The organism is Cognatitamlana onchidii (genome assembly GCF_004804355.1).
In the GTDB taxonomy this organism is placed as follows: domain Bacteria; phylum Bacteroidota; class Bacteroidia; order Flavobacteriales; family Flavobacteriaceae; genus Cognatitamlana; species Cognatitamlana onchidii.
Genome location: NZ_SRWZ01000006.1, coordinates 115,343 through 230,685, shown reverse-complemented (window position 1 = coordinate 230,685; position 115,343 = coordinate 115,343). Strand labels below are relative to the sequence as shown.

Below are 115,343 nucleotides of genomic sequence, written 5' to 3'. Positions count from 1 at the left end.
GAACATTAAAAATGAATGTGTTTTTTAAATTTATTAATGTTCGTTTCTTGGTAAGAAATAAAATAAGTAGTAATATTGCACTCCAATTTCGGTCCTATAACTCAGTTGGTTAGAGTATCTGACTCATAATCAGAAAGTCCCTGGTTCGAGCCCAGGTGGGACCACTTTTAGAAATTGTAAAGCCTTGCAGAGATGTAAGGCTTTTTTTAGTTTAACTTTAAGTAACTATTACGTTAAAAAAAAGACTTTTTTAAAAGAATACCGTATTTTTGATATGGATTTTAAACAGGATGGAAAGAGAAGATGCGGGGTTTGAGTTGTTTATAGAATAAAGAATTATTAGCTATAAGGGCGAAAAGCTCTGAAGTTGACATTTATCGGATGATTTTACTGCTTAGTATTAATTTGTAAGTATATTAGCAGTAATCATTTTTATGAAGTCGCTTTTTTTTATACATTTGTGGCCACATGACAATACAAAGTAAAAGAATATTTGCCTCAGTCTTATTTGTATTAATAAGTTGTAGTTGTATGGCTTTAGGGCTTGATGACCCTCAATTGCCAGCACCTGGTAGTCCCGATGGGCCACCTCCGCCGCCGTTCCCGATAGATGGTGGGGTTCTTTTGGGTGTTATTGCTGGACTCTATTACGGGGTAAAAAAGACCTTGTTTCCTAAAAGAAAGTAAGTTTAGCTGTTTAATTCTACAAGTTTAGCTACATACTTTCCAAGCACATCGAATTCTAAGTTTACAACAGTTCCTTCTTTAAAGGTATTAAAATTGGTGTGTTCAAAAGTATAAGGAATAATGGCTACACTAAAGGTGTCTCTTTTAGAATTAACAACAGTTAAGCTAGTGCCGTTAACGGTAATAGAACCTTTTTCAATAGTGATATTATTTAGTGAACTATCATATTTAAAAGTAAATACCCAGCTACCATTCTCTTCTTTAATTGATATACATGTGGCGGTTTGATCTACATGACCCTGAACAATATGCCCATCTAGCCTATCTCCAAGTTTCATAGCGCGTTCAAGGTTTACATGGTTACCAACCTCTAAGTGACTCAAACTAGTTTTATCTAAAGTTTCTTTTATGGCGGTTACCGTGTAGGTGTCGTTTTCGATAGAGACAACTGTAAGACAAACACCATTGTGCGCTATACTTTGATCAATCTTTAATTCAGAGGTTATCTTGCTACGCACAGTAATGTGAAGATTATCAAATTCCGCTTTTAAATCAGTAACAATGCCAATATCTTCAATAATTCCAGTAAACATATCAATTCCTGTTTATTTAATTAAATTTGCAAATTCAAAAGTAAATGAATTTTTTCATTTAAAGATTTATAAAGACTAAATGAAGAAAATTTACAGATTAACTTAGAGATTAGACAAGTAAAATAAAATTTTACGCTACAAAAGAAAATTACAAACAAAAGTTGTCTTTTTAATGAAGCAAGAACAAAATATAATCGTTGGGATTTCTATAGGAGATTTAAATGGCATAGGAGGTGAAATTGTGTTAAAAACATTTGAAGATTCAAGGATGCTGGATTTTTGTACGCCAGTCGTTTTCGCTTCAACAAAAAACATGGCCTTTTATAAGTCTCATTTTAAATCGCAGATATCGTTCAACAGTATAAACAACATGGGGCAATTGGTGCATGGCAAGGTAAATGTGTTTAATGCGTGGAATGAGAGTGTGAAGATTGAATTTGGAAAAGAAGATCCAAAAGTAGGAACTTATGCCATAAAGTCGTTGGAAATAGCAACCAAGTTTTTAAAGAGTGGTGATATTGATGTATTGGTTACAGCGCCTATAAATAAACATAATATTCAGTCCGACAACTTTAAATTCCCTGGGCATACAGATTATTTAGCACAAGAATTAGAAGGAGATAGTTTAATGTTTATGGTTGCAAATACATTAAGGGTAGGACTATTTACAGATCATGTTCCTGTTAAAGATATTGCTAGTCATATTACACCAGAACTAATTTCACAAAAAATAAATACGGTTTATGAATCTTTAAAAAAAGATTTTAATATTCAAAAGCCAAAAATTGCGGTTTTAGGAATCAATCCGCATACCGGAGATAATGGTGTTATTGGTAGCGAAGACGATGATGTTTTAAGACCTACAATTCAAAAAATAAAAGAAAATGGCAAGCTAGTATTTGGTCCATATGCAGCCGATAGCTTTTTTGGATCTGATAATTACAGGAATTTTGACGCTATTATAGCATCTTACCACGATCAAGGATTAATACCGTTTAAAACCCTGTCTTTTGGGCAAGGCGTTAATTTTACTGCTGGCTTAAATAAAGTGAGAACCTCTCCAGATCATGGAACTGCCTACGAAATTGCTGGTAAAGGACAAGCAGATCATGGCTCCTTTAAGGAAGCTGTTTTTAGCGGGATTCAAATCTTTAGAAACAGAAAATCCTATAATCTTCTTACAGCAAATCCACTTAAAAAAGCACCCAGAAAAGAAAGACGTTAACAAACTGACTATGAATAGGAATACTAGATTGTATTCGTATTAGAAATATGAACAAAAAAATGTTTATAAGTCATGTCGCGTAAATAAAAATTTATATATTTGCAGGCTCAAAATAGATGTGATAATGAAGGCATTGAAGGAGTTTATTATTCCGTTTGTAGGATTAAAGGTAGGAAAGCATCATTTTGAGTATAAAGTAGCGAAGGCGTTCTTTGAACATTTTGAGTATGAAGATTTTAATGATGTTGATGTTAACGTAAATGTGGTTTTAGAAAAAAAATCAACATTACTTGAATTACATTTTGAAATTTCTGGTTGGGTTAATATAAATTGTGACTTAACAAACGAACCTTATAAGCAAGCCATCGATAATAGTTTTGATTTGGTGGTTAAGTTTGGAGAGGATTATAATGATGAATACGTCGATATTCTTATTATACCACATGGTTCTTATGAAATTAATATACAACAATACGTATATGAATTAGTCATATTAGCAGTTCCAATCAAGAGGGTTCATCCAGGTGTTGCAGACGGCACGTTAGATTCAGAAATACTAAAAAAATTAGAAGAATTAAGCCCAAAGCTTAAAGAAGATAAAGATAAAGAAGAGGATATAGATCCTCGTTGGAATACATTAAAGAAATTATTAACGGATAAATAAACACATAAAATGGCACATCCTAAGAGAAAAATCTCGAGAACAAGAAGAGATAAGAGAAGAACTCATTACAAAGCAACTGCGCCACAAATTGCTACATGCCCAACAACAGGTGAAGCTCATTTATACCACAGAGCACACTGGCATGAAGGAAAATTATATTACAGAGGTCAAGTATTGATTGATAATTCTGAGGAAATAGAAAACGTAGCATAATTAGCTATGCAAGCATATAATAAAACGCTCATTTATGAGCGTTTTTTTTATGAAATACTTTTTCTAAAGGACAAAAACCAGTAATTTGCAAATTATTACATCAAAATTTAGTAGTTTTCACGAAATTTTAAACGTTTTTGTTCAATTTTAATCATTTTTTGGACAAATTAACTATAAAGTTATGAGTAAAATCTCAGCGGCAATTACAGCTGTAGGCGCATATGTGCCAGACTATGTATTAACCAATCAAATTCTTGAAACTATGGTTGATACTAATGACGAATGGATAACCACTAGAACGGGTATTAAAGAACGTCGTATTCTTAAAGATGATGGTAAAGGAACCTCTTATCTAGCTATTAAAGCAGCTCAAGATCTTATAAATAAAAAGGGTTTGGACCCAAAAGACATTGAACTAGTTATTGTTGCAACTGCCACTCCAGATATGAAAGCGGCTTCTACTGCTTCTTTTACTGCTTCAGAAATTGGAGCAACGAATGCTTTTTCTTTCGATATGGATGCAGCATGTTCTAGTTTTTTATATGGGATGTCTGTGGCAGCTAGTTATATTGAATCTGGGAGATACAAAAACGTATTACTAATAGGTGCCGATAAAATGTCGTCTATTATTAATTATAAAGACCGGGCAACCTGTATTATTTTTGGAGATGGTGCTGGAGCAGTTTTATTTGAACCTAATGAAGAGAATTTAGGGTTGCAAGATGAATACTTAAGAAGCGATGGGAGCGGAAGAGAATTTTTACAAGCTACCTATGGAGGGTCTTCACATAAATTAACAGCTGAAATTTTAGAGCAAGGCGGGCACTATGCTTTTCAGGAAGGAAGAACCGTATTTAAAAATGCTGTGTTTAATATGGCCGATGCCACTGTTAAAATTTTAGAACGTAATAATTTAACTAAAGATAGTGTTGATTGGCTTGCTGCACATCAAGCAAATAAACGTATTATCGATGCTACCGCACAACGCATAAATTTAGAGGAAGAAAAGGTAATGATGAATATTCATAAATATGGGAATACCACATCTGCAACTTTACCGCTTCTAATTAATGACTACGAATCGCAACTAAAAAAAGGCGATAATATCATTTTTGCCGCTTTTGGGGGCGGATTTAATTGGGGCTCTATTTACCTAAAATGGGCTTATAATTCAAAAGACTAACCATTAACTAATTAGCAAAAAATTATGGATTTAAAAGAGATTCAAAACTTAATCAAATTTGTTGCCAAATCTGGTGCAAGTGAGGTTAAATTGGAAATGGATGACGTAAAGATTACTATTAGAACAGGCTCGGATTCAGACACAACCATTGTTCATCAAGTACCTGCTGCTCCAATACCACAGCCAATTCAAGCAGCACCTGTTGTTGAAGCAAGTGCGCCAGTGCCTGCAGCACCTGCACCGGCAGCACCAGCGCCAGCTTCTGATGATTCAAAATATATTACGATAAAATCACCAATTATTGGTACCTTCTACAGAAAACCATCACCAGATAAACCATTATTTGTTGAAGTTGGACAAACCATTGCAGAGGGCGACGTATTATGTATTATTGAAGCCATGAAATTATTCAACGAGATTGAATCTGAAGTTTCAGGAAAGATTGTAAAAATATTAGTGGATGATTCTTCGCCTGTAGAGTTTGATCAGCCATTATTCTTAGTAGATCCGTCTTAATTAAAAGTTTAAAAGTTTAAAAGTTAAGAGTTTAGAAGCATATCAAATAGCAACTAAACTTTTTAAACCTAATAAACCATAAACTGATAAACTTAAAAATTATGTTTAAAAAAATATTAATAGCCAATAGAGGTGAGATAGCACTACGTGTTATTAGAACCTGTAAAGAAATGGGCATAAAAACGGTGGCAGTTTATTCCACTGTTGATGAAGAAAGTCTGCATGTTAAATTTGCAGACGAAGCTGTTTGTATTGGGCCACCAGCAAGTAGCGAATCTTATCTAAAAATGTCTAACATCATTTCGGCAGCAGAAATTACTAATGCAGATGCTGTTCATCCAGGATACGGATTTTTATCAGAGAATGCTAAGTTTTCAAAAATTTGTGAAGAACATGGTATAAAATTTATTGGTGCTTCTCCAGAAATGATTGATAGAATGGGAGATAAAGCCAATGCTAAAGCTACTATGGTTGCTGCAGGTGTACCTTGTGTCCCAGGAAGTGATGGTATAATAGAAGATTTTGAGGAATGTAAAAAGCTTGCTGAAGAAACAGGATACCCTGTGATGTTAAAAGCTTCTGCAGGAGGTGGTGGAAAAGGTATGCGTGCCGTTTGGAAACCAGAAGATTTGCAAGCTGCTTGGGAATCTGCAAGAACAGAATCGAAAGCTGCTTTTGGGAATGATGATATGTACATGGAAAAACTTATAGAAGAACCACGTCATATTGAAATTCAAATTGTTGGTGATTCTACAGGAAAGGCATGTCATTTGTCTGAACGCGATTGCTCTGTTCAACGTCGTCATCAAAAATTAACAGAAGAAGTGCCCTCACCATTTATGACCAAAGAATTACGTGATAAAATGGGTAAGGCGGCAGTAAAAGCTGCAGAGTATATAAAATATGAAGGCGCAGGAACAGTCGAGTTTTTAGTTGACAAACACCGCAATTTCTACTTCATGGAAATGAATACACGTATTCAGGTGGAGCACCCAATTACGGAACAAGTTATAGATTTTGACTTGATTAGAGAGCAAATTTTAGTAGCGGCTGGAGTTCCTATTTCAGGTAAAAACTATACGCCAAATTTGCATTCAATAGAATGTCGTATTAATGCTGAAGATCCGTTTAATGATTTTAGACCATCTCCGGGCCGTATCACCACATTACATGCGCCAGGGGGGCATGGGGTTCGATTGGACACACACGTTTATGCAGGTTATGCAATACCGCCTAACTACGACTCTATGATTGCCAAGTTGATAACAACTGCTCAAACCAGAGAGGAAGCTATTAATAAAATGAAGCGCGCCCTAGATGAGTTTGTTATTGAAGGTATTAAAACCACAATACCATTCCATAGACAGCTTATGGATCATCCAGATTATTTAGCTGGTAATTATACCACTAAATTTATGGAAGACTTTGTTATAGAAAAACAGGTTGAAGATTAAAACATAAAAAAACTCCGAAAATAAATTTCGGAGTTTTTTTATGACTCTTTTTTTTGTGAGACCTTGCAAATAGCAACCTGTCTTTTTATAACTGAACCTTTTGACTTTTTAACCTAATTTTAATGGAGCGTTTGTAAATAAGGGTTTCATAAAAGTGGCTAGGCTTAATCTTAACAAAAGTTCCCCAAATTAATTCCTATTTTTACCAATAACCAATAACTGCTCTATGAACCTGTCCTATTGGGAAATAAAAACATGGTTAACTAACGTAGATTTCTGTATTGTAGGCAGTGGAATAGTGGGTTTAAACTGCGCGATGCATTTAAAAGACCGTTTCCCTAATGCAAAAATATTAATCTTAGAAAAAGGTGTTTTACCTCAAGGGGCTAGTACAAAAAACGCTGGATTTGCTTGTTTTGGTAGTTTAAGTGAACTATTACATGATTTAGAATCACATTCAGAAGAAGCTGTTTTTAATCTTGTAAAACAACGTGTTAATGGGCTAAGGCTATTAAGGCAAAACTTAGGAGATCACGTCATTGACTACAAGCAATTGGGCGGCTATGAGCTGTTCGTTAAATCGGATCTTCGTCTATTGGAGACTTGTTTAGAAAAAAAAGACAAAATTAATACCTTACTCAAACCTATTGTTAAAGATTACACCTTCAGTTTTAAGGACAATATTTTTGGTTTTAAGAATATAAATGAACCTTATATTTTTAATCAGTTTGAAGGTCAGTTAGATACTGGAAAAATGATGGAGGCGCTATTGCACAAGGTGCAATCAAAAGGCATAAAGATTTTGAATGCTATAGAGGTGATGCGTTTTTCGGAAAATTGTGACGCAGTACATCTTAATACGAGTATGTGCGACATTCGTTGTTCAAAACTCATTATAGCCACCAATGGTTTTGCAGCCCGTCTTATTAAAAAACAGGTGAAACCGGCAAGAGCACAGGTGCTTATTACCAAACCTATTAATAACTTAAAAATTAAGGGTACGTTCCATTTAAATAAAGGATACTATTATTTTAGGAATATCGATAATCGCATTTTGCTAGGAGGAGGAAGGCATTTAGATTTTAAGGGAGAAGAAACCACGGAATTTGGACAAACCAAGCTTATTCAGAACAATTTGGAGGACCTATTAAAATCAATTATTTTGCCTAATACACCTTACAATATAGAATATAGTTGGAGTGGAATTATGGGGATTGGAGATCAAAAAGAAGCCATTGTAGAACAGCTGAGCGATAACGTGTTTTGTGGGGTGCGACTTGGAGGGATGGGGGTAGCTATAGGAAGTGCTATTGGTTATGAATTATCAAAACTCATTAAGTAAATGTTGAAGCGACTTTTTAGATTTATAGCAAAATTTACCTTGTGGTTTATAATTATGTCGGTCGCTCTTGTATTCCTTTTTAAGTGGGTGCCTGTGCCCATTACACCTTTAATGCTTGTTAGGTATTTTGAAGCAGATAGCCAAAAAGTGATTAAACACGAATGGATATCTATTGATAACATTTCAAAACATTTACAGCTTGCGGTTATTTGTAGTGAGGATCAAAATTTTCTTAATCACCATGGCTTTGATTATGGTGCTATTAAAAAAGCCATAGATTATAATAAAAAGGGCAAACGGATTAGAGGGGCCAGTACGATTAGTCAGCAAACTGCTAAGAATGTGTTTTTGTGGCCACAGCGCAGTTGGTTTAGAAAAGGGTGTGAAACCTACTTCACATTTTTAATTGAATTATGCTGGTCTAAACAGCACATTATGGAGGTTTATCTTAATAGTATTGAAATGGGAGAGGGAGTTTATGGAGCTGAAGCTGCAGCGCAGTATTGGTTTAAAAAAAAGGCCTCAAAGTTGTTAAAAGAAGAGGGTGCTGCCTTAGCATCTATTTTGCCGAATCCAAGAAAGTGGAGGGCACATCCGCCTACAGCATATATAACGTCAAGAAAACAATGGATTGTTAAACAAATGCAGTATTTTGGGGTTTTAAGTTACGAGGAAAAAAGATGAATGAATCTTATAAAATTAAGGATACGTTAAAAAGTGCTTGTATTGATTTTGTTGAAAACCGATTGCAAACGGCCCAAAGTACAATTGATGATATTCAGGTGTCTTTAACTCACGAAACAAAGAGTAGCGCTGGAGATAAACATGAAACCGGAAGGGCTATGTTACAATTAGAACGTGAAAAGGCAGGTCTTCAATTAGCTCAAATTCAAACGTTAAATGAGGTTCTGGATAAAATTAAAACAGAACAAGAATTTACAAAAGTAGGTTTAGGGGCTTTAGTTTATACTTCTAATCTTAATTATTTTATTAGTATCAGCGCCGGAGAGCTAATAGCAAATACTGAAAGCTTTTATGCTATATCATTGTCTACTCCCATAGCAAAACTATTACTGTCAAAACAAGTTGGAGATGTTATTACCTTTAGAAATACTAATTTTACAATTACAAAGATTCTATAAATATCAATTCACATTTTTATTGAGATGTCATTTTGAAACAACTAGAACACATAATAGCACGGGTTATAAAAACGAGAGTTACCATTGTGGTTGTACTAACACTTCTTGTTATTGTTTCCAGTTTTCAAACCCTTTCAAAACTTAGCGTAGACAATTCTTTGTCCATTTGGTTTTTGGAAGATGATCCCAGTTATAAGGCGTATATAGATTTTCAAGAAGCATTTGGGTCTGATGAGATATTTATTGCCATGTTTCCAGTTGAAGATGCTGTTGGCGCTAAGGAGAAACAGCGTTTGTTAAACCTTCATGAAGCCGTAGATGCCTTACCATATGTTGAGACATCGTTTAGTTTAGCCAAAGCTAAATATCCCATATACACTAATGGCCATATTGTTTTTGACGAATTATATAATCCTCAAAGAAGTAAAAAGGGACTCAAAAACCTGTATTCGAAATTAGACGGTGTTACAAACCAGTTAGTAACTGCAGATTTCAAACATCAGTTTTTCTACATTCAGTTGGCTCCAACACCGTTAATTGAGGGAAATAGAGAGATTATAGTGAATGAAATAAAGCGTTTAATTGAAAAGGAATATTCTAATTATTATTTAACGGGTCCTCCCGTTTTAAATGAAGCATACAGCTTAGGAATATATAAAGAGAGTATGATGTTTGGTGTTTTAACGGTTTTGGTTATTACCATAATGCTTCTGTTCTTATTACCGAGTAGGCGGTATTTGTTGGTGTCTTTATTAGCGGTTGCAGTGCCGCTTACACTCCTTTTTGGCATAATAACGTCTTTAGGTTTTGCATTGAACATGATATCTATGCTTATTCCTACTATTTTGTTGGTTTACAGTGTTAGTGATGCCGTACACATTATAAATATTTACCATAAAGAAGGGCTAAAGCAGCATAATATTAGTCAAATAAAACTCATCACTTTGGTAGTAAGGAAAAGCTTAACACCGTGTTTTTACACGACGCTTACCACGTTTGTAGGGTATTTTGCGTTGTATTTATCGCCATTACCGGCATTTAAAAATATGGGTGTGTTTACGTGTATTGGCTTATTACTAAGTTTCTTTTTAGTATACCTGATAATTATAATTGGGTTTAGTTTTATGACCTCAAGTTTTGAGTCTGCCAAACCACCTTTAAACTTTAATGTTTTCAGTCAAACACAATTAATCAACTGGACAAATGCCGTTACATCAAAATATAAAAATGTTATAATTATGGGGTTTTCAGCCCTGTTGTTGTATGGTGTTTATACGGTCTTTCAAGTAAACATTGATACGGATTCGTTAGATCTTCTGGCGGAAGGGAGGGCAAAACAAGATTTGCGATATGTGGAGAGCAAACTCAACTCAAGTTCGAGACTACAACTCGATATTTCTGCACCTTCAGGAAAAAAAATGTTCAACAAGGAAGCTTTGATACTTTTAGGAGCATTTCAAAAGAAATTACAAAGTAATCCATTAATAGGAAATATAGTATCTATAGTTGATATAAAGTCATTTTTAGAGGCACGCACCCCGCTTTTGGTACAGCCATCTGTTTCTGAAGTTGACATTAAAAAGACTTTTGCTTCTATTCACAATTCTGAAAACGGATTTTTTAAAGTGTTTTCTGAAGACTGTAGCTCTGCGGGAATAACAGTAAGTTTTAAAGAGATGAAAACATCGCAATTAGAACAGATGTTGTTCGACATTAAAAATGATTTTAATAGTGTATTTGCAGAAAAAGATTATACGCTAAAAATTAACGGTTTTGCGGTCGTATTTGCCCAATTAAATAATTTTATTTTAGAGACACAGTTTAAATCTTTCTTTTGGGCTTTTCTCATTGGTTTTTTATGTTTGTTAGTTTTTATCAAGGATTTTAAAACTACTGTTTTAGTGCTAATTCCCAACGTATTGCCTTTAGTTATTTTGGCAATTTTCATGAGTTTATTTGATATTCCTCTTGGGGTAACTACGGCTATGATTACACCAATTATGTTAGGAATTGCCATGGATGACACCATTCATTTGGTATATAAATACAAGCGTGTAAAAGGTATTAAAGGTACGTCGGAGAAACGCATAAATAGCGCCATGACCTATACTGGGAGCGCTTTGTTTTCAACAACAATTGCTCTAGTAGCGGGTTTTTTAATTATAAGCTCCAGCGCTGTGCCTTCTGTAAAAGACTTTGGACTCCTCTGCGCCGTAACAGTAAGTGCGGCTTTAATTACAGACATATTTTATCTGCCTGCCTTATTAAAAAAATTTGACAGCTAAATCTATTATTTAATAATTTCAATAAAAATGGACGTATCTTTTTTGATACACTCATGGTGATTAATAAAGACCTTGGTTTGATTATAACGAGCTTCAATTAAGATATAATTCCCTTTAAAATAGGATTGGGTTACCACAGCTTTTAGTTTAGAGTTTTGCGTGATTTTTAACTGATGCGCATAAACCAATTGATTATCAATAATATTATACTCTCCAAAAAAAGAGGCTACTAAAGGTGTTTTAGGGTATTTATATAATATTTCTGGAACCTCATTAGCTACAATTTGATGCTTATCGAGAACGATCATTTTATTGGCAAAGCCTAAAACATCGTTCTTATCATGCGTGGCCACAATACAGGTGATGTTTTTTTCTTTAAGGTATTTAAAAACGCTACGTCTTAAGCTTTGCTTCTTGAAATTATCAATATGACTAAAGGGTTCGTCCAATAAAATGATTTCAGGCTCTCTAGCCAAGGCTCTTGCAAGTGCAACACGCTGTTTTTGTCCGCCACTAAGTGTTTTTACTTTGTTTTTTGCAAAAGCCGTAAGCTCTACAACTTCAATTAGTTCAGCAGTCCGACGTATTTTTTCTTCAGGATAAAAATTAGAAAGAAATTTCCCAATGTTTTCTTCTACGGAAAGCGGGGGCATTAAATCAAACTCCTGAGCTACATATTTCATAAAATCGTAGCCTACAACAAGATTGTATTTTGGACCTAAAATAGGGTTGCCATTCCAATTAATTTCGCCTTCATCTAAGTCGTATTCACCATAAAGTAATTTAAGCAAGGTGCTTTTTCCCGAGCCACTTTCTCCAATAATAGCAAGGTTATCACCTTTCTCGGCTGTAAAGGAAATATGCTTTAAAATGGGCGTTTCTTGGTACGAAAAAGTAAGTTGTTTTACGTTAAGCATAGCATCGCAAAAATAGCATAAAATAACAGGTTACTTAATTAAGTGCTTGTTTTTTTAGTGCCTTTCTGCTGGTAAATTATTCTTTTATTTTTTCTTCCATTGTACTGGGTAAAACCTTATATCCCATGTTGTAAAGTGTAAAACCAAAAATATCTGCATATTGCTCAATAGTTTTACTTACAGGGGTTCCAGCTCCATGGCCAGCATCGGTTTCTATGCGAATTAATACTGGGTTATTTCCAGTTTGCTTACTTTGTAATTCGGCTGCAAATTTAAAACTGTGTGCCGGTACCACACGATCATCATGGTCGCCTGTGGTAATTAGGGTGGCAGGATATGCCACGCCAGATTTTACGTTATGAACGGGAGAATATCCTTTAAGGTATTCGAACATCTCTTTACTGTCCTCAGCAGTTCCATAGTCATAGGCCCAACCGGCACCCGACGTAAAGGTGTGATACCTTAACATATCCAATACACCAACCGCAGGTAGGGCAACCTTGGCTAAACTTGGACGCTGTGTCATAACCGCTCCAACCAGTAAGCCGCCATTAGAACCTCCTCTTAGGGCTAAATAATCAGAGGACGTATAGTTGTTATCAATCAAATACTCAGCTGCAGCTATAAAATCATCAAATACATTTTGCTTTTGCATTTTGGTTCCCGCTTTATGCCAATCTTTGCCATATTCACCGCCACCTCTTAGGTTAGGGATGGCAAGAATACCGCCTTGCTTTATCCATACGGCATTAGTAAGGCTAAAAGTTGGAGTTAAACTAATATTAAAACCGCCATATCCATATAGTATAGTGGGGTTTTTACCGTTAAGTTTTAGACCTTTTTTATGAGTAATTATCATGGGGACTTTAGTACCGTCTTTTGACGTGTAGAATACTTGGTTACTTTCAAAATCATTGCTGTTAAAGTTTATTTCGGGTTTCCAAAATAAGTCAGTGTCACCAGAATCCGCATTATATTTAAAAATACTGTATGGCGTGTTGTAATTAGTGAAATAAAAGTAGTCTGTTTTTTCTTCTTTTTTGGTACCGAATCCACTCGCCGTACCTAAGCCTGGCAGGGCTATATCTCTTACCAGTGATCCATCAAAATTATATTGTTTAACTTTTGAAATGGCATCAATCATGTAATGGGCATAAATATAACCACCCCCTGTTGAAGCTGTTAAAACATGTTTTGTTTCTGGAATGACATCTATCCAATTTTCTGGTGTTGGATTTGAAGCATCAACAGAAACCACTTTTTTATTTGGAGTATTAAGGTTTGTTACTAAATATAATTTACTTTTTTCATTGTCAAGCAGGTAGGTGTCACTTTCCGTGTGGCTCAATATAGAAATGAATGAACTAGTTTTTTGACTTAGGTCTTTTATTAACAACTTATTTCCAGAAGTAGAAATTTTAGGCATCAACACAAGATATCTATCATCTTCAGAAACGATTGCAGTTACGTATCGATACTTTTCTTCGGGGGCTTCTCCGTATATTAACTGATCTTCGCTTTGAGGCGTGCCAAGCTTGTGATAATATACTTTATGCTGATCTGTTTTAGCCGAAAGCTCGCTTCCTTTGGGTTTATCATAGCTCGAGTAATAAAACCCTTCGTTTTTGTACCATGAAATCGTCCCAAATTTGGCGTCTATGATGGTGTCCTCGATAATTTCTTTAGTCTCGGCATTCATAACTAAAATTTTTCTCCAATCACTTCCTCCTTCAGATATGGAATAAGCTAAGATCTTACCATTTTTAGAAAATTTCATAGTTCCTAAGGAAATTGTTCCATCTTCTGAAAAGGTATTAGGGTCAAGAAACACTTCTTCTGTATTATCCAAATGCCTGCGATAGTATACGCTCTGATTTTGTAGACCATCATTTTTTGCGAAATACGTATAGTTACCTTCTTTAAAAGGCGCGCCAATTTTTTCGTAGTCCCATAATTCTGTAAGTTGTTGTTTTAGTGCTGTTCTAAAAGGAATTTTGTCTAAATACGCATTAGTCGCTTTGTTTTGTACCTCTACCCAAGCCTTAGTTTCTTTACTTCTGTCATCTTCAAGCCATCTGTAAGGGTCTTTCACGTTAATACCAAAATACGTGTCTACGGTATCAACGGTTTTATTGGTTGGGTAATTCATACGAGTTTTCTAAATGTTTTGCATATCGTTTTACACCCAAATATAATTATAAGGATGAAAGACATTTTTATTATTTTATTAATGATTGATGGATAATGAAATCGAACAAAAATAAACAAAAAAACTCCTGTAAAATACAGGAGTTTAATCATATAATCTAAGATTGAAAAATCTACACTAATTCATTTTCAATTAAGTATTCTGCAATTTGAATGGTGTTTGTTGCAGCGCCTTTTCTAAGGTTATCGGCAACTATCCACATATTCAGTGTGTTTGGTTGTGTTTCATCTCTTCTAATTCTACCCACAAAAACCTCATCTTTGTCATGCGCATAGATTGGCATTGGGTAGGTGTTGGTATCTGTGTTGTCTTGAACTACCACACCAGGTGTTTGGCTTAGAAGTTTTCTAACATCAGCTAAATCAAAGTCGTTTTCAAATTCTACGTTAACAGATTCTGAGTGTCCCCCAGCAGTTGGAATCCTAACTGCTGTAGCCGATACAGAAAAAGTTCTGTCGTTTAATATCTTTTGTGGCTCTTTTGCCAGTTTCATTTCTTCTTTAGTGTACCCATTATCTTGAAAAACATCACAATGAGGTAATGCGTTTCTACCAATAGGATACGGATAGGCCATTTCGCCATCAACACCAGCAATTTCATTTTCAAGCTGTCTTACTGCTTTTACGCCAGTTCCAGAAACAGACTGGTAGGTAGATACCACAACACGTTTCATTTTGTATGCATCATGAAGTGGTGCTAATGCCATAACCAATTGAATGGTTGAGCAGTTTGGGTTTGCTATAATTTTATCGTCTTTAGTAAGCTCGTTTGCGTTAATTTCTGGAACAACTAATTTTTTAGAAGGATCCATTCTCCATGCTGAAGAATTATCAACCACAGTTGTGCCAGCTTCTGCGAATTTTGGAGCCCACTCTAAAGAAGTTTCTCCTCCAGCCGAAAATAAAGCGATATCTGGGCGCATAGAAACAGCAGTTTCTAAACCAACAACGCTATAATCGTGTTCTTTATAAGTGATTTTTTTTCCAACAGATCGTTCAGATGCAACTGGGATTAATTCAGTCACAGGAAAATTACGTTCGGCAAGAACTTTCAACATCACTTCTCCAACCATTCCAGTGGCACCAACAACAGCTACTTTCATTTTTTTAAGTTTTATAATTTTTGTGTGGACAAAACTAAGTATTAATTCTATTTTAAAATCTAAAAAAAGCCCTCATTTTCTTGAAACAAGGGCTTTTTAACAACAAATAACACTTTGTTGTATATTTAACAAATAGTTATTTTTTTAATAAATCTCTAATTTCACCAAGTAGTTCTTCTTGAGTTGGTCCTTTTGGAGGTTCTGGTGCTGGTTCTTCCTTTTTCTTCATTTTATTAACCCCTTTTACAACCATAAACATAACAAAGGCTACAATGATAAAGTCAATAACGTTAGTTAAAAAGGCGCCCCAAAGCACAGAAACTTCACCTGTAACAACGCCTTCGGCATTAGCTACACCTTCCTTAATTATTAGTTTTAAATCTTTGAAATCTGCATCGAAAATTAGTCCGATTAAAGGCGAGACAATACCCCCTGTAAATGAGGTTACCACCTCTTTAAAAGCTGCACCCATAACAAAGCCAACGGCTATGTCTACCAAGTTACCTTTCATTGCAAATTCCTTAAATTCTTTTAGCATAATTGTGATTTTTTAGTTACTGATTCTAAAAATAAGGAAAAACTTTAACATATGTTAAAACCTATTTGAGGAAGTGTCGTTTAACACGCTGAGATATAGAGGTAATGAGCTCGTAAGAGATGGTGTTTGCTTTGGCGGCTACATCCTCGGCAGTTGGGTGTTCTCCAAAGACAATAACCTCGTCGCCTTCGTTACATGTTATATCGGTAATGTTTACCATAATCATATCCATACAAACATTACCAATAATAGGGGCTTGTTTGCCATGAATGGTAACAAAACCTTTCCCATTGCCGTAGTGTCTGCCAATACCATCTGCATGTCCAATGGGTAAAGTAGCGGTTTTTATGGCTCCATTACTTTTAAAAGCCCGGTTATAGCCCACAGACTCGCCGTGTTCTATATGATGAATTTGAGAGATAACGGTTTTAAGTGTTCCAATTGGTTTTAGGAACTGGTTTTCTATTTCAGAATTTCCAAAACCATACAACCCAATACCACTTCTTACCATATCAAAATGGGCTTCAGGGTAGTTTAAAATGCCCGATGTATTACACATGTGAAACAAGGGTGAATAGCCTAAATTGATTTTAAAAAATGACCTTATTTCTTTAAAACTGGTAATCTGATTTAATGTGAACGCCTTTTCATTAAGGTCTTCACTAGCAGCCAAATGCGAAAAGATAGACTTAACATAAATTGCTGAAGTTTGATGAATTTTTTCTATAATTAAACTAACATCGCCTTGTGAGAAACCCAAGCGGTTTAGCCCTGTGTTAAATTTAATATGAATAGGAAATGCTTGCAGTCCGACTTTAGTGGTGGTTTCAATAAAGTCGTTTAAAATTTTAAAGTTATATAGTCCAGGTTCTAAATTATAAGCTATGAGTTCTTTAAAAGTTACGGTTTGTGGATGAAGTACCAAAATAGGTTTGGTAATGCCTGCTTCGCGTAAAGCAACACCTTCATTGGTATAGGCTACTGCAAAATAATCGGCACCAGAATGCTCAAGAAATTTGGCAATCTCACAGGAGTCACTGCCATAACCAAAAGCTTTCACTACCGCCAAAAACTTGATATTAGTATCTAGTTTTGATTTTAGGTATTCAAAATTATGTTGAAGTGCTTTTAAATCAATTTCAAGCACCGTTTCTAGTGCTTTAGGCATTGGAGTCTTTACGTTTATTATGAACCTCTTGTGGGTCATTTACCTTCATATTTCTAACCCTATCCCGCGTCATAGCTTTATAATATGCAGCTCTGCTTAAAGGCTCGTATTCGCTCTCCTCGCCTAATAAAACAATGTTATCACTTTTATTTTTTCGGTAGCTATATTGAGCTAAATTACCAGTTCTAGTGCATACTGCGTGTACTTTGGTTACATACTCTGCGGTAGCCATAAGGTTAGGCATGGGGCCAAAAGGGTTGCCTTTAAAATCCATATCTAAACCAGCAACAATAACTCGTACACCTTTATTGGCTAGGTCATTACAAATTCTAACAATCTCGTCGTCAAAAAACTGCGCTTCATCAATACCAACCACATCACATCCATCTGCTAAAATAGGAATGTTAGCGGCTGCTGGCACTGGGGTTGACCTAATCTCATTAGCGTCGTGCGACACGACCATATCTTCATTATATCGTGTATCGATAGACGGTTTAAATATTTCAACTTTTTGCCTAGCGATTTGGGCACGTTTTAGTCTTCTAATAAGTTCTTCAGTTTTTCCCGAAAACATGGAACCACAGATAACTTCAATCCATCCAAATTGTTCTTTATGATTTACGGTATTTTCAAGAAACATTTCGTAATTTTAACACTAAAACAAAGCAATTATTTATTCGTATAAAGGTGGCGTAAATTTATCAAAAAACAAAAGCCTTTAAGTGCAATAATTTAAAAATTATAAACAATGAAGAAGAAGTTAGAATCAGAACTTATTAGTATAGCACAAAGAATTCTTAAGCTTAAGGGGAAAGAGGACGTATTAAAAATGCATGCTGAAGTGTCGCAACTTTACGAGACTATTTCAGTTTTAAAGTTTGCCTATGAAAATTTCGAGGATGATTTTCCTAAAATTGGTAGTGATTCCTCATTTTTTGGAATGCTAGGCAAAGCATTTAATAATAAAGTAAGTGATAATATTGAAGTCGAAGATAAAATTTACATTAACATGGATGATTCGGGGCGTCAAGAAATTACTACCTCAACCATGGCTAAAATTAAGGATATGCTTCAGCATATGCCCGATGAATCAACTAAGTCGTCGTTAGAAACTAACATTGAAGACGCTGTTATAGGTGGAAAAGCGCAGTCTCATGATTTCGAAGAACTAACAGCCGATTTTAAAAATATGCCCGTCTTCGAACCGGTCACTCAAAACCAAAATGGCATTTCTAATGAGAAGAAATCTTTGAATGAGAAACTAAAAGTTGGTGGACTCAATATTGGTTTAAACGATAAAATAGCATTTATTAAACATTTGTTTGAGGGTAAAAGCGAAGATTACGATCGTGTATTATCACAGTTAAATACATTTGTAGCTCATGAAAATGCCGTTAAGTTTATTCAAGAAGTAGTAAAACCTGATTATAATAATTGGGTTGGCAAAGAGGAGTTTGAAGAACGTTTTATGGACATTATAGCTGATAAGTTTAGCTAAACCTTGTAAGCTTGCTTTACCATTTGCTTTACAATTAAAACATGAAAAGGCTTTATTAAATTCATATAAATCTTTCCAAATAGATTATTGTATTTTACTAGGGTAGTTACTTTTATGTTGTGTTGATGCTGTTCTGAATTGAAAACGCTTACTCTAAAGTCTAAATGTTTATCATCCGCACCTAATAAAATTTCATTACTAGCAACACTAAATACTTTAATAAACCCAATACTTTCTCCAGATTTATAATGAGGTTTAAAGTCTTCTTCCATATCGGTTTTTAAACCAAATAGTTTAACTATTGTATTGCGCAAACGCATTAAAAACATCACCCATTTGGGCATGGTTCCAAAAATTAAATGTGTTATGGTTTCTAAAGAATCTTTATGATTTGTAACTGAAAACGTATCGGAAAAATCGATCCTAGAAAGTGCTTTTCTAATAATTTGAGTGTTTGGAGATTGTTCGGTTTTTACAATCATGAATATAAAATTAAGATTAGGTCAAATGTACTAATTTTTTATTAATTAGGTCAACATTACTAAAATTAATATCTTTGATAGCATGAGTAATACTAAAGATAGAATTTTAATAATAGCCTTAGATTTGTTTAATTCTCAGGGTATGGCTAAGGTTACCTTAAGAACTATTGCTAATAAAATGGGTATTAGTCAAGGTAATTTAAACTATCACTATAAAAGGCGAGAAGATATTGTTGAGGCGCTCTACTTTCAAATGGTAGAAAACATTAATGAAGCTGTTAATAATAGTTTTCAGTCTCAAAATTATTTAGAAGCCTTATTTGGTGTTTCTAAAACCATAATGTTTACATTTTATAAGTATCAGTTTTTCTTATTGGATTTTGTTTTAATTATGCGAGAGCATAAAACAATTAAACAACATTATATTAAGCTAATAAAGCAACGAGAATTAGAGTTTTTAAATGCCATTGATATGTTGATTGATGCTGGTTTATTGAGACAGCCCTTGTTTATAAATGAATACAATAATCTATTTAAGCGATTTCAAATTTTAAGTGATTTCTGGATGTCATCAGTGATTGTAGAACAGGGTAAAATCACTAGAGCTTCAGTTAATCAGTATTCAGAAATAACTTATCAGTCTATCTTTCCTTATTTAACTTTAAAGGGGCAAGAACTATATAAGTCAGTATCTTTATCATAATTAAATTAAATAGTTTAAATGAGTAAACTCTATATAGTCCCCACTCCCATTGGAAATTTAAAAGACATCACTTTTAGAGCTATAGAAGTTTTAAATGAGGTCGATTTAATTTTAGCCGAAGATACCCGAACCTCAGGAAAACTTTTAAAGCATTTTGAGATTGCAACGCACATGCAATCTCACCATATGCACAATGAGCATAAAACGGTAGATAGTATAATTCAAAAATTAAAAGCGGGAACTTCGGTAGCGTTAATAAGTGATGCTGGCACACCAGCAATTTCCGATCCTGGATTTTTACTCTCTCGTGCTTGTATTGAACACAATATTGCGGTTGAATGTCTGCCCGGGGCAACAGCATTTGTGCCTGCACTAGTGAATTCGGGATTGCCTAACGATAAATTTGTGTTTGAAGGGTTTTTACCTGTTAAAAAAGGACGCCAAACCAGATTGTTGCTTTTAGCCGAAGAAACCAGAACCATGATTTTTTATGAAAGTCCGCATAAATTAGTAAAAACATTAGGACATTTTTGCGAGTATTTTGGAGAAGATAGAAGTATTTCTGTATCTAGAGAATTAACCAAAATGTTTGAAGAAACCATACGCGGAAAAGCTAAAGAAGTATTAGAATATTATACAAACAAATCACCAAAAGGTGAGATCGTAATTGTGGTTGCAGGAAAAAGTAAATAATTTTAAAATAAAAATAATGACGATAGACGTTTTTAGAAAAAAATTAAAAGAAACCCCTAAACATATTGTGTTTTCTGATACCATGAGTGTTATCGAAGCACACTATAATTTTATACCAACAGCTTTTAAAAACGGTACTTTTGAAAATGCTGAAGGACAAAACTCAGGATCTTGCAAATTGTTTGCATTTGCCAAATTACAAGGTTTAACACAAGACGAAACCTTAGCTTGTTTTGGTCAGTTTTACTTTGAAGATGTCTTGCAAGATCCAGATGGCGATGGGCATCAAAATATAAGAAACTTTATAAAAACAGGATTTGAAGGTTTAAGTTTTGAAAAAGAGCCTTTAACCGAAAAGTAGTTATTCCATAGTTTTTAAACATGAAATTACTTCTGGAGGAAATTAAACAATGTACTATTTGCAAATCATATTTACCACTAGGACCTCGTCCCGTGGTTTCAGCACATCCAGATTCTAAAATTGTAATTATAGGACAAGCACCAGGAACTAAAGTGCATACATCAGGTATTCCTTGGGATGACGCAAGTGGTAAGCAATTGCGTAAGTGGCTCGATGTATCAGTAGACGATTTTTACGATGTTACCAAGTTTGCTATTATTCCTATGGGGTTCTGTTATCCTGGTAAAGGAAAAACAGGCGATTTACCACCTCGGCCAGAATGTGCCCCGCAATGGCACAAACCTCTATTTCATGAACTTAAGCATGTTGAATTGGTGATTCTAATTGGCACGTATGCTCAAAAATATTACCTGCAAAAACAAGCGAAGAAAACCTTAACTGAAACCGTTAAAAGTTATAACGAGTACTTACCAAAATATTTACCCTTGCCACATCCATCACCAAGAAATCGATTTTGGTTAACTAAAAACCCATGGTTTGATGTTGAGGTGCTGCCAGAGTTGAGGAGGCGAGTTAAGGGAGTTATTTTATAGTTGTCATTACGAAGAAGGAACGACTGTAGTAATCTGTTGTTGTATTATGAGATTGCCACAGTAAATTATAAATTTACTTCGCAATGATAAAACATTTAATCATGTTTCCCCTTCTCCCAACCATGTTTCCCTAAATATTGTTCCCCGCTTTCTACGGCCCCTTTTTCAATAGAGGTACCCATACTATCATTCCAACGATTTAAATACCCAAATAAAGAAATTACTCCTAACATTTCTACAATTTCCCCTTCATCCCAATAGTCGTATAGTCGTTTTTTAATGGTTTCATCAACGGCATTTGGTATTTGAGAGGCTGCTAAACTAAAATCTAAGGCAGCACGTTCGGCCTCATTAAAAGCTGGGTGCGTTTTATACTCCCAAATATTATCTAACTGCTCTTGTTCTGCACCATAGCGTTCTGCAGCTCGAATAGCATGGGCCTGACAATATCGGCACCCAGTAGCGTTACTACTTACCCATGCAATCATACGTTTTAATGCCGAAGTTACTCGTCCGTCATTGGCCATAACTGCTTTGTTTAAATTAATAAAGGCTTTACTAATAGCAGGTCTGCGTTGCATGGTAAGTACGGAATTTGGGCAAAACCCTAAAGTTTCATTAAAGAATTCAGCTAATTTTTTAGTCTCTAAATCGTGTTCTGCGGATAATGGTGTTACTAAAGGCATTGTTTATTTTTTTAGTAGTATTTTTGAGACATACAAGAAACAAAAAATAGTTTAGAAAATGGGAAACCAGATTACCACAAAGTGGTTAGGAAACATGCGATTTGAAAGCACAAATCCATCAGGGCATAACTTGTTTATTGACGCAGGAGAAGAGAATGGCGGTAAAGGAGAAGGCTATCGTCCTAAGGCACTTATGCTATCGGGATTAGCTGGCTGTTCCGGGTTGGATGTGGCTGCCCTTATAAAAAAAATGAAACTAGATGTTGAGGATTTCACAATTGAAATTGATGCAAATCTTACAGAAGAACATCCCAAATATTATGATAAAGTAGCAATGCATTTTCATTTTTATGGAAATAAATTAAATGAAAAGAAATTACAAAGAGCAGTTGATTTATCTGTAGAAAAATACTGCGGTGTTATGGAAATGTTTCGTCAGTTTGCAGAATTAGATATTCAAACACATTTTCATAAAAATTAAGTTGCTATTGCCGATTAATCCAATTTTTTCTCTCACAAATGCGTTGGACCTTAAAACCAAAACCTCAACAAGATAAAGTAGAATCTTTGCAAAAGACACTTCAAGTCGATGCCATTACAGCATCACTTTTGGTGCAGAGGGGTATTGAAGATTACGAGGCCGCCAAAAAGTTTTTCAGACCTAGTTTAAAAGATTTACATGATCCATTCTTAATGAAAGATATGGATAAGGCTGTGGCTCGTATTGAAAAAGCTATTAAAAACAACGAAAACATTTTGGTTTATGGGGATTATGATGTGGATGGTACCACTTCGGTCGCCTTAATGTCTTCTTACTTAAAAACTAAACATGGTCTTGTTTACACCTATATTCCCAATAGATACGACGAAGGGTATGGCATTTCATATAAGGGAATAAACTTTGCGCTCGAGAATGATTTTACACTCATTATTGCTTTAGATTGTGGCATTAAATCTGTGGAAAAGGTAGATTATGCCAAAAAACAAGGCATTGATTTTGTTATTTGCGACCACCATAGGCCAGATGATGTTATTCCCAATGCAGCAGCGGTTCTAGATCCAAAACAAGAAGATTGTAATTACCCATATAAAGAACTTTGCGGCTGTGGTGTGGGGTTTAAACTTATTCAGGCCTTGGCATTAAAGGATGGTAAAACTGTAGAAGATTTATTGCCGTATTTAGATTTAGTGGCTACAGCCGTAGGGGCCGATATTGTACCAATTGATGGTGAGAATAGGGTGCTGGCCTATTTTGGTTTAATTGTTATAAATTCAAACCCAAGACCAGGAATAAAAGCTATTCTAGATCAGGTTGAAAAGACCGAATTTACGATTACCGATGTCGTTTTTATAGTAGCTCCTAGGATTAATGCTGCAGGACGCATGAAACACGGTAATTATGCAGTTTCTCTATTAACAGAGGAAGAACCTAAAATGGCAGCCAATTATGCTCGCGAAATTAATGAGTATAATTTAGACCGACGTGAAACAGATAAAAAAATTACAGAAGAAGCCCTTCAGCAAATTGAAGATAAAAAAGAGCAAAACCGTTTTACTACAGTGGTTTATCATGAATCTTGGCACAAAGGTGTTATTGGTATTGTGGCTTCAAGGTTAACAGAAACCTATTATAGACCAACCTTGGTGTTTACTAAAAGTGGTAATAAATTGGCGGCTTCTGCAAGGTCTGTTAGAGGTTTTGATGTGTATAATGCATTGGATGCCTGTAAGGAACACATTGAACAATTTGGAGGACACAAATACGCGGCAGGATTAACACTTTTAGAGGGGAATTATGAAGCCTTTAAACAGGCTTTTGAAAATGAAGTAGCAAAAACAATTGATAGAAACTTATTGACTCCTGAAATTAAAATTGACTCACAAATCGAGCTTAGTCAAATTACCCCTAAATTCTACAGAATTTTAAAGCAATTTGCGCCTTTTGGACCAAGTAACATGACACCTGTGTTTATGACTGAATACTTAAGAGATACAGGTTATGGAAAATGTGTTGGAGAAGATAAAACTCATTTAAGACTCACGGCAATTCAACCCAATAGTACTGCACGATTTGTTTGTATTGGTTTTAGTATGGGTGATAAATATGACCTAATTTCTGAGGGGAAGCCTTTTAAAGCGGTATATTCTGTTGATGAAAACGAATGGCAAGGTAATATAAGTTTGCAGTTAAAACTTAGAGACATTAAAAGGCAAAAGTAAGTTAAACAACAAGTTTATGGTCAAAACAGACCCTTATGCAGCGCTGAGAATAAAGGAATTTAACATTTTTTTGCTGGTTAGGTTACTGCTGGTTTTTGGTTGGTCTATGCAGTTTATTGTTATTGAATGGCAGGTATATAGCTTAACAAAAGACCCATTGTCTCTAGGTATTATTGGGCTTATGGAAATTATTCCTGCATTTTCTATGGCTTTGTTTGCAGGTCATATTGTAGATCAACGAGAAAAGCGAAACCTTTTTGCAACCTGTATTGCGCTATTTTCATTAATTAGTTTGGGGCTTTTCCTTTTAACATGGCCTAAGTTAGTTGCTAATTGGTCTACAAAATCTATTTTATATGGGATTTATGCATTGGTGTTTTTTGGTGGGTTCTTGCGTTCATTTTTTGGGCCAACCATATTTTCGTTAGTAGCGCTTCTTGTTCCTAAAAACATTTACCCCAATGCGGCTACTTGGAGCACAAGTACCTGGAAAACAGCAGCGGTTTTAGGAGCGCTTTTTGGTGGTTTTTCTATTGGTTGGATGGGGGTAGATAAAACGTTGTGCTTGGTATTTGTATTAGTGGCTATTTCATTTGTTATAACATTTCAAATTAAAAAGAAACCTATTCTAAATAAAAAAATAGGGGAACCTGTTAAAGACAGTTTAAAAGCTGGGGTCAAGTTTGTGTTTCATAATAAAGCCATTCTTGGAGCTTTAACGTTAGATATGATTGCGGTTTTGTTTGGCGGAACGGTTACTATTTTATCGGTATTTGCGCAAGATGTTTTAAAGGTTGGGAGTGAAGGATTTGGTGTTTTAAACGCATCTATATCTTTAGGAAGTATTTTAACCATGTTTATCACAACATATATTCCCATAAGTAAGAATACAGGAAAAAAGTTGTTGGTATCTGTATTTATTTTTGGAATTAGTATTATTGGTTTTGGATTGTCTTCGCTATTTTGGTTGAGTGTTTTAATGTTGTTTATAAGTGGTGCTGCCGATGGTATTTCTATGATTATTCGTCAAACTATTCTTCAGCTTAAAACCCCAGACGATATGCGCGGACGAGTCTCTTCAGTTAATTCCATGTTTGTTGGCTCGTCTAATGAATTGGGTGCTTTTGAAAGTGGTTTAGCCGCCAAAATTATGGGCCCAGTTACTGGTGTTGTCTTTGGTGGATGTATGACTTTATTAACGGTGTTGGTAATTGGAAAGAAAAATACGGTTTTAAGAAATTTAGACTTAACGGAAGATATGGAAGTTAAACTAAAAGATGGCTAGTTCTTATTTTTTGTATTCCTTTAGTTCCATGGTTTCTCCATCGAAAACTCCAAATGTAAAATACTGAATCCAATCACCCAGGTTAATATATTTAGAATGTGCATTGAGGTCAATATTTAAAGGTAAGTGCCTATGTCCAAATACAAAGTAATCACGATGTTTATCTTTTAGCTTTCGTTTACAATACTGTACCAGCCATTCGTTGTCTTCTCCCAAAAACTTGGCGTCATCATCACCAGAGATAAGCTTATTTTTAACTGATAGGTGTTGAGCCATTCGTACTCCTAAATCTGGATGTAACCAACGAAATAGCCATTTACAAAATGGGTTTGTAAATACTTTTTTCATGCGTTTATAGCCTTTATCTCCGGGGCCTAAGCCATCGCCATGACCAATAAAAAAAGATTTCTTATTAAATGTAAATTCTTGAGGTTTGTGGTAAACGGGAATGTTTAGTTCTTCCTCAAAATAGCCATTCATCCATAAATCATGATTTCCAACAAAATAGTAAATAGGAATTCCAGAATCACTTATTTCTGCAAGCTTACCAAGAGTCCTTGTAAAACCTTTGGGTACAACGCGCTTATATTCCATCCAAAAATCAAACATATCGCCTAGTAGAAAAATAGCTGCGGCATCCTGTTTTATTTCATCTAACCAGGCAACAAATTTCTTTTCACGAGGGCGTGAAGCTTCGAGAGTGGGTGCACCAAGGTGGTTGTCTGAAGCAAAATATATTTTTTTACCCTTTGGAATTTGCATGCCGTAAATATAATAATTACTTAGTAGGCAGGCATAGTATCACTGTCCTTTCTTAATTGTTATCATAGGAGTACCATTCTGCAAAGGAGGTATCTGTTTCCTGTAGTTTTAATGAGTGCAGTTTAATATGATTGGGTAAACGTAATTTTATTTTTTTAGCGAAGTCAAGTACCATCATTTCACTAGTAGGTTGGTAGTCTACTAAAAGTACATTGTGACCTCTTTTTTCAAGTTCGTTAGCAAGCTCAACGTGAGGCGTGTTTTTATTAAAAACGGTAGCATGATCAAACACGTTTACAATTTCTTCTTTTACGATTTTTTTTAAATCTCCAAAATCTATAACCATTCCAAACTTAACATGGGTGCGGTCTGTAATAGGCTTGCCGATAACCGTTACTGAAAGTTTATAACTATGGCCATGAACATTTTTACACTTCCCATCGTACCCATATAGAGCATGACCCGTTTCGAAAGAAAATTGTTTAGTGATGCGAATTTTATTACCCATTATCTTCTTTTTCTTTTGTTTACAAAATATACAATAATTAAAACGAGAGCTAGTAAAAGAAACAATCCGTTTCCGCTAACAAAAGACATAATATCCATAATGACAGTTTATTGATTCTTTTTTTTGTTATATCTGTATAATAAATACGCTAAGGCAACAAGAACAACAAATGGAATCATAGACCCAATAAACACCCCAATTTCATAACCTTTATCTGGGGCGTTTTTAATTTTTTCTTCAATATTTACTTGTTGAAGACAGGCAATAAATAGTTTCATTATTGTTTTTTATGCTGTCATGCAAAGTTAGTCGTTTTGTGCTAGTGGCAAAAAAAGTTGTCTGAATTTTATAATGAGTGGGACACCTCTGGCAATAACCCAAAAGGTAATTCCAATAAATATGGCATGGAGTTTATAATCTAAGGAATCCAACCAAAAGAGAATGGGAAGGAAAACTAAAAAAGTTGAAAATAGAAGCACATTTCTCAAAAACTTCATCTTGCCAAGGCCTTTAAAAATACCATCAAAAATAAACGCTATGGTACAAAGTGGCTGCATGAGTAAAACAATCCAAAACACATCGTAAAAGGCTTCTAAAACTTTTGGTTCTTTAGTGAATATTCGTCCAATGGGAACATATACAATGGCCCCTACTATGGCTAAAAAGGCACCAATAATAACGGCATATTTTATGAGCTTATTGCTAAGTAAGATTAAAGAAGCATAGTCTTTGGCGCCGTAGAGTTTTCCAGATAGAATATTTCCTGCACTGGCATAGCCATCAACAATAAAGGCACCTAAAAACCAAAGATTAATGGCAATAGTATAGGCCGCGATATATTCAGCACCATAGCTCGTGGCGTAAGCACTGGCAAAATAGAGCGTTACATTTAAAGCAATAGTTCTTACAAAAAGATTTAAAATCATTAGGATAAAACGTTTTATTTCTGCATTAAATGGAAAACTAGGTTTTAAGGGAATATTGGTTTTTTTCAACAAATAAAAAGCAGAAAGTGCCGCCATAAGCATTTGCGCAATAACGCTGGCATAAGCAGCGCCTTCTATGTGCATGGCGGGGATATAGTCTTTGACACCGTATACCAAGATAATATCTAGAAGGATATTTGATACGGCCCCTATAATAGCTATTACCATAGGGTAAAAGGTGTTTTGTAAGCCTCTAAAAGCTCCAAAAACAGCTATAGTAAAAAGTGTAAAAGGGAAGCCTAGAACCCTTATCTTGTAATAAACAACACTGTAGTCAAGAATTAAATCTGAGGCGTTATATAATTTGAAAATGGATCTTGCTAAGGGGAAAGTACCTAAAATAATTAAAACACTTAAAGAGGTAATTATAAAAATAGCTTGAGAAGGCAGGTTTTTAATAACCTCTAGTTTATTAGCACCTACATATTGTGAAACAATTGATGAAATGGCACTTCTGGTTTGTCCAAGTACCCAAATAAGCATGGATATAAATGTGGTCACAATACCTACAGCGGCAAGAGACTCGGTGGCATTTACTTCAATATTTCCAACTATTGCAGCATCAGTTAAAGACAATATAGGTTCTGACACCCCCGAGATTAATGCTGGTATAGCAAGTTTATTGATATGTTTTAAGCTAAGGTCTGTATTCAAAGGACAAGTTCGTAACAGTGAAACGGGTGCTCACTTTGTTTTGGGAAATAGATATCACCTAGTTTTTTGTAACCACGTTGTTCATAAAATTGTTGGTTTCTAAAGTTTTTAGAAAAGGTATCTAAGCGTATAGAAATAGCATTATGCCTTTTTGCAAATGTCTCTGCATAGTCCATAAGCTTTTGAGCATAACCTTGCCCTTGGTAATCTGGATGAACAGCTAAACGGTGAATGTAAATATTGGTTGTGTTGGGTGTAATCCATGAAATAGGATGATATTCTTCGTCCATTAACCACGAAATTGTTATACAGCCCTGAACCTTGTTGTTAATATCTAAAACGTAAAGTTCTTCTCTTTTAATGTCTTGAAAAAAAGCGTTTTCATTAGGGTAAAGAGCGTTCCATTGATAAATGTTGTTTTTTATCATATGTGTAGCACAGGCTTTGGTAACTTCTAATATATAGACTATATCTGAGACCGTTGCTTTTCGAATCATTTAAATATTTTACTTTTGCATCAAATTTATTGTAATTTTAGATTAAACGCTCTGTTGTTATGAAGAATATTTTAGTTCCTGTTGGGTCATCAAAAAATGCCTTAAGTCATTTACAGTATGCTGTAGATTTTGCAAAATCTTTCGATGCCAAGCTTTTTGTGGTACAAGTATATAATGTATATACAAAGGCAGGAACCATGGTAAAAGTGGATGATATTATAGAAAGAGAGAGTTTGGAGTTTTTAAATGGGTTAGTCTCTAAAATCGACACTAGTCATGTTAATGTGGTTGTTAAGGTTTTAAAGGGTAAATTGATTGATACCTTAGAATTGGCCTGTAAGGCAGCCGATATAGATTTGGTTTTAGTGGAGCCTAAGGCTACATCCATAAAAGATGAGGTTTATTTAGGAAAAACTTCTGGAAAAATTATTAAGCAAATGGATGTGCCGGCGTTAATTGTTCCTGAAGATTATAAATTCAAGCCACCATCAAGTATTTTGATGGCTGTAAAATCGGCCATAATAAAAAAGGAGAATGTTTTAAGTCCTTTAGAAACTTTAAAGAACACATTTAAGACTATAATTGATTTATTACTTGTTAAAACGCCCTATTACATGGATGGCGATTTTGATGTAAACGCGTCTCTTAATGGGTTAATAACAACTATTACAAAAACCAATAATGCCACGACCTTTCAAGGCGTTTTAGAACATTTTCAATCGCATAATCCCGATATGTTGTGTGTGGTACGCCGTAAAAGAGGGTTCTTTGCTAAAAAATGGGAGAAGAATACGATTTTGAAAAAGGATTTTCATAGTAGTATTCCTGTTTTGGTGTTAAGTGGGTTAAAATAGAATTATACTTAATTTATTACCTATTATGTAAGTCGTCTTGGTTTTAAGTTAAACTTTCAACGGTTTTGTTTTTATTGATATTAAATAGAACATTTTTAAGATTTTAAAATAATACCCATGATTTGATTTTAAGCAATAAAATAACATGTTGTTTTGAGTATTAAACATATAGCTTTGCTACCATAACAATAAATATATTGATAAGCCCATTTTTATAATGAGTTTTGTTACGAAATGTATACATTTGTATTGTTCTTAAGTAATGGGGATGTAGCTCAGTTGGCTAGAGTGCTTGACTGGCAGTCAAGAGGTCACGGGTTCGAATCCCGTCTTCTCCACAGAAATAAAAAAGGCTTTTCTTAATGGGAAAGCTTTTTTTGGTTTAATTATCTTTCAAGAATTACCAAAGTTTCAAAAGATCAAAAACATTCTCCTTTTTTATTTAGGTCATTTTCATGTAAAAAGTGTTTTGCTTTTATAATCCAAACATGCTATAATCATATTTTTAAGATGTGTTTTGTTAAAAAAAATGAAACTTCAAACTAATAGCTAATTTCTATCAAATTTTTTATTCCATGCTATTTGTCTAATTTAGAGATATGATAATGGTGTTGCTATTTTGTGGTACTGTTTACTATTTCAAGCAACACTTTTATTCTATAAAAAAATCGATCTATGGAAATATATCAAACGAAAATTATTGAATCACTCATTGTTATTGCCATTTTTGTGGTATTGAGAATTTTGATCAATCAGCTCATAAACAAAACACTAATTAAAAAGGTGGTTTTAAAATCGAGAAGTCGACTCATTAGGCGCTCCATAAATTTAATTAATTCCCTGATTTGTCTGATTCTATTATTGATAATTTGGGGTGTAAATCAATCGGATATCGCTGTTTTTGTAGGGTCTGTGCTAACCATTGTTGGTGTTGCTTTTTTTGCCCAATGGTCCCTTCTTTCAAATATAACTTCGAGCATTATCATATTTTTTGGGCATACGGTGAAAATAGGAGATCACATTTCCATTATGGAAACCAAAGATTATGAGATACGTGGCGAAGTAGTGAACATTGGGTTGTTTTTCATAAAAATAAAACTTATTGATACGCTTGATGAAATCACTATGCCAAACAATATTTTCATTTTGAAAACCGTGAGGAAGATACATTCTGTTTCAGAAGAAATTAAGCAGGAATCCATTTCTAATAAAGCCAGTTTATAACCATGTTAAATCAAGAATTTTCAACCAAAACATTTAAAGAAATTGCCAATAATTTGGAGAATGAGCCTATGGAGGATCTTGTTTCTTTTTTAGAAACCTCGACTCCGGCCACTGCTCAACACGTGTTTTTCGAATTATGCCGCCATGTGGTGGTCGATGTTTTTCCATTGATAAGTGATGAGGCATTCATAAAGATATTTTCAAAATCGGATACGCATAGGGCGGCACGTATCTTATCTGCCCTAAATCGTGATGAAGTAGATGAAAAGTTAGGTTTACTCTCCAAGGTTACTGCACGTGAAATCAAAGATTTTTTGGCATACGATGAAGATACCGCTGGCTTCCTTATGGAAACCCTTTTGGCTACCTTTTCTAAAGAAGACAGGGTGGAACAGGTGATTGATAAGCTACGAAAAATTGGGAACAGAAAGATTCTAACCATTTATATTTTAGATGATGAGGAAAAACTTGTAGGTAGAGTTCCGGTAAACTATTTAGCGGTTGCTCAACCAGACCAGCAACTTGATGAACTCATGTATGAAGCCCATAGTGTGCATGCTACGGCTACTAGAGCGGAGGTGTTGAAAGCCATTGCAATGTATGCGCTGTTACAACTACCGGTTGTTGATATTAATAATAATTTACTAGGCGTGATTAGAAATGATACGCTTATTACAACATCAAGGGAAGAAGCTAGTGAAGATTTGCAAACCATGTTTGGTGCTGGGAAAGAAGAACACGCGTTATCTAAACCATTTTTTGCGGTAGCCAAGCGTTTACCGTGGTTACAGATTAATTTAGTGACTGCTTTTTTGGCTTCCATGATTGTTGGATTATTTGAAGATACTATTGCAAGAATAACCATTTTAGCGGTGTTTCTACCCGTGGTTGCCGGCCAATCTGGTAATACAGGTTCTCAGGCCTTGGCAGTTACCATAAGAGGTTTGGCCTTGAGGGAAATTAGAATTGGACAATGGTTGCGAGTGGCTAAAAAAGAACTTGCAGTTGGGTTTATAAATGGCATAGCCGTGGCCATTACAACAGGTATTGTGGTTTATTTTTGGGCAAATTCTTTTGGTATAGCTCTGGTAATTGGCATTTCAATGATACTTTCAATGGTTATTGCTGGTTTTTCAGGGGCTATTATTCCCATTGGATTAAAAGCCATAGGTCAAGATCCTGCAACATCATCATCAATTATTTTAACAACGGTAACCGATATTTGTGGGTTTCTGAGTTTTTTAGGACTGGCTTCAGCCTTATCATCTGTGTTAGGAATTGTGTAACTCGACACATGAGTTCGTGCCTTTGTTTATAACTCAATTATCAAAGGTACAAAGGTACATTTATTAGCGTTGGAAATATAATATCATAAAATAGTGCACTAAGAAATAAGTGGCTAGCAAAAACAAACCCTTAAATATCTGTGGGGTGCTATAAAGCAGTAGAAAAAAGAATGGTTTTCTTTTTGCTTAAAATTTGAGATTAATTATTATTTGAAATACTGTACGCTCCAGAAGTTAGTTTAACAATGCCTACCTCACAGGTTATCTTAAAACCCTTAATGGGATTTTACTAATTAATGATAATGCTTATTTCTCTTAACTGGCAGTCAAGAGGTCACGGGTTCGAATCCCGTCTTGTCCACAACAAAAAAGACGTTCATTTTTTGAACGTCTTTTTTGTTTTTATAGATGCTATTAATTTTTAATAACAGGAACTTCAATAGTTAAGAATATGTCTTGTCCATCGGCATCTTCTCCTTGATAAAACTTAAAAATATAAGGCTTAGACTGCAGAGCTTGCACAGGTATTGAGAAAGTTGTTTCTCTAATATTTAAAGTACACGGAACACCATCATCAACATGTGCAATAGGATAAATAATCCTTGATGTTTCTTCATAGAAGTAGTCGTATTGATTGTAAAAATAGTAACAACTATTGGGTAATTCTATGGTAACCTTAATTCTATAAGTATTTCCATAAACAAATTCGTCTGGAAGTTCTGCGCTTACAACATTTACATACTCCAAGTGGTATTCATGGTCGTTACTGTCATCAGTACTACATCCAAATATTAAAAAGCCAATTAGAAAAAGGGAAATAAATTGTTTCATTACAAATTTTTAACGAAAATAAAGATTTGCAAAAGTATACTGCGTGACATGAAATGTCATATATCAGGCTAAAGTCGTTAAGCCTACTTCTTTAAAAGCGGTTTGGTTTATTCGACATAAAATGTCGCATGTAATATTGTTCCTTCAATGTAATTTTGTTAGACTAAATAACAGAGATATATGTTTAGTTTGGTTAACAAAAAAAAACGTTTTGGGTTTGAAAGGCATCCAAGGGTTATCTACTTTGGAAGAGGTTTATCCGTTAAACAAAAGGCAGCGATGGCTCATGTTTTTTTTCATGTTTTAAGAGCCGATACATCTCCAAATCTTAAAATGTACGACTATGTTTATGGTCAGTTTCAACTTATTGGATTTGGGATTAGATCTAAGTACATGGAGACTTATGAAGATAGTAATATTGAAGACAGTTTTAAACTGGTAAAAAAGTTAAGTCTTGAGCAAAAAAAATGGTTCGCCAGTGCCTTAAATGGCATGTTGTATGAAATTGGGGAGAAACCATCTTTTAAACATATACAGAACTATTTAAAGGTTGGAGAGCAAACCTTAAATCCGTTTATCAAATAATTTTACACACTTAAATCGTTTCAACTTAAATCTGAAAGGAACTTGACATAGTCGCCTTCAATAAATCTAGGTGGATGTTTTAGTCCCTTTTTTTGCTGAAGCTCTTTGTCTTCCCAAATAATTTTTAAACCCACTTCTAAACTTAAATAGTAGCTGTCTTCCCGCTCAGTATAACTACAGATTAAGTAGTTTTTGTTTTTTAAATCTCTAAAGAATCTCATGAAATGAGCGATAATATAAAAAATAGTATCATTACAGTCTCCAGTAATATTGTATCTGTAGAAAATGGGACGTTCCGAGCGTTTATAATCAATTAAATCTTTTGATCGTAAGTCTTTGTTGGTAAGCTCTCTATTGCGCAGTTTTAAATAAGTAGCTTCAGAAATCGGAAGTACAATGCAATGACCAGCATAGTAACCAGCTTTTCCCGTGAATATATAGTTTAACTCTGGTAACAACCTTATGGCTTCTTTTATTAAATCATGATTAACGTAATTAGACTCGTGTTTTTCAGTGGTAATAAACTGATCTAAATGCTTAATATCATAATCAAAATCAATGCTTCTTAAGTTCGAAGACCTAAGGTTAATTTGATCTTTAAACCAACTTAATTTAGGCAAACTATTTGTTTGTTTTGAAAGTGAATATTTCCGGGTATTAAAGTTGTAGAAAGTAGGAATTGGTACAGTAGCATTTAAGTTATGAATAAGTTGGTAAGGCAGTAGCGTGGATAAAACGATATCTTCTTCTTTTTCAGATTTTATTAAAGTTAGGTTTTTTTCCCATCGTTGTATGGTCCGCAGGTCAACTCCTAAAATAAGGGCAAATTCAGACTGGGACAGGTCGTTATACGTTCTGTAATCAATAAAAAGGGCCCCTATGGAGTCATATCTTTGCATCATAGCAACAAGAGTTTGCCTTGTAAATATAATAAAATGCGTTATTTCCGACATGATATGTCATATTAAATACCCTGTTAAATAACTAGTTTTGACTAATAAACTAGCTAATTGTGTCCGTGCTTTTATTGAAACTAAAAATAATGCAAGGTGTTTTAAACAAAGACCCTATTAAAAACAGGGCGCAATTACAAACTGTTTTAGCTCTTGAAAAGTTGTTTATGCAGATAAATTTTGGGAGCGAAGAAGTTCCAGATTACTCGATAGATAAAACGTTAATACTCTTAAACGATATTAAGGGATCGGTCTTGTCGCATGATGAAACAAAATTATTAAAGGTACTTTTTAAGGATGAATCATTATTAGGACATTTAATGTCGTAAGGTTTATGCAGTAACCGCTGTAACTTTGTTGAGCAATGGATATAAAATTGTAAAGGTTAATATTTTGGTTTTTGATTACAATTAAAAATTTAAAGAAAATGGAGCTGGATTAATAGCAATGATGAGGTTTGATTTTTGATTGATGGCAACGTGAAAGCGTTGCCTCTTTTTTTGCTTTTTAAGGCTAAAATTCTTCATTGTAGAAACGTGTGGCGTCCTCTTGAAGAATTTTTATCTGTTCCTTTTCAGAAGCTATGCGTTTTGCGTCCCATTCTAAGTAGTTTATACAGTCATTTAGAGCGATTTTTAAATGCTTTTTCATGTTGTAGATATCAAAATACAGCATCCCAGTACGGCGTACAAAGAAATCAGCTAAGCTGTTTGTCATTTCATAATGGATACTATACCAAAGTTCTGCACGAATCAAGTTTTCACGAGAACAGGTACTGTTAAATTCGTTCGATTTTTTAATGATTACATTAGCCTGTTTCCCGTAAGTAGTGCATAAATATAACGGGTAAAAACTATTTGTAACTCCTTTTGATTGTAAAATTTCCTCAAGCTCTTTTTGATAACGTTTTACTTCGGTTGTGTTTTCAAGTCGAGGTGTCACCAAAGGAATTTTATCTGTTGAAGATTTTTTTAGGTGTTCCTTACACGCTTTATTCAAAGTTTTTAACACGGTTTCAATAACACGCTGTGCCATGCGCCTGTAACCCGTAAGTTTTCCGCCTGCGATGGAAATTAGCCCACTATCAGAAATAAACAATTCATCTTTTCTTGATAGCTCTGCAGGGGCCTTGTTGTCTTCATGTATTAACGGGCGTAACCCAGCCCAATGGGATTCAATGTCTTCAATGTTTAACTGAACACTAGGGAAGGTACGATTAATAGCTTGTAAAAGATATTCAGCATCATTTTTAGTAACAATAACACGATCTAAGCTTCTATGATAATTAGTATCTGTGGTACCTACATAGGTTGTTCTTCCTCTCGGAATAGCAAATACCATTCTTCCATCTGGAGCATCAAAATACAAGGCTTGCTTTATTGGTAGTTTTTCAAAAGGGAAAACGACGTGTACGCCTTTAGTTAGCTGCAAATAGTTAGAGCTTAAAGATTGATCTAGATTGCGTATGGTATCTACCCAAGGACCTGTTGCCGAAACATAGCTATGAGCTTTAATCTTGAGTATATGCCCTGTATTGAGGTCTTTGCAAATTAGGTTTTTTATTTTTGAGTGACTGTCATATTCAAAGGCTTGCATGTTACAGTAATTGACAATTACTGCACCCAAAGAAGCCGCTTTCTTTAAGATTTCAAGGGTCAACCTAGCATCATCAGTTCTGTATTCTGCGTAATAGCCACCGCCCAAAAGAAGATTGTTGTTTAGTAATGGTTCTTTTTTGAAGGTTTCTTCTTTGTTTAGCATACGCCTTTTGTCGTTTCCCTTCACACCTGCTAAAAAATCGTAAACTTTAAGTCCTATAGACGTCATCAATTTTCCATAAGTACCGCCTTTAATTAAAGGTAATAACATTTTCTCTGGTGTTACAAGATGAGGTGCTAGATTATGAATTATAGCACGTTCAGACCCCGATTCTCTTACAAGCCCTATTTCAAATTGTTTGAGATAGCGTAAGCCACCATGAATAAGTTTTGTTGACTTGCTACTAGTGCCAGAGGCAAAATCGTTTTTTTCAATTAAGCATACTTTAAGTCCTCTAGAGGCTGCATCTAAGGCAATTCCTGCTCCAGTGATCCCGCCTCCTATAATGGCCATATGGAACGTCTCGTTTTCTAGCTGTTCAAGGTGAGCCTTTCTGCTTAGAATAGAAAATGGGGTTGTTGTTTTAGGCATGTGTGTAGGTTACATATCAAGATTGGATTAAAAATGCTAGTATAGTCTTAATTGCCTCGTTTAATTGAGCAGGAAGCTCTTCCTTGGTCCAAGGGTGTGACGCACCAAAAACATGATTAGCACCGTCAATAACAATAAATTTACTTTGTGGTTGCCATTCATGAAGGTTTTTTGCTTCATCAATCAGAACACTAGTATCTTGGTTTCCATGAATGATTAAGTAAGGCGTTTGTAAATTGGAAACGGCTCTTTTAATATTTAAGCGTTCTTCATTGTTTTTATAGTCTTCATAAAATTGATAAAAATGTGGCATTTGTTGCTTAGTACGTCCGTTTAATACGTATTTAACACCTTGTTTTTTCCAATCTTCTAAATCGCCAATCGTAGCGGTTCTCTTTCCAAAATCGCATACGCCAGCAAGACTAATTACTTTTGTAACTCTGGAATCTTCTTCAGCTTTTATGGTTACAATACCACCCGCTCTGCTGTGTCCAATAAGTGTTACCTTATCAAGATTTATGTTCTCTTTAAAACGAGGTTCCGAATGAATCCAATTAATAACAGAGGAAAGGTCGTCAAGCTCTTTGGTGTAATTATTATTTCCAAAAGCTTCCAAATCTGGAAAATCAATGGGTTGTTCTATAGTACCTCCATTATGTGAAAAATTAAATTTTATAAAGAAAAAATTGTTTTGGGCAAACGCTTTAGCCATTAAGTCCCAGGCTCCCCAATCTTTAAAACCCTTGTATCCATGACAAAAAATAACAACAGGTTTTTGTTTATGGTTGTTATTATAATAAACATCCGTAAGAATGGGTTTTTTATGGCTTCCTGAAACAATAATATTTTTGGTAATAGTCATACTAAATTTCTTTTTCAATAAAATTAATTTCTGGATTGCATATGTCTGAAATTAGATTTTTCAGCTCTTCTTCAAAGGCTTCTAATGTATCTTGAGTAATCATGGTATGTTTTGTTCTAGAACGCGGGCTGTCTTTTTTTGAAAATTTTATAAATCCAGAGTTTAGGCTTTTAAAACTTATAATTCCAGCCTCTATTGGAAGGCTAATTTGACCCGATTTATACATCATATAAGCGTAAGACAATACTTGAAAACTTTTACTATATTTTTTGTAATCTGATGTCAATTCGCCCCAATTTACAATTTCAACTTGACCTGGACTAACACTACCTGTCTTGTAGTCAATTATTCTAGTAATACCATTAACTTCATCCACTCTGTCTATTTTTCCTTTTAGGGCGATAGGGTAATTAAGATTTGAAATATTCAGTTTAATTTGGTTATCAGCTTCTATAGCAAGTATCTTAATGTCGTTTCCAGATTTAATAGATTTTTCCTCAAAATCAAGAAAGTTAGCGACATACCTTTTAGCTATTTCATAAATGATTAAATTTTTACCTTTAGTAATATCCCCTTCTTTGTATTCATTTTGAAAGTAGTAAGTTACCCGTTTATGTATTTTTGTCTTCATTTGTTTGATAACTTCCAAGCTTAAATATGTTCCTTCTAAAGGTTTGTAAAATTCTTCAAGGGTATTATGGACTACGGTTCCCAAAGTATTAAAAGCTATCGTTTCTTCGACGTCATTAGATTCTCCTATCTTTAATATTTTTTGATAATAAAAATCCATGGGGTTTCTAATGTAATTAGTTAACGAGGACGGTGAAAACCCGTTTTTAGCCATGTCAATAATGGCTTGATGCAAGGCTGGTGTTTTTTTTACTTCGCTTAAACGTTGTTCAATAATAGGGATTTTAGGGGTAATGATTTGATGATTTAAAGTACGAATTTGCTCTAATTCCAATTGCGTAATAAATCTACTTTTTTCTCCACCAGTAAGAACATCTGCTTCCGTATTGTAAAGAATATATATGTTTTTGGCGCGTTGTAGGAGTCTGTAAAAATGATAGGTATAAACAGCATCCTTTTCTTTATAAGTAGGTAATGCATGTTCTAGTTTTACATCAAAAGGAATAAACGAATTATTACTTTTTCCTGAAGGGAGAATACCTTCGTTTACTGACGAGATAATTACGGTTTCGAAATCTAGAACTCTCGATTCTAGCATTCCCATAATTTGAAGACCTTGTAACGGTTCTCCTTGAAAATCTAGAGATTCTGTTGCTAAAAGGTCTTTATAAACATTGTACAGTGTATGCAAATCTTTTATGTGCTTATATTTTGAGTTAAGTCTAGAAACTTCGTTAAATAGTTCGTTAAACCTAAAAAGATATTCTAAGCTAAGAAGATTTGACTGTTTGTCTTTATCCAAAACATCCTTTATTAGCAAGATGAGTTGAAAGCAATTTTTTAAAGCATTGTTAATGGATTGCCCCCAATTTGAAAATAATAAGTTTATAATAGTCTCACATTTTCTAGCTATCTGAGTGATTCTAGAAACATTTAGATAAGCAATATTATTATGTTCAATAGACTCGATAATTTGAGAGGCATAATCTATACCGTCTATGTTTAAAAGTGGCCTAATAAATTGATTGGAAATAATGTTAATAACATCCTTAAAATAGAATGTTTTTGTCGTGCTTTTGTGAAGTTTAAATAGTGCTTCAAACAGGGAGCCTAAGGGGATAGATCCCAACGGAAGCCCCATTGTTATATTTAATGAGTCAATACCTTTTGGTATGGAGTTTAATACTGGTATAAGAAGGCTTTCATCACCCAGTACTACAGCTGTATTCTGTAAAGCATTTGTTTGATTTTTAAGTGTTTTTAATAAAGAACCAATATGTTTAGCCTGACCTATATTTTTAGGAACTCCAAAAACACCTATTGTTTTTGGGTTAGAATAGTTTCCTGTTGGCCAATTAAAAGGTGCTTTTTCGAAATATTTCCAATTATTTAGATGCTTTCTAATAAATAATCCTGCATCGTGTTTTTCATTTTTCAGAAATGTTTTGTCTATGTCCCAATATATTTGGGCTAAATTGTGCTCAAGTAGTTCTTGAATAATATGTTCTTCGCAGGTGTTTAATGCGTTAAAACCCAAAAAGACATAATGCTTTTTAGGGTTGTTTGTTATGTAAGAACTTAAATTTTTAACAGCTTCACGATAAACGAGCCCTTGGTAACCTATTTGTTTTTGTTTTAAATTATGCGTGAAATCTTTATAGTAGAGAGGTAATGTATTCCAAAAGGCCAAATATTTTTTAACAAAATCTGTTTTATGTTCTTCTAAAGACCAGTGTTTTAAATCTTCAATAGCATGTAGGTAGTTAAAGATTTGTTCCTGGGGAATGAGGTATCGATCTATTTCATTGAAATCTTGAAGCAATATTTGAGACCATTTTGAAAAAACTTCGAATGAATCTTGATCGTTTTGGCGAGTTAAGTTCAAATAGGAATCATAGAACTCAAACAACAGTTCGGTATTTGAAACTGTTTTTAATTGTGACACCACTTCTACAAATTCTTCAATACTTAGTATGTTTGGTGAAAAAATTGTTTGATCCAGAACATGTGGTAATTGATGCTTTAAAAAAAGGCCAGCACGTTTGCTGGGTAGTATAAAGGTTAGTTTAGAGAAGTCTTTGTTTTGTTTTTTTAAATCTTTTAAGACGTCAAGAATAAAAGTGCTCATAGCATAAAAATAAAAAACGCCTCGGATACCCGAGGCGTTTTTTGTAACTATTTATTTAAAACTTAAGTCAAGAATTAATCTTTGTTTAAGTTAATTTCAACACGTCTGTTATTTCTTCTACCAGCTCTAGTTTTGTTTGTGTCGATTGGCTTAGACTCTCCATATCCTTTAGCAGATAATCTACCGCCATCAATACCACCGTCAACTAAGTAATCTTTAACAGAGTTAGCTCTAGAGTCAGATAGTTTTTGGTTTAAAGACTCGCTACCTACACTATCGGTATGACCTTCAATGTTAAATTTAGCGTTAGGGTATTCTTTCAAGATATCAATGATATTTTGAAGAACTTCACCAGACTGTGCTTTGATGGAAGCTTTTCCTGTATCGAATAAGATAGTTTTAGCATAAGCGTTTAATGCTTTTCTAACAGCTTCTGTAACTTCAGGACAACCGTTGTTAGCAACAGTACCAACAACATCTGGACATAAATCGTCTTTATCTACAACACCGTCACCGTCTCTATCTGGCCAAGGACATCCTTGGTTAGCAGCAGGACCAGCAACATCTGGACATTTATCATCACCATCGGCAACACCGTCACCATCAGCATCAGGACAACCGCTTAATGATGCTAAACCAGCAACCGTAGGACATTTATCGTCTTTATCTGGAACGCCATCACCATCTGTATCAGGACATCCGTTAAATTCAGCTAAACCAGCTTCGTTTGGACAGTCATCTTTACTATCTTGGATACCATCACCGTCAGTATCAGGACATCCATTGAAAGCTTCTAAACCAGCAACTTCAGGACAAGCATCATCCTTGTCGTAAATGCCATCACCGTCAGTATCTGTTCCTCCAAATCTAATAGTAAGTCCAGCAGTGTGTTGGAAGTGTTTAGATAAGTAATCTTCGAAAGCATGTTTGTATGATGACTGAACAGTTAAACCAACATTTTCTGAGAACCATACGTTAACACCAACAGTTCCATTTAAGGTTCCAGCACCTACTTCGTCAACCCAGGTGTAACCACCACCTACGCCAACAAAAGGATCCAGAGTTGTCCCTTCAATGAAATTATATTTGATGGTACCATCAAGACCATAATAAGATAAATCAGGTGCAGGAGCTTCTCCAAATTTATCAATTTTGTTTAATGAACCCGCAACACCAAAAGAAATGCCGTTGTTTAGGTATTTAGAAACAGAAATTGTAGAAAGCGACGGTAAGATGTTGTAATGATCTGTTACATTAAAGAATTCATCAAAATAGTCACCTTGAGGAAAGTCCTCTCCTACTGGAAAAAAGTCCACTGCGTTAATCCCAATGGTAATTTGCCATGGGTTGTTTTTGTCTTGTGCATTAACATTGCTGCAAACTAGTACAAGCAACATTGCAGCCAATAATCTGCTAAGATTTTTCATATTCAAAAGTTTAATTTTTAAGTGTTAATTGTAAACAAATGTAAGTTGTTAAATTTTATTAACAAAGACAAATATATAAAAATATTGAAGATTCTCTTTGTTAATAGGTAGTTCAGAACGATTTTAGATAATATCTAATTGCTTTCCAATTTTTGTAAAGGCACTTATGGCTTTATTTAAATGTTCTTTTTTATGAGCTGCTGAAAGTTGAATTCTAATACGCGCCTTATTTTTAGGGACCACCGGAAAAAAGAAGCCAATAACATAAATACCTTCTTTAAGGAGTAGGTCTGCCATTTTTTGAGATAATTTCGTATCATAAAGCATTACAGGTACTATTGCCGAATCTCCGTTAACAACATCAAAGCCTGCTTTTTTAAGACCCGATTTTAAGTAATTGGTATTCCGTTCTAGGGTGTCTCTTAATTCTGTATTCTGAGATAACATATCGAATACTTTTATGGATGCACCAACTATGGAAGGCGCAAGAGAATTAGAAAATAAATACGGCCTAGAACGTTGACGTAATATTTCAATAATTTCTTTTTTCCCAGTGGTATAACCTCCCATTGCACCACCTAAAGCTTTCCCTAAAGTGCCGGTAATAATATCTACTCTGTTTAATACGTTTTTTTCTTCTAATGTACCTATCCCATTTTTACCAATAAATCCAGCGGCATGACATTCATCTACCATAACTAAGGCTTCATATTTATCGGCCAAATCACAAATTTTATCTAAGGGTGCCACCAAGCCATCCATAGAAAACACGCCGTCGGTAACTATTATTTTGAATCTTGCACCGTTTTTATTGGCTGTAATAAGTTGTTGTTCAAGGTCTGTCATATCATTATTTTGGTAGCGATATCTAGCGGCCTTGCAAAGACGAACACCATCAATAATGGAGGCATGGTTTAGTGCGTCTGAAATAATCGCATCTTCCTTTCCTAGTAGGGGTTCAAAAACACCTCCGTTGGCATCAAAGGCTGCGGCATATAATATGGTGTCTTCGGTTTGATAAAAGTTAGCTATTTTTTGCTCTAATTCTTTATGAATATCTTGTGTGCCACAAATAAAACGTACCGAACTCATGCCAAATCCATGGGTATCCATAGTGTTTTTTGCGGCTTTTATAACGTCTGGGTGAGAAGAAAGCCCTAGATAATTATTGGCACAAAAATTAAGTACAGTCTCCCCGGTATTTAAGGTGATTTCTGCACCTTGGGCAGAGGTAATAATTCGTTCTTCTTTGAAAAGTCCGTTGTTTTTTAACGTTTCAAGTTCTTCTTGAAGGTGATTCTTCAGTTTTCCGTACATGTTTTTGCGTTTTTCGCAAATTTACACATCTTTAACTTTAATATCGTTATTTATGTATACAAGAATCTTTTTTTCTACAATTATATTCATGTCTTCAAGAGCATCTTCATAGGATTTAAGTTGTTGCTCGTGTTTTTTATCTTCTAGTCCAGTCTTATAATCAATAATTGTGGCTTCATTTTTCGAATTGATACTTACTCGATCCGGTCTTAGAATAATGCCATCAGTTGATATGATGTCACGCTCATTATGGGTTTCGATATCTTTTCCGCTGAAATATTTTTTGAGTTTAGGGTGGTTAGTGATACTTAAGACAAGTTCTTTAAGAGCTATGGATTGTTCTAAGTTAATTTTATTTGATACTAAGAATTCATTTGCAACAAGGTCTATATCATCTGCCGTAATGATTTGCCCCAAAATATCATGAATTAGATTTCCCTTTTCAATGGCTTCTTGTTGATTGGTATTCCAAAGATACCCCGATTTTGTGACAACTTTTATGTTGTGTTCTTCTTTAGCGGTAGAAATAAAAGATGGTTCAAGGGGTGTTGCACTTTGTTCCAAACACCCACGAGAGGAGTTTTGTGGCGTTCCAAAACTATAGACCAGTTCATTAGCATTCCAAATGCCTATCTGCTGGAGGTAATTAATGAGTAAGCCAGAATATTTTTTCGAGTTAACATCTCCTTTTGAAGACATGTCTTTTGAAGATATGATGTATAGATGTTCAACTGCTCTTGTTAATGCAACGTATAGAAGATTAATATTGTCTAGTTCAAGCTCTGCCTTATGTTTATGGTAAATATAGTTACCTTCTTCTCCAAAAAACTCAAAATCTTTATTGTAGTTTAACAAGGTATGAGTGAATCCAGAATACTTGCTATCATCTATTTTAAACCAGGATTTAGCTTCTAATTCTTTATAAATATCTAGGTCTGCAAAAGGGAAGATAACAACTGGAAACTCTAAGCCTTTAGATTTATGGATAGTCATAATTTGAACGGCATTTTGTCCTTTAGGCGATGTGATACTTAAGGTGTCTTTTTTCTTATCAAAATACTCTAAAAAACCTGATAAGTCCGATCCTTTTTTTTCTGAAAAGTCCAATATAACATCTAGGTAAAATTGGACGAAAGCGTTCGATGAGGAAACTAGATTAAAACTTCTTACGATGGTTTCTGCTAAATCGTACAAGGGTAGCTGAAGCAAGTTTTGACTGGATATTTTGATGTTGTAAGCTTCTAAGCTTTTAAAGAAATCAGAAAGGTTTAATGTGATATGTTTGGAAAAGAAGGCATGTTTGTCGTCAAGTTTTAATGAAGTTGACAAATAATTTAAAATTCTAATTTTTATCTCATTGTTGGTGGGTTGATTAAGAAGACTTAATAGGTCGTTAATGAAATTTACCTCGGGTGCACTTGTTAATAATAAGGTGTCGGAAGAGATAATGGGCACATTATTAAGGCTTAGGTAATTAGCGGTGGCAATACCGTCTTTTTTCTTTCTTACTAAAATACAGATATCTTCATAATGGAATCCATTATTCAAGCAATCATATATCTTATCTAAAGTAACTTCAGAAAACAGGGCATTCCTATCATCATCTTTATTGGGGGTTAAAAAAGACAATTCAACATAACCAGTATGGTCTTGTGTGCTATTTTGAACAGCTTGTTCATACAAGGTTTGATGCGTGCTATTTTCAAAAAAATGAGCCCCTAGGTATTTGAAAAAACCATTGTTAAAGCTTACAATTTCTTTAAAACTTCTGTAATTTTCCTGAAGATTTTCAACACTCTGCTCTATTTGAAAAGGAGAGGTTGTTTTATTAAACAAATCGATAAACTGTTCGGCCTTACCACCACGCCAGCGGTAAATAGCCTGTTTAGCATCTCCAACAAGCATGGTACTTCCCCCTTCGGTAGAAACCGCATTATTTAGTAAAGGAATTAGATTTGTCCATTGCATAATAGAGGTGTCTTGAAACTCATCAATAAAATAGTGTTTAAATTTTTCACCGATACGTTCATATATAAATGGCGTGGGTTGCTCTTTAATTTCTTCACTTATTATAGTGTTAAACTCAGAGATAAGCATTTTGTTTTGGTCTTCTTTAAGAAGCGTGAGTTCATTATTTATAGCGTTTAAGACCGATAAGGGCGTGATGTTTTTATAAAAAGCTTTCAAAAATTTTAATTGAAAAATGGAAGTTTTACTACAATGAAATGCTTTTGCGATTTGAGGTTGAAGCGCTTCAATAACCGAGGCGATGTCTCTTGAAACCCGTTTAGGGTAGAGGGTTTTATTTTCTAAGTCTTTTTGCCAGTTAGAGTCGTAGCTAACCTTAAAATTTGAACTGGCTAATTTGTCGAAATACTTTGGTAAATAACCTCCGGAAAAATCACTAAACTCCAATCCCGAGTTTTTTATTAAAGCAATAACGTCTTTGCCAATTTTGGTTATTATCGCTTCAGTATCATTTATTTCTTGGGTTAACTGTTTTTTTAACCTTTCAAAATCTTCGGGAGTTTTGTGCTTTAGACTTTCAATAAAAGGTTTGTCGTTTTCGGTAATTAATAGCTTAGCTATTTTATTAAAATCATAAGAGATATCCCAACTTTTATCGTCGTCGGCTTTTTCTAATGCGAATTCTACCAAGGTCTTGGTTAGAATTTTGTTAGTTCCTGTTTTTGCTATTAGGCTTTCTACGGCTTCATTTAGAAGGGTGTCCTGATCTAATTCTACTTCAAAGTTTAGGGGTAGTTTCAAATCATGAGCAAAAGTTCGAATTAATTTATGAGTAAAACCATCGATTGTTGAAATGTCGAAAGAAGCATAGTTATGAATAATGGTTTGTAAAAGTTGCTTGGATTTTTTTTGAAGTCGCTCTGGTTGTATTTGTAATTCAGAAGAAATAGTCTCAAACATACTGTTTGACGATTCAAGGACATCGTCTTCAGAAAATAATCTTAACGTATTAATAATGCGCTCTTTCATTTCAGTTACCGCTTTGTTGGTAAAGGTGATGGCTAGAATACGTTTGAAATGAAATAGGTTGTCCGATTGAAACAACAATTTTAAATACTCCTTTACTAATGTGTAGGTTTTTCCACTACCAGCAGAAGCGTTATATATGGTAAAGGACGATGTTTTTAACATAAAAATATATTTGAATACAAGATAAAAACTATCAATGGTTTGATAACAATTAATTATTTTTAATTGACTCGATTTTAGTGTAAATTTGATGAATTTAAAAATTAATTTAAAACAAATAATTATGGCTTTCGAATTACCGAAATTAGGATATGCTTACGATGCTTTAGAGCCTCACATGGATGCACGCACCATGGAGATACACCACTCAAAACATCATCAAGGCTATACTAATAATTTAAATAATGCAATTTCAGGAACCGATTTAGACGGAAAATCTATTGAAGACATTTTGTCGAATCTGGATATGGATAATGGAGCTGTGAGAAATAATGGAGGTGGCTTTTTTAACCACTCATTGTTTTGGACGGTTATGAACCCTGAGGATAGAGGGTATCTTTCTGGAGATTTAAAAGATGCTATTGAAGCTACTTTCGGGTCTAAAGACGAATTTATCGCTGCGTTTAGCAAAGCTGCAGCTACACGTTTTGGCTCAGGTTGGGCTTGGTTATGTGTTCACGAAGGGGGTAAACTTGAAATTTGTTCAACAGCAAATCAGGATAATCCATTAATGCCAGGCATTGGTTGTGGCGGTACACCAATTTTAGGATTAGATGTATGGGAACACGCTTATTATCTGAATTATCAGAATCGTCGTCCGGATTATATTAGTGCTTTTTTTAATGTAATTAACTGGAACGAAGTTGAAAAACGCTACGCTGAAGCTAAGTAGGCATAAATAATATTAGAACGTTAAAATCGTCTAGAAAGAAATTTCTAGACGATTTTTTTATGCTTTGGAATGATAATTGTTATAAAATGAAAAAGGTGAACGAGTGTTCACCTTTTTGCCCCAAATCTACCATGAACTTAACCTACTTATGTTATGGTGAGTCAAAGATATATGCTTTATAGAGTTTGTTAAAATATTTTAGTTGAACGGCGCAATTATTGGCTTAAGCGAGTTAGCGCACTTTTAAAGGGATGAACTGTATAAGCATTTGGGTAAATTAGATGGAAACTAAATCGCATAAAAAAAGGCGAACAAGCGTTCACCTTTTTTTGCCCCAAATCTACCATGAACTTAACCTACTTATGTTATGGTGAGACCAAGTTATGTGTATTTTAGATAATCTGAATATTTTTTAGACGAATAACATATTTATGGGGTGAAATACGTTATTTGCGGTTTAAACGTTAAATATTAAGAATATCCTAATTAATAGGCTCGTTCTTTGTTTCCTTCGTAAAAATTAATAAAAGCTCTGTTTACCACACGATTACCTCCAACGGTCGGGTAGTTTCCAGTGAAATACCAATCTCCTAAATGCTCTGGACAGGCTTTATGTAGGTTTTCTACTGGTTGAAAAATAATTTTCACTTCGGCCTTGATGCTGTCATCACTTAACAATTCAGATATTTTATCAGAAATTTGTTCATCCGTAAATGGGTCGTATATTTCTTTTACAAAGTTTTGTACGAATTTGTCTTCTAAGTCTGTTTGAGTAACACATTTATTATAAACAGTTTCCACTACATCGTATTTACCCGAGTCCTTAAGTAGTTCCAGGGCAGCTCTAAAGGCTATTAAATCTTCAAGTCGTGCCATGTCAATTCCATAACAGTCCGGATAGCGTATTTGTGGAGCAGAAGACACGACAATAATCTTTTTAGGGTTTAAGCGGTCTAGCATCTTTAAAATACTCTTTTTCAAAGTAGTTCCTCGTACAATACTATCGTCAATAATAACTAAATTGTCATTAGGTTTAATAACTCCGTATGTCACATCGTATACGTGAGCAACTAAATCGTCTCTGCTGCTGTCTTCCGTTATAAACGTTCTTAGTTTGACATCTTTAATGGCAATCTTTTCAACACGGGCATGTTCAGACAAAATCTCCGTAACTTTAGCTGCTGATAAAGATCGCTGGCCATTAAGTATGGCTTGTGTTTTTGTTTTATTGATGAATGCCTCAGCTGTTTCAATCATTCCAAAGAATGAGGTCTCCGCTGTATTTGGAATATAGGAAAACACCGTATTTTTTGTGTCGTTGTTAATCGCTTCCAATACTTTTGGCATTAATAGCTTACCAAGCATTTTGCGTTCCTGATAGATTTCGGCATCACTTCCTCTCGAGAAATAAATACGCTCAAAAGAACAAGATTTTTTCTCTAGTGGCTCTAAAATTTGTTTAAGTCTAACTTCTCCGGATTTTTTGGTGATGATGGCTTGGCCAGGCTCTAGCTCTTTAACATCTTCAAAGTTTACATTAAATACTGTTTGAATTACTGGGCGTTCCGAGGCAACTACTACCACTTCGTCATCTTTGTAGTAATAGGCAGGTCTTATTCCAGCAGGATCTCTTAAAACAAATGCATCTCCATGACCAATTAATCCCGCCATGGCATACCCTCCATCCCAGTTTTTAGCTGCTCTTCTAAGTATTTTGGCAACTTTTAAGCGCTCAGCAATAAGTGGGGAAGCTTGTCTTTTGTTATAGCCTTCTTTTTTAAGGTCTTTATAAATTTTACTAACAGCATCGTCTAAGAAATGCCCTATCTTCTCCATTATAGTAATGGTGTCTGTATATTCTTTTGGATGCTGACCTAGTTCAATCAGGTTAGAAAATAGTTCCTTAACATTGGTCATGTTAAAGTTTCCAGCCATGATTAAATTTCTGTGCATCCAATTATTTTGTCTTAAAAAAGGATGAACGCTTTCTACACTATTTTTTCCGAAAGTACCATAACGCACGTGGCCTAATAAAACTTCGCCTATATATGGAATGTTTCTTTTTTGAGCAGCAACATCATCTTTATATTCTGGGTGGGCCTTAAACTCTTTATTTACACGATCATTTATTTGGCCAAAAATATCCTGAATAGGTTGTTGGGCAATAGAACGTACTCTGCTTATATAGCGTTGTCCTGGTTGCGTATCTAATTTAATGCTTGCAAATCCAGCTCCGTCTTGACCACGGTTGTGCTGTTTCTCCATCATTAAATACATTTTATTTACACCATAAAATGCACTACCGTATTTCTCCTTGTAGTATTCTAATGGTTTTAAAAGTCTGATAACGGCTATTCCACATTCGTGTTTTAAGGCATCACTCATAAAATAAATATTTTCGCGTTATTCATGTTGTTGAATAAGCTCATAGTAATTGTTTATAATTAAAAAACGCACCCAGTTTTAGAGCGCGTTATATTATCCTAGTTCTATATCAAATTGTGTTAATTGTTTAAACTGTAGCAGTCGTTTATGGACTTCGCTACTTGATAAGGTTTGCATACGCTCGGTTCCAAATTTTTCAACACAGAAGGAGGCAAGAGTGGAGCCATAAATAACAGCGTTTTTCATGTTTTCAAATGAAAAATCATTTGTTTTTACCAAATATCCAGCAAATCCTCCAGCAAAAGTGTCTCCTGCCCCGGTTGGATCAAAAACTTCTTCCAAAGGCAAAGCTGGAGCATAAAATACATGGTCGTCATGAAATAGTAAAGCCCCATGTTCTCCTTTTTTAATAACCACGTACTTTGGTCCCATTTCGTAGATTTTTCTTGCTGCTACAACCAACGAGTATTCTCCAGTTAATTGTCTTGCTTCTTCGTCATTTATTGTAATAACATCGATGCGTTTTATTACGTTTCGTAAATCATCTAGAGCACAATCCATCCAAAAATTCATTGTGTCTAAAATAGCCAGTTTTGGTTTTTTCGACATTTGGTCTAAAACACTCGATTGTACTAGGGGATGAAGGTTCCCGAGCATAACGACTTCCGCATCCTTATAATCACTAGGAACTACTGGGTTGAAGTCTGCTAAGGTATTTAATTCGGTAACTAGAGTGTCGCGAGAATTCATGTCGTTGTGATAGCGTCCGCTCCAAAAAAAAGTCTTACCTCCATTAACAACTTCAATGCCCGATGTATCGATATGCTTATTAGATAGGAGATCTAAATAGTCTTGAGGAAAGTCATCACCAACTACAGAAACAGCAGCCGCGTCAATATCAAAGTGAGAAGCAGCCAAACCAATAAAAGTAGCTGCACCACCTAAAATTTTATCGGTTTTACCGAAAGGGGTTTCAATAGCGTCAAATGCCACGGTTCCCACTATAACTAATTTACTCATAAAAGAGACCTGATAATTTGCTGCAAATATACGTCATTTTAATACTAATTGAAGAATATTTTCTTGAAATGCGTGTACGTCTCACTTCTGCTAATAAATAGGATATAGGTGTGTTTACTTTCTTCCAAAATCCGCAGGGATTTCGCCCCATGCTTTGGTTTCCCATTTTACTATGGTAGTGTTATACGAGTTGTTTTTTAACCACATAATAGCGCGGTCAATAAGATCAAATACAGGTTTGTTCTTTGAGTTTCTGTCTAACTTCGTGTTACAGTTTTTCTTTTTCACCCAGCTCATGGCTGTTCTAGAGTCTGTATATATAATTCTATTGCTATTGTTCTTTTTTAAAAAGGCTAACCCGTGAACAATAGCTAAAAATTCACCAATATTATTCGTGCCTTCTTCAAAGGGGCCTTGGATAAATAATTGTTGCTTTGTTTTTGTGTCTACGCCTCTATACTCCATAATGCCAGGGTTGCCACTAGAAGCGGCATCAACCGCAATGGAATTATAGTTAGGTTGTCCAATTTTCTTGAGCTCAGCAGCAGAAAGTTCGCTTATAAATGATTTGTTTTTCCCTACATAATCTTTGTAATGACCTTTTAAAGCTTTCTTTGCAGCCTCGAATGTTGAAAAAGATTTATATTGAGCTCCTTGGTAATCTTTTATTTGAGCTTTGCAATCGTTCCATGAGTCAAAAACGCCTGTATGATGCCCTTTCCAAACGGTATAGTATTTCTTTTTCTTAGACATATTATGTTAGACTATGAATGTCTGTTATTAAGATTCACTCTTGTTGCAATAACAATGATTCCACCACTTCAGGGAAATGTTTCATTTCTAATTCATGAATTTTGGATGCCACATCTTGCGGCGTATCAGTTGGGCTAACCTTGCAAGATGCCTGAAATATAATGGCGCCTTCGTCATAATGTTCATTCACATAATGTATGGTAATTCCTGTTTCGGTTTCTTTGTTTTTAACTACTGCCTCATGCACATGCATGCCGTACATACCTTTACCTCCAAATTTAGGCAGTAAAGCAGGGTGTACATTAATAACTCTGTTTGGGAAAGCATTTAATATGTTTTCAGGAAATTTCCATAAAAACCCTGCTAATACTATTAAATCTGGTTTTGCTGCTTTTAAAATGTTTAGTACATCGTTGGTTTTTGTAAAGGCTATCTTGTTGAATGAAAAGGCGCTTACTTGAAGTCTTTTGGCACGATCTAAAACTTTGGCATGAGGATTGTTACAAAGTACTTGAATAACAGATGCATTATCGCTGTTGTGAAAAAACTTTATCAGATTTTCTGCATTACTTCCACCTCCGGACGCAAAAATTACAATACGTTTCATTTTACAGACTATAGTGTTAAGATTATTCGAACAAAAAAAAGAATAATTATTAACAATTAGAAGGTAAAAATATAAATACTTAAAAGTAATTTTAGTAAATTACCAACACATTTTTTTTGGAAAGATGTATTTTAAAAATAAAGTTTTTTATTTTTGCCAACTAATTAAAACTTAAAAATTAAAAGATTATGTCAGACATTGCATCAAGAGTAAAAGCGATTATCGTAGACAAATTAGGAGTAGATGAGAACGAAGTAGTTTCTGAGGCTAGTTTCACTAACGATTTAGGAGCAGACTCTTTAGACACTGTAGAGTTAATTATGGAGTTCGAAAAAGAATTCGATATTCAAATACCAGATGATCAAGCTGAAAATATTGCTACAGTTGGTCAAGCTATCTCTTATATAGAAGAAGCAAAATAAGCTAAAAACAAGCAAATACTTTATGGAATTAAAGCGAGTTGTAGTCACAGGATTAGGAGCTTTAACACCGATTGGCAATTCCAAAGATGAATATTGGGATGGTTTAATAAGTGGAAAAAGTGGGGCTGCGCCTATAACATATTATGATACCGATAAGTTTAAAACGAAATTCGCTTGCGAATTAAAAAACTATAACGTTAACGATTTTTTCGATAGAAAAGAGGCGCGTAAAATGGACAAATTTGCCCAATACGCTATGGTAGCGGCCGATGAGGCCATTGCCGATGCTAAGCTTAATCTAGATGAAGTTAATAAGTTACGTGTTGGTGTTATTTGGGGAGCAGGTATTGGTGGTTTAGAAACTTTTCAGCAAGAAGTTTTAAATTTTGCAGCTGGAGATGGAACACCAAGATTTAACCCGTTTTTTATTCCTAAGATGATTGCTGATATAGCACCAGGGAATATTTCTATAAAACATGGCTTTATGGGGCCTAATTATACCACAGTCTCGGCATGTGCCTCTTCTGCCAACGCGATGTTTGATGCTTTAAACTCTATTCGTTTAGGACATACAGATGTAGTAGTTACAGGAGGAAGTGAAGCTGCTGTCACGATTGCTGGTATGGGAGGTTTTAATGCTATGCATGCCTTATCAACAAGAAACGATAGCCCAGAAACAGCATCACGACCTTTTGACGCTACCAGGGATGGTTTTGTTTTAGGTGAAGGAGCAGGAGCTCTTGTCTTGGAAGAGTATGAACATGCTAAAGCAAGAGGCGCTAAAATATATGCAGAGTTTATTGGAGGAGGATTGTCTTCTGATGCACATCATATGACAGCGCCACACCCAGATGGCATTGGTGTTATAGCGGTTATGAAAAATTGTTTAGAAAACGCAGGTCTGAAACCAGAAGATGTTGACCATATTAATACACATGGTACATCTACACCTTTAGGAGACGTTGCAGAATTAAAAGCAATTTCAGAAGTATTTGGTAGTCACGCTAAGCATATAAATATCAATTCAACAAAGTCTATGACAGGGCACCTTTTAGGGGCTGCTGGAGCTATCGAAGCGATATCAGTAATATTGGCGATGGAAAATGGCGTAGTGCCGCCAACCATTAACCATTCAACTGTTGACGAAAGAATTGACCCTGAATTGAATTTAACTTTAAATAAGGCTCAAAAGCGCGACGTAAAAGTAGCAATGAGTAATACCTTTGGATTTGGCGGACACAACGCCTGTGTATTATTCAAGAAAATAGATTAAATCCCGAATGGATAGCATTCGTAACATACTAAATTCCCGTTTTAAACGTAACGGGAATTTTTTTATGGCCTTAAATGAAATGCTGGGCTTTAAGCCAAAGAACCTTAAATACTACAAAAGAGCTTTTACACACCGCTCCATGAATATTAGAGATAGTAAAGGGAATCCTTTTAACTATGAGCGTTTGGAGTTTTTGGGGGATGCCATGCTTAGTTCTGTCATCGCATCGCATTTATATTTGGAGGTGCCAGGTGGCGATGAAGGATATTTAACAAAAATGCGATCTAAGGTAGTAAGTAGAGAGCATTTAAATGAACTTGGTAAAGATTTAAAGTTAATAGATCTTGTAGAGAGCAAGATACCTTCAGGTCAGTTTGGAGATAATATTCATGGCAACCTTTTTGAAGCGCTTGTTGGTGCTATCTTTTTAGACCGAGGGTATAGGTATTGTGAAAAGTTTATTGATCGAAGAGTTATAAAACCCTATGTTGATATAGAAAAACTAGAAGGTAAAGTAATTAGTTATAAAAGTTTACTAATAGAGTGGTGCCAAAAAGAAAAAAAGACATTTGGTTATAATGTGTATGAGGATACTGGAAATGACGATGTAAGGCATTTTTCAGTAAAGTTATCAATAGATAATAAAGTAGTAGCTAAAGCACGTGCAACTTCAAAGAAAAAAGCTGAAGAAAAAGCTTCAAAACGTGCTTTTTTTGTGTTCCAGAGCAGGATGTCACAAATGATTTAAAGTAGGCTTAACATTTGTTAATTCACTACAACGTTTTAGTTGATTTTCATGTTAACATTGCCCTAATTGTGATACGACAAAAGCATATTAATACTATATTTACCGAAGTTTAATGCGAATTATGGCTGTTCATAAGTTTATTTTAGAAGATACTTTGGATGAGGCGCTATATACCTTAATTGCAGTGCATTGTAGGCTTGAAGATTATAGATTAGCCTATTTAATAAATAAATACTTAGGTACTGCGCTTACTAGAAAAGCTTCTGATTTAGACTTTAATGATGGAGAGGCTTCATACGCTATTTACGAATGGGAAGACCATAAACAGCTAATAACTTGGAGTTTGGTGTCAAACATTTGTAAGACAGAAGAACTTAAAGAACGAGAAATTAGGTCGTTATTCGACACTCAAGAAAAAATAATAAAAACATTTCATTTATTACCAGAACATAAAACGGTCAACTTTTTTTTAAAAATAGAAAGCGATTTTAGCTTTAATAAAGAAAAATATATCGTAGATAGTATTTTAAGAATTCCACAAGTTGCCACTGCTTATAGTATTGATTCTAGTAAATTGAAATCTAAAGACAATTTAATTTTTAACTAATGTCAACAATATTAAAAAAGACAAAAATAGTAGCAACTCTTGGTCCCGCTACAAGCTCTAAAGAAGTCTTAAAGGGAATGCTAGAAGAGGGTGCTAATGTATTCAGAATAAATTTTTCTCATGCTGATTATAATGATGTAGCTGAACGTGTTAAAATGATTCGTGAGCTTAATGATGAGTATGGATTTACCGCTGCTATTCTTGCAGATTTACAAGGTCCAAAACTTCGTGTGGGCGTTATGAAGGAAGAGGTTGTTGTAAACCCAGGCGACGAGATTATTTTTGCTACAGGAGAACGTTTTGAAGGGACAAAAGAACGTGTATATATGACTTATGATCGTTTTCCTCAAGATGCGAAGCCAGGAGAGCGTATCCTTTTAGACGACGGAAAGTTAATTTTTGAAGTCGTATCTACCGATAAAAAATCTGAGGTTAAAGCTAAAGTTATACAAGGAGGTCCTTTAAAATCTAAAAAAGGGGTTAATCTTCCTAACACAGATATTTCGCAACCTGCATTAACCGAAAAAGATATAAAGGATGCTATATTTGCTATTAGCCTTGATGTAGACTGGATTGCGTTATCGTTTGTAAGACATGCTGAAGATTTGATGCAGTTAAGAGATCTTATTGCTAAGCATTCCGATTATAAAATTCCAATTGTAGCAAAAATTGAAAAACCAGAAGCAGTTGAGAATATAGATAAAATTGTTGCTCATTGTGATGGTTTAATGGTTGCTCGTGGTGACCTAGGTGTTGAGGTGCCAGCACAAGAGGTGCCGCTTATTCAAAAGCAACTGGTATTACGTGCTAAAAAAGCAAGAATTCCTGTTATTATTGCTACGCAAATGATGGAGACCATGATTTCTAGTTTAACACCAACAAGAGCTGAGGTTAATGATGTAGCAAACTCTGTTATGGATGGTGCAGATGCTGTAATGTTATCGGGGGAAACGTCTGTTGGTCAATATCCTATTCAGGTCATTAAACAAATGTCTGATATTCTTAAAAGTGTTGAGAATTCTGCTTTAATTCAAGTACCACAATTGCCGCCTCATATTCGCACCAATCGCTATATTACAAAGTCCATTTGTTATCATGCCGCAAATATGGCGAACGAGATTAGTGCAAAAGCCATTTCTACACTTACTAATAGTGGGTATACTGCATTTCAAATTTCTGCTTGGAGACCGTCATGTCATATTTTAGTATTTACATCAAATAGGCGTATTTTAACGCGTTTGAGTTTGTTGTGGGGTGTACGAGCTTTTTATTATGATAAGTTTGTTAGTACCGATGAGACTATTGAGGATGTAAATGCCATAGCTTGTAAAATGGGCTACCTAGACGTAGGCGATATGCTTATTAGTTTAGCAGCCATGCCAATGAAGGCTAAAGGGATGGTAAATACTCTACGTGTTACAGAAATAGAGAGCTGTAGTTTTTAGACTTTTACACGTGTTTGACATATTATTGGGATAGGGATTCCTAATATTTAATAATAAACGAAATGCATAGTGATTTTACGACGCATTTCGTTTTTTTACTTTATAATAGTATTGTCACCTTTAGAGGTTATATCTTTTTGGGACGAGTAGCGTCATTATCATTCCATAAATCAGTCCTAAACGAAGATACAGGTAGAAGATTTGTGCCTAATAAGCTGCCTTTAGTCCAGTTACTCCATGCGTATCTTACCGCTACTGGACTCGTGACCTTATCACTTTTTACAAGAATATCTTGGCCATTAATAATTTTAGCTTCTGCGGGATAAAATACCTTATCGTTTCCAGAAATTTCAAACCCTTCTAGTTGATCATAAGTAAATAGACCATTGCCTACATTGTTAAATTTTAGAACTACGCTGTTATCTTTTAATTCAAAAGATTTATAACTAGGAGCTGTATACTCAACAGTTTCGAATCCGTAAGTATTATGAAGGGCATTAAGTAGTAGTCGATCAGCTACTTCTTTTTTCTTTGGAGGATGAATACAATATTCATCTCCAATATCCATGGTAATGGCTATACCCGAATTTGGAATGATGTCCAGGCATTGTAGTTGCGCTTCGCGCATAAAGGCAGTATTAGTAACAGATTGGAAGGCACTATTATCATTATACCAGTAAGGAGCTATTTGAACGAAGTAGAAAGGGAAGTCTCCAAGTCCCCATAATGTCCTCCAATCTTTTACCATAGCGGGAAATAGTTTTTTATAGTTTTCGGGTTCATTGCGATTTCCCTCGCCTTGATACCATAAAACGCCTTTAATTTTATAGTTTACTAAGGGATAAATCATAGCATTAAAGAGTGCTGTTGGAATTCGGTTTGCTTTTTTTAGGTTTGCATTTTCAAGGCTAACCTCTTGAAAGGGTTTTAGAGCGTCTTTACTCATCCAAGCTTGAATTTTACTTGCTCCCCATGACGTATGAATTAGGCCAACCGGAACATCTAAAATGGCTTGCAATTGTTGACCGAAAAAATACGCCACAGCACTAAAGTTTGCAACGTTGTTTGGTGTTGCTTGCTGCCAGGAGATATAGTCTTCAATATTTTCAACCGGTATTCTAGAGCCTACTTTCTTGACAGTAAACAGACGTAATTTTGTGTTTGAAGACTTTGCAATTGTCAATGTAGAGCTAAAAGTGGGCTGTCCTTTATACCCTTTCATAGGCTGGAACATGTTGGATTGCCCAGAACAGAGCCATACCTCACCAAATACGACATTTTCTAATAAGAGATTTGATGTGTCACTTTTTATTTTAATAGTTTGGGGCTTCCTACTATTGTTTGTTTCTACATTAATTTGCCAAGTTCCTTTTTCACTAGCCTCTAATTTTAAAGGAGTATTTAGCCAAGATAGTTCTACAGATATTTTTTCCTTAGCATCTGCCCAGCCCCACAGCGTAACTGTAGTATTTCGTTGTAAGACCATGTTGGAAGAAACAATAGCAGGAAGTTTAACCTCGGCCATAACATATTCCATGAATAGCGGATTGGTAAAAACCAATATTGAGATAAATAGTTTGTTTAAAAGAGAGGGTTTTTGTGGAAGGCTCATGTTGTTTAGTCGTAATTTAGATATCAAGGTTTGGTTGTTCTTTTCATAATATGTATTATGAGAAAAACATCATAAATGTTTTATAAATATTAGTTTAACGTTTTGGGTTCCATTTTTAAATCTGATAAAAACTCTTGGTGTCAAGTTAGGCATTGTTAATTGACAACCAAATTAATTATTTTTTATTTCAAATTCATTGGCCAGGTTAAATACAGTGGTGTAGTTGTTTAAAATTTGAAGTTTAATTGTACGCTGATACTGTTTTTTTCCTTTGTTTCTCTATTTTCTGTATTAAGATTAGAAAGAGAGATACCTAATAATCGTACTGAATTATTTAGTTTTTCTTGATAGAGCAAACCTTTTGCCGTTTCTAAGGTCATACTTTTATCACGTATAAAATAGGATAAAGTTTTACTTCTAGTTTGCAAGGTGAAATCGCTATACTTTATTTTTAGCGTTACCGTTTTCCCAGCAACTTTACTTTTAGCTAATCGTTTAGAAACTTCTTCAGCAATATGTTCGAGTTTATCAAGCATAAAAACTTCCGATGATAAATCTTCACTAAAGATGCGCTCAGTAGCTAAGGTCTTTCGTATTCGGTTGGGTTTTACCTCGCTATTATGAATACCTCTAGCGATATGGTAATAATAGCGTCCAGATTTCCCAAAATCAGAGTCTTAAAATTCTAGTGACTTCTACCTTAATTCAAGTACCACAATGGCCGCCCCCTATTCGCACCAGTCGCTATATTACAAAGCCCATTTGTTTTCACGCTGCAAATATGGCAAACGAGATTGGTGCAAAAGCCATTTCTAAACTTACTATACTAATACTGGGTATACTGCATTTCAAATTTCTGCTTGGAGACCGTCTCATTCCATATTTTAGTTTTTAGATCAAATAGGCGTATTTTAAAGTGTTTAAGTTTGTTGTGGGGTGTACGAGCTTTTTATTATGATAAGTTTGTTAGTACATATGAGACCATTAAGGATATGAGTGCCATTGCTTGTAAAAAGGGTTATCTCGATGTGGGTGATATGTTTATTAGTTTAGCAGCCATGCCTATGAAGGCTAAGGGGATGGTAAACACTTTAAGTGTTACAGAAATAGGGAGCTGTAGTTTCTAAATGAAAGCATATATTTTTATAAAGCGAAGAAATAAAACTAATAAGTACTTTAGTTTAGAGATTATTTTATTTTGTCTTAGACTTGTAAGCTTTGCTTTATTGAACACCCAGTTTTAAATTAAGGTTGTACTGCTCATTTTTTATCAAAAGGAAGTATAACCCTGAATTTAATTGAAGTTCTGAAGTGTTAATTTTTATTTTATCGATGCTTCCCTTAAACGACTTTTCGTAGACTTGTTGCCCTTTTACATTATATATAACTATTAAAGGCTCATTTAGGGTTTGGCTAAAATTAATAAACAAATCTTTATCAGATATTGGGTTGGGGTATATCTTTATTTGAGGCTTGGTATTTGTAAAAACATCAGTACTTAAACTATTCTCTACTTTAATTGTTGCTGTGGCAATAAAATTGCCTTCTGTACTATTAAGGGTTATAGTTGTAATACCTTCACTAATACCAGTAACAGCACCCCATTGATCTACATAAGCAACATCCTCGTCTGAAGACGTCCAAGTAACACCTTTATTTGTAGCCCCGTTGGGAGTAATTATTTTTGTTAATTGTGTAGTCTCGTCTGTAGTTATACTTGATTCTGCAGGCGAAACAGATAAACCAGTAATAGGAAAAGTTAAACCATTACCACCATTACAATTAGTTCTTGTATGATTCCAACGAGATATTACTAATGAATTATCCGGAAAATTTGATGATTGTGCTGCAAGCTCACTTTCTGATGGGATACGTACTCTGTAATATCTTGGATCATCAGGACCATCACTACTTGCGGTATATAAAACTGGTGCGATAGTAGGACCTACAAACCATCTACCACCAGTACCTTCAAGCGCAGTATTACTAATTAGGTTTCTTAAGGCACAAGGAACAGATTTAAAACTTCCATCTTTAATATGTGCATTGGTTCCGTAAGTACTAGTTACATCAGTAATTCTAGAGTCTGGATCAAAGCTACCAATATCATCAGCATTTACATCAACAAAAGCTCTATCAACTCTTACGGTTGTTTTACAACTTGTGGCTTCAATCTTTTCTACATCAAACCAGCCATTTGTTACTCCCCAAGGTTGTATCATTACAGCAGAGTTTCCTTCATTACATTTTATGTTATAACCAGAAATTTCAGAAACTCGAGTTACAGTTCTTGGCGCTTGTAGGTTCGTTGTTTCGTGTGCATCAGTTTCAATACGTAATGTGGCACCACCACTAAGAGAAATTATGTTTTTAAAAAATAAACGTTCACCAACTCTTACCTGAACAGCACCATAACCATCATGAGCATTTTCAACAGTAATGTCTTTTACTACACCATTCCTAGCTCCTGCCCATACATTATTGTTTCTACTAACACCACAGTTTACTGTAGAGTGTATTGTTCTTTTATCGATAACATGACAACCAGCGATCATAAAATTATCCAAATCTTTGACATTAAAAGGTAATACTCTTAGGTCATAACTTATTTCAGACATGTCTAATGTAAACTTACCACTTATAGCACGAATACTTACATTAGAAATACTGGCATTATTAAATCCTAATACAAAAATAGATTTATCAATTTTAGATGAAAGCACAGGTTTTACAATAGCATTTTCATCAAACATTAAATGTACATTAGAAAGCAATACAATTTCTCCAAATTCCCAAGTACCTGCTGGTATGGTTATTACACCACCGCCGGTATTAGAAAGCGCTGCTATATTGGTGTTTAAAGTAGATGAATCATCACCTGGATTATTAACTAATGTAATTCTTTGAGATGCAGTAAAATCACCAGAATTGTCAGTAAAAAACTCACTTTCTAATCGTTGTGATGGTAATTTAGAAGGTGCCTCTACTTGAGCAAGTAAAGGCATGTGCAAAACTGTAAGTATTGCAAGCATAAAGAATGTTTTCATTTTACCTATCAAATTTTGAACGGAAGATAGAAGTTTTAGTTTATCGTGAATAATAAATAATTAACCACAATTAGTCCTAATTAGGCTAAAAATGTATTTGATTTTGAATCTAAAACTCAAACCGTAACTGCACACTGACACTTTGCTTTTGCACAGGTTTACTTTGGTGATTTTTAAGGTCGGCTTCCTTTTTTTCAGTATTTAAATTGGAAAGAGAGATACCTAATAATCGTACTGAATTATTTAGTTTTTCTTGATAGAGCAAATCTTTTGCCGTTTCTAAGATCACACTTTTGTCACGTATAAAATATGATAAAGTTTTACTTCTAGTTTGCAAGGTGAAATCGCTATACTTTATTTTTAGCGTTACCGTTTTTCCAGCAACTTTACTTTTAGCTAATCGTTTAGAAACTTCTTCAGCAATATGTTCGAGTTTATCAAGCATAAAAACTTCCGATGATAAATTCTCTTTAAAAGTACGTTCTGCCGCTAAGCTTTTTCTTATGCGGTTAGGTGTAACTTCACTATTTTGAATACCTCGAACTATGTAGTAAAAGTAGCGTCCCGATTTGCCAAAGTTGGCCTCGAGGTATTCTAACGATTTTTGTTTTAAGTCGAGTCCTGTAAAAATACCTTTTTGGTACATTTTTTCAGTAGTTACTTTGCCTATACCATAAAACTTTCTAATATCAAGCTGCTCTAAAAATGTGATGACTTCCTCTGGGTTAACAGTTTTTTGTCCGTTAGGTTTATTGTAATCACTGGCTATTTTTGCTATAAATTTATTGATAGAAATTCCCGCTGAAGCTGTTAAACCAATTTCATTTAAAATTCTAAACCTTATTTCCTCTGCAATTAATGATGCACTTGGGTTACCTTTTTTGTTTTCTGTAACATCTAGATAAGCTTCATCTAAAGAAAGCGGTTCTACTAAATCTGTATAATCTAAAAATATGGTTCTAAGTTGTTTAGAAATATGAGTATAACGTTCAAAACGTGGCCTTACAAAGATAAGTTCTGGACAAAGCTTAGAAGCCAAATTACCCGCCATGGCACTTTTAACCCCGTATTTTCTTGCTTCGTAACTAGCAGCGCTAATCACTCCTCGCTTACTTCCTCCACCAACAGCAATTGGTTTTCCTTGCAGTTTAGGATTATCCATTTGCTCAACAGAGGCATAAAAAGCATCCATATCTACATGAATAATTTTGCGTTTTGGAAGATTATCAGACATCATGTAAATTTAACTAATAAATGAGTTTTAATGATTACCTTTCGGTGTCCATTATTAATTTTATTACATTTCTATGATAGAAATTGAACGAAAGTTTTTAGTGAAGTCTCAGGCTTTTAAAAAACAGGCTTTTAAACAAACCAGAATTTGTCAAGGGTTTCTTAATACTCACAAAGAGCGCACGGTACGCGTAAGAATTAAAGGTGATTTGGGTTTTCTTACTGTAAAAGGGAAGTCATCGCATGATGGGTTGTCAAGATTTGAATGGGAAAAGTCCATTTCTAAAGAGGAGGCTATAGCTTTATTGAAGCTGTGTGAGCCAACCATAATTGATAAGATTAGGTACGAAGTAACATGTGGAACTCATACTTATGAGGTTGATGAGTTTTTTGGAGAAAATAAAGGTTTAATTGTTGCAGAAGTTGAGCTTCAATCAACTATTGAAGATTTTGAAAAACCTGATTGGTTAGATACTGAAGTAACAGGAGATATTAAATATTATAACTCATTATTAAGTAAACGTCCTTATAATACTTGGGACTCGTAAACATGTATCAAATGAAAAAAATTTTAGCTGTATTATTACTATTAGTAATGACGGAATCATGTAAAAAGGCATCCCAACCTAGTCTATCAGAAGAGGTTGTTTTAGACGAAGTTGAGGTTGAAGTGGATTCTATTGTTGAAGTGCAAGACGCACCAATAAGAACTGTAAAAGAAAAAAAAGAAGCGCTTTTAAGCAAAGGTTTTAAAATCTTTGATTACGTAGATGAAAAAACTCAGGATACAGTGTTAATGCAGCAATATTTTATGGTTTTTTTAAAAACGGGGCCCATACGAGGGCAAAATGAAGAGGAAGATGCAGAGTTACAGGTGCAACACTTATCACATTTAACAAAAATGTATGAGTTAGGATATGCCGATATATCTGGTCCTTTTGGTGATGATGGGAATATTAGAGGCGTTACCATTTATAATGTACCAACATTAAAGATGGTAGATAGTTTAGCTAATGCCGATCCTATGGTAAAGGCAGGAAGGTTAGAAGTTGAGGTTCACCCATGGTGGGCTGCAAAAGGGTTTCCATTAAGGTAGATGTTGAAACTAGTAAAGGGTTTATATTTAATTGTCAATATTGCTATTATAGTAGCATTATTACTTCTGTATTTTATTGTAAGAGATACGTCCTTTAAATATGCAATTTGGTTTTATTCATTTCCATTACCAATTATAGTTTTTATAATTTTATGCTTATCCGTTTTTTTAGGTAAATACAGAAAGTATAATTTAATCATCGCTGGATTTGTATTTATTATTTGGATAGGAAGAAGTTTTAGGATGAGCTTCCCTATAAAACCTCAAAAATCAGATTTAGAAATAGTTTTTTGGAATGCTTCAAGAGATAATGGTTTTAAAACGGCTATTGAAATTAATAAGGGTATTCCAGATGTTTTGGTTTTAACAGAATCAAATGATTATAATTTCAATAAATTAAAAGGTAAATATCCTGATTTTTATTTTTATCAAGGCAAGAGGGAATTACGAATTTTTTCAAAAACACCACTAACTATAGTAAAAGATACTACTACCCACTATAGTACCAGTGTGGTTAATTTTAAAACAGCGGAAATCAATTTTTATGCAGTTGATGTCACAGGTAGTATAGACGTTCCAAGATTATGGGAAATAGGTTTTTTATATGAGGTTATTCTTGCAAAAGAGAATACGGTTATATTGGGAGATTTTAACGTGCCATACGAGTCTACACTATTAAAAAAAATAAAAGATAATTATAAATATTTTTTTTCTTCCAAAGGAAATGGGTTTAGAGAAACCTGGTTTTGGGGGCTTCCTTTATTGTCATTAGATCAAATATGGGTGTCTCCAGATTTAGAAATAAGAACTTCAAAAAATACTAAAACATTATTGTCCGATCATAGTTTGATTGGTGTGGTTCTCAATAGAGGATGAATATTTTGGTTCTTAAATGCATTATCGCTTGGTTTTTTCTAATTCATTATATCATTTATACTCTAATTAGGTTGTTTCAACATGTCTTAAAAAACCTCCATATTCCATAGTTAAAAAAATAAATGTATATTTGAGTACCCTAAATCAAACATTATGAAAACTATTTATGCTAAAGCACGACAGTGTTTTATATGCGTGGTCGCTGCTATTTGTATTATGTCTTGTTCAAATGATGAAGTTGATATTCCAGTTGATGATGATTCAAGTGAAGATATCATAAACGTGGAGGCAAGTGCTATTGAAACAGAGATTCTTCAATTGGTTAATAATCATCGGTCCAGTATTGGAAAATCAAAATTAGAGATCAACAATCTTGCTGCCGTTTTAGCTAAGGAACATACCTTATATATGATTAATAAGGGAGATATTAGTCATGATAATTTTGATGAAAGAGGGGACAGGCTTATCTCTGAAGAACAAGCTATTAAGGTAGGAGAAAATGTTGCGTTTAAATACAGAACCGCAAAGGAGGTTATGGAAGCTTGGTTAAACAGCCCAGGGCATAAAGCTAATATAGAAGCGAATTTTACTCATATAGGTATTAGTGCTATAAAAGATAATTCAGGATTTTTTTATTATACACAGGTGTTTTTTAGAAAGTAGCATTTCCAAAAATAAACTTAGTTTTTAAATATAGCTACGTAAAGGTCTCCTTTGTCGTTCATACTGGCTCGAAACATACCTGATGTGTTGAACTCCGTTGTCACATGCCCGTTCTTATCGATAGCAATTATGCCTCCGTCTCCACCAAGTTCTGTTAGTTTACTTTGAATAACTAGACGAGCCGCTTCATTTAAAGATATTCCTTTATACTCCATAAGGGCAGAAATATCATGGGCTACCGTACCTCTTATAAAGAATTCGCCCCAACCTGTGGCAGATACAGCACAAGTATTATTGTTGGCATAGGTGCCTGCACCAATAATAGGCGAGTCTCCAATACGTCCCCACCGTTTGTTGGTCATTCCCCCTGTAGAAGTGCCAGCAGCTAGGTTTCCATGTTTATCAAGAGCAACGCAACCAACGGTTCCAAATTTTGAATCGCTAATAGTTTGGTCATAAACCGAAACAACTTCACTGTTGTCAGATGCTTTTATCCGCTTTAATGCATTTAATTTTGCTTTCGTTAGAAAATAGCTTGGATCAACTATGTTTAATCCTTGTTCTTTGGCGAACAACTCTGCTCCATTACCAGAGAGCATTACATGAGGAGATTGTTCCATAACGGCCCTAGCTAGGTTTATGGGGTTCTTAACTGTTTTGGTTCCAGCTGATGCTCCAGCATTTAAAGTTTTACCATCCATTATAGAAGCGTCGTGTTCATTTATGCCATCATAGGTAAGTACGGCTCCTTTTCCAGCGTTGAATAGAGGGGAATCTTCCAGAATATTTATAGTTTTTTGAACAGCATCAAGACTTGTTCCACCGGTATCTAATATGTTATATCCAACCTGAATAGCTTCTTTCAATTCCTGACGATATACCATTTCTAAACTATCAGACATTTGTTCTTTGATAATATTTCCGGCGCCTCCATGAACGACAATAGAAAATGTAACTCTTTCTTGATTAGAGGTTTCCTTTTTAATGGTTTTGTTGTCTCTACAGGATAATATAAAGACAGAAATAAGGAGGGTTGTAAGGATGGGTTTCATTTGAAATAGGTTATAAGAAAAGGTTAAAGTTAATATTTAGTAATTGATTAATTTCATAAAAATCAACTATTTATTAGTATATTCGCAAATAATAACAATAATACTATTAAATCAACAAACTTAATGAATATGAATTCTGGTTCTGGTATAGATAAGGTTCTTAAAGATTTACAGGTTAGGATGATGAACGAAGGGGCTTCTACAGGAGTGCAGAACTTTTCAAATGGAGAGCCTGTTGAATCCTTTTCTCCAGTTAATGGAACTTTAATTGCAAAGGTCAAGTCAGCAACAAAAGCTGATTATGAAAAAGTTATGGAGGCGGCAGTTTCAGCATTTAAGACATGGAGGCTTATGCCCGCTCCTCAACGTGGAGACATAGTGCGTCAATTTGGAGAAAAACTACGTAAACATAAAAATGCGCTTGGTAAGTTGGTGTCCTTTGAAATGGGTAAGAGTTATCAAGAAGGTTTGGGAGAGGTGCAAGAAATGATCGATATCTGTGATTTTGCCGTTGGTCTCTCACGTCAGCTTCATGGTTTAACTATGCACTCTGAGCGCCCAGGACATCGTATGTATGAACAATATCACCCGCTGGGGATCGTTGGAATAATTTCGGCATTTAACTTTCCTGTGGCTGTTTGGTCTTGGAATACGGCCTTAGCATGGATATGCGGGGATGTTTGTGTGTGGAAGCCTTCAGAGAAAACACCATTATGCGCAGTAGCTTGTCAAAATTTAATAACAGAGGTATTAAAAGAGAATAACCTACCTGAAGGCATTTCATGTTTGGTTAATGGCGATTATAAAGTAGGAGAGCTTATCACCAAAGATACCAGAGTGTCTTTAGTTTCTGCCACAGGGTCTACCAGAATGGGAAAAATAGTAGCAAAAGAAGTGGCAGGCCGTTTGGGCAAATCACTCTTAGAATTAGGAGGTAATAATGCCATTATAGTGACTCCTAATGCTGATATTAAAATGACTATTATTGGAGCGGTATTCGGTGCAGTTGGTACGGCAGGTCAGCGATGTACGTCGACACGAAGATTAATTGTCCACAATTCAATCTACGAAAAGGTGAAGCAGGCTTTAATAGACGCTTACAAGCAATTACGCATTGGTAATCCGCTCGATCAAAATAATCATGTGGGACCTTTAATAGATGTCGAGGCGGTTAAGAGTTATACCTCCGCTTTAGAACAAGTGGTAAAAGAAGGTGGTAATTTGGTTGTTGAAGGAGGTGTCCTTTCTGGGGTTGGATACGAGAGCGGGTGTTATGTAAAACCAGCAATTGCAGAAGCAGAACCTCATTTTAAAATTGTACAACACGAAACGTTTGCTCCTGTATTGTATTTATTGAAATATAATGGAGACGTTCAAAATGCTATTGACATTCAAAATAATGTAGCTCAGGGGCTTTCTTCAGCAATAATGACGAGTAATTTAAGAGAAGCGGAGCGATTTTTATCTCACGCAGGAAGTGATTGTGGTATTGCCAACGTAAACATTGGGACCTCTGGTGCCGAAATTGGAGGTGCATTTGGGGGTGAAAAAGAGACTGGAGGAGGTCGCGAATCTGGATCAGATGCCTGGAAAGTTTATATGCGCAGACAGACAAACACTATTAACTATACAACTGAGTTACCATTGGCTCAAGGCATTAAATTTGATTTATAGAATAGATTTGAGCATTACATATCATTACTAAGCCGTTTCTAAGAAAAGCGGTTTTTTTTAACTCGAGAGTTTGGTAAATGATTTAAAAGCCAGTGGTATGTTTGGCGGTATTTTAATTTTAACGTTTTCAGAATTTGGCTGCCATGTAAAAGAAAATGCAAACATTGGTGCAAACCATGAAACTATTAATAATATATTTAAAAAATGAAAAAACCTTGACCAAAATTGAATAACAATTGAGAGACAAGGTTTCAGATCTTAAAAAGATTAATAGCAGTGCAAATGTAGTGCTTTTCCATTTCTAAGGAATTTTTTAAAGTTAACTTAAAGTTAAATCTATTAACAAATGTTAACTATACTTTACCTTTCTCAATATCCTCAAGGCTTCTTTATATAAGCTATATATTTCTTTGCTATGGTTTTTTAAGTAGGGTTTGGCCTCGTTCAGTTTATTTAGTGCTTCATGAAAAAGGTTTAAGTAACATATTAAATATGTGGCAGGTAAGTTTCTTAAATCCTGTTGTTCGGTTTCGGTTAAAGCCTGTCCTTTTTTAAGCTTTTCTAAAATACTGTTGTTGGCATTATAAATATGATGCAATATTCTTTTATCAAACTGCGGCGGATCAAACAATAATTTGGTTTCTATGTTGTAATGGGCGTTGTCTTCAAACTTTATAAGAGTTTCTTCAAGTTTATAATATTTGTTGCTGCCTTGTAAGCCAAGGTTAACGTATTCAATAATTTTAAAGCTATCATCATTATAATCAATAGAAACTTCGTCTAAGGCAGAAAAAAATAATCGTACCTGTTCATTTATAAGTTCAATGTCTACTCTAGAGTAAAAGACTTCATCTTTAACCACTTTTTTTTGTCCGGCCCAGCATACCACAAAATACTCTTTAAAAACTTTGTACTTAGCGTTGTAATCTTTTCGCGTATTCATAAAATGAAAAACACCATTAAGGGTATGCTCTATATTATTTTGGGCATGCTTTTCAATGGCTTCAACAATCTTAGAGTTAACATCTTTTACTTCAATGTCAAAAAACTTAGGCATGCTCATGCTGCCATCTCTAAAAAACACAGAACCTCCATAATATTTCCAAATATTCTTTCTTAATGAAGTAAGTGTTCCTGTTGGTCTAATAGTTACCAGTCCAACTACTTTATCATCTGGTAAATGAGGAAAAGGAATGTTTTCGTATTGTACAATAGGAGGCTTACTTAAATAGGCATTAATAAGGTTTTGTATTTTACTATCATCAAAAAAATCTACCCCAATAATGTTGTTATCCTCATCTTCTATCCCAATAACTATGTAGGAGTTGTTTTTGGGGTTGCTATTTGATAATGCACATATGTGTTTTAAGAATTTTGCTTTCCCTTCTTTATGGCTAATGTCAATTTTACGCTTTTTGTCATAAAAACTGTTTTCGTCATTGTGAGCGAGTAAGTGTTTTATAAGAAGGCGTTTATTAATCATGATTTAAGGAACCTATTACGTCTAGTTTTTATTTATGGTAGTACTATTGGCTTGGGCTGTTGGAAAAACTAGCAAATCGGCTATGTTTACATGACTTGGTCTGGATACCACGAAATAAATAATTTCAGCGATATCTTTGGCTTGCAAAGCCTTGTAGCCTTTGTAAACCAAATCGGCTATGGCATCGCCTTTAAAACGTACTTTTGAAAATTCAGTTTCAACCAAGCCGGGGTTGACTGATCCTACTTTAATACCATAAGGGTTTAGGTCTATTCGCATGCCTTCTGTAATAGCTAAAACAGCATGCTTGCTGGCACAATAAACATTTCCTTTTGGGTACACTTCTTTGCCAGCCGAAGATCCAATGTTAATAATATGCCCCGACCTGCGCTCAGTCATTTGCGGGATTACTGCCTTACTTATATATAATAAACCTTTTACATTAATGTCCATCATGGCATCCCAGTCATCAATATTTCCAGTTTCAATGGGATCGAGGCCATGAGCATTCCCAGCATTATTTATAAGAATGTCAATGTTTTTAAATGCTGTAGGGAGCTCATTTATGTACTTAAAGGCTTCGTCTTTATTTCTTACATCAAAGTTTAATAAATGGACGTTGGTTAAACCTTCCAAAGCCTTTTTTATGGTTTGAAGTCGCTCTAATCGTCTTCCACATAAAATTAATTGAATACCTTGTTTTGCGAACTCATAGGCCGTTGCTTCTCCAATTCCACTGGTTGCTCCAGTAATAAGCGCCGTTTTTGCCATATGCTCTGGTTTTTAAGTTTTTATATGATTACCACAAAATACGCAATACAAGAATAAAACGTATTCTTTTTTTTGAAAGAAATAGAATCGAGTTCTTATTTAAGATAAACGTATTATAATATTTTGTTAAATACTATTCCTGTTGAGGTTTGTTCATATTTTTAACCAATTTTTAACATCATCACAATAAAAATTTTAACAATTTGCAATGCTCAAATAAGGACTGTATATTCGGGCTTTTAATAAAATAAAAAATGATGGAAGAAACAGGTACGATTGATATTAAGTCGATTAATGAAAAAATAGAAAAAGAAAGTGCTTTTGTTGATTTATTGATGTTAGAGATGAATAAAGTCATCGTGGGTCAAAAGCATATGGTAGAACGCCTGCTTATTGGTTTACTGGGACGCGGGCATATTTTGTTAGAAGGTGTACCTGGTTTAGCAAAAACACTTGCAATTAACACGCTGTCGCAAGCAGTTGATGGAAGTTTTAGTAGAATTCAGTTTACTCCAGATTTATTGCCTGCAGATGTAACGGGGACATTAATCTACAATATGAAGGTCAATGATTTTTCAATAAAGAAAGGACCTATTTTTGCTAATTTTGTTTTGGCAGATGAGATTAACAGGGCTCCAGCTAAGGTGCAATCAGCACTACTAGAGGCTATGCAGGAAAAACAGGTAACCATCGGAGATGAAACCTTTCCTCTAGACAAACCATTTTTAGTAATGGCTACGCAAAACCCAGTAGAACAGGAAGGAACCTATCCATTACCAGAAGCTCAGGTAGACCGTTTCATGTTAAAAACAGTTATTGATTACCCTAAAATAACAGAAGAGCAGCTCATTATGAGGGCTAATTTAAAAGGCGCATGGGATAAAGTTCAAGCCGTAGTATCTATTGATCAAATTTTAAGAGCTCAAGAGGCTGTTAGGGACGTGTACATGGATGAGAAAATAGAAAAATATATCCTAGATATTATTTTCGCTACCCGCTACCCTGAAAAATACAAATTAGCCGATTTAAAACCCCTAATATCCTTTGGCGCTTCCCCTCGTGGAAGTATCAATTTAGCTACCGCTGCTAAGTGCTACGCGTTCATTAAAAGACGAGGTTATGTGATTCCTGAAGATGTAAGAGCTGTTGTGTATGATGTGTTAAGACATAGAATAGGTATTACCTATGAAGCTGAAGCAGAAAATGTGACATCGGTTGAAATCATCAATAAAATTGTAAACGAAATAGAAGTACCTTAATAATTGACAATTGATAATTGACCATTGATTATAGGGTTCAAGAATAATCAATAAAAAATATTCAATAGACAATTTATAGATGGATACTAAAGAATTACTAAAGAAGGTACGAAAAATTGAGATTAAGACACGCCGGTTGTCTGATCATATTTTTGGAGGAGAATATCATTCTACTTTCAAAGGACGTGGTATGACTTTTAGCGAAGTGCGTCAGTATCAATTTGGTGATGATGTTAGGAATATAGATTGGAATGTAACAGCCCGCTATAACGAACCCTTTGTAAAGGTTTTTGAAGAAGAACGAGAATTAACCATGATGCTAATGGTTGATGTATCTGGTTCTGAATTGTTTGGAACAGAAGAGCAATTTAAAAATGAGGTGGTTACTGAAATAGCCGCCACTTTAGCATTTTCTGCTACTCAAAACAATGATAAAATTGGTTTAATCTTATTTTCAGATCAGGTAGAGTTGTACATTCCGCCTAAAAAAGGACGCTCTCATGTATTAAGAATTATTAGAGAACTCATAGAATTTAAACCTGAGAGTAGGCAAACTAATCTCGCCGAAGCTTTAAAATTCATGCAAAATGTTATGAAAAAGAAAGCCATTGTTTTTGTGCTTTCCGATTTTATGGCCGAAGACTATCATCAAACCATGAAAATTGTTTCAGGAAAGCATGATGTAACAGGCATTAGAGTTTATGATAAACGAGAAGCGGACATTCCAAATTTAGGTATTGTGCAAATGCAGGATGAAGAATCTGGGGAATATATGCTTGTAAATACTTCATCTAAAAAAGTTAGACAAAATTATGCCAAGTTTTATAAAGAAAAAGTAGCCTATTACAAAGAGAGTTTCTCAAAAGCTGGTGCTGGTGTTATTGATTGTAGGGTAGACGAAAGTTATGTGAAAAAATTATTGGGCTACTTTAAAAGAAGAGGTTAATAAGGAGAGTGATTTATGGTTAACGAATTACAATTTATGAAATGGAAAAATATCGATTTAGGACGCCTAACTTCGATTGTGTTTTTAGTAATTTTTATTCTGGCATCTAATTTTTCCTTTTCTCAAGTAAAATCGGCTGTAGATTCTACTTCAATTAAAATTGGAGAGCAAATTACTTATCGTATACAGGTAGAAGCAGATACTTCCAAGTTGGTAGTTTTTCCTGAGGGACAGACTTTTTTACCTTTAGAAGTTATAGAGTCTTATGATGTAGATACCTTAAAAAATAAGGATAAGTTCAATCTTATAAAAAAATACGGGTTAACACAATTTGATTCAGGGTCGTATACTATTCCTCCGCAAAAAATAGTCATTGGAGATAAAAGCTTTTTTACAGATTCTTTGAAAGTAGAAGTGAATACGGTTGTAATAGACAGTACAAAAGGACTATACGATATTAAACCGATTATTGCTGTTGAAAAATCAGGAAGTAAGTGGTGGAAATACTTGCTTTTAGCAATACTAATAATGGCTTTGGTTGGAGCACTATTATATTGGTTTATATGGCGTCAAAAACCATTGACGGAAGAAGAACAAATCGCGTTATTACCGCCGTATGATCGGGCAAAATTGGCATTAAAAAAACTAGATGAAAGCCCATATTTAGAGCACGAAAACTTAAAAGACTATTATTCTGAATTAACATTTATTATTAGAAAGTATCTTGAAGAGAAGGTTTACGACAAGGCTTTGGAGAGTACCACTAACGAGCTCATAGATCGGCTAACCTTATTAAAAGAAGGAAATCAAATTGATATTTCTAAAGATGATATTAAGAATCTAGAAAGTATCTTGCAACGTGCCGATTTGGTGAAATTTGCTAAATCTGCTCCAGATGTTGAATTGGCAAAAATGGATAGACAAACTATTGATGTTGAAATAGACCATGTTAAAGAGGCGCTACCAGAACCTACCGAAGAAGAAAAACTGCTAGACGAAAAATATAGAGAAGAACAAGAACGCAAGAAGAAGCGTAAAAAAATATGGCTTACCGTTGGAATTAGTGTTTTTTTATTGCTTGCCACTGTAACAGGGTTGTCCTTAAAGTTTGGTTTTAATTATGTAAAAGATACCATTATTGGGCATGATAGTAAAGAACTTTTGGAGGGCGATTGGGTAACTAGTCAGTACGGTTTTCCACCTGTAACTATAACAACACCAAGGGTTCTTAAGAGAATAGATGCTGGTCTCTCTGATGAAATGAAACAGCAGGTTGATATAACGCTTTTTGGTTACGGTAGCTTAATTGATAAATTTAATATTGTTGTTGCCACTTCAAACTATAAAACACAAGACGATACCAATATTGATTTAAATCAAGTTATTGATGGTAATTTAAAAACTTTTGAAGCGGCTGGAGCCCAAAATATTGTTACTAAGAATGATAAATTTATTACTCCAAATGGTGCCGAAGGATTAAAGGTTTATGGTTCCCTACAAATGCCTACTCAAGGAACAGAGCAGTTAGAGAATGGTAAATATGTGCTTTTGGCGTTTACGACTCAGAATATTGTACAGCAGGTTTCCTTAACATGGAAAACAGGAGACAGCTATGCAGAGCAAATGGTAGAGCGAATTCTTAATTCAGTAGAACTTAAAGAACTAGATAAGTGATGATTGGAGGCGTAGAGTTTTTAAATAAAGAGTTTTTTTGGTTGTTTTTAGCTATACCACCGGCTGTTTTATGGTACATCTTAAAGCATAAGAAACAAACAGCCGAGTTAAAAATTTCAAGCTTAAAAGGTTTCAAGTTAACACACTCTTGGTTGCCAAAACTAAAGCATGTCTTATTTGGTTTAAGGCTTGTTGCGTTGGCACTACTTATTACGGCGCTTGCAAGACCGCAATCGGTAGACGTTTCTACCAGAACGAAAACAACTCGCGGTATTGATATTGTTATGGCTATTGATGTCTCGGCAAGTATGTTGGCAAAAGACTTATCTCCTAATAGATTGGAGGCTCTCAAAAAGGTGGCAGCCGAGTTTATAAAAGGGCGTCCAAATGATAGAATTGGTTTAGTTGAATACGCAGGAGAAAGTTATACTAAAACACCAATTACAAGTGATAAAGGTATTGTATTACGTTCCTTAAAAAGTATTAAATACAATACTATTATTGAAGGCGGAACGGCTATTGGAATGGGGTTAGCCACTTCAGTAAATAGATTGAAAGATAGTAAAGCGACTAGTAAAGTTATTATTCTACTTACGGATGGTGTCAATAATTCTGGTTTTATTGACCCTAAGATAGCGAGTGAATTAGCAGTTGAATATGGTATAAAAACGTATACTATTGGTTTGGGAACAAACGGAATGGCTTTAACACCAGTTGCTATTTTGCAAAATGGAAAGTTTCAATATGCCAGGGCACAAGTAGAAATTGATGAGGAGTTACTAAAAGAAATTGCAGATGCTACAGGTGGAAAGTACTTCAGAGCTACCAATAACAAGAAGCTTGAAGAAATTTATGAGGAGATTAACAAATTAGAAAAAACGGAAATAGAAGAGTTTAAGTTCTATAACTATGATGAAAAATACCGGTCTTTAGTTATTTTGGCAGGCCTATTACTGTTGCTAGAATTGCTATTAAGGTTTACCGTTTTTAGAAGTTTTGTTTAAATGAAACGCGAATAATGTATCAGTTAGAAGAAAAAATATGGTTCTGGGCGTTAGGTATTATTCCTATTATAATACTATTCTTTTTGGTGCTTCAATTTTGGAGGTATAAGGCTCAGAATAAGTTTGCAGATAAGAAGCTTCTTAAGCGATTAAGCCCTAATAGATCTGTGTTTAAAGGCGCTTTAAAAGTTTTAATGCTAAGTCTCGCATTTTTTTGTTTGACTATTGCCCTTGTAAACCCCAAAATTGGCACCAAGTTAGAAACTGTTAAACGTGAAGGTGTCGATATTGTTTTTGCTGTCGATGTATCAAAAAGTATGCTTGCAGAAGATATTGCGCCCAATCGTTTAGAAAAGTCGAAACAATTAGTCACACAAATCATTAATAATTTGGCCAGTGATAGGGTTGGAATTATTGCTTACGCAGGCAAAGCATTTCCGCAGTTGCCTATTACCACAGATTATGCCTCAGCAAAAATGTTTTTGCAAAGTATGAATACAGACATGCTGTCTTCTCAAGGTACAGCAATTAATGAGGCTATTAAACTATCAAGGACTTATTTTGATAATCAAGAGCAAACCAATCGTGTACTTATTATAATATCTGATGGAGAAGATCATAGCGAAGCTTCGGCAGAGGTAGCTGAAGAAGCTAGTGAAGACGGGATTAGAATTTTTACTATAGGCGTAGGAGATGTTAAGGGTGGTCCTATTCCAGAGAAAAGAAACGGCGTTGTACTTAACTATAAAAAAGATAGTCAAGGAGAAACTGTTATAACAAAGCTAAATGAAGAAACGCTTCAGGAAATAGCTAACGAGGCCGATGGCGTTTATATAAACGGAAGAAACACAAATGAGGTTGTGGATAGTATAGGAGAGATTTTAAATGCCATGGACAAAACAGAATTTGAAGCGAAACAATTTGCCGATTTTAAGGATCAATTTCAGTGGTTTTTAGGATTTGGTATTTTCTTTTTGCTGTTAGATGTTTTTCTATTGGAACGAAAAACAGCATGGTTGAAAAAATTGAATTTATTTAATGAGAATTTGTGATTAGAGAGTTGCTTTATTTATAAGTTTTTTAACTCATAAAAAAGAACAGGTTTTATACTTTAGAAGTAAAAAAATGAAACAAATAATAACACTATTAATAATATGCTTTTCAAGTATATCTTTTTCTCAGGAAAAGGATAAGGTTCAGGAACTGGCTATTAAAAGAGCCAATGATTATGTTTATGAAGGCAATAATTTAATAGAAGAAGACTTTGTTTTAGCAGAAATGGAATACAGAAAAGCCATTTCAGAAGAATCTAGTTCAGTAGCTGGAACCTACAATTTAGCTAATGCTTACATAAAAAATGGAAATGCACCAGAAGCCTTATTTCGTTTAGAGCAAGCAGCAAAAGCAGCCACTTCTAAAAACGAAAAGCACAAAGCGTTTCATAATATGGGGAACGTTTTGATGCAGAATGAAAAATGCAAAGAAGCTGTTGAAGCCTATAAAAACGCCTTAAGAAATAATCCTATAGACGATGAAACAAGATACAACTTAAGTGTTGCTAAGGCTTGTGCAGAAGAACAGAAACAGCAGGAGGATCAGAACAAAGACGACCAGAACGACGAGAATCAAGAGGATAAAGATAACAAAGAAGATCAAGAGAATAAAGATCAGGAAGGCGATAATGAGGAGGACCAAAACGATCAGGGCGAAGATGAGCAGAAAGAAGATGATAAAAATGATGACGACGGTAAACCTGAAGATGATAAAAAAGATGAGGGTAAAGAAGGAGAGGATAAAAAAGAAAAACCACAACAGCCAAAACCTCAACCAGGTCAATTATCGCCTCAACAGATTAAAAACTTGTTAGAAGCTATGAATAATCAAGAGCAGAAGGTTCAAGAAAAAATGAATGCTGAAAAACAAAAAGGGGTTATAATAAAGACAGATAAAGATTGGTAGGTAAACCAACCAGACTTGGACTATAAATGAAACTACTTAAGCACATATTAACCATACTTGTTACATTGTCTGTAAGCTTTATTTCTGCACAAGAGGTGGAGTTTTTTGCAAAAGTTAGTAAGCATAAGCTTGGTATTAACGAACGCCTGCGTATTGATTTTATAATGAATCAAGATGGAGATAATTTTAGTCCTCCAGATTTTTCAATGTTTACGGTGGTAGGTGGGCCAAATCAATCTGTAAGTAATTCATGGATTAACGGAGTTAGAACCTTCAAAAAAACGTATAGCTACTGGTTGGCACCAAAGAAAAGAGGTGTTTTTACTATTTCGCAAGCAACTATTTATGTAGATGGAAGCGCCTTTAAAACCTCTCCTATTAAGGTTGAAGTGACGGCAGCAGTAGAACTTCCCAAAGACCCTAATGACCCGAATTATTTGGCGTCGCAAAACATCCATTTGGTTGCAGAGGTATCAAACACCAATCCCTATTTGAATGAAGCCATAACGGTGGTTTATAAGCTATACATATCTCACAAAATAGCCGTTGATAATGTTAATGAAATTGACACCCCTCGATATAATGATTTTTGGAGTCAGAACCTAGACACGAAAAACCAAAAGGTGCAAAGTGGTAAGTACAACGGGGAGGATTACCGCTATGTAATTTATAAAAAGGCGGTATTATATCCTCAGAAAACGGGCCGTCTAAATATAGAGCCTTTAAGTTTAGATATTGCTTTGCGTGTTCCTACTAACCGAAGAGACATTTTTGGAAGTGTTTTAATGGCAAGAGCCAATAAAACAGTTTCGGCAGGTAGCAAAACAATTAATGTAAAACCGCTACCAGAAATGGGTAAGCCACAAGATTTTACTGGTGCCGTTGGCGATTTTACATTTGATGTGGCAACCACAAAAACAGAACTTGATGCTACCGAATCGTTACAGCTAAAAGTTAGTGTAAAGGGTAAAGGCAATTTAAAACTCTTTAAGCTTCCAAAAGTATCCCTTCCTAGTTCTTTAGAAGTCTATGAACCGGAGCATGACGAAAAGGTAAAAACAAATTTATCGGGCATGCAAGGTAGTATTTCAGATAGCTATACAGTGGTTCCTCAGTACAAAGGAAAATACCCTATTCCGAGCATTTCATTTTCATATTTCGACTTAAAAACAGAGTCTTACAAGCGGTTGTCTTCAGATGAGATTGTTATAAATGTTTTAAACGGACCATCGAGCGGTACTTCGGGTAATGTAAACAAAGTGGTTTCTGCCGGAAACAAACAAGCGGTGGTTTTAAATAGTGATCAATTTGCTTTTATAAAAACGCGAACAGATTTTAGTGAGGTACAGTCATCTTTTTTCTTTAAAACTAAGTTGTTTTGGAGTTTATTTTTATTACCGTTTATAGCCATACCGTTGGCGGTTATTGTTAGAAGAAAGAAAGAAGCTAGAGATGCCGATGTTTATGGGAATAAAATTAGAAAAGCCGATAAACTGGCCAGAAAATATTTAAAAGGCGCAAAAAAATCACTAGGTCAAAAGGAGGCCTTTTACATTGCTTTAGAAAAAGCTTTGCATAATTATTTAAAGGCTAAATTACGTATCGAGACTAGTGATTTAAGTAAGGATAAAATAACCGAACTATTGTCTGGTAGGAACGTGGATAATGAGGTTATCAATGCCTTTAACAGTATTTTAGAACGTTGTGAACTGGCACGTTATACACCAATTGATATCGTAACCATGCAAGAGGACTATGAAAAGGCTAGTAAAACCATTTCTTTAATAGATAAACAAGCAAGGTAGTATGAAATTTATAATTCACATATTGTTGATTTCTTTGACTATGGTTGGTTTTGCTCAAAATCAAGATTTATTTGAGAAGGCCAATGCCTTTTATAATGCAGGGAAGTACGCAGAAGCTATTGATAATTATCAGGCTATTTTAGAAAGTGGATATCACTCAGCCGATTTGTATTTTAATTTAGGGAATGCCAATTATAAATTAAACAATATAGCTCCAAGTATTTATTTTTATGAAAAAGCCTTGCTTTTAAATCCTAATGATCAAGATATTAAGGACAATATGGCCTTTGCGAAAAACATGACAATCGATGTAATTGACGTAATACCTGAAGCGGGATTAGCTAAAATTATTAAGAATATAGCGAATGCAATGTCATTCGATTCTTGGGCTGTTTGCACTGTTGTGTTGGTTTTTGTCTTTGTAATATTGTTCTTGTTCTATTATTTTTCGTACTCCACATTTAGAAAACGATTTACATTTATTGCCAGCATAACGGCATTAATGTTGGTTTGTATCACCTTAGCACTAGCTTTTCATAAATATAATCTTGAAAAACTTGATAACCCAGCGATTATCTTTGTTCAAGAAAGTAGAGTAAAGAACACGCCAAACCCTAATGGAGAAGAAGCTTTTAGGTTACATGAAGGTACTAAAGTCCAAGTGGTAGATAGCTATAATAATTGGCAAAAAATTAAACTTACAGACGGGAAAACAGGTTGGGTTATGTCTGAGGATGTTAAATTGTTAAAGGACTTTTAGTTATAACTAACGCGAAATTCTTATATTTAGGTCTTAATAAAACTTGAGCCTAGATGTCAAAACACATCGTTTCCATATTTTTATCTGCGTTGTTCTTAGTGTTTGTAAGTGCGCCAACAGTCATTATGATGGTAGACGATTCGGTCGATGTTTCTGTGTTTTATACTTCAAGTGAAGAAGAAGAAAAAGGTCAAGAAAAAAATAAAGATAAAGAATTGTTGCTTTATGATTTTTCAAAATATCTTTCAGAATTTGATTTAAATGAAACCGATAATAGTTTGGTTTACTTTTTTAAAAAGTACCCTAAGCCTCATTTAAATCTTATCTCCCCGCCTCCAGAGCTAATCATATTATAGTATTTAGAGTTTTTTTCAGACTGTTTTAATCTAAATAGTCTCAGTCTTAATTTTAACAACTTTTCGATATTTCCAAATATCAAAAGGATAATTCATTGTAATATGTTTAAAACAATTAAAAAAGATTTACCAGCTAGTATTGTCGTGTTTTTTGTGGCCTTGCCATTGTGTTTGGGGATTGCATTAGCTAGTGGTGCACCTCTATTTTCAGGATTAATTGCTGGTATTGTGGGAGGTATAGTGGTTGGAGCTTTAAGTGGGTCCAAAATAGGGGTTAGTGGTCCTGCTGCTGGATTGGCAGCTATAGTACTTACTGCGATTGGCACCTTAGGAGGGTATCAAAATTTTTTGGTAGCTGTGGTTTTAGGCGGTGTTATTCAACTGTTATTTGGAGTGTTAAGAGCTGGTATTATTGGCTACTATTTTCCTTCATCCGTCATTAAAGGGATGTTAACAGGAATAGGGATTATTATTATTCTTAAACAGATACCTCATTTCTTTGGATATGATGCCGATCCCGAAGGGGATTTTGCTTTTTTTCAGGTAGATGGTGAAAATACATTTTCTGATTTGTTTAATACGCTCAAGTTTATAACCCCAGGTTCTGCATTAATTGGAGTAGTTGGTTTAGGGATTTTGATTCTTTGGGAAAAAGTGCTTTCAAAAAAGGCAAAGATATTTCAGCTAATTCAAGGACCTCTTGTGGTTGTGGTTATTGGGATTATTTTTTATGTTATAACACAGTCAAATGATACTTTAAGTATATCACAGACGCATTTAGTGAGTGTACCTGTACCCGAAGATAGCGCTTCATTTTTTGCGCAGTTTAGCTTTCCTAATTTTAAGGCCATAACAAACCCAGATGTTTGGGTAGTGGCCTTTACTATTGCACTTGTTGCTAGTTTAGAAACATTGTTATGTGTTGAAGCAACAGATAAATTAGATCCGCACAAAAATGTAACGCCGACAAATAGAGAATTACTCGCACAAGGAACAGGAAATATTATTTCTGGCATGATAGGAGGGCTTCCAATAACTCAGGTGATTGTAAGAAGTTCTGCCAATATTCAGTCCGGAGGAAGATCAAAACTTTCGGCCATAATTCATGGGTTTTTCTTGTTAACTTCTATTATTCTTATCCCTAGATTATTAAATATGATCCCGCTGTCGGTTTTAGCGGCTATATTACTGCTTGTAGGATACAAGCTGGCTAAGCCATCAACGTTTAAACAAATGTTTAGTTTAGGCTGGAAACAATGGGTGCCATTTACAGCGACTATTTTAGGGATTGTATTTGTTGATTTACTTTGGGGAATTGGCTTTGGATTGGGAGTTGGTATTATAGTGATATTAATTAAGAGCTTTCAGAATTCACACTTCCTGCACATTGAGGACAAGAGTAATGGAAAACATAAAATTAAGATGACGCTTGCCGAAGAAGTAACCTTTTTCAATAAAGGGGCTATCCTAAAAGAATTAGATAGCTTGCCTAGAGACACCTATTTAGAGCTTGATGTTACTAAAACGAGATATTTAGATAACGATATTATTGAGATTTTAGAGGATTTTGCATTTAAGGCAACCGAAAGGAATATTGATATTCAATTAATTTCTGAGCGGGGCATTGTTGAAAACCCTGAGAGTTTTATTGAATTTTTCAAATTAAGGCCAAAATTGACTTAGAATTAGAAATCATGGAAAAAAAGAAGTATAAGATCCTGGTGCTTTCCGATTTTAAGAATTCAACAGCTTCTATCTTAAAAAGCACTGCGCGTTTAGCAAACATGATAGATGGAGCGGTAGAGTTTTTTTATGTAAAGAAACCAACAGAGGTTATAAAACAAGACAATCAATTCTCGGCAATAAGAACTATTAACAGTCAGTTTAGTGCCTCGGAAAAAAAGATAAAAACCTTATTGAATTCAATCGCTGAAGATTATAACGTCAAAATAAAATACAAGTTCGCCATAGGAAATGTAAAAAACGAAATAATTAGTCATATTAAGGAGGTTAATCCAGATGTAATTGTTTTGGGTAAGCGCAAGCAGAAGTTCTTAAACTTTGGAGGAGATAATATGACGCAGTTTATACTAAAACATCATGAAGGACCCGTTTTTATTGCTTCTGAAGGCAACGTTTTAGAACCCAACAAAAAACTTTCTTTAGGAATATTTCAAGGTAAACATAAACCTTTAGATATTGATTTTGCAGATCAACTAATTAAAAACACTAATGTCCCTTTAAAATCTTTTAAAATTGGAGAGACACCGTCTCAATTAAAGGCCGGTAAAGGTGTATTTAGTAGCTTAAAAACAGTTAATTATGTGTTTGAGAAAGGGGATAATGCCATAGATAACCTGTCAAAGTATTTATCTAAAAACAAGATTGATTTGTTATGTGTGGGTAGGGATAAGGCGCCAGCAAAAGACACGGTAAATCTTATGAAATATGATTTAAGAGATTTAATTGGTAAACTTAATGTGTCAATGCTTATTTCGGGTAGGCAACCATATGAACTGTAATAGGCCATCCTTAAGGAAGAATCATTATGATTTTTTATATAAGCTGATATTTTTAATATTAGCTTATTTTTTGCCATTTTAGATTAATTTAGAGGTTAAAACTTATAAGGTAGTGGTAAAAGGTATATTTTCAAATTTAAAAGGTGATATTTTTGGAGGAGTAACTGCTGGTATTGTGGCATTACCGTTGGCTCTTGCTTTTGGAGTGTCTTCTGGTTTAGGGCCTACGGCAGGTCTTTACGGGGCTATTTTTATTAGTTTTTTTGCAGCACTTTTTGGTGGTACTAACACTCAAATTTCTGGACCTACAGCTCCAATGACGGCAGTAAGTATGGTGGTTATTGCGGGTATTATTGCCACTAACGACGGCGATATATCTAAAGCGCTTCCCGTAATACTCACTATTTTTTTACTGTCGGGGTTAATGCAAATTGGCTTAGGCCTTTTAGGTTTAGGAAAGTATATCAGGTATATCCCATACCCTGTTGTCTCTGGTTTTATGACTGCCATAGGCGTGATTATTTTATTAACTCAAATACAGCCTTCCTTAGGATATTACCCAAAGGAAGATATGGACTTTGTAAGCCAGTTTAAACCACAGGCTGAAGAGGTTATTTTAGAGAATATTTTAAAAGAAGAAGCGGAAGAAGGTATTCTTGTGTTGGAAGATTTTAAGGAAACCATAGAACGCTCAGATGAGGTTACGGAGGAAGCCATTTTAAAAGAATCTCAAACACTTGCTGCAAAAGCAGCTTCGGGCGCTTTAGGATCTATAAAAGCTATCCCCAGAGCGGTTAAACATATTAACTGGATAGAACTGTTATTGGCACTTGGAACAATCTTCATAATTTATGGGTTTAAACGTATTACAAAGGCCATCCCCAGTACTTTAGTAGCGCTTTTAGTTATGTCTGGTATCGCAATAGGCTTTGGGATACAGTATAGACCCATTGATGAGATTCCAAGCGGATTACCAATTCCTAATTTAGAAATCTTTACCAGTTTTAATTTAGCGAGTTTAACACCCTATATTTTTACAGCACTTACTTTAGCATTACTAGGAGCCATCGATTCGTTGCTTACTAGTGTGGTGGCAGATAACATGACTAAGACCAAACATAAACCCAATAAGGAATTAGTAGGGCAAGGAATAGGCAATAGTATTGCAGCTATTTTTGGTGGTATTCCCGGTGCAGGAGCAACCATTAGGACCGTTGTAAATATCACTTCTGGTGGAAAAACTAAATTGTCTGGCATGATTGCAGGGGTTTTGTTATTTATAATCTTGCTTGGTTTAGGACCCATTGCTTCAAAAATTCCTGCGGCTGTTTTAGCGGGTATTTTAATTACTGTAGGTATTGGAGTTATGGATTATAAGGGCTTAAAGGCCATTCCAAGTTTACCAAAAGATGTGAAAATTGGACCTATAAAATTTAGTATGGAAGTTGTAATTATGCTAACCGTTTTAGTATTATCTACTTTTTGGAACTTGGTATATGCTGTTGGTATCGGTTTGGTAATTGCATCCCTTATGTTTATGAAAAAAATAGGGGATTTAACGGCGGAACGCTCCGATGTAAAACCACTTAAGGAAGAAGCCTGGGATGATGAGGGGGATTTTCCGGTTAATTTAAAGGAAGAAGTATTTATAAAACACTTAAAAGGACCATTATTCTTTGGTTCTACCAGCGATTTTCAACAGTTATATGCCCAAATACCTGAAACAGCAGAAGTGGTTATTTTAAGGTTAGGACGTATGCAATATATGGATCAATCGGGCCTGTATGCTATGGAAGATATGCTCCAAGATTTGAGAAAGAAAGATGTTGACGTCCTGTTTGTAGATCTTCTTAAGCAACCTAGGTATATGATGGAGCGTATTGATATAATTCCAGATTTTGTTCCCAATGAACATATTTTTGATACCTTTAAGGACTGCCTGAAATGGATAAAACTTAATGTAAAAGACAGAGATTAATAATAACCTTATACATATGAAAAATACGGCCATAACAAAAGATGTACAATCGGCATACACCCCGCAAAGTGTTTTAGAAGATTTAATTGCCGGGAATAACCGTTTTGTAAATAATAATAATCAAGAAGTTGATAATGCCTCACTTATAAGTCAAACAACAACAGGTCAATTTCCTAAGGCCGTGGTGCTGTCTTGTATAGATTCTAGAGTACCTGTAGAAACTGTTTTCGATCAGGCTATTGGAGATATTTTTGTAGCGCGAGTTGCAGGTAATTTTGAGAATGTTGATATATTAGGAAGCCTTGAGTATTCCTGTAAGGTTGCAGGAAGTAAATTAATTTTAGTTTTAGGTCATGAAAGCTGTGGTGCAGTAAAAGCAGCCTGCGATGGTGTTGAGCTGGGCAATATTACGGCCATGCTAGGAAATATTTTGCCTGCAGTAAAAAGAAGTTCTGAAGAAGTTGATGGTGAACTAAATTCGTCAAACAGTGAATTTGTATCTAAAACCGTTGAAAATAATGTTAAATTTACCATAGACCGTATTAGGGAGCGTAGCCCAATATTGAAAGAGATGGAAGAAGCCGGAGAAATTCAAATAGTAGGTGGTGTTTATATGCTCTCTACTGGGAAAGTGGAAATGCTGTAAACCTATAGTATAAAAAAACTATGCCACTATTTAGTGGCTTTTTTTATGCTTCATTTGAAAGGGTCGTATCTTCAATGATTTCTATGGTAGGCTCCCATATATCAGGAATTATAACATGGACTAGTTCTTTTATAGGCTCAAATAAACTAGAATCTTTTACATGGTCTTCATCAATAATAGAAATCGTTTTGTTTATTTTATCAAAAAGATTTAAAACAATACTTAATATAAGGGCCATTTTTAAAGCACCGAAAACCGCTCCAGTTAGTTTGTTTAAAATACCTAAAGCAGCAAAATTTGCTAATTTGGTTAAGGCTTTCCCTGCAAAGGCAATAGCTAGAACAATTATTACAAAGGTTGTAGCCAATGCCGCAATATGAATCGTGTTCTCATTCCAATCGGTTTTAGATTGTAAAAATTCCGCAGCAAAATTACTAAAGTGTATGGCGCCATAAACCCCAGCCACCAAGGCTACTAACGAGGCAATTTCTACAAAGAGCCCTTTCATAAAACCGCGAACCAATCCAAATAAAATTAGAGCACCCAAAACAATATCAATAACCTCCATAACCTGTAGCTAAACAATTTCAGCAAATATAAATAATAGTGAACATATGGTTTATTAACTTTGCAGCTTTCAAATTAGTAAAACGCATATTTTCAAGTGTGTATTGCGTAGAAAATATTTTGGTTGAGCTAATCCCAATTTAGTATTAGCACCATATAGTAATAACGATAAACTTGATGTCTAGAGACGAACAATTAAAGGAACGATGGGAGACACTAGTGCAGAAACTCTCCAATCAATTTGCAGATGGCGATACGCTAGATCTTGATGCGATTATTTATTTAATTGGGGTTCAGGAATTGGGGCAGCTTGGCAGGACTTTTAAAAAGGACCAAAAGCTCGATCTTATGCATATTGCTATATGTAAAGTATTGGTGCCTTATGGTTATTACGAACTCGATTTTGTAGATGATGATGGCTGGCCACATTATAAAATGCTCGAAAAGCTTCCCTTTTTAAAGGCAGGCGAGCAAAGTGTGTTAATGAAAGAAGCTATTGTGGGTTACTTTCTAGAAACCAAGTATATTAATTAAAACAATTAGGGCGTTACCCTGGCGGGTCGGGCTTTCCACTTTTAGTTTTGGCTCGATGCACGCCTCGCCAAAAGCTACCGTTGCAATCCCTAACGCATCTATTTGCTGAGTTAAGTTTTATATGGCCTAGAGCTGTTTTTTTCTAGATTATTAGAGTAACAACAAAATGAATACGCATGGATGCCTGAAACAACAAGAAGGCATGCGTATTCATTTTATATGCCTTAAGAATTAAGAATTATTCAGGTTTAATGTTTCGATATAACATTAAATAAGACTTTGCACGAGCCCAACTCCATTCAATGGGGCCATTCGGGTCAACCAAGTTTTCCGATGTTAATTGAATAGCTAAATCAATTTTTTCTTCTGGTAAATCACTGAAAATATTTGACGATTTAACATGAATAAAATCCGTACTGTTGGTGGACACTTTTGAATTATCAATAACTCTGTTATTAGTAAGATCATATAATTCAGCAAAAACTGTATTATTTGATGTCCATGTATGAAGTCCAGGTATAAATACTATAGAGTCTACACCTATCCAGTTACGTTTATCAAAATCAATTAACTCCCCATCTATGGTTGGAGGTCCATTGGTGCCAAATTCACCTCCAGATCCACTTATTATCAAAAGTCTTATTTGTTCATCAAACCCACCATCAATACCATTACAAACATAGCGTTCTACGCTAACTTCATCGTCATCCAGAGTGCCATTACCATTATCATCAACCCCCGATTCTATTTTAACTCCCCCGTTTTCACAGTTATCTCCTGCTACCTCATCGTTAACATTCACTAAACTAAGCTTGCCGTCTAAACCATTACAGGCATAGGCAGTTGCAATGATTTCATTTTCGTCAAGCATGCCATTGCCATTGGTGTCTACCCCCGAATCAATTTTAACACCACCAGTTTCACAATTGGCTCCTGCCGCTTCAGTAGTAATTTTAGTTAGGCTATTATTACCATCATTACCATTACACACATAGGCTGTGGCAGTTATCTCATCCTCATCAAGGGTTCCATTGCCGTTGGTATCAATTCCAGAGTCAATCTTTAACCCGCCATTGGCACAGTTTTCACCCGCCGGTTCGATGGTTGTAGATGTTAGGCTCGTATTACCATCAACGCCATTACAAACATAACTGGTACTGGTTACTTCATCATTATCTAATACGCCGTTGGCATTGTTATCAATACCAACATCAATTTTTGTCCCGCCATTTTCGCAGCGACTACTTGCAGGTTCATTAGAGGTTTTTATAAGGCTCTTTAGGCCGATTGGACCTCTATCTCCTTCACATCCAATAAGACATAGGGATAGCGTTAGTAAGACGAAAAGTAAGTTTTGGCTTTTTATTGGGTTCATGCTATTAGATTTAGTTGGATTTCTTTTAAGATTTTATTTTGTGTGAGATATATTAAATATACTAGAGAATTTTCTGGTTTTAATTGATGTTAAAAATAACGAACTATTTCAATTTGTCTAAAAAAAAGGAGGTTTTTTCGATGTGTTTTAAAGGATTTGAAAGTTTTAACGCTTATTTTTAGATATAACGTTTTGTGGTTGTAGTACTCTTTTATTCTATGGTAACACATATTTCAAAATTCATTGTTGAAAGCCGTTAAACCTCTGGTACAAATCCCATAAAAATAGTAAATTTGCATGCATTTTTGAAATGACGTTATGATAGACAAGATAAAAGAACTTATTACCGAAGCAGAATCTTTTAAAGCGCAATCTAAAGAGGAGGTTGAAGCCTTTCGTATTAAGTACTTAGGAAAAAAAGGCATACTAAACGACTTTTTTGCTGAGTTTAAGAACGTGGCTAACGACCAAAAGAAGGAATTTGGCCAAACCATAAATAAGCTAAAAAAAACAGCTGAAGACAAGGTAAATGCTCTTAGAAATGAACTGGAAAGTAAAGAGGAAGTTAAAGGGGTTTACGGAGATGTATCACGTCCCGGAGCTCCTATAGAAATTGGTGCACGTCATCCAATTTCAATTGTTAAAAATCAAATTATAGATATCTTTTCGCGCATTGGTTTTAATGTAAGCGAGGGCCCAGAAATAGAAGACGACTGGCATAACTTTACAGCATTAAATCTACCAGAATATCACCCCGCTCGCGATATGCAGGATACGTTTTTTATTCAGACGAATCCCGATATTTTATTGCGCACCCATACCAGTTCTGTGCAGGTGCGTTATATGGAAAATAACAGACCACCTATTAGAACTATTTCTCCCGGTAGAGTGTATAGAAATGAAGCTATATCGGCACGTTCACATTGTTTTTTCCATCAAGTAGAAGGGCTTTATATTGATAAAGATGTAAGTTTTGCAGATTTAAAGCAAACCTTGCAGCACTTTACAACAGAAATGTTTGGAAAGTCTAAGATTAGGTTACGTCCGTCATATTTTCCTTTTACAGAGCCTAGTGCCGAAATTGATGTGTATTGGGGCTTAGAAACAGAAACCGATTATAAGATTACGAAGGGGACAGGTTGGTTAGAAATTGGTGGTTGTGGTATGGTAGATCCTAATGTTCTTGAGAATTGTAAAATTGATGCTTCTGAGTATTCAGGTTTTGCCTTTGGTGTTGGTATAGATCGTATTGCCATGTTATTACACCAGATAGGAGATATTCGTTTACTCAGTGAAAATGATGTGCGTTTCTTAGAGCAGTTTAAATCGGCTTTATAGCCTATGAAAAAAGACATCCATATTCCTAAAGTTGAAGACGTTTATATTGCTGTGGTAAACGAATACAATGCTATTTATAAAACTCAAGATTGGAATGCTTATATAATAAACAATAAAGATATTGATCTGGATATGGTACTTATTGTAACTAGTGGGTATTCAGAGAAAAAGACAACGTCTGTTTTTAGAAAGAAACTAGATAGTCTTCCAAGGAAAAGCTATGCAAAAATAGAATTAATGCAAGAGGATTTGTTTGCTTTAAACAATACGTTTAAAGTGTCTTTTTTTGAGGGAAACCAAATGTTTGACAAAACGTATCTTTTTAGAAAAAACACTATCAACTTAAAGGCATTACAGTCCGTGCCGTTAATGGATGTAAAAGGCGTTGTTGTCAAGTAAGTGTTAATCTAACTTCTCGGTTAATTGCTTAAAAACTTTTTTAGGGTTTTTATTTTCATAAAGCACAGCGTAAACAGCTTTTATAATGGGAATCTGCGCTTTTTTGGAGTTTTTTTGATTGATTAAATAGGCACTTTTTGTAGCATAGTAACCTTCAGCAACCATATTCATTTCCATTTGAGCCGATTTCACGGTATAGCCTTTGCCAATCATATTACCAAACATACGGTTTCTTGAAAACACAGAATAACCAGTTACTAAAAGGTCCCCCAGATAGGCAGAGTTATTAATATTACGCTTCATTTTATGCACTTTTTTTATGTAGCGTTTCATTTCTCGAATAGCATTACTCATTAATATGCTTTGAAAATTATCGCCATAACCTAATCCGTGTGCAATACCGGCGGCAATAGCATAAATATTTTTTAGCATAACACCATACTCGATGCCTATAACATCATCACTAATTTTGGTTTTTATGTAGTCACTAGATAAATTTTCAGCGATGTCTTTAGCTATTTTCGAATCCCAACAAGAAATAGTGAGGTAAGATAGTCTTTCAAGGGCTACTTCCTCGGCATGGCAAGGACCCGCAATAACAGCGATGTGTTCAAAAGGGACATTAAAATGTTCGTTAAAATGTTCGCCCACGAGTAAACCAGATTCTGGAACAATGCCTTTTACTGCAGACACAATGGTTTTTTTGGAAATATCTATAGTGAGTTTTTCAAGTTCGGTATGAATAAAAGCAGAAGGTACCACAAAAATAAGCACATCGGCATATTCTGCAATTTCATTAATATCATTACTTAATATTAACTGCTCTAAATGAAACTCTACAGAGCTTAAATAGTTGGGGTTGTGCTGTTCTCTTAATAGATGTTCTTTGGTGTAAACGCTTCGCATATACCATCCAATTTCGTCCAAATTTTCCGAGAGCATTTTTACTATAGCTGTAGCCCAGCTTCCAGCTCCAAAAACAGCATATTTTAAAGGTTTATCCATAAAAACTAAATCAATCCTAATACCAAAAGTACATAAAAATTCAATGAATTATCAAACAAGATATGAGAAGTCATTTTTTTGGCACGCGTTTTGGATAGCATACATAGAACCCCTAAATGTTTGTACTATGAATACTATAAAATTACTTTTTGGTTTTGCGCTAAGCATAACGTTGTTTACCTCCTGTTATCAAGAAACAATTGTAGTGGAACCTCTAATTGAGGACGTGCCAATATCAATTAATCAGGTGCTAGGGTCGCACGAATTATGGTATGTGGATATTAATGCTACTTTAGGTTATGGAGAGATTCCATTCTTGCAAAAGGCTTTTACCGTATCTTTTTTAAATGGTGTATTGTATGCAAATAACAATATTGTTGGTATTGGGGATACTGGGGACGGATTTGGTATTGATGTGGCCAATTACGATGCTTACGATATGATACTAGATGTGAATCATGACCTCGATGGTTTTGTAACCTTCGATGTGTTTCAAATTAATAATAGCCGAATAGAACTTTACAATCCAGAGTTGGATACCTCGTATTTTTTAGAGGGCTATCAGCGTGATAATTTTGATTATGACTATGTGTTTTATGATAACATTCATTATTTTTTACAAGAGTATGAGGCTTGGGAAAAAACCTACACCAGTGAGTTTGGCGCTATTAACGAGTTTGACAAGGAAAACTATTTACAGTTTTTAGCAGGAGGAAACGATTCTACTTTTAGGAGCTCTAAAGATGATATAGGGATAAATCCAATGTATATCTATTGGGATTATACAGGATTATATGGTGTTGGAGACGTTGTGGACGATTTTTACGTAAAAACTTTAACATTAGATTATGATTTTATGGGCAATGAATTTTTCGAATTGACCGTTATAAATGACAAAACCATCAAGTTGTTTCATCCCGTTTCTGAAACTGTGTATAAGTTCAAGGGAAGAGGATACATACAGTATTTAAAAACTGCTGATGGGAAAAAACAAGTTAAAGAGAAAACACGTAAGTTTAAAAAAGAAAAGCAAGAGAACCCTCGAGAAAGTTTAAGGGTTTAAATAAAAATTTTTGGTTGGTTATTTAGTTAGAAACCGTTTAAGGCACTCCGCTTTAGGCGGTTTCTTTTGTTTGTAGATTTAGCGCAATTTATATTCTATTAAAAAAGTATTAAGTTTATAAAATCTAGAGTAAATATCTAGTGACACTACAATACAAAATAAAATGTCTTAGTCATGGCTGAATTACTTAATGATATTGAATGGAGCGAACCAACCTTACCCATAGTACATGATCTTGAGTGGGAAGCAGAAGTTAAGGCCGATATTGGTCGGGTTATGGATATACATATGCGAACTTCTAATAGTGAATGGCTAAGAAAAACCATTCTGAAATGGCCCCGATATGAAGCGAAAGAATTCCCAAGAAAATTGGCCGACATTTGTACGCTTGTTGCTGCACAGGAAAATGCTTGTAGGTACTGCTATGGGGTGGCACGGTCGTGGATGCGACTTTGGGGGTATTCTCAAAAGATGATTAATAATATAGAGCGCAGCGTTCAAATGGCAGAAATGGATGAAAAAGAACGGGCTTTTATTAGGTTTTGTAGAAATTTGTCGAGGTCCAATCCAAAGCCACCAAAAAAAGATCGAGATGAGCTTATTCGATTGGGGTATTCTGAATTGGCGGTGGCAGAAATGGCTTTCCTTATAGTAAACCAGTGTTTTGTGAATAGAGTATCTACCTTTTTGGCAGTCCCCCCAATGGACGATTTAGAACGTCTCCCCAATAGTTTTTTAGGAAAACTTTTAAGACCTATTATTGGATGGAAACTTAGGAAAATGAGTTGGACAGAAACCCGGCCTTTAGAAGGAGATCCCGAGTCTTTTCCTGGGGTAGTGCAAAAACTATTGGGGCTGCCGGCTGCAAGGGTCATGAATGATGCACTAGAAGGCGCACTAAATTCTAATGGCCTGTCTAGAAAATTAAAGATACTTATGTTTGCTGTAGTGGCCAATAGTTTAGACTGCGAGTTTTGTAAAGAAGAAACACATTCCATGGCATTAGAGTGTGGTTTTTCGGAAACTGAATTCAACGCGGCTTTGAATACCTTATCCTCTCCGCATTTAACGGAGCAAGAAGAAAAATTACTTTCGTGGACCAGAGAAACCATACATTTTCAAAATGGTCCGATGCAATCTAGAGTTAGGGAGCTGGCTCTGGAAGTTGGAGATTCTATGATGCTTGAGGCTATCGGAGTTGCATCCCTGGCCAATTCAACGGTTAGATTAGCGGTGCTTTTAGGTTAATAAATATGATAGTTTATATATTACTTGCGAGTTTTTTAGTGCTTTGTTTAGGTGTTATAATCTTCAATCAAAGAAAACGTAATCAAAAATTAGAAAAGCTACTAGCGTATACAAATGAAAAGCTAGAACGTCTTCAAATACATTTTGGAAGATTTACGCCAGAGGAAGTTATAGAGCAACTCACAGATTCCGATAGGGCGTTTAAACCTACCATGAGGCCTGTTACTGTTTTGTTTGCCGATCTTAAGGGGTTTACAAAAATGTGCGAGGAAATTGAGCCAAGTGACATGGTAAATATTCTGAATGGCTATTTTAGGTGTATGAGTAAGGTCTTAACGCAACATCATGGACAAGTAACCGAGTTAATAGGAGATGGTATTCTTTCATTGTTTGGAGCATTAAGAAATAACCCTTGGCAGGTTCAAGATGCGGTTATGGCTGCGTTAGATATGAGGTTAGCTCTAGAAGAATACAATAAGGAGTTAAAGGAAAAGTCGTTTCCGGAGTTAGCATTTGGTATTGGAATTCATAAAGGTAAGGTACTAGCGGGTGTAATGGGAAATTACGAATTAAGCAAGTTTGGTGTGGTAGGAGACCCAATAAATGTGGCCGCACGTGTTGAAGCTCTTACTAGAGAGCACAATACAGATATTCTAATAACCGAAAAAATAAAAGTGGAGTTAGATAATCGGTTTGTGTTGGAACCGATGCCTCTAGTTAAAGTTAAAGGTAAGTCTGAACCCATTAGGACTTACACTGTAAAAGGCGTTTTAAAAAAATAAAACCCACAACTATTTTGTTATGGGCTTTTATCTGTACTCAAGGTGGGAATCGAACCCACACTCTCGAAAGAACTGGATTTTGAATCCAGCGCGTCTACCAATTCCGCCACTTGAGCAAAAAGTGCCTGCAAATTTATATATTTTTTCCATATTACCAGTAAAAATAGTGGTCAATATACATTTTAGATTAAAATAAATGTATAAATTTGCACCTCGTTAAAATAAAGCGCGGTTTTTTCGCTCTAATACAACAAGTTACCTATGCCAATTGTTATTACAGAAGCTAAAATTTTTGCATGTACTCAAAGTAAAGTCCTTGGGGAAAAAATTGCTAAAGCCTTTGGCGCTGAATTAGGTAATGTAATAACATCAACCTACAGCGACGGTGAGTTTCAACCATCGTATGAGGAATCGATTCGTGGTACTAGAATTTTTATTATTGGTTCTACCAATCCTGGGCCAGAGAATTTAATGGAAATGCTCTTAATGGTTGATGCTGCAAAACGTGCTTCTGCAAGGCATGTCACAGCTGTATTACCATATTTTGGCTGGGCAAGACAAGACAGAAAAGATAAACCCCGTGTGCCTATTGCTGCAAAACTCGTGGCAAAAATGTTGGAAGCGGCAGGAGCCACACGCATTATCACCATGGATTTGCACGCAGATCAAATTCAGGGCTTTTTTGAGAAACCTGTAGATCATCTATTCGCATCTACTATTTTCTTGCCGTATTTAAAAAGCCTAAATCTAGATAATTTAACAATGGCTTCACCAGATATGGGAGGGTCAAAAAGAGCATATGCTTACTCCAAAGCGCTGCAAAGTGATGTCGTAATTTGCTATAAAGAACGTGCTAAGGCTAATGTAATTGCTCACATGGAGCTTATTGGAGATGTTACTGGTAAAAATGTTGTTTTGGTAGATGATATGGTTGATACTGCTGGAACACTTACCAAAGCGGCCGATTTAATGATGGAACGCGGTGCGCTTAGTGTTAGAGCTATTTGTACACATCCAATTTTATCAGGACCTGCTTATGATAATTTGAATAACTCGAAATTAGAAGAACTTATTGTTACAGATTCTATTCCTGTAAAACCACTAAGCGATAAAATCACAGTTTTAAGTTGTGCAGATTTATTTGCCGAGGTCATGGAAAAGGTTCATAATAACCAGTCAATTAGCTCAAAATTTGTGATGTAATCACAACAAATAAAGAACATTAATTAAATTTATATAAACAAAAATGAAATCAATTACAATCAACGGATCTCAAAGAGAAAGCGTAGGCAAAAAAGCAACAAAAGCCTTACGTAATGCTGGTCAGGTTCCTTGCGTATTATACGGAGGAGATAAGCCAGTACATTTCTCTGCGCCAGAATTAGCTTTCTCAAAACTTGTATACACGCCTAATGCGCATACAGTTGTGATTGAGCTTGATAACGGTGAAACTTTAAATGCTGTACTTCAAGACATTCAATTTCATCCGGTTACAGATAGAATTCTTCACATAGATTTCTATCAATTATTTGAAGACAAAGAAATTTCTTTAAATATTCCTGTAAACCTTGTTGGAAACTCAAGAGGTGTTAAAAATGGTGGTGTATTAAGAAGAAATAACAGAAAGTTACGTATTAAAGCACTTCCTGCTAATTTACCAGATTTTATAGAGATTGATATTACACCTCTTAAAATTGGTGATAAAGTGGCTGTTGGCGATTTACCATCAGAAGGATATACATTCTTACATTCTGATAATACTGTAGTATGTCAAGTAAGAACTTCTAGAACAGCCGTAGAAGATGAAGAAGAAGATGAAGAGTTAGAAGAAGGAGCAGAAGCACCAGCTGAAGCAGCAGCCGAAGCTCAAGAATAGGTTATATTCTTAACTAAATAGTTTAAGCATCCTGTAGTTTTCAGGATGCTTTTTTATTTTTACAAAAACAATCCTTTATGTGGCGGTATGTTATAAATCTTTTTACAAGGAATAAGCGCAAGCCCTTAGAGGAAATAGATGGTATGAAAAAATTTTTAATAGTCGGGTTAGGGAATATTGGTGAAAAATATGAAAATACAAGGCATAATATTGGGTTCAAAATATTAGATTATTTTGCTATGAAGGAAGGTCTTACGTTTGAGACTCAAAAACTTGGTGATGTAACCACATATAAGCTAAAAGGCAGAACCTTTATTTTTATGAAGCCTAATACCTATATGAACCTGAGCGGTAAAGCCGTTTTATATTGGTTAACAAAAGAGAAAGTCCCATTAGAAAACTTACTAATTATTACGGACGACCTAAATCTGCCTTTTGGAAGTATCAGGCTAAAAACCAAAGGTAGCGATGGCGGGCATAATGGCTTAAAAGATATTCAAGATAAACTGAACACCACGAAATACAACCGTTTTAGATTTGGTATTAGCGATGCTTTTAGCAAAGGCAGACAAGTAGATTATGTTTTAGGTGAGTGGACTAGTGAAGAGTCGGAAAGACTCGAAGAGCGATTAAAAACATCTGCTGAACTAATAAAATCCTTTGCCCTAGCAGGTATAAATAATACTATGAATAGCTTTAATGGCAAATAGTAAAGACGTGCTAAATAAGGCCTACTTAACAACTATTTTTTTTATAACCTTTTCAGCGCCATACGAAACCTGCATAACATATAATCCAGATTGAATTGGATTTAAGACAATTTGTTTGTCGAAGTTGGTAATATTTTGATAAACATCTTTATAAACCAAACGTCCGCGAATATCAAAAACATCTATCAAAATAGGATTACCAGAAGGATTAAAGAGTTGTAAAGTAAATGTGCCTTTATTCGGATTTGGAAACAATTTAAATTCGTTACTTTCTGTTGGGGGATCCACAACGCTTAATGGGGTTTCTGCAGTTTCGCATATTTCAACAAACCACGAATTTAAAGTACCTACATCTCCAGATTCAAAATCTCCTAATTGAATGGTCCAGTTTCCTGAAGCGTTTTGATTGTTAAAAAGCGCTAATAAGTCGTTCGAAGACCTAAAGGATTTATTGTTAGCGGCTTCCAGACAATTGTAAGGAATGGCATCATCATCATAAATACAGACAATATTGGTTTCTTCACCGCAATCTTCATGGTATTTTAGTAATACTTGCGTATTGCTCGGGTTTACAACGCCAATTTCTAAATCGCCATTGTAGGAATGAGAAATATTAACGCCAATATTAACATCGCTTATATTTGAATTAGGCCCAATGTTAATAGAATGCGATTCTGTAAATGCTTTGCCATTATCTGTTATGGATATGCCTAAATTATCCGCGGAGCTATAGCGCGTACAATTGGTGGTAACTTGATAATCGATTGCAAAATCCTGTGAGTTTATAGCATAAAAGTAATTATCAGTAGGCTCAATCATAATTCTGCAATAAGGTGCTGGAGAATTAGGAACAGTAAACGTATATACGCCATTATTAGGAATATTGGTAGCCAATGTGGTGGTGTAGCTAAGACCGCCATCTGTAGAAAGTAGAATGTTTACGTTCGATGCTCCAGATAAGTTATTCGTATTATTTACCGCCCAGGTAATAGTTTCGGTTTTACCACTTTCCCAGATAATACCCTGGGAATTCTGAGATGTAACTTCAAAAGGTCCAAAATTTGAGTTAAATGTTACACGCATATTATCGTGGGTATTATTGCCTCCACCAGGTTTATTGTCTCTTACAGTTAGTCTGAAGTCCGCAGTTCTATTTACGTTAGGAACTTTTTCCCATTGGGTGGCATTAACGCCAAACCTTAAATCGGAAATATTCGGGAAGTGTCTTGTATTTTCTGGTTTTGGAGGAAATGACCGAAATAGCACGGAATTAGAATTTGTGGATTCTGGGTTTGGGTAAACAGTAGAAGCATTGTCTTCATTCATTTGCTCCCAGCAAAAAGTAAGATTGTCGCCATCGGCATCAGTCCCTGAACCAATTAACTTAAAGGCAGTACCCACAGGTAAAACTAGGTCGTTTCCAGCATTGGCGGTTGGAGTCGTATTACCTGTATCTGTTATCATAGCACAGGAGGTCCCTTTAATAAAATTGGTTATTTGTTGAATAGATATAGCATGGAAATATAGGTCGCTATGTAATTGTAGATTAGTAGAACCGGTTATACCCGCGTAACCCATAATAGTCGACCCTCCTCCAGGTTCCATTTGCGAATTATTGCCTTCATTGCCATCATGAGTCCAAGTATGGGTTGCACCAAATTGATGCCCAATTTCATGAGCAACAAAATCAATATCAAAATTAATTCCAAAAGGGTTTGAACTCGTGGAATATCCAGAACCTTTATGGTTTCTATTAGGGTAAGAGCCTCCGTTATTACAAACACAACCAATACATCCAGCATCACCAGTGCCATTGCCAGCGGCATCATCAATTCCTGCTAACAAATGTCCAACATCATAATTAGCTTCGAGTATCTGGGTGTCTAAGGTGTTAGCCAATTGGCTATTATAATTTCCTAAGCCCGTATAAGGATCGGTTGAAGGATTTAAGTAAATCACATTGTTATTTGTGGCAATAAGCTGTAGCGATACATTTAAGTCATTTTCATATACCGCATTGATATTGGTTAATGTCGCATTTATAGCAGCGTTTACAGACGCTAATGTGCCTCCATTAGCCTGCGCGTATTCACCGGTTGTGGAAATAGCAATTCTATAAGTTCGTTTTTTGCTATCATCGGCATCTTTTAAGGTGTTTACTTTTAAAGCTTGCTTGAGGTTTTTGTCCAAATTCAAACAGTTAAACAATTTATTTTGCAACAAATTGGACTTTTGTGAAACCAAAACCTGATTGGGGGAGTTTTTTAAGGCTTGGTATACAATGGTTTGGTGGTTTTTTACTGCAATTCCAGAAAGCCCAGTATATGGCGATAAACTAAATCGCATATAAGCTGTTGGCGTGTCTATACCAGATGCTACATACGATTTAATTTCGGGGTATTTAGATTGTAAATCTGGATGTAGTACAGACGATTCTACTACCTTGAAGCGTTCCAGTTCTCCGTGTAAGTTAGGAAAACCTATGATACATTCCTGCACTTGTGATTTGTTAGGTTTTGCAACAACTTGAGATAGAATTGTGGTTAGACCTTTGAAATCTATTTGGTAGATAGATTCAGAATTAGTTTGGTCTTTATTTATTGTAGTTTTTTGGAAAGAGGCATCATGGTTTACTTTTGTAAAGTAACTTTTTTGAGCAAAACTTGAAAATGCAAAGAAAAGCATTGTGGTTGTTAAAACATAATGTAGTTTTGCTTTCATAACAAATCTTGAGGCGAATTTTATTGTCAAAGATAATAATTCTAAGGCTTTAGGTCATTTTAATTATTTGTTGCACCAAATGCGGAAAGTAAAAAATATAGAAACTTATAAATCCAGCAAACCTACTGTGGTTACTATTGGTACTTTTGATGGCGTGCATATAGGTCATCAAAAAATTATAAAGAGACTTATAAATACCGGAAAGCTAGAGGGTTTAAAATCTGTAATACTTACCTTTTTTCCGCATCCCAGAATGGTATTGCAAAAGGATTCTAATATTAAACTCATAAATACTATTAAAGAACGTCATGATATTTTGGACGCCCTTGGATTAGATTATTTATTAATTAAAAAGTTTACGCAAGAGTTTTCTAGACTCTCTGCAGAAGACTTTGTAAAAGACATTCTAGTAGATAAAATAAACGCTAAAAAAGTGATTATTGGTTATGACCATAGATTTGGAAGAAACAGGAATGCCGATATCAATGATCTGAAACAGTTTGGTGAAACCTATGGCTTTGAGGTGGAGGAGATTTCAGCTCAAGATATCGATGATGTATCGGTGAGTTCTACTAAAATTAGAACGGCCATTAATGAAGGAGAGATAGATAAAGCTAATGCCTATCTTGGTTACCAGTTCATGTTATCTGGCCAAGTTATTAAAGGCAAAGGATTAGGCAAGCAATGGCAATTTCCAACAGCTAATATTAAGATTGAAGAAGATTACAAAATTATACCCAAGCAAGGCGTTTATATAGTCTCTTCCAGAATAGATGATACCACGGTTTATGGTATGATGAATATTGGTGTGAACCCTACCGTTAATGGCAGTGAGCAGACTATTGAAGTTCATTTTTTCAATTTTGAAAAAGACATTTACGGAGCGTCCATTCAAATAAATTTATGGCACCGTATTCGTGATGAAAGAAAGTTTGACTCTGTTGAAGCTTTAAAACTTCAACTCGCCAGAGATAAGGAAACTGCCTTGAAGTATATTGCCAAGCACCATGCTTAATAAACACCTATTTAAGCATATTGATAATTCTGGTCTAATTGTTTTTAGAATTATTTTCGGATTACTTTGTTTTTTAGAATCGGTAGGAGCTATTTTTACAGGTTGGGTAAAGCACACCCTAGTGGAGCCTCATTTCACGTTCAATTTTATTGGTTTCGAGTGGCTACAACCCTTGCTTGGGAATGGTATGTATTATTACTATGCTATTATGGGCATTTTTGGGTTATGCGTTATGCTCGGGTACAGGTATAGGCTGAGTATGATTTGTTTCACTTTAATGTGGTCTGCAACATATTTAATGCAAAAGTCGTCCTATAATAATCACTATTATCTGTTAATGATATTAAGTGGAGTTATGGTCGCTATGCCAGCACACAAATATGCTTCTATAGATGTGTTTAGGCGCCCAGAAATTAAGAGTTTATCTATGCCAGCTTGGTGTAAATGGGTCATTGTTCTTCAACTCTTTATTGTTTATACCTATGCTTCAATAGCAAAGTTGTACCCAGATTGGTTGGACACTACGGTTATTGAAAATTTAATGAGAGGTAAGAAGGATTATTACATAGTGGGTGAACTTTTACAGCAAAAATGGACACATTATGCCCTTGCCTATGGAGGTATTATTTTTGATGGTTTGGTAGTGCCTTTACTCCTATTTAAACCAACAAGGAAATATGCCTTTGTGGTATCTATAGGCTTTCATCTTTTTAACTCCATTGTATTTCAAATAGGCATTTTTCCGTATTTGTCTCTAGCCTTTACTTTGTTCTTTTTTCCTTCAGAGGTCATTCAAAAATACTTTTTAAAGAAGAAAACTTTGTACAAGGCTAATGAGGTGATAGTTCCTAAATTAAGGACACCTTTGTTGGCTCTGTTTGCTGTTTATTTTGTTGTACAAATAGTATTGCCCGTGAGGCATCATTTTATTGATGACGATGTTTTATGGACAGAAGAAGGCCATCGTTTATCATGGCGTATGATGCTTAGAACCAAGTCAGGACGCATTTCATATTGGATAGAAAATCAGGAAAATGGTAAGCGGTGGTTGGTTGATCCTGATTTTTATTTAACTAAAAAACAACAGCGCTCGGCAAGCACGAAGCCAGATGTTATTTGGCAGTTTGCTAAATGGCTGAAAGAGAAATATAGTAAGGAAGGGTTGAACGTTGGCGTTTATGTAGATAGTAAAGTAAGTGTTAATGGAAAGCCTTTCAAACAGTTTATAGATCCTAATGTTGATATAGCAAATCAGGAATGGGATATATTTAAGCATGCCTTATGGATTTTACCTTCAAAACAAGATTAATTATCTATGTAATTCATTAAATTTGTCGCTTAAATTTTTCAAGACATGTTACAAGTTGCCTTTATTAGAGAGAACAAGGAATTGATTGTAGAACGCTTAGCTAAGCGTAACATCAATGCTGTGCAAATGATTGAGGAGGTTATTACTTTTGATGAAGATAGAAGACGTCTTCAGGCGGAGTTAGATAACACTTTGGCAGAATCTAATACCTTATCTAAAGAAATTGGAAATTTGTACAAGTCTGGTGAGGTTGATAAGGCAAATGAACTCAAGGCAAAGACAGCACAGTTAAAGAGCAGCTCAAAGGAATTGTCCGAATTATTAAATGCAAAGGCAGAAGCCTTAAACGCTCTACTGTATAAAATACCAAATGTACCAAACGAGCTCGTACCGGCCGGAAATACGGACGCGGATAATGAAGAGGTTTTTAGAGCTGGAGATATTCCTGTGTTATACGATGGTGCGCAACCCCATTGGGAATTAGCCAAGAAATATGATATTATTGATTTCGAATTAGGGAATAAAATCACTGGAGCTGGTTTTCCTGTTTATAAGGGTAAAGGTGCTAGGTTACAACGGGCTTTAATAGCTTATTTTTTGGACAAAAATACAGCAGCAGGATATACAGAATTTCAGTTACCACATTTGGTAAATGAGGCCTCCGGTTTTGGTACGGGCCAGCTTCCAGATAAAGAAGGGCAAATGTACCATGTTGGAGAAGATAATTTGTATTTAATTCCAACAGCAGAGGTACCAGGGACCAATATTTTTAGAGATGTAGTTTTAAATGAAAGTGAATTGCCTATTGGAATTACTGGCTATACCCCATGTTTTAGGAGAGAAGCAGGGAGTTATGGTGCTCATGTGCGAGGTTTAAACAGGTTGCACCAATTCGATAAAGTAGAAATTTTACGAGTAGAGCATCCATCAAAATCTTATGATGCCTTAGATGGTATGGTAGCACATGTAAAAACGATTTTAGAAGAATTAAAACTACCATATAGAATTTTAAGATTGTGTGGGGGCGATTTAGGATTCACTTCGGCCTTAACCTACGATTTTGAAGTGTTCTCAACAGCGCAAGATAGATGGTTGGAAATATCTTCTGTTTCGAATTTTGAAACCTTCCAAGCGAATCGTCTAAAATTGAGATTCAAAAATAGTGATGGTAAGAATGAATTAGCCCATACTTTAAACGGAAGTTCTTTGGCCTTACCGAGAGTACTGGCAGGTATTTTGGAAAACTATCAAACAGAAGAAGGTATCGTTATTCCAGAGATTTTGCGTCCATATACTGGGTTCAGTATAATTAACTAAAACAAGTAGTCTTATTCTTTCTTTTTATGTAGTATTTTGTTATTAAAATCGATAAAATGCAAAAAACACATGCTAATTAACGATTTTTTGTAGATTCTTTTGGTGATTTGGATTTTAATTTTCAAGTTAGCCTAACCAAATCTATTAAATCTACTAACCATGAAGAATTTTAAACGCCTTCTGCTTTTAATTACGCTCATTTTTGTTGCTAGTAAAGTATTGTCTTCAGATTTTGAATTAATTAAATCCGAAGAGAATACCACCGCTATAGTGAGTAAATAGGGATTCCATTCAAAAGTGAATTCTTGATGCAATATGAATTTTTTGATATAGTCGTTCTCGTTTATCAAGAGTTTAAAGACTGTCCCCAATCGAGTATTTAATTAACAGTAGTTAATAAAAAATCTATTTTTGGTTGGTTTGTGCCCGAATTTTATTCGGGCATTTTTTATCATAATATTTACATTTTCAACTTACTACATTTGTTATATTTACCGTATGAGAGTCGTGTTCATATTATTTTTTCTGGTTTGTTCTGTTACAATTGCTCAGGGCGATATTATTGCTAAAGAATATTTTAAAAATGGGAAATACGAAAAGGCCTTAGTTGAATATAAGAAACTCTATGCCAGAGCCCCATCTAATATCACGTATATAAATCAAATAATAAGTACGTATCAGCAATTAGAGCAGTATGAAGAGGCCGAAATTTTTATTTTAAAGCTTATTAAACGCATTAATTATCCAGCATTTTATGTTGAACTTGGTTACAATTTTGAGTTAAAAAATAATAAAGAACAAGCTCAACTAAATTATCAAAAAGGACTGGTAAGTATCGATGATAAAGTTACTAATGTATTTACAGTGGCTCGAAGTTTTCAAAATCATTCCTTGTTAGAAGAGGCTGCTTTGGCCTATGAGAAGGCCATGGTTTTAAAACCTGATTTTAATTTTAATGTACAGTTAGCACAAATTTATGGCGAGCAAGGTAATATTGATAAGATGTTTAATAGCTACTTAAATTATGCCGAATTTAACCCCGCTGCCCTAAAAGACGTAAAACGCGCTATAAACGATTTTATAAGTGAAGATGCTTACAGCGAAAACAACGTTCTATTAAGAAAGAACCTACTTAAACGACTGCAAGAAGAACCAAATACACTTTGGAATGCTACTTTAAGTTGGTTGTTTATCCAGCAAAAAGATTTTAAAAAAGCATTTATTCAAGAGAAGGCTATTTTTAATAGAGAACAAGGTAACTTAGATAGGGTTTTAGAATTGGCCTCCATTGCTGCTAATGAGGAAGCTCCCAATATAGCTAAAGAAATTTATGGTTATGTTATTGAAACGGCTCAAGATGCCGAAACCAAGCTAAAGGCTCATTTCAGTTTACTGCAACTAAATATAGCATCAAGCGACGAAAATGACTATGGCTCTATAAAAACGCAATATTTAGAATTACTTAATACTTTTGGAACAACCCCAGAAACTCTAGAATTGCAATTATCATATGCTCATTTTTTGGCCTTTTATATGAATGAGACCGATGAAGCCATTTCTTTTTTGGAGAATTTGATGGAAGCACCTTTAAGCCGATTAGAAAAAGCCCAAGTTAAACTTGAGCTAGGGGATGTTTTGGTGTTAAAGGAGGCGTTTAATAAAGCGCTTATATACTACACTCAAATTCAACGTAATTTAAAAAATAGTACGATTTCTCAGGAAGCTCGGTTTAAAGTGGCCAAAGCAAGCTACTATAAGGGAGATTTTAAGTGGGCAGAGTCTCAACTAAAAATTTTAAAAGCTTCAACATCTCAGCTTATTGCTAACGATGCCCTTGATTTGAAATTGTTAATTTCTGATAACAAATATGAAGATTCGCTTCAAACGGCTCTAAAATTATACGCTAAAGCAGATTTATTATCTTATCAAAACAGGAATGACGAAGCCATTGCGATTTTAAGTAAAATTCTAGAGGCGCATAAAACAGAACCTATCATAGCCCAAACACTTTATAAGCAGGCGCAACTATTCGAACTAAAATCTCAATACGATCAAGCCTTAGTAAATTATGAAGCCATTATTGAAAACTACAGAGATGGTGTTTTAATTGATGATGCCTACTTTCATTTGGGGATTATTTACGAAAAGTATTTGAATATGCCTGAAAAAGCAAAAGCCGTCTACGAGAAAATTGTATTTAATCATGCAGATAGCATCTATTTTATAGAAGCCCGGAAAAGATTCAGAAAGTTGCGTGGCGATGCTATTAATTAAGAGCTCCAAGTGCAATTTACGCTTTGTTGATAGTAGTTAGATTTAACCTTTAAAATGAGACCAATGAAACCAATCAAGATATTCGTATTCTTGTTTTTTACATTAAATTTTGTTCACGCTCAAAATAGTAAGCCAGCACCTGATTTTAAAAATGTGAGATATGGAGATCATGAACGAAACGTTTTGGATATTTGGTTTGCAGATTCTACCAAAATAACCCCTATTGTAATTTATATACATGGCGGAGGGTTTAAAATAGGGAGCAAACAAAAAATTAAGGCCAATGACCTATCACAATTGTTAGAGGCAGGAATTTCTGTTGCATCAATAAATTATCGGTTATTATCAAATGCGCCACTGCCAGCTGCGCATATGGATGCAAAGCATGCGCTACAGTTTATACGTTCAAAGGCTAAATCATGGAAAATTGATAAAAATAGAATAGGTTTATTTGGAGGTTCGGCTGGTGCACAAATTTGTATGTGGTTAGCCTTTAGTGACGATATGGCCAATACAAATAGTAACGACCCAATTGAAAGGGAATCAACAAGGGTTACTTGTATCGCACCAATAATAGGGCAAACAACTATGAATCTTAAGTTTTGGAAAGAACTAGTCGATAGACATTTGAAGGATGAAAAGGGTACAGATTATGTAGCAAAAATATTCGGAGATTCTGCAACAATAGATCGTAATCGTATGGCAATGTATGGTGCTAAAACACTTGAAGAAGCCGATAAGATGGCTCATAATTTATCGGCGCTTTCATTAATTTCGGTAGATGACCCTCCTGTTTTTATGAAGTACTATATGTCTCCAAATGCTAAGGCGCCTAATACCCCAAGTAAGGTTAGAGGCTGGATTATGCATCATGTAGATTTTGGAATAGCATTAAAAGAAAAAATGGACGAATTAAATATTGAAGCCGATTTAAACTATCCTGGATCTGAAACAAAATATAAATCGTTTGTTGAATTTTTTGAGAATAAGTTGTTGGTAAATTAAAAATTGGTAATTATTAACGAAAAGCGTCTAACTAGTTTGAAGATGAAAAGGAACTTCTGTTATTTAAAAAAATTATAAGGATGTATATATACAATGTAACTGTTAATATTGACGAATCTATTCATGATGAATGGCTTAATTGGATAAAAGAACATATTCCTCAAGTATTGGGAACTGGGAAGTTTGAAAAGGCTACATTAACAAGAGTTTTGGTTGAAGAAGATATGGGAGGTGTTACCTATTCCATTCAATATCGAACTTATTCTAGAGAAGCCCTAGATGCTTATTATAAAGAAGATGCCGATAATTTAAGAAATGAAGGTTTAAAAAAGTTTGCAGATAAAATGTTGGCCTTTAGAACAGAGCTGCAAATTATTGATGAATATACGGTAAACTTTAAATAGTTTAGTTTTGCATTAAAATTTAGCGGTTTAAAAACCTTAATTCCCTTTGTTCGTGGCAAATAATTACAACCAACATCAAGTAAAAGCAAAAAAACATTTAGGACAGCATTTTTTGAAAGATGAAAGCGTGGCTGAAAAAATTGCAGACACGCTAATGTTTAAAGGTTATAAGAATGTATTGGAAATTGGTCCGGGTATGGGAGTGCTTACCAAGTATTTACTTAAGAAAGATGTGACCACCTACGTGATTGAAATTGATACGGAATCTGTAACATATTTGCAGGTCAATTACCTTAGTTTGGCACCGAGAATAATAGAACAGGATTTTTTAAAGTATGATCTAAACATAGTTTTTAATCAGGAACCTTTTGCTGTTATTGGTAACTTCCCTTATAACATTTCAAGTCAAATAGTTTTTAAAACTCTAGAGATGAGGGATCAAATTCCTGAGTTTTCAGGCATGTTTCAAAAGGAAGTAGCACAGCGTATTTGTTCTAAAGAAGGGAGTAAGGTTTATGGCATATTATCGGTTTTAACACAGGCGTTTTACGATGCGGAGTATTTATTTACGGTTCCTCCAGGAGTCTTTAATCCTCCCCCAAAAGTAGACTCTGGTGTTTTAAGGCTTACAAGAAAAGATAATTACACCCTACCATGTAGTGAAAAATTATTTTTCAAAACAGTAAAAACAGCATTCCAACAACGTCGAAAAACATTACGTAACAGTTTAAAAACATTTAATTTATCTGATAATTTAAAAGCAAATAGTATATTTGGCAAGCGTCCGGAACAATTATCAGTTCAAGAGTTTATCAAACTTACACAGTTAATTGAAACCAATACTTAGATTTTTTTAAACCTTGCTATTTGTTAGAAGAAACAGAAAACATACAATTTGAGCTTACCGACGAACTTTTAGAGCAAGTAACATCTTTAGTTTCAGAACAAAAAGATAAAGATTTACAGAGCCTTTTTAAGGCGTTTCATTATGCCGATATTGCCGAGATTTTAGATGAGCTTAATCTAGAACAAGCAGTATACATTATAAAGCTGTTAGATTCTGAAACAACCTCCGATATTCTAACAGAACTCGATGAAGACAATCGAGAAAAAGTACTTAAAAACCTAACCGCTAAAGAAATTGCCGAGGAGGTAGAGGAACTCGATACAGATGATGCAGCAGATATTATAGCAGAGTTACCCGAGGAGCGCCAGCAGGAGGTTATTAATAGAATTGAAGATGAGGAGCATAAGGCTGAGATTGAAGAACTTTTAGCTTATGAAGACAATACCGCTGGAAGTTTAATGGCCAAAGAACTTGTTAAAGTTTATGAAACATGGACGGTAGCAGGTTGTTTACGTAGAATTAGAGGACAGGCCAAGGAGGTAACTAGAGTGCATTCTGTATATGTAGTGGACAAGCAGGAAAAACTCATAGGGCGGTTGTCATTAAAAGATTTGGTCGTCGCTAAAAATGAGCAGAAAATATCTGACATCTATATATCCAATGTTGATTATGTTGGGGTTGATGAAGATGTGGAAGATGTTGCCAAAATTATGGCGAAATATGACTTGGAAGCTATTCCAGTAGTTGATGAAAATAAAACGCTTTTAGGTAGAATTACTATTGATGATATTGTAGATGTTTTAAAAGAAGAAGCAGACAAAGATTATCAAATGGCTGCCGGTATTACAGGTGATGTAGATTCAGATGATAGTATTCTGGAACTCACACGAGCGCGCTTGCCTTGGTTATTTCTTGGTTTAGTTGGAGGTATTGGAGCCTTTTTAATTATGGAAGGGTTTCAAGATACGTTTCAAAAATATGCGGTGTTATTCTTTTTCACTCCGCTCATTGCAGCTATGGCAGGAAATGTAGGTGTACAATCGAGTGCTATTATTGTTCAAGGTTTGGCTAATGACGACGTAAAAGGAAGTATTAACAGCCGGCTATTAAAAGAAATGTTTTTAGCAGCACTTAACGGTGCTATATTAGCCATTTTTCTCTTCCTATTTGTGTGGATTTCCATTGGAGAGATTAACACCGCTTTTGCCATTTCAGTGTCTTTAGTTGCGGTTATAATAGTTGCTGGTTTAATAGGAACCTTTGTGCCTTTATTTCTAGATAAAAGAGGCATAGACCCAGCCATAGCTACGGGCCCATTTATTACTACAAGTAATGATATTTTTGGTATTTTAATCTATTTTATGATTGCTAAACTTATTTTAGGAATTTGATTATTACATTCTAGTTTATATCAGAAAAATATTCCTTTTTACTTTATTTAATCGCATATGAAAATTCTTCATTTAGATACTAATCATGACTTACTAATAAATCAGCTAAATGAGTTAGGGTTTATTAATCATGAAGATTACACATCTTCAAAAAAGGAGGTTGAAGCCAAAATCAAGGATTACGATGGTATTGTACTAAGAAGCAGGTTTACCATAGATAAACAATTTCTAGATGCGGCAACAAACCTAAAATTTATTGGTCGTGTTGGAGCAGGTTTGGAAAATATAAATTGTGGTTATGCTAAAGAGCAAGGTATTTATCTTATATCGGCACCAGAGGGTAATAGAAACGCGGTAGGCGAACATACCTTAGGCATGCTACTATCGTTATTCAATAAATTAAACAAAGCAGATGAAGAGGTGCGAGCTGGAAAATGGTTACGAGAAGCTAATAGAGGTATTGAGTTAGATGGCAGAACTGTTGGTCTTATTGGTTATGGTAATATGGGAAAAGCCTTTGCTAAAAAACTTCGAGGTTTCGATGTTGAGGTATTGTGTTACGATATTAAAGAAGGGGTTGGGGATGCTAATGCTAAACAAGTTAGTTTACAAGAGCTTCAAGAACATGCAGATGTATTAAGTTTACATACCCCACAAACCCCTTTAACCCTTAAAATGATTGACACCCATTTTATTAATAGCTTTCATAAGCCATTTTGGTTAATCAATACGGCAAGAGGTAAGAGTGTGGTTACTCAAGATTTAGTTGAAGCACTTAAATCTGATAAAATTTTAGGTGCAGGTTTAGATGTTTTAGAGTACGAAAAAGCGTCTTTTGAGACCTTATTTTCTAAAGAGTTGCCCGAGGCGTTTCAGTATTTAATAAACGCAGAAAACGTATTGTTATCGCCACATGTCGCGGGTTGGACTGTTGAAAGCAAGGCAAAACTGGCGCAAACCATAGTAGATAAAATCAAAGCAAAATTTTGCTAACTTTAGTGCAAACACTAAGGTTATGCAATATAAAGCCAGTTCACCAGAAGATTATATCAGCCAACTACCTCAAGAAAGGCAAGCACCTATTAAAAAATTAAGAGCGGTTATTCTTAAAAATTTACCGCCAGGATTTGAAGAAGGTATACAATACGGAATGATTGGGTATTATGTGCCGCATACCACCTATCCAGATGGGTATCATTGTAACCCAAAAGAACCCCTGCCATTTATGAACTTTGCCTCTCAAAAAAACTCTATCAACCTTTATCATAGCGGTATTTATGCTATCCCTGAACTTTATGATTGGTTTGTAGCAGAGTATCCGAAGCATTCAAAGCTTAAGCTAGATATGGGGAAAAGTTGTGTTCGCTTTAAAAAAATTGAAACTATTCCATATAGGCTTATTGCCGAATTGTGTCAAAAAATAACCGTAGAATCCTGGGTTGAAACCTATGAAAGTGTTATTAAAAACCGAAAGAAATGAAAAAGCGCGTTACGGGTCTTGGAGGACTCTTTTTTAAATCGAAAAACCCAAAGGCCACAAAAGATTGGTATAACAAACACCTAGGTTTTAATACTGATGATTGGGGGTGTACCTTTTGGTGGAAAGATGCTAACGGGAACTCATGCTCCACGCAATGGAGTCCATTTCAGGAGGATACCAAATATTTTCAACCTTCAAAAAAAGACTTTATGTTTAATTATCGGGTTGAGGATTTAGAGGCACTACTAAAGGTTTTAAAAGAAGAGGGCGTAACGGTGGTGGGAGACATAGAGGTCTATGATTATGGCAAATTTGGATGGATTTTGGATAATGAAGGCAATAAAATTGAGCTTTGGGAACCCATTGAGACCGCTTTTTTGTAGCTTCGCCATTCATTGAATTAAAAACCATTGGAGTATATTTCAGAAATTCTAACCCATTACAATTTAAGTGTTTCAGAATGGATTGCTGTAAGTTTTGCGGTGTTGTTGTTAGGACTTTCAAAAGCTGGACTTAAGGGTATAGGCATTATTATAGTCATTATCATGGCTTTTGTGTTTGGTGAAAAAGCTTCAACGGGTATTGTGTTAACGCAGCTTATCTGTGCTGATGTATTGGCGGTGACCTATTACAATAGGCATGCACAATGGAAATACATAAAAATACTATTGCCTTGGATGGTAGTTGGTGTTTTGGTTGGAGTTTGGGTAGGGAATGATATATCTGAGGCCCTATTTAAACGACTTATGGCGGTGGTTATTTTGGTCTCTGTAGTTATCATGTTTTATTCGGAACGCCGACAATCAAAAACGATTCCTTCGGGTAAACTATTTTCTACATCTACGGGGTTTTTAACAGGGTTTTCAACCATGATTGGCAATTTGGCTGGCCCCATTTCAAACATTTATTTCTTGGCTATGCGCTTTCCGAAAAATGAATTTATTGGTACGGCAGCCTGGTTGTTTTTTATTATTAACCTTTTCAAATTACCTTTCCATATTTTCGTTTGGAACACCGTAACCAAAGAGAGTTTAGTACTCAATGTAGTTTTAATTCCTATAGTGGTTTTGGGGTTTTATCTTGGGGTTTATGTGCTCAAGTTTATGTCTAATGTGAATTACAGACGTTTTATTTTGGTGATTACAGCCTTAGGTGGTTTAATGATGTTAGTAAGGTAACACATGGAAACACTATTTTTATTAAATTTAAGGATTAATCAAAAACAAATTATATTATGTCTGATGACAAGAATTTAAAAGACGATTTAAACGAAAAAGCTAAGGACTTTGCAGAAGAAGCAAAAGAAACGGCATCTGAGTTTGCTGAAAGTGCCAAGGAAACCTTTGGTTCTACAGATAATAAAAAAGTTATTGCAGGAATATTAGGTATTCTATTTGGTGGCCTAGGGATTCATAAATTTGTTTTAGGTTATAACAAGGAAGGGTTTATTTTGTTAATAGCCACAATTTTAACCTGTGGTTTTGCTAGTATTATTGGTTTTATAGAAGGCATTATTTACCTTACAAGATCGGATGCAGATTTTTACAACACCTATCAGGCTGGTAAAAAACCTTGGTTTTAAATACATCTGTAGATTAATATAAAAGCCTAGATATAGTAGTTACATCTAGGCTTTTATACAACGAAAAGTTATTAGTTATTCAGTACCTATCTGGTCAATTTCTTCGGCATTTGTTTTTGGGTTCGGCCCCCATTTATTAGATCCAGATTCACTATTAGTAACCATTAGCACGAACAGCCAAATTCCGCCTATTAGGGGAATTAAACTAATTAACAGCCACCAACCACTTTTGCCAATATCATGCAGACGGCGTACGGCAACTGCGAGACCTGGAATAAACAAAGCTAATCCATATAGCGCATAAATAGGCCCATATGGAATATCTCCAAAAGTTAGTCCAAATAGGTTGTCGAGAAGCAGAGCGGCTATGGCAAAGAGTAAATTAAATAAGATAAACATCCAATATTCTTTACGTCTTGCGCGTCCTGTAAAGTCTGCATATTGCTTTAAAACTTTTAAATACCAATTCATAAATAGTTTGATTTTTTAGTTAATATATCAAATATAGTTTTTAGTTTTCATTTTATTATCGTAATATTGCAATATATAAATTTAAAACATGGGGATTACCAAATCACAAATATTTACAGAAAGGCAAAATGATTTAGCCCAGTTTTTTAAAGTGTTAGGGCATCCAGCACGTGTGGCTATATTACAATATATAAGTAAGCAAAATGCCTGTATATGTAATGATTTAGTTGATGAGATTGGATTAGCTCAGGCTACTATTTCGCAACATTTAAAGGAGCTAAAAAGTATAGGATTACTTAAAGGTGAAGTTGAAGGTAAAAGTATGTGTTATTGTATTAATGTAGAACGTTGGACCGAACTTCAAAACGAATTAAATACTTTTTTTAATAAGACTAAATCTAACTGTTGTTAGATGTTTTAATAAAGCATAACTATAAAAAAGATATATTATGAAAACACTCGATTTTTTTAATCTTTTAGAAGGAAATAAGGAGAAATCTTTACTGTTCGAATATGCTCCAGGTTTATTGGTTGGGGCTAATTATCATATTACCGAAGTAAAACATGTTGTTGTCGATGCGATTGATTGCGGTTCGCAAGCAGATTCATGGAAGGAAACTATTGTACAACTGTGGGAGAGTCCTAAAGAAATTGGTAAAACCGAATACATGACTGTTTTTAAAGCCCTATCAATTCTTAAAAAAGTGGGAGCCATGAAACCGTACGTGCTAGATGCAGAATTAAAGCTGGAATATAGTAATAGCAACTTCCATACGGCACAAATGTTTGTAGACGATTACAATATACAGGGAAGTCATTTGATTGTTAAATTAGCAATTGAAAAAACGGATTGTAAAGCCAAAGAACTTTGTGGAGTTACAGAAGAAGAACAAGCTAAGAATGAAGCATCATGTTGCACACCAGGTAGTGGATGTTGCTAATACAATTTTAAAAAATGTTTGAACAGATTACAAACGAAATTAGCGCGTTAAATACGCAGCATGTGCCTGAAGAAAGGAAGAAAGTGCTTCAGCCACTTATTGATTATATCATAGAAAAGGAAAAGGACAATGCACCAATTTCATTGAATTTTATTTGCACACATAATTCTAGAAGAAGTCATTTGTCTCAAATATGGGCTCAAACGATGGCTGCTTATTATGGAGTAAAACAAGTTAATTGTTATTCTGGAGGAACTGAAGCCACCGCCATGTTTCCAAAAGTTGGGGAAACCTTGTCCAATCAAGGGTTTCAAATCTTAAAACTTTCAGAAGCGGAAAATCCGGTTTATGCGATTAAGTTTTCCGAGAATGCACCCGCCGTAATAGCTTTTTCAAAAGAGTTTGGGCATGCGTTTAATCCTGCTTCAGAGTTTGCGGCTATTATGACTTGTTCATCGGCCGATGAAGCATGCCCGATGGTTTTAGGGTGCGATAAGCGTATTGCAGTTACGTATGAGGATCCTAAAAAATCTGACGGGACCCCGCAACAAAACGACACTTATTTAGAACGTAGCAAACAGATTGCAACAGAGATGAAGTTTGTATTTTCAGCATTAAATAAAAGTTAGGAGTAGGCTAAATAATTACAATCCGTAATCAAAAGGTAACATTTCGCCAACACGCTTCTCGCCCATTGCGTCAGAGAAATGTACTTTATCGGCTTTTGTGTAGTTTCCAAACTGACCAACAAGAATGGAAGGTGTAACAAACTTAATTCTGGATATTTCCCAATTGTCAAATAATATGGTCACGGTTTTCTGCAAAGAAACACGTTTTAGGGTGGTATCACCTTCAGGTTTTAGTTCAAAATATTTCCAAGGGTTAACTTTAACACCTCTGTAAAATATTTGATATTTATTATCCTCAAACTGTTGTGCATATAAAGCGCGCATAAACTGCAACCTAGAACCGGCATAAGCCTTATTTCTATTTTTAATAGCTTTTTTCTCATTAAAATCCTCAAAGTTTTCGTAGTATGAATTACCTAAATAACTAACTGATTTTCCATCAAAAGCACGGTGCCTTGAGCTGGGAAGCGCAAATTTTAATGTAAACGAATTAAGATCGTAAATGACATGGTATTGTAATGCTTTGTTTTCAATATGTAATGGAGCTTTAGCGTGTGCTGTTAAAACTCTTTCTTTTTTATTATAACGAAGAATAAGATCATCTTCATTTAATATGGTACAAGATTTTCCAAACCGTGAGGATCCCAAAAATTCTCTTCTAAAAAACTTTAATTTTTGCTTTCGTGTTAATCCATCATTGGCGTTTACAACAACTTCATTTAATAGTTCATAATTTTCTTCAAGAAAAACGGTGACAGTATCCTTTTCTCTGTAATTATTTATAATTTGTTTTTTGTAACCTAAAAAAGATATGACTAATGGTGATTTTATGGTGTCTGAATATTTGATGGCAAATTCGCCTTTGGCATTAGTAATTACACCAAAAGTTGTATTATCAAAATATATAGTAGCCGATTCAATTGGAGATTTAGTTTTAGCCTCTAAAACAGTACCTTTTATAATCTGGCAATAACCCCATAGACTATTTAGTAAAAAAAATAGAAGACAGTATTTAATGTTCATTATTTCCAGTGAATTTCCGTTCTAGCTCGGCTTGAAATTCTTCCATCACTGGACGCACAGTGCTTTCGGGTAAATCGGCAATTTTTATATACATCAAACCATCAACGGCATTATTAAAAAGAGGATCAACATTAAAGGCTACAAGTTTGGCATTTTGTTTTATATATTTTTTAAGTAATACAGGAAGTCTTAATGCTCCTGGCTCTATCTCGTCAATAATCTTGTCGAACTTATTTAAATCGGCTTCGGTTTCGTCAAAAACGAAATCCTTATCAGCATCTTTTAATTTAACCTTAAATTCCTTTTTAGGATGCACATATTGAGCAATATAAGGGTCGTAGTAATGTGATTTCATAAACTCAATCATTAAGGATTTTGAGAAATTTGAAAATTGATTACTTATGCTTACGCCTCCAATTAAATATTGATGCTCTGGGTGTCTTAGGGTGGTATGTACAATCCCTTTCCACAGTAAAAATAGAGGCATTGGTTTTTGTTGGTACTCTTTAATAATAAAGGCTCGTCCCATTTCTATAGATTGACTCATCATTTTATAGAGTTCAGGTTCAAACCTAAATAAATCTTGCAAGTAAAAGCCATCTATCCCATATTGCTTAAATATCCTTGAGCCTAATCCCATTCTATAGGCACCAGCAAGAACATTATTTTGGTTATCCCATAAAAACATATGGTGGTAATAATTGTCAAAATTATCTAAATCTATGGCTTCATTGGTGCCTTCACCTACTTCCCTAAAGGTAATCTCTCTTAATCTACCAATTTCTCTTAGAATGTTAGGAATGCTTTTGGCAGGAGCTAAAAACACTTCGTAGTTTTTGCTTTCTAAAAGTCTAGAGTCTGTTTTTCTTAAGGTTTCTAACTCTTTAATCATTAGGTCTTGCGATACTGGCGTCACAATACTTTTGGGAGGTTTTGGAGCCTTTAATGTTGAAGAAATGTTATCCAATATTTTGGGTTTATCTTCATACGCATTAGAGAGCATATAGGTTTTACGTCTT

Annotated in this window: 113 protein-coding genes, 3 tRNA genes and 2 pseudogenes (1 of these 118 cut by a window edge); 77 read left to right on the top strand and 41 right to left on the bottom strand. The window is 34.9% G+C overall.

The window, feature by feature from the left end; translation table 11 throughout:
* Positions 1–90: 90 nt before the first annotated feature.
* A tRNA-Ile gene (locus E5D58_RS12625) sits at positions 91–164 on the top strand.
* Positions 165–531: 367 nt separating this feature from the next.
* Positions 532–687, top strand: coding sequence for a PID-CTERM protein-sorting domain-containing protein (locus E5D58_RS12620; RefSeq protein ID WP_235835916.1), 156 nt, complete (start codon positions 532–534; stop codon positions 685–687).
* A gap of 2 nt (positions 688–689) precedes the next feature.
* Here E5D58_RS12620 and E5D58_RS12615 read toward each other — a convergent pair whose 3' ends face one another.
* A complete protein-coding gene (locus E5D58_RS12615) occupies positions 690–1,280 on the bottom strand; it encodes a riboflavin synthase (protein WP_136482302.1) in 591 nt (196 codons plus the stop codon).
* Between the two features lie 172 nt (positions 1,281–1,452).
* Here E5D58_RS12615 and pdxA point away from each other — a divergent pair, with 172 nt between their 5' ends.
* The 10 genes from pdxA (at position 1,453) to E5D58_RS12565 (ending at position 11,304) form a co-directional block, all read left to right on the top strand.
* Positions 1,453–2,505, top strand: coding sequence for a 4-hydroxythreonine-4-phosphate dehydrogenase PdxA (gene pdxA / locus E5D58_RS12610; RefSeq protein ID WP_136482300.1), 1,053 nt, complete (start codon positions 1,453–1,455; stop codon positions 2,503–2,505).
* A gap of 124 nt (positions 2,506–2,629) precedes the next feature.
* On the top strand, positions 2,630–3,169 hold the full coding sequence (locus tag E5D58_RS12605) for a YceD family protein (protein ID WP_136482298.1): 540 nt from the start codon (positions 2,630–2,632) through the stop codon (positions 3,167–3,169).
* 9 nt (positions 3,170–3,178) lie between these two features.
* Positions 3,179–3,382 carry a 50S ribosomal protein L32 gene (gene rpmF, locus E5D58_RS12600; RefSeq protein ID WP_136482296.1) on the top strand — a complete coding sequence of 68 codons (204 nt, stop codon included), beginning with the start codon at positions 3,179–3,181 and terminating at the stop codon, positions 3,380–3,382.
* 181 nt (positions 3,383–3,563) lie between these two features.
* The gene (locus E5D58_RS12595) at positions 3,564–4,565 is read left to right on the top strand and encodes a beta-ketoacyl-ACP synthase III (RefSeq protein WP_136482294.1); all 1,002 of its coding nucleotides are present in this window, start codon (positions 3,564–3,566) and stop codon (positions 4,563–4,565) included.
* Between the two features lie 24 nt (positions 4,566–4,589).
* The gene (accB, locus tag E5D58_RS12590; protein WP_136482292.1) at positions 4,590–5,081 is read left to right on the top strand and encodes an acetyl-CoA carboxylase biotin carboxyl carrier protein; all 492 of its coding nucleotides are present in this window, start codon (positions 4,590–4,592) and stop codon (positions 5,079–5,081) included.
* A gap of 101 nt (positions 5,082–5,182) precedes the next feature.
* Positions 5,183–6,535 carry an acetyl-CoA carboxylase biotin carboxylase subunit gene (gene accC, locus E5D58_RS12585; protein WP_136482290.1) on the top strand — a complete coding sequence of 451 codons (1,353 nt, stop codon included), beginning with the start codon at positions 5,183–5,185 and terminating at the stop codon, positions 6,533–6,535.
* Positions 6,536–6,761: 226 nt separating this feature from the next.
* Positions 6,762–7,877: an NAD(P)/FAD-dependent oxidoreductase gene (locus E5D58_RS12580; RefSeq protein WP_136482288.1), complete on the top strand. Its 1,116-nt coding sequence runs from the start codon at positions 6,762–6,764 to the stop codon at positions 7,875–7,877.
* The gene (gene mtgA, locus E5D58_RS12575; protein WP_136482286.1) at positions 7,878–8,561 is read left to right on the top strand and encodes a monofunctional biosynthetic peptidoglycan transglycosylase; all 684 of its coding nucleotides are present in this window, start codon (positions 7,878–7,880) and stop codon (positions 8,559–8,561) included.
* Entirely contained in the window at positions 8,558–9,019 is a 462-nt protein-coding gene (locus tag E5D58_RS12570) for a 3-oxoacyl-ACP synthase (protein ID WP_136482284.1), read from the top strand. Before mtgA ends, E5D58_RS12570 begins: the two co-directional genes overlap by 4 nt.
* A gap of 32 nt (positions 9,020–9,051) precedes the next feature.
* The gene (locus E5D58_RS12565) at positions 9,052–11,304 is read left to right on the top strand and encodes an efflux RND transporter permease subunit (RefSeq protein ID WP_136482282.1); all 2,253 of its coding nucleotides are present in this window, start codon (positions 9,052–9,054) and stop codon (positions 11,302–11,304) included.
* 5 nt (positions 11,305–11,309) lie between these two features.
* Here E5D58_RS12565 and E5D58_RS12560 read toward each other — a convergent pair whose 3' ends face one another.
* The 6 genes from E5D58_RS12560 to E5D58_RS12535 all read right to left on the bottom strand — a co-directional run bounded on the left by E5D58_RS12560 (position 11,310) and on the right by E5D58_RS12535 (position 17,878).
* Positions 11,310–12,221 carry an ABC transporter ATP-binding protein gene (locus E5D58_RS12560; RefSeq protein ID WP_136482278.1) on the bottom strand — a complete coding sequence of 304 codons (912 nt, stop codon included), beginning with the start codon at positions 12,219–12,221 and terminating at the stop codon, positions 11,310–11,312.
* Between the two features lie 76 nt (positions 12,222–12,297).
* A complete protein-coding gene (locus tag E5D58_RS12555) occupies positions 12,298–14,370 on the bottom strand; it encodes a prolyl oligopeptidase family serine peptidase (RefSeq protein ID WP_136482276.1) in 2,073 nt (690 codons plus the stop codon).
* Positions 14,371–14,542: 172 nt separating this feature from the next.
* A complete protein-coding gene (locus tag E5D58_RS12550) occupies positions 14,543–15,532 on the bottom strand; it encodes an aspartate-semialdehyde dehydrogenase (RefSeq protein ID WP_136482275.1) in 990 nt (329 codons plus the stop codon).
* 136 nt (positions 15,533–15,668) lie between these two features.
* A complete protein-coding gene (gene mscL / locus E5D58_RS12545; RefSeq protein WP_136482273.1) occupies positions 15,669–16,070 on the bottom strand; it encodes a large-conductance mechanosensitive channel protein MscL in 402 nt (133 codons plus the stop codon).
* A gap of 61 nt (positions 16,071–16,131) precedes the next feature.
* Positions 16,132–17,238 (bottom strand): alanine racemase, encoded by a 1,107-nt coding sequence (gene alr, locus E5D58_RS12540; protein WP_136482271.1) that lies wholly within the window; start codon positions 17,236–17,238, stop codon positions 16,132–16,134.
* On the bottom strand, positions 17,231–17,878 hold the full coding sequence (locus E5D58_RS12535; RefSeq protein ID WP_136482269.1) for a thymidine kinase: 648 nt from the start codon (positions 17,876–17,878) through the stop codon (positions 17,231–17,233). The genes alr and E5D58_RS12535 overlap by 8 nt, the downstream gene beginning before the upstream one ends.
* Before the next feature lie 108 nt (positions 17,879–17,986).
* Between E5D58_RS12535 and E5D58_RS12530 the strand changes: the two genes are divergently transcribed.
* The gene (locus E5D58_RS12530; RefSeq protein WP_136482267.1) at positions 17,987–18,736 is read left to right on the top strand and encodes a hypothetical protein; all 750 of its coding nucleotides are present in this window, start codon (positions 17,987–17,989) and stop codon (positions 18,734–18,736) included.
* On the opposite strand, the gene E5D58_RS12525 is transcribed toward E5D58_RS12530, so the two are convergent.
* Positions 18,733–19,218, bottom strand: coding sequence for a DUF2867 domain-containing protein (locus E5D58_RS12525; RefSeq protein ID WP_136482265.1), 486 nt, complete (start codon positions 19,216–19,218; stop codon positions 18,733–18,735). The two genes, E5D58_RS12530 and E5D58_RS12525, sit on opposite strands and share 4 nt — an antisense overlap.
* Before the next feature lie 82 nt (positions 19,219–19,300).
* Between E5D58_RS12525 and E5D58_RS12520 the strand changes: the two genes are divergently transcribed.
* Genes E5D58_RS12520 through E5D58_RS12505 form a run of 4 tightly spaced genes read left to right on the top strand, consistent with a single transcriptional unit; the run spans position 19,301 to position 21,568 of the window.
* Positions 19,301–19,921: a TetR/AcrR family transcriptional regulator gene (locus E5D58_RS12520; RefSeq protein WP_136482263.1), complete on the top strand. Its 621-nt coding sequence runs from the start codon at positions 19,301–19,303 to the stop codon at positions 19,919–19,921.
* An 18-nt stretch (positions 19,922–19,939) separates the two neighbouring features.
* Positions 19,940–20,614, top strand: coding sequence for a 16S rRNA (cytidine(1402)-2'-O)-methyltransferase (rsmI, locus tag E5D58_RS12515; RefSeq protein ID WP_136482261.1), 675 nt, complete (start codon positions 19,940–19,942; stop codon positions 20,612–20,614).
* Positions 20,615–20,630: 16 nt separating this feature from the next.
* Entirely contained in the window at positions 20,631–20,975 is a 345-nt protein-coding gene (locus E5D58_RS12510) for a HopJ type III effector protein (protein ID WP_136482259.1), read from the top strand.
* 20 nt (positions 20,976–20,995) lie between these two features.
* Positions 20,996–21,568: a uracil-DNA glycosylase family protein gene (locus tag E5D58_RS12505; protein ID WP_136482257.1), complete on the top strand. Its 573-nt coding sequence runs from the start codon at positions 20,996–20,998 to the stop codon at positions 21,566–21,568.
* Between the two features lie 95 nt (positions 21,569–21,663).
* Here E5D58_RS12505 and E5D58_RS12500 read toward each other — a convergent pair whose 3' ends face one another.
* A complete protein-coding gene (locus tag E5D58_RS12500; RefSeq protein WP_136482255.1) occupies positions 21,664–22,254 on the bottom strand; it encodes a carboxymuconolactone decarboxylase family protein in 591 nt (196 codons plus the stop codon).
* 58 nt (positions 22,255–22,312) lie between these two features.
* Between E5D58_RS12500 and E5D58_RS12495 the strand changes: the two genes are divergently transcribed.
* The 3 genes from E5D58_RS12495 to E5D58_RS12485 are packed head-to-tail and all read left to right on the top strand — an operon-like array spanning position 22,313 to position 25,759.
* Positions 22,313–22,735 carry an OsmC family protein gene (locus tag E5D58_RS12495; protein WP_136482253.1) on the top strand — a complete coding sequence of 141 codons (423 nt, stop codon included), beginning with the start codon at positions 22,313–22,315 and terminating at the stop codon, positions 22,733–22,735.
* Between the two features lie 38 nt (positions 22,736–22,773).
* The gene (recJ, locus tag E5D58_RS12490) at positions 22,774–24,474 is read left to right on the top strand and encodes a single-stranded-DNA-specific exonuclease RecJ (RefSeq protein WP_136482251.1); all 1,701 of its coding nucleotides are present in this window, start codon (positions 22,774–22,776) and stop codon (positions 24,472–24,474) included.
* Between the two features lie 16 nt (positions 24,475–24,490).
* Positions 24,491–25,759 carry an MFS transporter gene (locus E5D58_RS12485; protein WP_136482249.1) on the top strand — a complete coding sequence of 423 codons (1,269 nt, stop codon included), beginning with the start codon at positions 24,491–24,493 and terminating at the stop codon, positions 25,757–25,759.
* A 3-nt stretch (positions 25,760–25,762) separates the two neighbouring features.
* On the opposite strand, the gene E5D58_RS12480 is transcribed toward E5D58_RS12485, so the two are convergent.
* From E5D58_RS12480 to E5D58_RS12465, 5 genes are all read right to left on the bottom strand, one after another.
* A complete protein-coding gene (locus E5D58_RS12480) occupies positions 25,763–26,521 on the bottom strand; it encodes a UDP-2,3-diacylglucosamine diphosphatase (protein WP_136482247.1) in 759 nt (252 codons plus the stop codon).
* 52 nt (positions 26,522–26,573) lie between these two features.
* Positions 26,574–27,029, bottom strand: a complete 456-nt coding sequence (locus tag E5D58_RS12475) for a 6-pyruvoyl trahydropterin synthase family protein (protein ID WP_136482245.1) — start codon at positions 27,027–27,029, stop codon at positions 26,574–26,576.
* A 107-nt stretch (positions 27,030–27,136) separates the two neighbouring features.
* A complete protein-coding gene (locus E5D58_RS14980) occupies positions 27,137–27,307 on the bottom strand; it encodes a hypothetical protein (protein ID WP_168796684.1) in 171 nt (56 codons plus the stop codon).
* Positions 27,308–27,334: 27 nt separating this feature from the next.
* On the bottom strand, positions 27,335–28,669 hold the full coding sequence (locus E5D58_RS12470) for an MATE family efflux transporter (protein WP_136482244.1): 1,335 nt from the start codon (positions 28,667–28,669) through the stop codon (positions 27,335–27,337).
* Positions 28,666–29,166 (bottom strand): GNAT family N-acetyltransferase, encoded by a 501-nt coding sequence (locus tag E5D58_RS12465; protein ID WP_136482242.1) that lies wholly within the window; start codon positions 29,164–29,166, stop codon positions 28,666–28,668. The genes E5D58_RS12470 and E5D58_RS12465 overlap by 4 nt, the downstream gene beginning before the upstream one ends.
* Positions 29,167–29,225: 59 nt before the next feature.
* Between E5D58_RS12465 and E5D58_RS12460 the strand changes: the two genes are divergently transcribed.
* The 4 genes from E5D58_RS12460 to mgtE (E5D58_RS12445) all read left to right on the top strand — a co-directional run bounded on the left by E5D58_RS12460 (position 29,226) and on the right by mgtE (E5D58_RS12445) (position 32,530).
* Positions 29,226–30,020: a universal stress protein gene (locus E5D58_RS12460; protein WP_136482240.1), complete on the top strand. Its 795-nt coding sequence runs from the start codon at positions 29,226–29,228 to the stop codon at positions 30,018–30,020.
* Positions 30,021–30,284: 264 nt separating this feature from the next.
* Positions 30,285–30,358: transfer RNA gene (locus E5D58_RS12455), tRNA-Ala, on the top strand.
* A 337-nt stretch (positions 30,359–30,695) separates the two neighbouring features.
* On the top strand, positions 30,696–31,244 hold the full coding sequence (locus E5D58_RS12450; RefSeq protein ID WP_136482238.1) for a mechanosensitive ion channel family protein: 549 nt from the start codon (positions 30,696–30,698) through the stop codon (positions 31,242–31,244).
* Between the two features lie 2 nt (positions 31,245–31,246).
* On the top strand, positions 31,247–32,530 hold the full coding sequence (gene mgtE, locus E5D58_RS12445; protein WP_136482236.1) for a magnesium transporter: 1,284 nt from the start codon (positions 31,247–31,249) through the stop codon (positions 32,528–32,530).
* 414 nt (positions 32,531–32,944) lie between these two features.
* On the opposite strand, the gene E5D58_RS12440 is transcribed toward mgtE (E5D58_RS12445), so the two are convergent.
* The gene (locus tag E5D58_RS12440) at positions 32,945–33,361 is read right to left on the bottom strand and encodes a hypothetical protein (protein ID WP_136482234.1); all 417 of its coding nucleotides are present in this window, start codon (positions 33,359–33,361) and stop codon (positions 32,945–32,947) included.
* Positions 33,362–33,541: 180 nt separating this feature from the next.
* On the opposite strand from E5D58_RS12440, the gene E5D58_RS12435 reads away from it, so the two are divergent.
* Positions 33,542–33,946 carry a hypothetical protein gene (locus tag E5D58_RS12435; protein WP_136482233.1) on the top strand — a complete coding sequence of 135 codons (405 nt, stop codon included), beginning with the start codon at positions 33,542–33,544 and terminating at the stop codon, positions 33,944–33,946.
* A gap of 20 nt (positions 33,947–33,966) precedes the next feature.
* Here E5D58_RS12435 and E5D58_RS12430 read toward each other — a convergent pair whose 3' ends face one another.
* Positions 33,967–34,848 (bottom strand): helix-turn-helix domain-containing protein, encoded by an 882-nt coding sequence (locus E5D58_RS12430; protein ID WP_136482231.1) that lies wholly within the window; start codon positions 34,846–34,848, stop codon positions 33,967–33,969.
* A 140-nt stretch (positions 34,849–34,988) separates the two neighbouring features.
* Here E5D58_RS12430 and E5D58_RS12425 point away from each other — a divergent pair, with 140 nt between their 5' ends.
* On the top strand, positions 34,989–35,228 hold the full coding sequence (locus E5D58_RS12425) for a hypothetical protein (RefSeq protein WP_136482229.1): 240 nt from the start codon (positions 34,989–34,991) through the stop codon (positions 35,226–35,228).
* 184 nt (positions 35,229–35,412) lie between these two features.
* Here the strand turns inward: E5D58_RS12425 and E5D58_RS12420 are convergent, their stop codons facing one another.
* From E5D58_RS12420 to E5D58_RS12395, 6 genes are all read right to left on the bottom strand, one after another.
* Positions 35,413–37,089 (bottom strand): glycerol-3-phosphate dehydrogenase/oxidase, encoded by a 1,677-nt coding sequence (locus E5D58_RS12420; protein ID WP_136482227.1) that lies wholly within the window; start codon positions 37,087–37,089, stop codon positions 35,413–35,415.
* Between the two features lie 16 nt (positions 37,090–37,105).
* A complete protein-coding gene (locus E5D58_RS12415; protein WP_136482225.1) occupies positions 37,106–37,951 on the bottom strand; it encodes an alpha/beta hydrolase family protein in 846 nt (281 codons plus the stop codon).
* Position 37,952: 1 nt separating this feature from the next.
* Positions 37,953–40,709, bottom strand: a complete 2,757-nt coding sequence (locus E5D58_RS12410; RefSeq protein ID WP_136482224.1) for a PD-(D/E)XK nuclease family protein — start codon at positions 40,707–40,709, stop codon at positions 37,953–37,955.
* 74 nt (positions 40,710–40,783) lie between these two features.
* Positions 40,784–42,136, bottom strand: coding sequence for an OmpA family protein (locus E5D58_RS12405; RefSeq protein WP_136482222.1), 1,353 nt, complete (start codon positions 42,134–42,136; stop codon positions 40,784–40,786).
* Positions 42,137–42,259: 123 nt separating this feature from the next.
* The gene (kbl, locus tag E5D58_RS12400) at positions 42,260–43,453 is read right to left on the bottom strand and encodes a glycine C-acetyltransferase (RefSeq protein ID WP_136482220.1); all 1,194 of its coding nucleotides are present in this window, start codon (positions 43,451–43,453) and stop codon (positions 42,260–42,262) included.
* Positions 43,454–43,474: 21 nt separating this feature from the next.
* Positions 43,475–46,612: a UvrD-helicase domain-containing protein gene (locus E5D58_RS12395; protein WP_136482218.1), complete on the bottom strand. Its 3,138-nt coding sequence runs from the start codon at positions 46,610–46,612 to the stop codon at positions 43,475–43,477.
* Between the two features lie 121 nt (positions 46,613–46,733).
* Here E5D58_RS12395 and E5D58_RS12390 point away from each other — a divergent pair, with 121 nt between their 5' ends.
* A complete protein-coding gene (locus tag E5D58_RS12390) occupies positions 46,734–47,342 on the top strand; it encodes a superoxide dismutase (protein ID WP_136482217.1) in 609 nt (202 codons plus the stop codon).
* Positions 47,343–47,828: 486 nt separating this feature from the next.
* On the opposite strand, the gene E5D58_RS12385 is transcribed toward E5D58_RS12390, so the two are convergent.
* The 4 genes from E5D58_RS12385 to purN form a co-directional block, all read right to left on the bottom strand.
* Entirely contained in the window at positions 47,829–49,727 is a 1,899-nt protein-coding gene (locus E5D58_RS12385) for an amidophosphoribosyltransferase (RefSeq protein ID WP_136482215.1), read from the bottom strand.
* A gap of 93 nt (positions 49,728–49,820) precedes the next feature.
* A complete protein-coding gene (locus E5D58_RS12380; protein ID WP_136482213.1) occupies positions 49,821–50,747 on the bottom strand; it encodes a PfkB family carbohydrate kinase in 927 nt (308 codons plus the stop codon).
* 114 nt (positions 50,748–50,861) lie between these two features.
* Positions 50,862–51,500 carry a ribonuclease H1 domain-containing protein gene (locus tag E5D58_RS12375; protein ID WP_136482211.1) on the bottom strand — a complete coding sequence of 213 codons (639 nt, stop codon included), beginning with the start codon at positions 51,498–51,500 and terminating at the stop codon, positions 50,862–50,864.
* A gap of 34 nt (positions 51,501–51,534) precedes the next feature.
* A complete protein-coding gene (gene purN, locus E5D58_RS12370; protein WP_136482209.1) occupies positions 51,535–52,107 on the bottom strand; it encodes a phosphoribosylglycinamide formyltransferase in 573 nt (190 codons plus the stop codon).
* A gap of 188 nt (positions 52,108–52,295) precedes the next feature.
* Here purN and E5D58_RS12365 point away from each other — a divergent pair, with 188 nt between their 5' ends.
* The 5 genes from E5D58_RS12365 to pyk all read left to right on the top strand — a co-directional run bounded on the left by E5D58_RS12365 (position 52,296) and on the right by pyk (position 56,602).
* A complete protein-coding gene (locus E5D58_RS12365) occupies positions 52,296–52,529 on the top strand; it encodes an acyl carrier protein (RefSeq protein WP_047247024.1) in 234 nt (77 codons plus the stop codon).
* Between the two features lie 22 nt (positions 52,530–52,551).
* Positions 52,552–53,802, top strand: coding sequence for a beta-ketoacyl-ACP synthase II (gene fabF, locus E5D58_RS12360; protein ID WP_136482207.1), 1,251 nt, complete (start codon positions 52,552–52,554; stop codon positions 53,800–53,802).
* 7 nt (positions 53,803–53,809) lie between these two features.
* The gene (gene rnc, locus E5D58_RS12355) at positions 53,810–54,550 is read left to right on the top strand and encodes a ribonuclease III (protein ID WP_136482205.1); all 741 of its coding nucleotides are present in this window, start codon (positions 53,810–53,812) and stop codon (positions 54,548–54,550) included.
* Between the two features lie 121 nt (positions 54,551–54,671).
* Complete coding sequence (locus E5D58_RS12350) at positions 54,672–55,157, top strand: IPExxxVDY family protein (protein ID WP_136482203.1); 486 nt, start codon at positions 54,672–54,674, stop codon at positions 55,155–55,157.
* A complete protein-coding gene (gene pyk, locus E5D58_RS12345) occupies positions 55,157–56,602 on the top strand; it encodes a pyruvate kinase (RefSeq protein WP_136482201.1) in 1,446 nt (481 codons plus the stop codon). Before E5D58_RS12350 ends, pyk begins: the two co-directional genes overlap by 1 nt.
* Before the next feature lie 127 nt (positions 56,603–56,729).
* Here the strand turns inward: pyk and E5D58_RS12340 are convergent, their stop codons facing one another.
* Together E5D58_RS12340 and E5D58_RS12335 are read right to left on the bottom strand one after the other, a co-directional pair.
* A complete protein-coding gene (locus E5D58_RS12340) occupies positions 56,730–58,214 on the bottom strand; it encodes a sialate O-acetylesterase (protein WP_136482198.1) in 1,485 nt (494 codons plus the stop codon).
* Between the two features lie 227 nt (positions 58,215–58,441).
* Positions 58,442–58,891, bottom strand: a pseudogene (locus E5D58_RS12335) (DinB/UmuC family translesion DNA polymerase); the annotation flags it as partial.
* A gap of 14 nt (positions 58,892–58,905) precedes the next feature.
* Here E5D58_RS12335 and E5D58_RS12330 point away from each other — a divergent pair.
* Positions 58,906–59,341 (top strand): annotated as a pseudogene (locus E5D58_RS12330) (pyruvate kinase alpha/beta domain-containing protein); the annotation flags it as partial.
* Positions 59,342–59,437: 96 nt separating this feature from the next.
* Here the strand turns inward: E5D58_RS12330 and E5D58_RS12325 are convergent.
* Positions 59,438–61,261 (bottom strand): T9SS type A sorting domain-containing protein, encoded by a 1,824-nt coding sequence (locus E5D58_RS12325; RefSeq protein WP_136482194.1) that lies wholly within the window; start codon positions 61,259–61,261, stop codon positions 59,438–59,440.
* Between the two features lie 109 nt (positions 61,262–61,370).
* Positions 61,371–62,495, bottom strand: coding sequence for a DNA polymerase IV (gene dinB / locus E5D58_RS12320; protein ID WP_136482380.1), 1,125 nt, complete (start codon positions 62,493–62,495; stop codon positions 61,371–61,373).
* Positions 62,496–62,568: 73 nt separating this feature from the next.
* Between dinB and E5D58_RS12315 the strand changes: the two genes are divergently transcribed.
* The 4 genes from E5D58_RS12315 (at position 62,569) to E5D58_RS12300 (ending at position 65,129) form a co-directional block, all read left to right on the top strand.
* On the top strand, positions 62,569–63,042 hold the full coding sequence (locus E5D58_RS12315; protein WP_136482192.1) for a CYTH domain-containing protein: 474 nt from the start codon (positions 62,569–62,571) through the stop codon (positions 63,040–63,042).
* An 11-nt stretch (positions 63,043–63,053) separates the two neighbouring features.
* Complete coding sequence (locus E5D58_RS12310; protein WP_136482190.1) at positions 63,054–63,590, top strand: YciI family protein; 537 nt, start codon at positions 63,054–63,056, stop codon at positions 63,588–63,590.
* Positions 63,591–64,466 (top strand): endonuclease/exonuclease/phosphatase family protein, encoded by an 876-nt coding sequence (locus E5D58_RS12305; protein WP_136482188.1) that lies wholly within the window; start codon positions 63,591–63,593, stop codon positions 64,464–64,466.
* A 153-nt stretch (positions 64,467–64,619) separates the two neighbouring features.
* Complete coding sequence (locus tag E5D58_RS12300; RefSeq protein ID WP_136482186.1) at positions 64,620–65,129, top strand: CAP domain-containing protein; 510 nt, start codon at positions 64,620–64,622, stop codon at positions 65,127–65,129.
* 17 nt (positions 65,130–65,146) lie between these two features.
* On the opposite strand, the gene E5D58_RS12295 is transcribed toward E5D58_RS12300, so the two are convergent.
* The gene (locus E5D58_RS12295; RefSeq protein WP_136482184.1) at positions 65,147–66,181 is read right to left on the bottom strand and encodes an isoaspartyl peptidase/L-asparaginase family protein; all 1,035 of its coding nucleotides are present in this window, start codon (positions 66,179–66,181) and stop codon (positions 65,147–65,149) included.
* A gap of 129 nt (positions 66,182–66,310) precedes the next feature.
* On the opposite strand from E5D58_RS12295, the gene amaB reads away from it, so the two are divergent.
* Positions 66,311–67,855, top strand: a complete 1,545-nt coding sequence (gene amaB / locus E5D58_RS12290; protein WP_235835914.1) for an L-piperidine-6-carboxylate dehydrogenase — start codon at positions 66,311–66,313, stop codon at positions 67,853–67,855.
* A 349-nt stretch (positions 67,856–68,204) separates the two neighbouring features.
* Here amaB and E5D58_RS12280 read toward each other — a convergent pair whose 3' ends face one another.
* Together E5D58_RS12280 and E5D58_RS12275 are read right to left on the bottom strand one after the other, a co-directional pair.
* On the bottom strand, positions 68,205–69,338 hold the full coding sequence (locus E5D58_RS12280; protein WP_136482178.1) for an ATP-binding protein: 1,134 nt from the start codon (positions 69,336–69,338) through the stop codon (positions 68,205–68,207).
* A gap of 21 nt (positions 69,339–69,359) precedes the next feature.
* Entirely contained in the window at positions 69,360–70,109 is a 750-nt protein-coding gene (locus E5D58_RS12275) for an SDR family NAD(P)-dependent oxidoreductase (protein ID WP_136482176.1), read from the bottom strand.
* A 257-nt stretch (positions 70,110–70,366) separates the two neighbouring features.
* On the opposite strand from E5D58_RS12275, the gene E5D58_RS12270 reads away from it, so the two are divergent.
* The 13 genes from E5D58_RS12270 to E5D58_RS12210 all read left to right on the top strand — a co-directional run bounded on the left by E5D58_RS12270 (position 70,367) and on the right by E5D58_RS12210 (position 85,018).
* Positions 70,367–71,368, top strand: a complete 1,002-nt coding sequence (locus E5D58_RS12270) for an AAA family ATPase (RefSeq protein ID WP_136482378.1) — start codon at positions 70,367–70,369, stop codon at positions 71,366–71,368.
* 79 nt (positions 71,369–71,447) lie between these two features.
* Positions 71,448–72,314 carry a DUF58 domain-containing protein gene (locus tag E5D58_RS12265; RefSeq protein WP_136482174.1) on the top strand — a complete coding sequence of 289 codons (867 nt, stop codon included), beginning with the start codon at positions 71,448–71,450 and terminating at the stop codon, positions 72,312–72,314.
* Positions 72,315–72,329: 15 nt separating this feature from the next.
* A complete protein-coding gene (locus tag E5D58_RS12260; protein WP_394345711.1) occupies positions 72,330–73,988 on the top strand; it encodes a BatD family protein in 1,659 nt (552 codons plus the stop codon).
* The gene (locus E5D58_RS12255) at positions 73,988–74,992 is read left to right on the top strand and encodes a vWA domain-containing protein (RefSeq protein WP_136482172.1); all 1,005 of its coding nucleotides are present in this window, start codon (positions 73,988–73,990) and stop codon (positions 74,990–74,992) included. Before E5D58_RS12260 ends, E5D58_RS12255 begins: the two co-directional genes overlap by 1 nt.
* Before the next feature lie 14 nt (positions 74,993–75,006).
* Complete coding sequence (locus E5D58_RS12250) at positions 75,007–76,044, top strand: VWA domain-containing protein (protein ID WP_136482170.1); 1,038 nt, start codon at positions 75,007–75,009, stop codon at positions 76,042–76,044.
* Between the two features lie 73 nt (positions 76,045–76,117).
* Positions 76,118–76,951, top strand: a complete 834-nt coding sequence (locus tag E5D58_RS12245; RefSeq protein ID WP_136482169.1) for a tetratricopeptide repeat protein — start codon at positions 76,118–76,120, stop codon at positions 76,949–76,951.
* 26 nt (positions 76,952–76,977) lie between these two features.
* Positions 76,978–78,756 (top strand): BatD family protein, encoded by a 1,779-nt coding sequence (locus E5D58_RS12240; protein ID WP_136482166.1) that lies wholly within the window; start codon positions 76,978–76,980, stop codon positions 78,754–78,756.
* Position 78,757: 1 nt separating this feature from the next.
* Positions 78,758–79,516, top strand: coding sequence for a tetratricopeptide repeat protein (locus E5D58_RS12235; RefSeq protein WP_136482164.1), 759 nt, complete (start codon positions 78,758–78,760; stop codon positions 79,514–79,516).
* 53 nt (positions 79,517–79,569) lie between these two features.
* Positions 79,570–79,872: a hypothetical protein gene (locus E5D58_RS12230; RefSeq protein ID WP_136482162.1), complete on the top strand. Its 303-nt coding sequence runs from the start codon at positions 79,570–79,572 to the stop codon at positions 79,870–79,872.
* Between the two features lie 102 nt (positions 79,873–79,974).
* Entirely contained in the window at positions 79,975–81,555 is a 1,581-nt protein-coding gene (locus tag E5D58_RS12225; RefSeq protein ID WP_136482160.1) for a SulP family inorganic anion transporter, read from the top strand.
* 11 nt (positions 81,556–81,566) lie between these two features.
* Positions 81,567–82,394 carry a universal stress protein gene (locus E5D58_RS12220; protein WP_136482158.1) on the top strand — a complete coding sequence of 276 codons (828 nt, stop codon included), beginning with the start codon at positions 81,567–81,569 and terminating at the stop codon, positions 82,392–82,394.
* Between the two features lie 112 nt (positions 82,395–82,506).
* Positions 82,507–84,372 carry a SulP family inorganic anion transporter gene (locus E5D58_RS12215; RefSeq protein ID WP_136482156.1) on the top strand — a complete coding sequence of 622 codons (1,866 nt, stop codon included), beginning with the start codon at positions 82,507–82,509 and terminating at the stop codon, positions 84,370–84,372.
* A 16-nt stretch (positions 84,373–84,388) separates the two neighbouring features.
* The gene (locus E5D58_RS12210) at positions 84,389–85,018 is read left to right on the top strand and encodes a carbonic anhydrase family protein (protein WP_136482154.1); all 630 of its coding nucleotides are present in this window, start codon (positions 84,389–84,391) and stop codon (positions 85,016–85,018) included.
* Between the two features lie 43 nt (positions 85,019–85,061).
* Here the strand turns inward: E5D58_RS12210 and E5D58_RS12205 are convergent, their stop codons facing one another.
* A complete protein-coding gene (locus E5D58_RS12205; protein WP_136482152.1) occupies positions 85,062–85,586 on the bottom strand; it encodes a CvpA family protein in 525 nt (174 codons plus the stop codon).
* 176 nt (positions 85,587–85,762) lie between these two features.
* Here E5D58_RS12205 and E5D58_RS12200 point away from each other — a divergent pair, with 176 nt between their 5' ends.
* Entirely contained in the window at positions 85,763–86,119 is a 357-nt protein-coding gene (locus E5D58_RS12200; protein WP_136482151.1) for a hypothetical protein, read from the top strand.
* A gap of 238 nt (positions 86,120–86,357) precedes the next feature.
* Here the strand turns inward: E5D58_RS12200 and E5D58_RS12195 are convergent, their stop codons facing one another.
* Positions 86,358–87,494 (bottom strand): DUF7151 family protein, encoded by a 1,137-nt coding sequence (locus tag E5D58_RS12195; protein WP_136482150.1) that lies wholly within the window; start codon positions 87,492–87,494, stop codon positions 86,358–86,360.
* 318 nt (positions 87,495–87,812) lie between these two features.
* Here E5D58_RS12195 and pheS point away from each other — a divergent pair, with 318 nt between their 5' ends.
* Both pheS and E5D58_RS12185 read left to right on the top strand, forming a co-directional pair.
* Positions 87,813–88,832: a phenylalanine--tRNA ligase subunit alpha gene (pheS, locus tag E5D58_RS12190; protein WP_136482149.1), complete on the top strand. Its 1,020-nt coding sequence runs from the start codon at positions 87,813–87,815 to the stop codon at positions 88,830–88,832.
* Between the two features lie 3 nt (positions 88,833–88,835).
* On the top strand, positions 88,836–89,231 hold the full coding sequence (locus E5D58_RS12185; RefSeq protein ID WP_136482148.1) for a hypothetical protein: 396 nt from the start codon (positions 88,836–88,838) through the stop codon (positions 89,229–89,231).
* Between the two features lie 3 nt (positions 89,232–89,234).
* On the opposite strand, the gene E5D58_RS12180 is transcribed toward E5D58_RS12185, so the two are convergent.
* Positions 89,235–90,236, bottom strand: coding sequence for an NAD(P)H-dependent glycerol-3-phosphate dehydrogenase (locus E5D58_RS12180; protein ID WP_136482147.1), 1,002 nt, complete (start codon positions 90,234–90,236; stop codon positions 89,235–89,237).
* Between the two features lie 127 nt (positions 90,237–90,363).
* Here E5D58_RS12180 and E5D58_RS12175 point away from each other — a divergent pair, with 127 nt between their 5' ends.
* The 3 genes from E5D58_RS12175 (at position 90,364) to E5D58_RS12165 (ending at position 93,329) form a co-directional block, all read left to right on the top strand.
* Positions 90,364–91,299: a nicotinic acid mononucleotide adenyltransferase gene (locus tag E5D58_RS12175; RefSeq protein ID WP_136482146.1), complete on the top strand. Its 936-nt coding sequence runs from the start codon at positions 90,364–90,366 to the stop codon at positions 91,297–91,299.
* 174 nt (positions 91,300–91,473) lie between these two features.
* Positions 91,474–92,547, top strand: a complete 1,074-nt coding sequence (locus E5D58_RS12170) for a carboxymuconolactone decarboxylase family protein (RefSeq protein WP_136482145.1) — start codon at positions 91,474–91,476, stop codon at positions 92,545–92,547.
* A gap of 5 nt (positions 92,548–92,552) precedes the next feature.
* Positions 92,553–93,329, top strand: coding sequence for an adenylate/guanylate cyclase domain-containing protein (locus E5D58_RS12165; RefSeq protein WP_136482144.1), 777 nt, complete (start codon positions 92,553–92,555; stop codon positions 93,327–93,329).
* Between the two features lie 34 nt (positions 93,330–93,363).
* On the opposite strand, the gene E5D58_RS12160 is transcribed toward E5D58_RS12165, so the two are convergent.
* Positions 93,364–93,445 (bottom strand) — tRNA-Leu (locus tag E5D58_RS12160).
* Between the two features lie 145 nt (positions 93,446–93,590).
* Between E5D58_RS12160 and E5D58_RS12155 the strand changes: the two genes are divergently transcribed.
* From E5D58_RS12155 to pth, 3 genes are all read left to right on the top strand, one after another.
* Positions 93,591–94,532, top strand: coding sequence for a ribose-phosphate pyrophosphokinase (locus tag E5D58_RS12155; protein WP_136482143.1), 942 nt, complete (start codon positions 93,591–93,593; stop codon positions 94,530–94,532).
* 43 nt (positions 94,533–94,575) lie between these two features.
* Entirely contained in the window at positions 94,576–95,205 is a 630-nt protein-coding gene (locus E5D58_RS12150) for a 50S ribosomal protein L25/general stress protein Ctc (protein ID WP_136482142.1), read from the top strand.
* A gap of 143 nt (positions 95,206–95,348) precedes the next feature.
* Positions 95,349–95,915 (top strand): aminoacyl-tRNA hydrolase, encoded by a 567-nt coding sequence (pth, locus tag E5D58_RS12145; protein WP_235835912.1) that lies wholly within the window; start codon positions 95,349–95,351, stop codon positions 95,913–95,915.
* A 21-nt stretch (positions 95,916–95,936) separates the two neighbouring features.
* On the opposite strand, the gene E5D58_RS12140 is transcribed toward pth, so the two are convergent.
* On the bottom strand, positions 95,937–98,636 hold the full coding sequence (locus E5D58_RS12140; protein WP_136482140.1) for a zinc-dependent metalloprotease: 2,700 nt from the start codon (positions 98,634–98,636) through the stop codon (positions 95,937–95,939).
* A gap of 79 nt (positions 98,637–98,715) precedes the next feature.
* Between E5D58_RS12140 and E5D58_RS12135 the strand changes: the two genes are divergently transcribed.
* From E5D58_RS12135 to E5D58_RS12075, 14 genes are all read left to right on the top strand, one after another.
* The gene (locus tag E5D58_RS12135; protein ID WP_136482139.1) at positions 98,716–99,651 is read left to right on the top strand and encodes a bifunctional riboflavin kinase/FAD synthetase; all 936 of its coding nucleotides are present in this window, start codon (positions 98,716–98,718) and stop codon (positions 99,649–99,651) included.
* Positions 99,644–100,960: an HTTM domain-containing protein gene (locus tag E5D58_RS12130; RefSeq protein WP_136482138.1), complete on the top strand. Its 1,317-nt coding sequence runs from the start codon at positions 99,644–99,646 to the stop codon at positions 100,958–100,960. The genes E5D58_RS12135 and E5D58_RS12130 overlap by 8 nt, the downstream gene beginning before the upstream one ends.
* 45 nt (positions 100,961–101,005) lie before the next feature.
* On the top strand, positions 101,006–102,277 hold the full coding sequence (gene serS, locus E5D58_RS12125; protein WP_136482137.1) for a serine--tRNA ligase: 1,272 nt from the start codon (positions 101,006–101,008) through the stop codon (positions 102,275–102,277).
* Positions 102,278–102,436: 159 nt separating this feature from the next.
* Positions 102,437–102,559 carry a hypothetical protein gene (locus E5D58_RS15170; protein WP_262710728.1) on the top strand — a complete coding sequence of 41 codons (123 nt, stop codon included), beginning with the start codon at positions 102,437–102,439 and terminating at the stop codon, positions 102,557–102,559.
* 216 nt (positions 102,560–102,775) lie between these two features.
* The gene (locus E5D58_RS12120; RefSeq protein ID WP_136482136.1) at positions 102,776–104,551 is read left to right on the top strand and encodes a tetratricopeptide repeat protein; all 1,776 of its coding nucleotides are present in this window, start codon (positions 102,776–102,778) and stop codon (positions 104,549–104,551) included.
* A 63-nt stretch (positions 104,552–104,614) separates the two neighbouring features.
* The gene (locus E5D58_RS12115) at positions 104,615–105,556 is read left to right on the top strand and encodes an alpha/beta hydrolase (RefSeq protein WP_168796683.1); all 942 of its coding nucleotides are present in this window, start codon (positions 104,615–104,617) and stop codon (positions 105,554–105,556) included.
* Positions 105,557–105,636: 80 nt separating this feature from the next.
* Positions 105,637–105,960: a DUF4286 family protein gene (locus tag E5D58_RS12110; RefSeq protein ID WP_136482134.1), complete on the top strand. Its 324-nt coding sequence runs from the start codon at positions 105,637–105,639 to the stop codon at positions 105,958–105,960.
* A gap of 52 nt (positions 105,961–106,012) precedes the next feature.
* On the top strand, positions 106,013–106,807 hold the full coding sequence (gene rsmA / locus E5D58_RS12105) for a 16S rRNA (adenine(1518)-N(6)/adenine(1519)-N(6))-dimethyltransferase RsmA (protein ID WP_136482133.1): 795 nt from the start codon (positions 106,013–106,015) through the stop codon (positions 106,805–106,807).
* A 20-nt stretch (positions 106,808–106,827) separates the two neighbouring features.
* On the top strand, positions 106,828–108,198 hold the full coding sequence (gene mgtE / locus E5D58_RS12100; RefSeq protein WP_235835911.1) for a magnesium transporter: 1,371 nt from the start codon (positions 106,828–106,830) through the stop codon (positions 108,196–108,198).
* Between the two features lie 57 nt (positions 108,199–108,255).
* Complete coding sequence (locus E5D58_RS12095) at positions 108,256–109,191, top strand: 2-hydroxyacid dehydrogenase (protein WP_136482132.1); 936 nt, start codon at positions 108,256–108,258, stop codon at positions 109,189–109,191.
* A gap of 22 nt (positions 109,192–109,213) precedes the next feature.
* Entirely contained in the window at positions 109,214–109,678 is a 465-nt protein-coding gene (locus tag E5D58_RS12090; protein WP_136482131.1) for a DUF1801 domain-containing protein, read from the top strand.
* A complete protein-coding gene (locus E5D58_RS12085) occupies positions 109,675–110,061 on the top strand; it encodes a VOC family protein (protein ID WP_136482130.1) in 387 nt (128 codons plus the stop codon). Before E5D58_RS12090 ends, E5D58_RS12085 begins: the two co-directional genes overlap by 4 nt.
* 27 nt (positions 110,062–110,088) lie before the next feature.
* A complete protein-coding gene (locus E5D58_RS12080; protein ID WP_136482129.1) occupies positions 110,089–110,856 on the top strand; it encodes a sulfite exporter TauE/SafE family protein in 768 nt (255 codons plus the stop codon).
* 56 nt (positions 110,857–110,912) lie between these two features.
* Positions 110,913–111,260, top strand: a complete 348-nt coding sequence (locus E5D58_RS12075; protein WP_136482128.1) for a TM2 domain-containing protein — start codon at positions 110,913–110,915, stop codon at positions 111,258–111,260.
* A 75-nt stretch (positions 111,261–111,335) separates the two neighbouring features.
* Here the strand turns inward: E5D58_RS12075 and E5D58_RS12070 are convergent, their stop codons facing one another.
* Positions 111,336–111,731, bottom strand: a complete 396-nt coding sequence (locus tag E5D58_RS12070) for a DUF805 domain-containing protein (RefSeq protein WP_136482127.1) — start codon at positions 111,729–111,731, stop codon at positions 111,336–111,338.
* An 88-nt stretch (positions 111,732–111,819) separates the two neighbouring features.
* Between E5D58_RS12070 and E5D58_RS12065 the strand changes: the two genes are divergently transcribed.
* The 3 genes from E5D58_RS12065 to E5D58_RS12055 are packed head-to-tail and all read left to right on the top strand — an operon-like array spanning position 111,820 to position 113,301.
* On the top strand, positions 111,820–112,143 hold the full coding sequence (locus E5D58_RS12065; protein WP_136482126.1) for an ArsR/SmtB family transcription factor: 324 nt from the start codon (positions 111,820–111,822) through the stop codon (positions 112,141–112,143).
* Between the two features lie 37 nt (positions 112,144–112,180).
* Entirely contained in the window at positions 112,181–112,672 is a 492-nt protein-coding gene (locus tag E5D58_RS12060) for a DUF6428 family protein (RefSeq protein ID WP_136482125.1), read from the top strand.
* 14 nt (positions 112,673–112,686) lie between these two features.
* Positions 112,687–113,301 (top strand): arsenate-mycothiol transferase ArsC, encoded by a 615-nt coding sequence (locus tag E5D58_RS12055; protein ID WP_136482124.1) that lies wholly within the window; start codon positions 112,687–112,689, stop codon positions 113,299–113,301.
* A gap of 15 nt (positions 113,302–113,316) precedes the next feature.
* On the opposite strand, the gene E5D58_RS12050 is transcribed toward E5D58_RS12055, so the two are convergent.
* Both E5D58_RS12050 and E5D58_RS12045 read right to left on the bottom strand, forming a co-directional pair.
* A complete protein-coding gene (locus E5D58_RS12050) occupies positions 113,317–114,324 on the bottom strand; it encodes a carboxypeptidase-like regulatory domain-containing protein (protein ID WP_136482123.1) in 1,008 nt (335 codons plus the stop codon).
* Positions 114,314–115,343, bottom strand: partial view of a GNAT family N-acyltransferase gene (locus E5D58_RS12045; protein WP_136482122.1) — the 3' portion only. It continues 800 nt past the right edge of the window; 1,030 of the gene's 1,830 nt are visible here — the last part of the coding sequence; its start codon lies off the right edge, out of view — the gene reads right to left on this strand; it ends in the stop codon at positions 114,314–114,316. Before E5D58_RS12045 ends, E5D58_RS12050 begins: the two co-directional genes overlap by 11 nt.

Excerpts from the sequence above, each read along its gene's own strand:
- E5D58_RS12295 (WP_136482184.1), bottom strand. The coding sequence starts at position 66,181 with ATGAAACCCATCCTTACAACCCTCCTTATTTCTGTCTTTATATTATCC.
- E5D58_RS12180 (WP_136482147.1), bottom strand. The coding sequence starts at position 90,236 with ATGGATAAACCTTTAAAATATGCTGTTTTTGGAGCTGGAAGCTGGGCT.
- E5D58_RS12060 (WP_136482125.1), top strand. The coding sequence starts at position 112,181 with ATGAAAACACTCGATTTTTTTAATCTTTTAGAAGGAAATAAGGAGAAA.
- E5D58_RS12150 (WP_136482142.1), top strand. The coding sequence starts at position 94,576 with ATGAAATCAATTACAATCAACGGATCTCAAAGAGAAAGCGTAGGCAAA.
- E5D58_RS12415 (WP_136482225.1), bottom strand. The coding sequence starts at position 37,951 with ATGACTATTACCAAAAATATTATTGTTTCAGGAAGCCATAAAAAACCC.
- E5D58_RS12595 (WP_136482294.1), top strand. The coding sequence starts at position 3,564 with ATGAGTAAAATCTCAGCGGCAATTACAGCTGTAGGCGCATATGTGCCA.
- E5D58_RS12560 (WP_136482278.1), bottom strand. The coding sequence starts at position 12,221 with ATGCTTAACGTAAAACAACTTACTTTTTCGTACCAAGAAACGCCCATT.
- fabF (WP_136482207.1), top strand. The coding sequence starts at position 52,552 with ATGGAATTAAAGCGAGTTGTAGTCACAGGATTAGGAGCTTTAACACCG.
- E5D58_RS12185 (WP_136482148.1), top strand. The coding sequence starts at position 88,836 with ATGAAAAAAGACATCCATATTCCTAAAGTTGAAGACGTTTATATTGCT.
- kbl (WP_136482220.1), bottom strand. The coding sequence starts at position 43,453 with ATGTACGGAAAACTGAAGAATCACCTTCAAGAAGAACTTGAAACGTTA.
- E5D58_RS12340 (WP_136482198.1), bottom strand. The coding sequence starts at position 58,214 with ATGAGCCTTCCACAAAAACCCTCTCTTTTAAACAAACTATTTATCTCA.
- E5D58_RS12210 (WP_136482154.1), top strand. The coding sequence starts at position 84,389 with ATGAAAAATACGGCCATAACAAAAGATGTACAATCGGCATACACCCCG.
- E5D58_RS12530 (WP_136482267.1), top strand. The coding sequence starts at position 17,987 with ATGAAGAAGAAGTTAGAATCAGAACTTATTAGTATAGCACAAAGAATT.
- E5D58_RS12260 (WP_394345711.1), top strand. The coding sequence starts at position 72,330 with ATGGTTAACGAATTACAATTTATGAAATGGAAAAATATCGATTTAGGA.
- E5D58_RS12520 (WP_136482263.1), top strand. The coding sequence starts at position 19,301 with ATGAGTAATACTAAAGATAGAATTTTAATAATAGCCTTAGATTTGTTT.
- E5D58_RS12050 (WP_136482123.1), bottom strand. The coding sequence starts at position 114,324 with ATGAACATTAAATACTGTCTTCTATTTTTTTTACTAAATAGTCTATGG.
- E5D58_RS12130 (WP_136482138.1), top strand. The coding sequence starts at position 99,644 with ATGCTTAATAAACACCTATTTAAGCATATTGATAATTCTGGTCTAATT.
- pdxA (WP_136482300.1), top strand. The coding sequence starts at position 1,453 with ATGAAGCAAGAACAAAATATAATCGTTGGGATTTCTATAGGAGATTTA.
- E5D58_RS12070 (WP_136482127.1), bottom strand. The coding sequence starts at position 111,731 with ATGAATTGGTATTTAAAAGTTTTAAAGCAATATGCAGACTTTACAGGA.
- E5D58_RS12570 (WP_136482284.1), top strand. The coding sequence starts at position 8,558 with ATGAATGAATCTTATAAAATTAAGGATACGTTAAAAAGTGCTTGTATT.
- E5D58_RS12120 (WP_136482136.1), top strand. The coding sequence starts at position 102,776 with ATGAGAGTCGTGTTCATATTATTTTTTCTGGTTTGTTCTGTTACAATT.
- E5D58_RS12605 (WP_136482298.1), top strand. The coding sequence starts at position 2,630 with ATGAAGGCATTGAAGGAGTTTATTATTCCGTTTGTAGGATTAAAGGTA.
- E5D58_RS12205 (WP_136482152.1), bottom strand. The coding sequence starts at position 85,586 with ATGGAGGTTATTGATATTGTTTTGGGTGCTCTAATTTTATTTGGATTG.
- E5D58_RS12195 (WP_136482150.1), bottom strand. The coding sequence starts at position 87,494 with ATGAACCCAATAAAAAGCCAAAACTTACTTTTCGTCTTACTAACGCTA.
- E5D58_RS12365 (WP_047247024.1), top strand. The coding sequence starts at position 52,296 with ATGTCAGACATTGCATCAAGAGTAAAAGCGATTATCGTAGACAAATTA.
- E5D58_RS12280 (WP_136482178.1), bottom strand. The coding sequence starts at position 69,338 with ATGATTAATAAACGCCTTCTTATAAAACACTTACTCGCTCACAATGAC.
- E5D58_RS12580 (WP_136482288.1), top strand. The coding sequence starts at position 6,762 with ATGAACCTGTCCTATTGGGAAATAAAAACATGGTTAACTAACGTAGAT.
- E5D58_RS12200 (WP_136482151.1), top strand. The coding sequence starts at position 85,763 with ATGTCTAGAGACGAACAATTAAAGGAACGATGGGAGACACTAGTGCAG.
- E5D58_RS12380 (WP_136482213.1), bottom strand. The coding sequence starts at position 50,747 with ATGAGTAAATTAGTTATAGTGGGAACCGTGGCATTTGACGCTATTGAA.
- recJ (WP_136482251.1), top strand. The coding sequence starts at position 22,774 with ATGCGTTGGACCTTAAAACCAAAACCTCAACAAGATAAAGTAGAATCT.
- mscL (WP_136482273.1), bottom strand. The coding sequence starts at position 16,070 with ATGCTAAAAGAATTTAAGGAATTTGCAATGAAAGGTAACTTGGTAGAC.
- E5D58_RS12555 (WP_136482276.1), bottom strand. The coding sequence starts at position 14,370 with ATGAATTACCCAACCAATAAAACCGTTGATACCGTAGACACGTATTTT.
- E5D58_RS12525 (WP_136482265.1), bottom strand. The coding sequence starts at position 19,218 with ATGATTGTAAAAACCGAACAATCTCCAAACACTCAAATTATTAGAAAA.
- E5D58_RS12055 (WP_136482124.1), top strand. The coding sequence starts at position 112,687 with ATGTTTGAACAGATTACAAACGAAATTAGCGCGTTAAATACGCAGCAT.
- serS (WP_136482137.1), top strand. The coding sequence starts at position 101,006 with ATGTTACAAGTTGCCTTTATTAGAGAGAACAAGGAATTGATTGTAGAA.
- E5D58_RS12500 (WP_136482255.1), bottom strand. The coding sequence starts at position 22,254 with ATGCCTTTAGTAACACCATTATCCGCAGAACACGATTTAGAGACTAAA.
- E5D58_RS12065 (WP_136482126.1), top strand. The coding sequence starts at position 111,820 with ATGGGGATTACCAAATCACAAATATTTACAGAAAGGCAAAATGATTTA.
- E5D58_RS12175 (WP_136482146.1), top strand. The coding sequence starts at position 90,364 with ATGAATACTATAAAATTACTTTTTGGTTTTGCGCTAAGCATAACGTTG.
- E5D58_RS12275 (WP_136482176.1), bottom strand. The coding sequence starts at position 70,109 with ATGGCAAAAACGGCGCTTATTACTGGAGCAACCAGTGGAATTGGAGAA.
- E5D58_RS12115 (WP_168796683.1), top strand. The coding sequence starts at position 104,615 with ATGAAACCAATCAAGATATTCGTATTCTTGTTTTTTACATTAAATTTT.
- E5D58_RS12305 (WP_136482188.1), top strand. The coding sequence starts at position 63,591 with ATGTTGAAACTAGTAAAGGGTTTATATTTAATTGTCAATATTGCTATT.
- E5D58_RS12220 (WP_136482158.1), top strand. The coding sequence starts at position 81,567 with ATGGAAAAAAAGAAGTATAAGATCCTGGTGCTTTCCGATTTTAAGAAT.
- E5D58_RS12385 (WP_136482215.1), bottom strand. The coding sequence starts at position 49,727 with ATGAGTGATGCCTTAAAACACGAATGTGGAATAGCCGTTATCAGACTT.
- E5D58_RS12450 (WP_136482238.1), top strand. The coding sequence starts at position 30,696 with ATGGAAATATATCAAACGAAAATTATTGAATCACTCATTGTTATTGCC.
- E5D58_RS12485 (WP_136482249.1), top strand. The coding sequence starts at position 24,491 with ATGGTCAAAACAGACCCTTATGCAGCGCTGAGAATAAAGGAATTTAAC.
- E5D58_RS12300 (WP_136482186.1), top strand. The coding sequence starts at position 64,620 with ATGAAAACTATTTATGCTAAAGCACGACAGTGTTTTATATGCGTGGTC.
- E5D58_RS12075 (WP_136482128.1), top strand. The coding sequence starts at position 110,913 with ATGTCTGATGACAAGAATTTAAAAGACGATTTAAACGAAAAAGCTAAG.
- E5D58_RS12435 (WP_136482233.1), top strand. The coding sequence starts at position 33,542 with ATGTTTAGTTTGGTTAACAAAAAAAAACGTTTTGGGTTTGAAAGGCAT.
- E5D58_RS12475 (WP_136482245.1), bottom strand. The coding sequence starts at position 27,029 with ATGGGTAATAAAATTCGCATCACTAAACAATTTTCTTTCGAAACGGGT.
- E5D58_RS12460 (WP_136482240.1), top strand. The coding sequence starts at position 29,226 with ATGAAGAATATTTTAGTTCCTGTTGGGTCATCAAAAAATGCCTTAAGT.
- E5D58_RS12255 (WP_136482172.1), top strand. The coding sequence starts at position 73,988 with ATGATTGGAGGCGTAGAGTTTTTAAATAAAGAGTTTTTTTGGTTGTTT.
- E5D58_RS12140 (WP_136482140.1), bottom strand. The coding sequence starts at position 98,636 with ATGAAAGCAAAACTACATTATGTTTTAACAACCACAATGCTTTTCTTT.
- E5D58_RS15170 (WP_262710728.1), top strand. The coding sequence starts at position 102,437 with ATGAAGAATTTTAAACGCCTTCTGCTTTTAATTACGCTCATTTTTGTT.
- rpmF (WP_136482296.1), top strand. The coding sequence starts at position 3,179 with ATGGCACATCCTAAGAGAAAAATCTCGAGAACAAGAAGAGATAAGAGA.
- E5D58_RS12270 (WP_136482378.1), top strand. The coding sequence starts at position 70,367 with ATGGAAGAAACAGGTACGATTGATATTAAGTCGATTAATGAAAAAATA.
- E5D58_RS12465 (WP_136482242.1), bottom strand. The coding sequence starts at position 29,166 with ATGATTCGAAAAGCAACGGTCTCAGATATAGTCTATATATTAGAAGTT.
- E5D58_RS12265 (WP_136482174.1), top strand. The coding sequence starts at position 71,448 with ATGGATACTAAAGAATTACTAAAGAAGGTACGAAAAATTGAGATTAAG.
- E5D58_RS12405 (WP_136482222.1), bottom strand. The coding sequence starts at position 42,136 with ATGAAAAATCTTAGCAGATTATTGGCTGCAATGTTGCTTGTACTAGTT.
- E5D58_RS12310 (WP_136482190.1), top strand. The coding sequence starts at position 63,054 with ATGAAAAAAATTTTAGCTGTATTATTACTATTAGTAATGACGGAATCA.
- E5D58_RS12250 (WP_136482170.1), top strand. The coding sequence starts at position 75,007 with ATGTATCAGTTAGAAGAAAAAATATGGTTCTGGGCGTTAGGTATTATT.
- E5D58_RS12225 (WP_136482160.1), top strand. The coding sequence starts at position 79,975 with ATGTTTAAAACAATTAAAAAAGATTTACCAGCTAGTATTGTCGTGTTT.
- E5D58_RS12155 (WP_136482143.1), top strand. The coding sequence starts at position 93,591 with ATGCCAATTGTTATTACAGAAGCTAAAATTTTTGCATGTACTCAAAGT.
- pth (WP_235835912.1), top strand. The coding sequence starts at position 95,349 with ATGAAAAAATTTTTAATAGTCGGGTTAGGGAATATTGGTGAAAAATAT.
- E5D58_RS12420 (WP_136482227.1), bottom strand. The coding sequence starts at position 37,089 with ATGCCTAAAACAACAACCCCATTTTCTATTCTAAGCAGAAAGGCTCAC.
- mgtE (WP_136482236.1), top strand. The coding sequence starts at position 31,247 with ATGTTAAATCAAGAATTTTCAACCAAAACATTTAAAGAAATTGCCAAT.
- rnc (WP_136482205.1), top strand. The coding sequence starts at position 53,810 with ATGGATAGCATTCGTAACATACTAAATTCCCGTTTTAAACGTAACGGG.
- E5D58_RS12325 (WP_136482194.1), bottom strand. The coding sequence starts at position 61,261 with ATGAAAACATTCTTTATGCTTGCAATACTTACAGTTTTGCACATGCCT.
- pheS (WP_136482149.1), top strand. The coding sequence starts at position 87,813 with ATGATAGACAAGATAAAAGAACTTATTACCGAAGCAGAATCTTTTAAA.
- rsmI (WP_136482261.1), top strand. The coding sequence starts at position 19,940 with ATGAGTAAACTCTATATAGTCCCCACTCCCATTGGAAATTTAAAAGAC.
- E5D58_RS12240 (WP_136482166.1), top strand. The coding sequence starts at position 76,978 with ATGAAACTACTTAAGCACATATTAACCATACTTGTTACATTGTCTGTA.
- E5D58_RS12110 (WP_136482134.1), top strand. The coding sequence starts at position 105,637 with ATGTATATATACAATGTAACTGTTAATATTGACGAATCTATTCATGAT.
- E5D58_RS12170 (WP_136482145.1), top strand. The coding sequence starts at position 91,474 with ATGGCTGAATTACTTAATGATATTGAATGGAGCGAACCAACCTTACCC.
- E5D58_RS12390 (WP_136482217.1), top strand. The coding sequence starts at position 46,734 with ATGGCTTTCGAATTACCGAAATTAGGATATGCTTACGATGCTTTAGAG.
- E5D58_RS12620 (WP_235835916.1), top strand. The coding sequence starts at position 532 with ATGGCTTTAGGGCTTGATGACCCTCAATTGCCAGCACCTGGTAGTCCC.
- E5D58_RS12430 (WP_136482231.1), bottom strand. The coding sequence starts at position 34,848 with ATGATGCAAAGATATGACTCCATAGGGGCCCTTTTTATTGATTACAGA.
- dinB (WP_136482380.1), bottom strand. The coding sequence starts at position 62,495 with ATGTCTGATAATCTTCCAAAACGCAAAATTATTCATGTAGATATGGAT.
- E5D58_RS12395 (WP_136482218.1), bottom strand. The coding sequence starts at position 46,612 with ATGTTAAAAACATCGTCCTTTACCATATATAACGCTTCTGCTGGTAGT.
- purN (WP_136482209.1), bottom strand. The coding sequence starts at position 52,107 with ATGAAACGTATTGTAATTTTTGCGTCCGGAGGTGGAAGTAATGCAGAA.
- pyk (WP_136482201.1), top strand. The coding sequence starts at position 55,157 with ATGTCAACAATATTAAAAAAGACAAAAATAGTAGCAACTCTTGGTCCC.
- accC (WP_136482290.1), top strand. The coding sequence starts at position 5,183 with ATGTTTAAAAAAATATTAATAGCCAATAGAGGTGAGATAGCACTACGT.
- E5D58_RS12410 (WP_136482224.1), bottom strand. The coding sequence starts at position 40,709 with ATGAGCACTTTTATTCTTGACGTCTTAAAAGATTTAAAAAAACAAAAC.
- E5D58_RS12165 (WP_136482144.1), top strand. The coding sequence starts at position 92,553 with ATGATAGTTTATATATTACTTGCGAGTTTTTTAGTGCTTTGTTTAGGT.
- E5D58_RS12440 (WP_136482234.1), bottom strand. The coding sequence starts at position 33,361 with ATGAAACAATTTATTTCCCTTTTTCTAATTGGCTTTTTAATATTTGGA.
- E5D58_RS12375 (WP_136482211.1), bottom strand. The coding sequence starts at position 51,500 with ATGTCTAAGAAAAAGAAATACTATACCGTTTGGAAAGGGCATCATACA.
- E5D58_RS12235 (WP_136482164.1), top strand. The coding sequence starts at position 78,758 with ATGAAATTTATAATTCACATATTGTTGATTTCTTTGACTATGGTTGGT.
- E5D58_RS12495 (WP_136482253.1), top strand. The coding sequence starts at position 22,313 with ATGGGAAACCAGATTACCACAAAGTGGTTAGGAAACATGCGATTTGAA.
- mtgA (WP_136482286.1), top strand. The coding sequence starts at position 7,878 with ATGTTGAAGCGACTTTTTAGATTTATAGCAAAATTTACCTTGTGGTTT.
- E5D58_RS12095 (WP_136482132.1), top strand. The coding sequence starts at position 108,256 with ATGAAAATTCTTCATTTAGATACTAATCATGACTTACTAATAAATCAG.
- accB (WP_136482292.1), top strand. The coding sequence starts at position 4,590 with ATGGATTTAAAAGAGATTCAAAACTTAATCAAATTTGTTGCCAAATCT.
- E5D58_RS12085 (WP_136482130.1), top strand. The coding sequence starts at position 109,675 with ATGAAAAAGCGCGTTACGGGTCTTGGAGGACTCTTTTTTAAATCGAAA.
- E5D58_RS12550 (WP_136482275.1), bottom strand. The coding sequence starts at position 15,532 with ATGAAAGTAGCTGTTGTTGGTGCCACTGGAATGGTTGGAGAAGTGATG.
- E5D58_RS14980 (WP_168796684.1), bottom strand. The coding sequence starts at position 27,307 with ATGAAACTATTTATTGCCTGTCTTCAACAAGTAAATATTGAAGAAAAA.
- E5D58_RS12090 (WP_136482131.1), top strand. The coding sequence starts at position 109,214 with ATGCAATATAAAGCCAGTTCACCAGAAGATTATATCAGCCAACTACCT.
- E5D58_RS12615 (WP_136482302.1), bottom strand. The coding sequence starts at position 1,280 with ATGTTTACTGGAATTATTGAAGATATTGGCATTGTTACTGATTTAAAA.
- E5D58_RS12350 (WP_136482203.1), top strand. The coding sequence starts at position 54,672 with ATGGCTGTTCATAAGTTTATTTTAGAAGATACTTTGGATGAGGCGCTA.
- E5D58_RS12425 (WP_136482229.1), top strand. The coding sequence starts at position 34,989 with ATGCAAGGTGTTTTAAACAAAGACCCTATTAAAAACAGGGCGCAATTA.
- E5D58_RS12505 (WP_136482257.1), top strand. The coding sequence starts at position 20,996 with ATGAAATTACTTCTGGAGGAAATTAAACAATGTACTATTTGCAAATCA.
- amaB (WP_235835914.1), top strand. The coding sequence starts at position 66,311 with ATGAATTCTGGTTCTGGTATAGATAAGGTTCTTAAAGATTTACAGGTT.
- E5D58_RS12245 (WP_136482169.1), top strand. The coding sequence starts at position 76,118 with ATGAAACAAATAATAACACTATTAATAATATGCTTTTCAAGTATATCT.
- E5D58_RS12135 (WP_136482139.1), top strand. The coding sequence starts at position 98,716 with ATGCGGAAAGTAAAAAATATAGAAACTTATAAATCCAGCAAACCTACT.
- E5D58_RS12480 (WP_136482247.1), bottom strand. The coding sequence starts at position 26,521 with ATGCAAATTCCAAAGGGTAAAAAAATATATTTTGCTTCAGACAACCAC.
- E5D58_RS12510 (WP_136482259.1), top strand. The coding sequence starts at position 20,631 with ATGACGATAGACGTTTTTAGAAAAAAATTAAAAGAAACCCCTAAACAT.
- E5D58_RS12315 (WP_136482192.1), top strand. The coding sequence starts at position 62,569 with ATGATAGAAATTGAACGAAAGTTTTTAGTGAAGTCTCAGGCTTTTAAA.
- E5D58_RS12230 (WP_136482162.1), top strand. The coding sequence starts at position 79,570 with ATGTCAAAACACATCGTTTCCATATTTTTATCTGCGTTGTTCTTAGTG.
- alr (WP_136482271.1), bottom strand. The coding sequence starts at position 17,238 with ATGCCTAAAGCACTAGAAACGGTGCTTGAAATTGATTTAAAAGCACTT.
- E5D58_RS12535 (WP_136482269.1), bottom strand. The coding sequence starts at position 17,878 with ATGTTTCTTGAAAATACCGTAAATCATAAAGAACAATTTGGATGGATT.